This window comes from Ruegeria sp. E1, assembly GCF_056534225.1.
The window spans coordinates 111,938-222,431 of the sequence record NZ_JBQFPE010000005.1; the positions used below are offsets into that span (position 1 = coordinate 111,938).

Below are 110,494 nucleotides of genomic sequence, written 5' to 3' on the forward strand. Positions count from 1 at the left end.
TACCGGGCACCGTGCCCCCGAAACTCCAGACTTGGGTATCGGGATAGCCAACCGGCGCAAGCTGTTGTACCGCCTCGCGCGCCTCCAGCACTTGCGGCATCGCTCGGACAGCGGCAGGCAACAAAGCCATTGCTGCCGCCGATTTCAGGATTTGTCGTCTGTTAAACTGCATCGCGGGCCTCCTGGCCCGCAATATAGGCATCCCCTACATGCGCCGCAGCAAGCTTCCAGCGCAGGAGCGACAATCAGTTGCTCGCGGTGCGGTAGTTGTGGCGATAGAAAATATGCACGCCGATCCGCGCGGTTTCCTTGTAAACCCGCGACCAGGACGGTTTTACCGCCTTGGTGTGATAGTGGGTCGCGCCGGATGTCATCTCGTCAGCTGCACCGTCAATCGCCGCGCGGGCAACCTTGGCCACACGCTCATAAGCGCGTTTTTCGTGGATGACCTCTTTCTTGCCATCGCAGGTATAGGTGAACTGGCACTGGTACTTCTTGCCCGTGCCCTGATTGATCACACCACACAGCGAATCCGGAAAGCGCGTGCTGTCCACACGGTTCAGAATAACCTCGGCTACCGCAAACTGTCCGCGGATGCTTTCACCGCGCGCCTCAAAGTACAGCGCCTCGGCCAGACAACGGAAATGCTCGTCTCCGGTGGCCTGGGGCTGCTGATCCAGCCACGCATTCGTATACGAAATTTCAACTGCTTCCGGCGCTTTACGCGGCTTGAACAGTTTCAGGTAGTCACGAAAGGACTGCGCAGGAACTTCGTTCCGCGCAACCAGTTCATTGGTCGCAGTTTCGACCCCCCGCCTCTCGGCAAAGGACAAACTCGGCAGCAGGGTTGCTGCCCCCACGGCAACAGCCACTATATAGCGTCTCATCAGATAACCTCGCACAGGCACTCAAACGCGCCAAACCCTCCCCCGGCGGGCGCGAGGAGGCTGATACCCGATACGAGGGCAAACGTCCAGTTTTATGGAAAACGCAAGAGGAATCTTGCGCAAGGGTCAAAAAAGTTTGACCGCCTTTCTATCCCAAACCCACTATTTCTAGGGCTTACAGGGGAAGTCAACCCCCAAGTTTGGACGAAATCGCCAGTTGAGCGGCAGACAGCCGAGCGACCGGAACCCGGAAGGGGGAACAGGACACATAGTCAAACCCGAGGTCGCGGCAGACGGCAATTGATTCGGGGTTACCGCCATGCTCACCACAGACAGAAAGTGTAACGTCTGGTTGTGCCTGGCGGCCACGTTCAGCCCCCAGTTTCAACAACTCGCCCACGCCATCCGCATCCAGCACATGGAACGGGTCTTCGTTGAACACCCCCAGCCGGACATAGGCCGACATGAATCGGCCCGCATCGTCCCGCGACAGGCCATAGGTCATCTGGGTCAAGTCGTTGGTCCCAAAGCTCAGGAACGCCGAATGCGGCGCGATTTCATCGGCGCGCATACAGGCGCGCGGAGTTTCAACCATGACACCCAGCCGATAGTCGATCTCTTGCCCCTGCTCCGATGCAACCTCGGCCGCGACCGAGTCGATGCGCGCCTTGACCAGTTCGACCTCGCGCTTGGCCGAAACCAGCGGGATCATGACCTCGGGCACAACCGGCGCGCCGTCCTTGCTGGCCTCAAGCGTCGCTTCAAAGATCGCACGGGCCTGCATGTCATAGATTTCGGGCACCGTCACACCCAGGCGCACGCCGCGCAGGCCCAGCATCGGATTGTATTCGCTCATCGCATCCACGCGCCGCTCCACATCGGACACCGGCAGGTCCAGCGCCTCGGCCAGTTCGCGCTGACCGGTGCGGGTGGTCGGCAGAAACTCGTGCAGCGGCGGGTCGAACAGACGGATACAGACCGGCTGCCCTTCCATGATGCGGAAGAGCTGCACGAAATCCTGCCGTTGCATGGGCAGCAGGCGCTCCAGAACGGCGGCACGGCCCGATGGGGTTTGCGCAAAGATCATCTCGCGCATCACAGTCAGGCGGCCAGGGTCAAAGAACATATGTTCGGTCCGGCACAGCCCGATCCCCTCGGCCTGAAAGTTCCGCGCGGTTTGCGCATCGGCGGGCGTGTCGGCATTGGCGCGAATGGCAATATCGCGTTCAGCGTCGGCCCAGCCCATCAGGGTCTGGAAACAATCGTCCAGCGCCGCCTCAAGCATTTCAGGCTGACCGGCCAGAACCTGACCCGATGATCCGTCGATGGTCAGAATGTCACCGGTTTTGAACACGCGCCCGTCCGGGGCGCTCAGCATCTTTTTCTTGGTCTGAAACCGCATCTCGGACGCGCCGACGATGCAGGGCAGGCCCAGTCCGCGCCCGATCACCGCCGCATGACTGGTCATGCCGCCCTTTTCGGTCAGAACCGCCACCGCCGCGTGCATCCCGCGAACATCTTCTGGCGAGGTTTCGCGCCGTACCAGAATACACGGCTCCCCGCGCGCGGCGCTGGCCTGCGCCTCGGCTGCGGTGAACACGACCTTACCCGTCGCGGCACCCGGACTGGCGGCAATGCCGGTGGTCAGCACATCGCGCTCGGCATCGGGATGAACCTGACGGTGCAGCAATTCATTCAGCGAATGCGGATCAATCCGCATGACCGCTTCTTGCTGCGGGATAATCCCGTCCTCGGCCAGTCGCACCGCGATGCGCATTCCCGCACGCGATCCACGCGGAACGCGCACCCCGTCAAGAATATGGACACTGCCGTTCTGAACGACGAATTCGACCTGCATCTCTTCGCGCAGCTTCTCGCGCATCAGGGCCGCGTGGGCCTTGAGATCGGCAAACACCTCGGGCGCAACATCCTCAAGCGACTGCCCACGCTCATCTTTCTCAAGATACAGCGCCGAGACCCCTTCGCCCAGCGCATCGCGCCCCTGGCTCTGGCTCAGATAGCGGCCGGTGATCTGCGGCATCCCGGTTGCCGGATCAATCAGCTGCAACACGCCCGAGCCGCATTCGCCCCGCCCGACGCCCGGGATCATCTCTTGAATGACCAGCCCAAGCCCCGCATCTGCGGGTGCGCCTTTGGCCTGACGCAACAGCCGGGCCGAGGTTCCGTCCCACGCCCGTGCCATTGACCGCAGCACACCGATCAGCTGCTCACCCCGGTCCTGTGGAAAAGCCTCGTCGGTCTCATCCTCATAGGCGCGCAAGGACAGGCTCAGCCCCTCGCGCCCGTCGCCCTCGATATCGTCGAATACATCCGGGTCCAGCCGCGCCACATGGGTTGCATGGCTTTGCACAAAGCGCAGATACAGCGCCGCCGCCGCGTCTGCGCCCATCTCGGCCGACAGGTCCAGATAGCGGGCATCGTTCATCCCGATATTGAGCACCGCACCGGGCCCGCCCCAATCGGGATCTTCCGAACTGGGCCGGACACACAGCAACGCCGAAGGCTCAAACTGTTCAAGGATCGCCGCCATATCCGGAAGCTGCCCGTTGGCGATCTGCTGCACCGCATCAAAAGACAGGGCGACAGTCCGGGGCACCGGCATATCCAGCCGGACCAGACGTTGCAAACATTTTGCCCGCCCGCCATGGGTGTTGGGGGCGATCGGGGCATCGGCTGTGATCAGCGTGGTATGCGGATTATTCTGCACTGCGGCACCTTTTGGTTTCACCGCAGCATAAGGGCCTGCGCCCTTGGCGCAAGGGCGTTATCCCTCGATCCGGGTCAGATCGGCCACGCTGGAACAAACCTGCCGGATCTGGCTGAGCAAGTTCAGACGGTTGCGGCGCAGGATGTCGTTGTCGGTATTGACCTGCACATCCTCAAAGAACGCATCCACCGGAGCCCGCAGCGCCGCCATCGCAGCCATCGCGGTCGGAAAATCCTCGACCTTCAGCGCAGGATTGATCAGCGCCTGCGCCTGATCCAGCGCCGCAAACAGAGCCTTCTCGCTGTCGGTCTCAGCAAATTTCACATCTGCACCATAAGAGTATTCCACCCCATCCTTTTCCTCGGCCTGAGACAGAATGTTATTGGCCCGCTTGAACCCTTGCACAAGGTTTTCCCCATCCTCGGTCGCAATCACCGCATTCAGCGCGTGGGCGCGTTTGACCAGCAGATTAAGGTCATCGCTCCCCTCCATCGCGATGCAGGCGTCGATGATGTCATGACGGATGCCCTCGTCCCGCAGAAAGACCTTGAGGCGGTCGTGGAAGAAGGACAGCAGATCGGACGGAACCGAAGACACAATCGCAGTCGCCGCCTCGACCTGATGCGCCAACCCATGCACCTGTTGCGCGGCGGCATCCTTGTCCTTAGCCGCTGCCTGCTTTTCTTTGGCATCAAGCAGCGCCGCCTGCCAGTCCGGCAGTTTCAGCAAGGTGCTCAATCCCGACGCAAAGGCGTCTTTCATAGACAGGCGCAGATCGTTCGTCACAACCAACCGAATAACCCCCAACGCCGCACGGCGCAGCGCAAACGGGTCTTTCGACCCAGTCGGCTTTTCATCAATCGCCCAGAACCCGGTCAGCGTATCCAGCTTATCCGCCAGCGCCACCGAAACCGAAACCGGCGCGGTGGGCACATCATCGGACGGGCCCAGCGGCGAATAATGCTCTTCACTCGCCTGACCGACTTCGGCAGGCATCCCGGCTGCATCGGCATAGTACCGGCCCATCAGACCTTGCAACTCGGGGAATTCGAACACCATCTCGGACGACAAATCCGCCTTGCAGGCCTGCGCCGCAGTCATCGCCAGCGCGGGGCTCGCCCCAACCGCCGGGGCCAGCTCATGCGCCAGCGCGGCGATCCGGTTCACCCGCTCGCCCTGTGATCCCAGCTTGGCATGGAAGGTCACAGCATCCAGCTTTTCGACCCATGGCTCGAACCCGTCGGATTTGACGATGCGCAGATCGTTCTCCCAAAAGAACTTTGCATCCGCCAGACGCGCCGAAAGCACCTTCTGGTTCCCCGCCAGAATGGTCGCACCATTGTCGGCGGTCTCACGATTGGCGACGGTGACAAAGCGTTCAATCCGGCCTGTCCTGGGGTTCTTTACCGAAAAGAACTTCTGATGTTCCTTCATCGAGGTCTGAAGCACCTCGGGCGGCAGGTCCAGGAACTCGTCATCGATCTGCCCCATCAGAACCACGGGCCATTCAACAAGCCCCGCAACCTCGGCCAGCAAGCCCTTATCTTCGACCACTTCCAGACCGGCTGCAAAGGCCATGTTCTGCGCGTCGTTCCAGATATGCTCGGCGCGCTCTTCGGGGTTCAATACCACAAAAGCGCGCTTCAGCTTGGCGGCGTAATCTTCGAACGAACTCACGGCAAACCGGTCCGGGGCCATGAAACGATGACCTGCGGTGGTGTCACCTGAGGCAATCCCCTCGACCTCAAGCGGCACAACCTGCGCACCTGCCTCATCGCTGAGGATACACAGGATCGAATGCAAAGGCCGCACCCATCGCATCGAGCCCGCCCCCCAGCGCATAGATTTGGGCCAGGGGAAGTTACGGATGGTCGCCTCAAGCACCTCGGCCGCAATCTCGGCCGCCGCACGGCCCGGTTTTTCGATGGTGGCGAAATAGACCGCACCCTTGGGGGTCTCACGCTCCTCTAGCTGATTCCGCGTCAGACCCGCGCCACGCAGAAACCCTTCGATGGCCTTTTCCGGCGCGCCGACTTTGGGGCCCTTGCGTTCCTCGCGAACGGTGGGGCTTTCGGCCAGCAGGCCCTCAACCGCCAGCGTCAGACGGCGGGGCGTGGTCAAAGCGGCAGCCCCGGCATAGGTCAGACCGCCCTCGACCAGACCATCGGTGATCCGCTTTTTCAGGTCCTCACCGGCGCGGGCTTGCATCCGCGCGGGGATTTCCTCGGAAAACAGTTCGATCAGCAGGTCGGGCATAGTCGGTCCTTAGAAATTGACGATCGTCTGGATGACGATGGCATTGGCGATATCCACAAAGAATGCGGATACAAGGGGCAGCACGATAAAGGCAATAGGCGATGGGCCATATCGCTTGGTCACAGCGGTCATATTTGCGATTGCGGTCGGGGTAGCCCCCAATGCGAACCCGCCAAACCCTGCGGCCAGCACGGCAGCGCGGTAATTGCTGCCCATCACCGGGAACAGAACCCAGATCACAAAACCCACCGCAAACAGCACCTGCGCCGACATGATCACCACGATGGCCAGCCCCAGCTCGGCAATGGTCCACAATTGCAGGCTCATCAGCGACATGGCCAGAAACGCGCCCAGCGAGAACTCGGAAATCAGCGCCAGCGACGGGGTCCGCGATACCGGAGGCCGGTTGGGCCCCAACACGGTGCGCAGGTTGCCGATCACGATGCCCATGATCAGGCAAGGCACAAACAAGGGCAGCTTCAACCCCGCCGCGCTGATCACTTCGCCCAGAAAATACCCCGAGATGATCGCGAGGTTGAGAAACAGCAAAACCCGCATGATCGTCAGATGATCGATTTGCGTCGTGTCCGAGGGATCGTCGGACAGGCCAATCGTGTTTTCTTCATCCGGGCGCGCGGGGCTCAGCTTGCGACCCTCGACCAGCAGCCGCGCAATCGGGCCGCCGACCAATGCGGCCAGCACCAGACCCAGCGTTGCCACAGCAACGCCCAGCTCGGTCGCGCCGCTCAGGCCCGTGGCGTCGGATACCTCGGGCGCCCAGGCGATTGCGGTGCCATGCCCGCCGATCAGCGCCGCAGAGCCAAACAGAACCCCGGCCTGCGCCGGATAACCGAACAGCGCCGCCCCAAACGCGCCAATGACATTCTGCGCGACAATCGTTACCAGCGTCAGTATCAGAAGCAAAAACAGAGGCTTGCCGCCAGAAATCAAATCGGAAAGCCGCGCATTCAATCCAATGCCCGCAAAAAACACCAGCAGCAGAAAGTCCCGCGTCGCCAGATCGAACGATAACTCGATCCCCGCCACAAGATACATCAGCAGGACCACGAGCGAAGCCAACAGCCCGCCTGTGACAGGTTCAGGTATATTAAACTGACGCAGCAATGCGACGCGCGCGTTGATCTCGGCCCCCAGCAGATACACCGCGAACCCAAGCGTTGCGGTCAGAAAATCCGGTATATGCAGGGTGTCCGGCGTCATCCTATCAATCCTGCGGTCTGGCTGGGCATTCCTCGCCAATCACGGTGCCGTCATAGGCCTTTTCGCCGCAATTGTTCAGAACGTGCCAGATATAGCCCTTGCCGTCCTGAGTGACGGCCACGATCCGGTCCACACCAAAATGGATATTCTTGGCCCCTAAAAACGCCTGTGCCTGGCCCGATTTCAACGCGTCGGCCAGCGCAACCGCGTCGTAGCAATCAAACCAACCGGGCGCGGTCAGAGGCTCGGCATCCTCGACGGTCTGATAAGCCTGCATCTCGTCCAGCGTCAGCTCTGTCTCAAAGCAGGCCCGATAGCGAATGGGCGAGCTATCCGCATCAATCGCCTGAAACGCGCTATAGGGGATGGGCGTTGGCTCATCATCCTGAATTAACAGGACATCCCGCCCCGGTGACGGCTCAACATCATAGTAAAAGCCGTAGATCTGTAGGTAATACATGCCCACCCCGGCCACGATGGCCGAGACCAGCAGAATAGTCGCAAGCAATTTTCCTGTCATTGTCGTCTTCTCCTGCTCACGATGCCTCTTTCAAGATGGGTGGAAATAGGACAGGGTCCGGTTGAACACGCCGCCAAGAAAGACCTGTGAAATGGACACAACCCTTGCCGTTGGATTTTTCGGAGCGCTTTTTGCGATCATGAATCCCATCACCAATCTGCCGGTTTTCCTGAGTGTTACGGACGGCCTGTCCCCAGCAGATCAAAGAAAAGTTGCGGCAAAGACGGCGATCTACTGCCTGATCCTCGGCGGGGCCTTTGCCGCGATTGGCAATCAAACGCTGAGCTTGTTTGGCATCAGCGTCGATGACCTGCGCGTTGCGGGCGGGCTGGTTGTTCTGATGATCGGGCTGAATATGCTGAACGGCACCCAAAGCACCTCGCATCACGGGACCGAGGGTGAGCGGCAATCCTATCCCGAACCGGACACTGTTGCCTTTTACCCGCTGGCCTTCCCGATCCTTGTGGGCCCCGGCACCATCACAACGCTGATCCTGTACGCTCATCACATCAAAAGCATATTCGATACCATTGTTTATGCAGGCGTTTTCCTGATCGTTCTGCTGCTTTTGTTCGTGACGTTCTGGAACGCCTCGGCCCTTGCCAAACGCCTGTCGGAAAACGCGCGCGTGATCATGAGCCGGTTCATGGGCATGATCCTGTCGGCCATCGCTATCGGCATGATCGCGGCTGGCCTCAAGGTTCTGCTGCCGGGGCTGGCTTAGGTGCATCAGGCCACGTGCCCGGCGGCCTCGGTCTGCACAAACGCATCGGCGCATTGCTTGGCCAGCGCCCGCACACGCCCGATATAAGCCTGTCGTTCCGTTACCGAGATCACGCCCCGCGCATCCAGCAGGTTGAAGATGTGGCTGGCCTTGATGCACTGATCATAGGCCGGATGTGCCATTATGATGCGCTTGCCGGTTTTTGGATCGTCATGCTCCTGCGCCAGAATGGCGGCGCATTCTGCCTCGGCCTCTTCGAAATGGCGCAGAAGGACCTCGGTATTGGCCACGTCAAAGTTCCAGCGGGCGTATTCTTCTTCGGTCTGCTTGAAGATATCACCATAGGTCAACGGGCTGGGCGACTGAGGGTCGTTGAACGGCATGTCCATAACGTGATCGATGCCCAGCACATACATGGCCAGACGTTCCAGACCATAGGTCAGCTCACCCGAAACAGGCGCACAATCATGGCCGCCCACCTGCTGGAAATAGGTGAACTGGCTGACTTCCATGCCATCACACCAGACCTCCCAACCCAGTCCCCACGCGCCAAGCGTCGGGCTTTCCCAGTCATCTTCGACAAAACGAATGTCGTGCAGGTCCATATCGATGCCGATGGCCTGCAAGCTGCCCAGATACAGCTCTTGCAGATCGGGCGGGCTGGGTTTGATCAGCACCTGATACTGGTAATAGTGCTGCAAGCGGTTCGGGTTCTCACCATAACGCCCATCTGTCGGACGGCGTGAGGGCTGAACGTATGCCGCCGCCCAGGCTTTGGACCCCAAAGCGCGCAAGGTGGTCGCCGGGTGAAACGTCCCGGCCCCGACCTCCATATCGTAAGGCTGCAGAATGGCGCATCCTTTGGACGCCCAATAGGTCTGAAGCCGCAGGATGATTTCCTGAAAAGATCGTGGTGCATTGGACGGTTCGGTCATGGCATTCCCTTTGGGCGCGATGGCACCCGCTTCCGGTCGGTTTGGCCCTTCCTATGCAAGGGGCCAAGGGGCGTCAACGGGCCAATGGACCCTGCCTGTCACTGTCCCGCCACACTGGAAATTCCCCGTATTCCGGGCATGGCGTTCACCCTCCGATTTCGCGTAACCTGCGGCAAAGCTAAAACACTGCAACACGGGCAGACAATGACACGTTTAATTTCAGTAATTCTCTTGGTTTTTGTGACCACTCTGCAGGCGGCAAATGCCCAGCAGGATCAGGGCGTCTGGGTCCAGGTCGAAGCTCATCCCACATTGCGCGAGGCGCAGGACCGGGCGCAGGCCTATGCCAACACCCTGCCCGATGTCAGCGGATTTCGCTTGAACAGCGGCTGGTATGCCATTGTAATCGGGCCATATCTACGCTCGGACGCCGAACAGGTTCTGCGCGTCTACCGGGCCGAGCGTCAGATTCCCGCCGACAGCTACATCGCATTTTCGAACTCTTTCAATCAGCAGTTCTGGCCGGTCGGCACCAACATCCTTGACCGCCCCACGGTCGCAGCCCCTGTTGAGCCCGAAGAACAACCACAGGCAAACGTGACGCTGCAGCCGTCCGAAGAAACCCGGTCCGAGGCCCTGCAGGGTGAGCGTCTGCTGACCGCGCAGGAACGCAAAGACCTGCAAACCGCGCTGCAAGCCGCCGGGTTCTACAGTTCCACCATCGATGGCGCCTTTGGCGCCGGCACCCGCCGGTCCATGCAGGAATGGCAGCGCTTCAACGGCTACGAGGCCACGGGCGTTCTGACCACATTGCAACGCAAGGCGCTGATGGATGACTATAACGCGCCTTTGATCAGTGTTGGCATGGACCGTTATGCCGACAGCGACGCAGGCATTACCATGGACATGCCGCTGGGCGTTCTGGGCTTTGACCGGTACGAGGCCCCCTTTGCCCACTTCAAACCCACATCCGATGTGGATGCCAAGGCCCTGTTGATCAGCCAGCAAGGCTCACCCGCGACGCTGCGCGCGCTCTATGACGTGATGCAGTCGCTTGAGATCGTGCCCCTGAACGGCCCTCGTGAATTGCGCGGCAATGCGTTTTCCATCGAAGGGCGCGGCAACGGTGTTGTGTCCTATACACAGGCCGCCTTGAAAGACGGCAAGATCAAAGGCTTTACGCTTGTCTGGCCCGAAGGTGACGATGCCCGCCGCGCACGCGTTCTGGCCGCCATGCGGTCAAGTTTCAACACCACCGACGCGGTGCTTGACGACGGTGCTGGCGCAGATGCGGAACAAAGCATCGATCTGGTTTCGGGCCTGCAAATCCGCAAACCCCGCCTGTCACGCTCGGGCTTTTTCGCCGACGCGGGCGGAGCCATTCTGACCGTGGCTGAAGCCGCTGACAGCTGCTCGCGCATCACACTGGACGACAATCAAGAGGTTCAGGTGGCCTGGTCGGACGCCGAACAGGGTATCGCAGTCCTGCGCCCCACCCGCACCCTTGCGCCGATCAGCGTCGCCGCGTTCAGCCCGGAACAGCCGCGCATTCAGTCGGACGTGGCGGTATCGGGCTTCTCGTATGAGGGCGCATTGGGCGCGCCGACCCTGACCTTTGGGCAGGTCGCCGACATTCGCGGCCTGAATGGCGAGGATGGCGTCAAACGGCTGACCCTCTCGACCCAACCCGGCGATGCGGGCGGTCCGGTGTTCGACAACAGCGGCGACGTTATCGGTATGCTGCTGCCGACGCCGTCCGAAGGACGCAGCCTGCCCGCCAGCGTCAGCCTTGCCGCAGGTGTCGAACGCTTGAACGAGGTCCTGACCAAAGCAGGTGTTTCTGGCCAACCCGGTCAGGGCGCGGCTCAGATCTCGCCCAACGAACTCAGCCGTCGGGCAACCGGCATGACAGTCTTGGTTCACTGCTGGGACTAACCGTCAAAGCAAAGACGGCGCTGCGCGAAACCGCAGCGCCGTTTTTCATTGTTCAAACAATATCCGGCGTCACCCGGATCAGCATTGGCACGGGCGCATCAAAAGCGTCACGAACAGCGCTTTGCAGAGCCTCCAAATCGGCAGGTGCCGCTGAACGCGCACCATAAGCCTCGGCCAGTTTGCAGAAATCAGGATTGCGCGCGATCACCGCATTGGGAGCGATCTGGCTGCGCACCATGCTGTCCTCGATCTCTTTCAGTTTGCCGTTGTCCCAAAGGATGATCGGCAGCGATAGCCCAAGCTCAACCGCCGTTCCCAGTTCTTGCAGCGTGTACTGAAACCCATAGTCACCCGCGATCACCGCGGTCGGCTTGCCACGCCGCGCCACCGCACCGCCGATACCTGCCGGTAACGCGTATCCAAGCGTCCCGAACCCGGTCGGGTGATGCCAATGATAGGGATAGTTCATATCCCAGACCTCTTTGGCGACATAGGCGAACTGAGTCATGTCCGAATAGATCATCGTATCCGCTGGCATCGCAGCGCGCAGCGCGTCGATGACCGGGACAATCCCCGGTCGCTCGGCATCAATCTCGGCACGCCAGCGGGTGCGTGCCTCGGCCACTTCCTCGGGTGTCCAGCCGGTTGCAGGTTTCACATGATCCGTCGCCACCCACAAGGCATGGACAAAGCTCTCGGCATCAGCTTGCAGCTTGACCGTCGCCCGGTGGCGGTCGGTCAAAACCTCAGGGTCAAGATCGACGCGAACAAGCTGGGCGGAATGACCCAGATCAGTCCGCCATAGGTCCACCTCGCCCAGCTCAGCCCCGACCGCGACCACAAGATCAGCCGAAGCGATGATGTCGGCGCTGCTGGGCCGGGGCAGCATCGCGCCAAAGTCCAGCGTATAGCCGCTGCCGACAAGACCCCGCCCCGCATAGGTGGTGAAACACGCCGCCCCCAACCGGGTCAAAACCTGTCGCCACAGATTTGACCGCGCGCCGCCGCCCAGAATGAACAATGGACGCCGCGCAATGTTCAACAAGGACATGACCGGAGCAATATCCGGCGGCAGAACCTTGGTCCGCAACGTTGGCTGATTGGGAAAAGGCGCGGGGTCCGCTTCGGCCTCAAGCTGCGCGATCGGAACTTGTATGTGCTTTGGCCGTGGGCGCGATAATTCGAATTCGTCAAAAGCACGCTCGATCAAGCCATAAGCAGCTTGCGCGTCATTCGCCTGACAGGACCAGTCGGCCACGGTCTCTGCTGCAGCGCGCTGATCCTTCATCTGGTGCAACTGCCCGCGTTGCGCCTGCACCTCGTCCAAACAGGACGAAATCACCAGCACCGGAACCGAGTCGCTATAGGCCTGCCCCATCGGTGTCAGCGTGTTGCACAAGCCCGGCCCGGTGATGACATAGGCCACACCAGGCTTACCGGTGGCACGCGCATAGCCATCGGCCATGAACCCAGCGCCCTGCTCGTGCCGGGCCAGCACATGAGCGATCCCGGCCTCTTCGATACCCCGGTACATTTCCTGATTGTGAACGCCGGGGATACCAAAAATCACATCCACACCCCGATCCTTCAGCGCATGGGAAATCTGCGCTCCAAGGGGTCTTTTCATCAGCCTCTCCAGAACTGGGCAGTAAAGATGGCGTAAACGGCCAACAACTCCAGCCGCCCGACCAGCATTCCGATGGTCAGCAGCCACTTGGCCGTGTCGTTCAGTCCCGCAAAATTGCCGGATGGGCCAATCTGATCCCCCAGCCCCGGCCCGACATTCGCCAACGCGGTCGCAGCCCCCGAAACCGACGTGATGAAATCCAGGCCTGTCAACGCCAGCGCCCAGGACAGAACCCCCATCGAAAGAACGAAAAACATGAAAAAACTCATGACCGAGGTCAGAACATCGCGGCCAATCGGACGCCCGTCATAGGTGGGCATAAAGACGCCATGTGGCGTTCTGATCCGCCGGATCTGGGTCTTGATCGAGGCGATCAGCAACTGATAGCGGAAGATCTTGATCGAACAGGCAGTGGACCCTGCGCAACCGCCTATCAGACCGATCAGGAAAAAGACCATGATCGGGAACCCGCCCCAGTTCATATAGTCGACGCTGGCGTAACCCGTGCCCGAGATGATCGAGGTGATGTTAAACAGCGATTCCCTGAACGCCTGTTCCCAATGATGCGGAAAGACTGATGTCAGGAACACGGTCATGACAACCACCAGCACCAGAATGGTCGCCAGAAACGCCTTGATCTGACTGTCTTCGAACAACGAAGTGCTGTGGCCATTGGCAAGCTGCACATATCGCACAAACGGCAGCGCCGCGAGGATCATGAAAACCGACGCCGCATACTCCGCCGGGCCCGAGAAGGTGCCAAAAGACGCGTCGTAATTGGAAAACCCGCCCGTCGAGATCGTGGTGAACGCATGGACCACCGCGTCAAAGAACGTCATCCCAAGGCCTGCATAGACCAGCGCGCAGACAACGGTCAAAAAGACGTAAATCAGGGATATCTGCCCCGCAATCTCTTGTGCGCGCGGCAGGATTTTTCCCATGGTTTCAAACCCTTCCGAACGAAAGATCTGCATCCCGCCAACGCGCAGTTCCGGCAGGAACACCATGGCGACAACAATGATACCGATCCCGCCCAGCCATTGCAGCACCCCCCGCCACAGCAGCAGCCCGCGCGGCAGATCATCCAGCCCGGAAATCACAGTTGACCCGGTGGTGGTCAGGCCGGACATCGCCTCAAAATAAGCATCGACAAAGCGCAGTTCGGTCTCACCAAACAGGAACGGGATCGCGCCAAAGACCGGCAGTGCGACCCAGACGCCTGTGGTCAGCAAAAAGGTCTGCCGGATGGTCAGCCCCTCGCCCACACCGTTCGAGCAGCTCATCGCCAGAATGACGCCGGTCAGCATGGTGATGACTGCGCTTTCAAGGAATACGTGCCATTCCCCCCGGCCCTCGATCAGGTCCGCAAGCATAGGTAGCAGCATGGTCGCCCCTAGAATGGCGACCAGCAGGCCAATCACATATCCGACCGGGCGAAAGTCCATCATCCCGCGCAGGGTTGGCGCGGCAGCCCTACGGTGTCAAGCGGGTGAACCCGGATTAATCCTTGGTTTTGGCCGTTTGTGCAGGCATCGCGGGCGGTTTCGACGGCGCGCGGGTGCGACGCGGCGAAGCCTTGGGTTCGGCTTTGACCTCAACCGTTTTGCTTGCGCTGGCGGTCACAGGCTTGGCCACCGGGGCAGGCGCTGGTTTTGCGGGTTTGGCTGCCGGGGCCGCCGGTTTCGCAGCCGCAGATTTCGCGGCGGCAACAGCCTTGGCCGCAGGTGTTTTTGCCTTGGCCCGGGGCGGCGCGACAGGGGCCGCCTTGGCTGCAGGCGCGGGTTTGGCGACAGGTGCAACCACCTTGGCCAACACCTTCGCAGGTGACTTCGGTTTCTCGGGCGCGACCGCTTTGGGCTTTGCAACCGGCTTGGCCTTTGCTGCCGGCTTCGGACGAGGTTTTGCTGCGGGCTTGGCCTTTGCCTCGACGGCAACCGGCTTCGCCTTGGGTGCTGCCTTGCGCGGTGCGGGTTTCGGCTTTGCCTGCACCGGGGCCGGAGCCGCCGCCGCTACATGCAGCGCATGGGCGGGTGCCATAGGCAGTTCCATCGCTGATTTCGCCATGATCTGCATGATCTTCAGCTGGCTGGCCATTGCATACCCGGCCACCCGAAACGCAGCCGCCTGAAATTCAAGCTGTTGGGAAATGGGATTCATTGCATGTTTCTCCTAAAAATCAGTGCAGCGAACCAAGGAAAGCGCTGTGACCAGCCAAGGTCCCGGGCGATTTCACAGCGGCAAAGCTGCTGCATTCAGGGCCAGTCATACGCCAAAACGCTCGCGCGCGCAGCAATATACGCTGCAATGCGGCAAAAAGGCGCCTACAGTCTGCAAATGCACCTTATTTCAGCGCGTTCTTGGAAGAATTCAGCCGATGTGGAACAGCGTCTGGAACAACCGCGGATCAACGCTGGCACTTTCAAAGGTCGGCCCTTCGGTCAGAATCGAGATTGCGTCATGGCTGTGCAGGCTTTCCTGATGGCTGGCGATCACCCGATAGTCGCCAATGTGATGATCGGCCTGCAATTCAGCACAGAACAGGCGCACGGCGTCTTCGACAAAAATCGGGTTGGCAGCGTTCAGCTCTGCAAAGGCCTGCTCATCCTCGCGCTTGACCATCACTTGCGTTTCAGTCGGAACCGCGCGACGGCACAAAGCGATCAGGTCTTCGAACCACAGGCAATCCGCGTCACAATCGACCACAACCGAAATCCGCGCGACCGAGCGTTGCGAATGCGGCGTCGCCATTTGCCCGCGCGTGGCACGCGCATGTTCGCTTAGCTCCAGCGAACAGGGGCAGGTCGAGGAATAGACATAGTCCAGATGCATGATCTTCAGACGCTCACCGCCCCTCTCGACCAGTTCCAGCGCGATATCGTAATATTGATAGCCCGACAGGCCCGACCGCAGGCTTTCCACCCGGTCAGGGTAGGAAAACCGCATCTGAATGCGCGCGTCCAGACTGTCCAGATCGGTCATGTAATCGCTCAGCGCGGCTTCCATCACCTCAAAGCTGAACGTGCTTTCGGCGTGTTTATAGAAGGACCGCATGATCCGGGACATGTTGATGCCCTTCTTTTCAGCCTCAAGGCTGACAGACCCCGTGACCGAAGTTTCAAGCGTCAGATCATCCCCATCCTTGCGGTGAAACCGGATCGGCAGGCGGAAGTTTGAAATACCAACATGCTGGATTTGCTGTTTCGCCCCGCGGATCAGGCTGGACGGGCCGTTTTGCAGATCGGGCAAGGTCGCCTTATAGGCTGCATCAGCCTGAAATCCCTCGGGATAGTCGCGCGACAGGGCCGGATAGTTCGAAGGCATAAGCCCCGGCACCAGCTGCGCCACAGCCGGATCAAGCTGACTGATTTCGGCAGCCGAAGCGGTTTTCGCCCATTCGCGCAATACCTTCAACGCGGCGGCGGCCTGATCGTGATCGGGTGCGTCGTCAATATCGCGCGGGTGAATGTTCATTGGCACGGTCCCTTGCTAGGCCGACTTTTATATACGACCGAGGTTTAATTACCAGTCCGGAACGATACGCACGAAATAGCATCCCGGATTGAAATCAAAGGCGGAAAACCGTCACTTTCTGACCAAAAGCGCCCGATCAGGCGGCGCAATACCACCTGATCACATGTTCCAGCCCCGCGCTTATACCTGCGATGCAGCCAAAGCCTGCTGGATATCCGCCAGCAAATCATCCGCATCCTCAAGCCCGACCGACAGGCGAACAAGACCGGGGGTGATGCCCAACTCATCACGCTGCGCCTCGCTCAGCCGCTGATGGGTCGTGGTCGCAGGATGGGTTGCAATGGATTTCGCGTCCCCCAGATTGTTCGAGATCACAGGGATCGTCATCGCGTTCAGAAACGCAAAGGCCGCGTCTTTGCCGCCCTTGATATCCAACGACAAAACAGTACCGCCCTTGCCGCCCAACTGCGTTTGAACCAATGCGTTCTGGGCATGACTTTTCAGCCCCGGGAACATGATCCGCTCTAACGCGGCATGACTTTCCAGCGCCTCGGCAAGGGTCTGCGCCGTTGCCGCTTGCGCGTTCACCCGCAAGGCAATGGTCTCAAGACCTTTCAGCATGATCCAGGCGTTGAACGGGCTCAGTGCGCCACCCGTGTGCTTCAGATAAGGCTCAACGGTGCCACGAATGAACGCGCGCGTGCCGATGATGACGCCCCCCAATGCACGGCCCTGCCCGTCGATATGTTTGGTCGCCGAATAAACCACCACATCCGCGCCCTGTTCGATGGCGCGCGAAAACACCGGGGTCGAGAACACATTGTCGACCACAACCACAGCACCAACCGCATGGGCCAGCTTGGAAACGGCCTCGATATCAATGACTTCCAGCGTCGGGTTCGACATGGATTCGAAGAATACCGCCTTGGTATCCGGGCGCAGGGCGGCTTCCCACTGCGCCAGATCGGTGCCATCCACAAAGGTCACTTCGACGCCATAGCGGGTCAGGATGTTTTCCAGAATATACAGACACGAACCGAAAAGCGCCTTGGCCGAAACCACGTGGTCGCCAGCCTTCAACATGGATGCCAACGCGCCATTGACCGCTGCCATGCCGGATGCGGTGGCAAAGGCATCCTCGCCCCCTTCCAGCGCGGCAATACGCTGTTCAAACATCGAAACGGTGGGGTTGCCATAGCGGGCATAGATGAACTCATCCGGGCCGGATTCGATAAACCGGGCCTCGGCCTGTTCAGCGTTGTCATAGACAAAACCCTGGGTCAGAAAGATCGCTTCGCTGACCTCATTATACTGACTGCGGCGAATGCCACCATGGACGGCTTGGGTGCGCTTGTTCCAGCTCTTGCTCATCTTCATCCTTTCAGCCCTCGGGCAGAGGGCAAACAAAAAACCCCAGACGCGGCCAAGCGAAAGGGGTCTTTCATCCTGACCTTTTAGCGGTGTTGTTTAGCGTGGCCCGCAATCCGGTAACAAATCGCCACGTAGCTCTGCCCCGGCAATACGCCTCGGGCCGTTTGGCGTCAAGCCCGCCCTGCATGTCTGTCACGCTTTCGTAAGCGGCCCTTGCCGTTCCGGCAGAAACCCGCATGATCGCCTCAACATCAGGAGATACCATGATCGATCTTTATTTCTGGCCCACGCCAAACGGCTGGAAGGCCTCCATCGCTCTGGAAGAGATGGGGCTGCCCTATGCCACCCACCTGATCAACATCGGCAAGGGCGACCAGTTCGACCCCGAGTTTCTAAAAATCGCGCCCAACAACCGAATGCCAGCCATCGTCGACCCCGACGGCCCTGACGGCGCGCCGGTATCGGTGTTCGAAAGCGGTGCGATCCTGATGTATCTGGCCCGCAAGACCGGGCAGTTTTACGGCAAGACTGAACGCGACCGGATCGCCGTTGAGGAATGGCTGATGTGGCAGATGGGCGGCGTTGGTCCAATGGCTGGGCAAGCGCACCATTTCCTGAAATACGCCCCGAACCTGGAACCCCCGCAAGACCTTCCCTACCCCAAAGATCGCTACCGCACCGAGGTCGGGCGCTTGTATGGCGTTCTCGACCGGCGGCTGGCGCAGAACGAATACGTCGCGGGCGATTTCTATTCCATCGCCGATATATCGATCTGGGGCTGGGCCAGCCTGTGGGAAGGTCAGCAACAGGTGCTGCACGACAAGCCCCACTTTGCCCGCTGGCTCGAAACCGTCAGTGCCCGCCCCGGCGTTCAGGCCGGACGCGCATTACATGCTGATCTACGCGGTGACCACAGCAGCAAGCAGGCACAAGGTGTTCTATTCAAACGGTAAATCGGCTCCTCAGCGTTGTCCGACTGATTTCAGCCCCAAAAGGATAGCCGCGCCGATCATGAAGCCCCCGCCAATCCGTTCGATCCAAACCCGCGCCGTTCCCTTGAAACGAGACGCAATCCAGCTTGCGCTTGCCCCGTAGACAGACAGGAAGATGCCGTCCATCACGATATAGGTCACTGACAGAACCAAAAACTGCGGCCAGAATGCGCTGTCACCGGACAGGAATTGCGGAAACAGCGCAGCAAAGAACACGACAGCTTTGGGATTCGCGGCCGAGGTCAGAAAGCCCTGCATCCAAAGGCTCTGCAACGACACGACCCGAGGCGCGCTGACCGCAGCCGGATCATCGGGTTTCGCGCGCCGGATCATGCGAATGCCCAGCCAGATCAGATAGGCGACCCCGGCCCACTTGATCACCGCAAGCGCATTGCCCGAAGTCGCAACAAGCGCAGCCAGACCCAAACCCGCAGCCAACATCTGCAGCGCATTTGCAGTCAGATCGCCCGAAGCCGTTGCAAGCGCCCGCCGAAACCCATGGGTTCCGCTATTCGACAGCATAAGCAACTGACTCGGGCCGGGTGTGCTCATCAAAGCCAGCACCGTGACCACGTATAAGGTCCAGGTTTCAAGTGTCATGCGCTCACCTCCGTTTCTGCCGCGAACCTATCAACAAAGATGGGTATGCCAAAGTCTTTCAACGCGTCTACGACCCCCTCCATCCGTCAACGTCTTGGCAATCGAACCAACTGCGGCAAGCGACTGAAAAGGGTTTTGCTCAGGCGCGCAAGCAGCCCTGATTCCCGTTTGCCTGACCGCGCTCGGTCGGACTATGGTGCGCGCAGTTTAACCCGCCCGATCTTCGGGAATTGATGCCATCACAGGGCCCTCTCAATGACCAGTCTCCGCGCGGGGATTCAACGATCCATCGACCAGAACTTCTATTGGTGGTTCTTCGCCCTGCTCTTGCTGACGGCGCTGCTGAAATCGCTGCCATTTCTGCCCACTGGCCGGATCTGGGCCGAAGAGGGCGCGGATTTTCTAGCCGGGATATGCACGAAACCCACATTTGATGCGCTGACCTTTCTGTTCAACAACCATCTGGAAATCCTGACTAATTTCGGGGTCTACCTGACACGGTTTTTTGATCTGAGCGCTGCGCCCGCCGTCACCACCGGCTATTCGATCATCGTTCAAAGCCTGGCTCTGACCCTGATCGCCGTGAAACGGCACGATTTGGGACTTGCCAACTGGGCAGCGCTGGTTGTGATCCTCTGTGCGATGGGTATTTCACAATCGGTCGAGGTCTGGGCGAATACGATAAACCTTCACTTCTACGCCTTGCTCACCGCCGGGATCATTCTGGCCGTGCCCGCAACGGGCAGTGGTTGGATTGGCCTCAGTACCCTGCTGCTGGTGCTGGCCGGACTCAGCGGCGTCCCGGCCAACTTCCTGATGCCCGTATTCCTGCTGGCTGCCCTCGTCGAACGCTCCCCGGCGCGTTTTGCCCAGGCTGCAATCCTCGTCGCAACAACCGCGCTTCAGGCGGGGCTATTGCTGAACACAGGCTATGGTAATGAACGCGGCCTGCTGCCCCCCGTCGACATCATCACTTTTTCACTGCTATCGCAAAGCTTCTGGGGCCTTTTCTTCGGCTGGTTCGGCGGCTCGAACGCCGCGAGCATTTTTCGGGGGTTCTATTTCCACCCCTCGTTTCTATCAGGCCTCGGTGCCGCCCTGCTGATATTCGTCAGCATCTGGCTGATGCGTCTGGCCTTCCCGCTCGGCCCCTTGCGACAGATAAATGTGCAGGGGCTTGAATGGCGTCGCCTCAAACTGCTGATCGCTGGCGTGGTCGCTGCCTCGGCAACGGTCACTCTGGCGCTGGGTGACAAGATGATCCTGGTTTCGGCAGGACATAGCGGGCGATATTTCTTCGCACCAAGCCTACTGTTTGTGATCGCCTTTCTGTCCATAGATGACTGGAATCCCGTCAGGCGGGTCTTTCTTATCTGCCTTTGCGTCGCGTCGCTGGCTGGTGTTTCGCGACAATACAGCGGCCCGGACTGGACGGCAGCACTGGCCAGCGCCCGCCCGGACCCTGACCGGCAAACCCACCTGATCTTCGACATCTGGCCACCCGGCTGGACAATGTCCCTGCCCCTCACTTGCGTGGAAACCCTCGGCCCAAGTGCGGGAACAAAAACAGAATAGTCACCAGGAAAGCCCGGGCGCGACATTTCGGGTCGCAATTCCCACTGGAAACACGCAACGCCCTTCACTAATGAATATTCCGACAACGGAAAAAGGAAGACGCACGCAATGGCAAAGATCACCTATGTCGAGCATGGCGGTACCGAACATACAGTCGAGGTCGCCAACGGACTGACCGTCATGGAAGGGGCCCGCGACAACAACATTCCCGGCATCGAGGCCGATTGCGGCGGCGCCTGCGCCTGCTCGACCTGCCATGTCTACGTCCACCCCGACTGGGTCGAGAAAATCCCGGGCAAGGATGACATGGAAGAAGACATGCTGGACTTCGCCTATGAACCCGACCCCGCCCGCTCGCGCCTGACCTGCCAGATCAAGGTCACGGACGCACTGGACGGCCTCGTGGTGCAAATGCCGGAAAAACAGATCTGATGCTCACCAAAGCGCCGCGTCCCTGCGCCCACCTGTGGCATCGTCAGGCACGCGGCGCGCTTATGGCACTTTGCTTATGGATGGCTGGGGCTGGCGTTGCCTCGGCCGCCGACACGATCACATCGGCTCACTACAGTGATCCAACCACACGCTATGCACACGGCGTGCTGGGCGACGACATCGAATACGGCTCGCTGGTGATCACAGTAGACAACTCGGCGCTGCCAAAGGATTCGTACACCGATCAATTCGCCGAGATAGTCAAACCATTCTTCAAGGAAACGGTGATCACCATACGCCTATCCGAAGATCGTGTTTTCGAAGACCTCGAACCTCGATTGGTCGATATCGATCAAAACGGTACAACCGAAGTTATCGTTGTTGAATCGCAACAAGACACTGGCGCACAACTTGCCATCTACGACGCGCGCGGCGTCAAAATCGCCGCCACCCCCCATATCGGCACCCGCAACCGCTGGCTTGCCCCTGTCGGTGCCGCCGATCTCGACGGCGATGGCCAGATCGAGATCGCCTATATCGACCGCCCGCATCTTGCCAAAACCCTGCGCATCTGGCGCTATGAAAACCGAAAACTCACCGAAATCGCCACAATCCCCGGCCTGACCAATCACAAGATCGGAGAGGATTTCATCTCGGGCGGCATACGCACATGCGGCAAGCGCTCGGCCCTCGTCCTTGCAAGCGCAGACTGGTCCCGCGTTATCGGTGTTTTCTACAAAGACGGCTGGCAAACCAACGACCTCGGCCCGCTCAAGAATCGCGCAGACCTGATCACAGCCCTAAACTGCTGATCCGCCCTTCATCTGTCCAAAAATATCCCGGGGCGCGCGAGGGGCAGCGCCCCTCGCTCAAACAATAAAGCCGGGCGCAGCCCGACAATCAGATCAAAGCGCCCGCCAACCGATATCGCGGCGATAAAACCCATCGGGCCAGTCGATCCCATCGACAATCGCATAGACCCGGTCCCGCGCCTCCTGCAATGTCTCACCCCGCGCGGTGACGTTCAGAACCCGGCCCCCCGAGGCCACAACCTGCCCGTCCGCCGCCTTGGTTCCGGCATGAAACACCATGTTCGCGCTGTCTTCGGGCAACGCATCCAGCCCCCCAATAACCGATCCCTTCTCATACGCCCCGGGATAACCCTTCGCTGCCATGACCACCGTCATCGCATGATCTTCAGCCCAGTTCACCCGCGTCTCACTCAACCGCCCCTCGGCGGCGGCATGTATCAGGTCCATCACCTGTGCCCCAAGCCGCATCATCAGCACCTGACATTCGGGATCGCCGAACCGTACGTTGTATTCCACCAACCGAGGCCGCCCATCCTTGATCATCAGTCCGACATACAACACACCCTGAAACGGCATCCCGCGCCGCTTCATCTCGGCCATCGTGGGGCGCACGATTTCTTCCATCGCCTGCGCCTCGACCTCGGCGCTCAGCACCGGGGCCGGAGAGTAGGCCCCCATGCCGCCCGTATTCAGCCCGGTATCGCCCTCACCCACGCGCTTGTGGTCCTGCGCGGTGCCAATCGACAGGATCTCATCGCCATCACACAGCACGAACAAGGAGGCCTCCTCGCCCTCCATGAATTCCTCGATCACGACCTCGGCCCCTGCGCCGCCAAAGGCCCCGCCGAACATGTCGTCAATCGCCTCCAACGCGGTCGCTTCGTCCATCGCCACGATCACGCCCTTACCCGCGGCCAACCCATCGGCCTTGACCACGATCGGGGCACCCTGCGTCCGGATATACGCCTTCGCAGGCTCTGCCTCGGTGAACCGCGCATAAGCTGCAGTGGGGGCCTCTGCCGCATCGCAGATTTCCTTGGTGAAACTCTTCGATGCCTCCAACTGCGCGGCTGCCGCCGACGGTCCAAAGACCAGCACACCGGCCTCGCGCAACCGGTCCGCGACCCCGGCTGCCAAAGGCGCTTCGGGGCCAACGATCACAAAATCAATCGCGTTTTCCTCGGCAAAGCTGACCACCGCCCCACCGTCTTCGATATCCAACGCGGCGCAATCGGCGATCTGCGCAATCCCGGCATTGCCCGGAGCCACAATCAGACGGTCGCATTTGGGGTTCTGCATCACCGCCCAGGCCAGGCTGTGTTCGCGCCCACCGCTGCCGAGAATGAGGATATTCATGAAAGCTCTCCGATCTGCTTGGCCTCGCCTGCGCGGCGTTCTAAGCTGCGCAGACATTCGACACAAGGCGCTGAAATGTCCGACCTGCTTGACGACCCCATTCCCGGCCAGAACACCCCCGAATACACCGTCTCGGACATCTCGGGCGAGGTGAAGCGCACGCTCGAAGGCACCTTTGGCCGAATCCGCGTACGCGGTGAGGTCGGGCGCGTGTTCAAGGCCCGCTCTGGCCATCTCTACTACGACATCAAGGACGACCGGAACGTGCTGGCCTGCACCACGTGGAAAGGCCAGATCTCGGGCTTGTCCGTAGTCCCCGAAGAAGGGCTAGAGGTCGTCGTCACCGGTCGCCTGACCGCTTTCGGCGCGCAGTCCAAATACAACCTGAATGTTGATGAGGTCTCCGTCGCCGGACAAGGCGCGCTGATGGCGCTGCTGGAAAAACGCAAGAAACAACTGGAATCCGAAGGGCTGTTCGCGCCCGAGCGCAAGAAACCCCTGCCCTATCTGCCGCAGATCATCGGCGTCGTCACCTCGCCTTCGGGCGCTGTGATCCGGGATATCCTGCACCGCCTGCGCGACCGTTTCCCGCGCAAGGTGTTGATCTGGCCCGTCGCCGTGCAAGGCGCAAACTGCGCCCCCGAAGTCACCCGCGCCATCGAAGGCTTCAACCGGCTCACCCCGGGCGGAGCGCTGCCGCGCCCCGACCTGATCATCGTCGCCCGCGGCGGTGGGTCCATCGAAGACCTTTGGGGGTTCAACGAAGAAACCGTCGCCCGCGCCGCCGCCGCCTCGGACATACCGCTGATCTCGGCCGTAGGGCATGAAACGGACACAACTCTGATAGACTTTGTCTCGGACCGCCGCGCGCCGACACCCACCGCCGCCGCCGAACTGGCTGTACCCGTCCGCATGGAACTGCTGGCCTGGACCGGTGAACAAGGTGCGCGCCTGTCCCGCGCCGCCACCGACGCGGTGCAACGCCGGAGCCAGCGCCTGCGCGATCTGTCACGCGCCCTGCCGCGCGCCGACATGTTGTTGAGCACCCCCCGCCAACGCCTTGATCTTATTGCAGATCGACTAACACCGGCGCTGGAACGCGGCGTGCAGAACCGCAGATTGGCAGTGGTGAAACTCTCGGCCCATCTGCGCCCCGCGACCCTGCGCACCCTCGTCTCAAACCGGCAAGAAGCGGTGCGCAACCTGTCCTCACGCCTGTCCCTGCGCCCGATCCGGCGCGAGATCGAGGTGCAGCGCCAGACCCTCTCCCGGCTGGCCGATCGCATGAACACGGCCCAGACCACGCGGCTGGACCGGATGCGACAGCAACTCGATGCCACCGACCGCCTGCGCGAAACGCTCAGCTACAAGGCGACGCTGGAACGCGGCTATGCCGTCGTCCGTGCCGACGATCAGGTGGTGACGACGAAAAAGCAGGCCGAAAAACACGCCGCGCTTCAGATCGAGTTTGCCGACGGCGTGCTGAACACCGGCCAGACCGTGGCCGCGAGGCCCGCGCCAAAGAAAACCGTAAAGAAAGACACGCCCGATCAGGGATCGCTGTTCTGACCCATGCTGACGGTCTGGGGGCGCAAAACATCGTCGAATGTTCAGGCGCTGATGTGGTGCATAGGTGAACTTGACCTGCCCTATCGGCGCATTGATGCCGGGCATCGCCATGGCGGGCTCGACACATCTGCTTTTCAGGCGATGAACCCGAACCGGACGATCCCGGTGCTGCGCGACGGGGATGGCCCTGCACTTTGGGAAACCGGAGCCATCCTGCGCTATCTCGCATCAACCTACGCTGGCGGCGCATTCTGGCCCGATGATCCTGTGCATCGGGCGCAGGTCGACATGTGGGCCGAATGGGCGAAGCTCAACGTCGCGATGGCGTTTACCGTGCCGGTGTTCTGGCGCGTTGTCCGCACCGCCCCCGCCTACAGGGATGACGACGCCATCAAACGGGCTGTGGCCCAGCTTGAAGAAAAGCTTGCCATCGCCGATACCCGGCTTTCACAGCATCCATATCTGGCCAAAGACAGGTTTTCGCTGGCCGACATTCAACTCGGCCATATTCTATTTCGCTATTACGATATCGATATTTGCAGGGGATCATTCCCGAACCTGCGCCGATATTATGACAGACTGACCAAAAGACCGGCCTACCGGCAGCATGTCATGATCGGATACGACACGCTTCGCGCAACCTGACCCCTCAAACCCCGACCTCTGGCCCGTAACACACCATGTCCTCGTCGATATCTTCCGCCTCATAAAGCTCGGTCTGCTCCGGATCACCCTCGAACTGGGCAATCAGCCCTCCGCCCGAGCGGGTAAAGACCCAGCATTGCGGGTCCAGACGGTCTTCGTAGATGAAACAGATCTGGTCCTCGCGCTCGTACCAGACACCTTCTTTGCAATCGCCATCCAGAAACGACCAGATCACGCGGCGGTTGGGCAGATAACGCTCGACCCCGTAAACCTGCCCGTCAAAGCCATAAAATAGCGTCTTGCCGCGCGTATATTCATCAAAATCCGCCCCCGACAGCGCAGATTGGGCCGAGGCCGAAACCGCAGGCAGCAACAACAGAATCGCAAGACGTCCAAGCATATCCGTATTCTGTCAGATGCGATTGCCCGACGCCAATCACCATTTCTGCGCAGCCCCTGCCTCAACGTCATGGCTTGCGATGCAACGACGCCCCGTAACATGTTGGCAAGAAACAAAAGGGGGCTTTCATGACGACAGCACTGTTCTGGCTCGCGGGTCTCTGCGCCTGCGCTTACCTCCCGTTATCGTCTCGCCCTGCCAGCGCGCTGCGGTCGGTTCTGAAAACGACATCGGTCGCCCTGCTGGCCCTGATCGCGCTACAACAGGCCACGCCGCTTTTACTGGTGGCTGCGCTGGCGCTGTGTGCTCTTGGCGATGCGCTTCTGTCGCGCGAAACCGATAGCACCTTTATGGCGGGCATTGGCGCGTTTGCCGCCGGGCATCTGGCCTATATCGCCCTGTTTCTGTCCCATCCGGATAGCAACGCAGCGCTGATCACCGACCGGCCGGGATATGTCTGGCCGCTCATCGCGCTTGGGATTGTCGCCGCCACCCTGCTCGCCCCCCGCGCCGGAGACCTCAAGGCCCCGGTTCTGGCCTATATCCCCATCATCCTCGGCATGGGCATCGCCGTGCTCGCCCTGCCCGACACGGGCAGCCTACGCTGGGCCCTGCCCGCTGCGTTGGGCTTCATCGTCTCAGACCTGATCCTTGCCACGGAAAAGTTCCTACTGCCCAACACCCACCCCGCCCTGCGCCTGACCCCCTACCTGATCTGGCCGCTCTATTGGGGCGCGCAGGCTGGCTTTCTGATCGCATTCAGCTGACCCTTTGCAACTGCCGCCAATCCGCATTAGGTGAAGGGACCACCTGCGGAGACCAAAATGGCGTTTTTCTCAAAGCTCAAGGACAAACTGTTCAAATCCTCCTCGCGCCTTGAAAAAGGGCTCGACTCGATCGTCGAAGATGGGGGAGTGGAATCCGCGCCCGACCCGATCCCCGCCGAGCCCGCACCCGCACCGCAACCGGTGCCCGAGGCCGCACAACCCGCGCCTGCCCCACAACCGGCAGAACCCACACCCTCAGAACCAACGCCCGCCCCCGCAGACCCGGCCCCCGCCCAACCCAAGGGCATGCTGGGCCGCCTGTTCAGCCGCAACGAGCCCCAGACCGTCATTCGCCGCACGCTGGACGACGACATGCTGGAACAGCTCGAAGAGCTGCTGATCGCCTCGGACATGGGCGTTGACACCGCCCTGCGCGTCACCGCCAACATGGCCGAGGGACGTCTGGGCCGCAAACTCTCAACACAAGAGATCAAGCAACTGCTGGCGCAAGAAGTTGCCCGCGTGATGGAGCCTGTGGCCAAGCCCATGCCGCTCTACCCCAAACGCCCGCAGGTCGTTCTGGTCGTGGGCGTCAACGGCTCGGGCAAGACCACCACCATCGGCAAGCTCGCCAGTCAATTCAAAGCCGCAGGCAAAAAGGTCGTCATCGCCGCCGGGGACACCTTCCGCGCCGCCGCCGTCGAGCAACTGCAGGTCTGGGGCGAGCGCGCCGGTGTGCCCGTGCTCACCGCCCCCGAAGGCTCCGACCCTGCCAGCCTCGCCTTCGACGCCCTGACCAATGCGCAGAACGAAGGCGCGGATCTGCTGATGATCGACACCGCAGGCCGCCTGCAAAACCGCGCCGACCTGATGGAGGAACTGGCCAAAATCGTCCGCGTCATCCGCAAGGTCGACGACACCGCACCCCACAACACCCTGCTGGTGCTGGACGCCACCACCGGCCAGAACGCCCTCAGCCAGGTCGAAACCTTCCGCAAACTGGCCGATGTCTCGGGCCTCGTCATGACCAAGCTCGACGGCACCGCCAAAGGTGGCGTGCTGGTGGCACTCGCCGATAAATTCGGCCTGCCCATCCACGCCATCGGCGTCGGAGAGCAAATCGACGACCTCGCCCCCTTTGACCCCGAAGAATTCGCCGCCGCCCTCACCGGCCTCGACCAAAGCTGATCCGAACTTCATCTGTCCAAAAATATCCTCGGGGGGTGTGGGGGGCAGACAGCCCCCCACGCTCTCCACCCAAGCGAAAGCCCGAACTTGAGCGATTGGCTGATCTCCCTCGAAGGCACCGAATCAGGTCATCACCTCGCCCTCGCCCTTGCGCTGATGGCGGCCTTCCTGCACGCCGTCTTCGGCGCGCTGCAAAAGGGCCGCCACGACCCATGGATGTCACGCGGCGCCATCGATGCCTGCTATTGCCTGATGGCCATGCCCTTCGCCTTCTTTGTGGTCCCATGGCCCGAACCCTATATGTGGCCCATCTTTGCCGTCGTCTGGCTGATCCATGTCGGCTACAAGGTGCTGCAGGCCGCCGCCTATACCAAAGGGTCCTACACCGTGGTCTACCCGGTCGTGCGCGGCACAGGCCCGCTCTTTACCGTGATCGGAGCCTACCTGCTGTTTGGCGAAACCTTCACCACGATCCAATGGCTCGGCGTTGCCACCCTGATGGCGGGCATCTTCGGGCTTGCCGCCTATAACCTGCGCTATCTCGAAACCAATCGCGAAACACTGGGCATCGCGCTGGCGCTGGCGCTGGCCACCGGCCTCTTCGTGGCGCTTTATACCACCTATGACGCCTACGGCATCCGCGCCACCGCCGACCCGTTCACCTTTCTGGCGTGGTTTTTCATGATCGACGGCGTGGCCTTACCCTTCTATGCCGCCCTCAGATACCGCGCCATGATCCACCGCCCCGCGCTGGGGCCCCTGATGCTGCGCGGGCTGGCGGGTGGCATCATCGCGCCGCTCTCCTTCGGGGCCATCATGCTCGCCACCCGCCTCGACAAAGTGGGCGAGGCCGCCGTCCTGCGCGAAACCTCCACCGTCTTTGCCGCGCTCATCGGCTGGCTGGTGCTGAAAGAAACCGTGGGTCCCAGACGCATTGCCCTCATGGCATTGATTGCGCTCGGCGCGGTAATAGTTGAAATGGGCGGGTAAACAGCAGGTCGGACCCATGGCAAAGAAAAAAGACATCAACCCTTTCCTCAAACAGGTGCTCGAACTCGGGCCCCCGCTCGCCTTCTTCTTCATCTACCTGCGCCTGCGTGATGACAATTTCGTGATCGGCGGCACCGAATATTCGGGCTTCATCATCGCCACGATCATCTTCGTACCGCTCATGCTGGGGGCCATGGGCATACTCTGGGCACTGACGGGCAAGCTCAGCCGGATGCAGATTTTCACCGCCTTCATGGTCATCTTCTTCGGCGGCCTGACCGCCTGGTTCAATGATGAACGCTTCTTCAAGATGAAAACCACGCTGGTCTACGGCTTCTTCTCGGCCATCCTCGGCATCGGGCTTTTGCAGGGAAAATCCTATCTGGCCTATGTCCTGGACGAGATGCTGCCCATGCGCAACGAAGGCTGGATGATCCTGACCCGCCGCCTGTGCGCCTGTTTCGCCGTGCTGGCAGCCGCCAATGAATTCGTCTGGCGCACCATGTCCACCGATCTGTGGGTCAAGATCGAAACCTTCGGGTTCCCAATTGCCCTGATGGCCTTCCTGATGCTGCAGTTCGGCATGTTACAAAACTACATGGAAGACCCCGATAAACAGTAACGCGCCCTTGGGATTTTCCTAAAAAACCTTGGCTTGACCGCAAAGCTGTGGAAAGTTGGGCCACCACTCACATCACGCCATCGGAGAATCACGCACCACATGACGGCATTTCCCAATAGCGGATTCCTGTCCGAAGCCTCGGAACGACTACGTGCAATGCTCTCTGCACAAGCCATCGAACTGTCTCTGGACCGGGGCGAAGTTCTGTTCGAACAAGGCGATGAGGGCGACGCGCTGTTTGCCATCCTCGACGGCCTGCTCGAAGTGTCCTTTTTGGCGATGAGCGGGCGCAAACTGGCCCTCAACCTCATCCGCCCCGGAGAGGTCTTTGGCGAGATTGCCTTGTTTGACAACGGCCCGCGCACCGCGACCCTGACAGCGGCCGAACCGTCGCGGGTTCTGAAAGTGCGGCAACGCGATGTCATGGCGCAAATCCAGCGGCATCCTGACCTTGCCGTCGACCTGATCCGCCTTGCCGGTCTGCGGATGCGCTGGATGGGTGATCAGCTGAACGAGCAGGTCTTTCTGCCAATGCCCGTGCGACTGGCCCGAAAACTGCTGCATCTGGCAAGCCAGCAGGACGACCCGAGCCAGCGCATCACCCTGTCGCAAAGCGAGCTTGCGGAATTTGTCGGGGCCACGCGCGAGGCGGTGTCGAAAACCATCTCGATCTGGAAACGCAGCAATGTGGTCGAAGCCTCACGCGGGGGCCTGCAGATCCACGACCTCGACGCCCTGCGCCAACTGGCCGAATCCGATTTAATCTAAATTTTCGGCACGGATGTGATCCGCTTCACATACAGCGTTCCCGGATTGCCCTAGGGTCAACCCTGTTACCGTAGGAGGCCGGGTTTATCATCCCCGATATCTGTCCACCGGTCTCTCCCTGTACAGGAGCCATACATCGTCCCGGTGTATGGCTCTTTTACTTTGGGGGGACGACACGTCCGGTGATCAATGGGCGAGCCTGATGGACAACGCCCGTCAAGCGGGATTCACCCGTCCTTCCTCAAATCGCTCACGCTTTTTAGAACGCGTTGATAGATCGCGCCTTGCGCATCCCCACCGGTAGATCTTTCGACCCATTCCCGGTCCAAATTCAGGGCTCCTGCGGGTACGATGTGCTGCGCGATCTCGGGCGGCGTGGTTTCGTCAGACGTTCCATTCTCCCAGTCGTGAAAGGCTGATGAGTATCGAACAACCGCTCCGCTGGTCGGCAATTCCAGCAGCCCGCCCTCGGCAAAGAACGTCAACCCGTCCCCCATATCTTCCCCGATGAGTATGAGCCTGTTTCCCAGACGATGCTTAAGGATGGCCACAAACACGATCGCAGCGGAAAATGTGAATTTATCGACAAGCACAACAACCTGCTGAATTGCGCTTTGTGAAATCACGTCGATCAAAGGCATTGTCAGAATAAAGTTGCCGCCTGTGTTCCCGCGAACGTCAATCAAGAGTGTCTTGTTCGTGCACGTACACACCCGGTCCGCTGCATCTGAGATCGCTTTGGACAGCGCAGTTTCGCTCGGATCATAAAAACTTGGTAACGCGATCGTCAGTCCAAGCTCTTGCCAGTCCTGAATTTCCACAAAACTCTCTGGCTCCCAGGCTGGATCCGCCTTGCCGTGCTCATTTCTCGGGTAGAGCGTCGATGCGGGAACGGTATGTCCGTTCTCCAGTTTCAGATTGGTTAACTGTCCGTTTTCGTCCCTTACCCGATACTCGGTCGTACCATCGTTAGATGAAAAACCCAGACGTGACAAAGCGTAGGGCCAAGCCAGAAGAATTGGGCCGATGACCCGTTTCCTCTGGTGCGTCCCGGCCAGAAAATTCGCAGCAGCCGCTTCGATTTGGCCCAAGCCAGCACCGTTGACCGCTATCAACTCGCCTTGCGGAACAGATCCCCCCGGTGCTGCCCCAATGACATGCACGGATCGTCCCACGCTCACAAACCTCAGCGGCAGCACCGAGATCGCATCATTCGGGATCAGCCGCGTATGCCCATTGTCAGGGAGCGCCATTAAACGCATCGCGGACAACAGAAAGGCATCGGTTGAGCCCTCCAAAGCATATCGTCGGGTTTCACTGATACAGCTGTCGATCACTGATTTTTCGATCCGCTGAAAGCTGGGATCGGTTGCCAGCGCAGTTTCCAGAATTTGTTTCAGGTCTTCCGTCAGCGACATGGTTCACATGTGCCCACAACCGTTCTTCAATGTCCATATCGGGCGCAAAACCAATGCCGTATCAAGGGCAGACTAATTAACGGGCCACAAAAACTAAAAAAGGCCGGGAGATTTCCCCGGCCTTTCTCAACACTCGCTGCGTGCCCTATTGCTCCAAACTCAGCGCCACAAACCGGGGCTCGCCGCCGCGACGCACCAGCAGCAGCAGCGACTTACGCCCTGCCTCTTTGGCCTCGTCCATGCGCGCCTCAAGGTCGTCGATTGATGTCACCTTCTGCTGACCCGCCTCGGTGATCAGGTCACCGGCGCGCAGGCCCTTGGCGTAGGCCTCAGAGGCCTCATCCACGTTGGACACAACCAGACCTTCCGCATCCGCATCCAGCCCCATATCCTCGCGCATCGTATCTGTCAGGGGCGAGATTGTCAGGCCAAGGATATCCTTGTTTTCTTCTGCTTCGCCCCCCTCATCGGTGGCTTCAGCTTCACCCTCTTCCGCGCGCTCGGCATCTTCGCGGCGGCCCAGCGTCACCAGAACGGTCTGGGTGCCGCCATCGCGATGCACCACAACGCGCACGGCCTTGCCAACCTCGGTCTCGCCGACCTGACGTACCAGACCGCGCGTATCCTCGACCTCGACCCCGTCAAAGCTCAGGATGACGTCCCCGGCCAGCAGACCCGCATCTTTGGCCGGGCCCTCGGGCACGTCGCTGATCAATGCGCCGCCGGGTTTGTCCAGACCCATTGCCTCGGCCATATCCTCGGTCACGTCCTGAATGCGCACGCCCAGCCAGCCACGGCGGGTTTCGCCAAACTCGCGCAGCTGATCGACCACCTTGGTGACGACATTCGACGCCATCGAAAAGCCGATCCCGATGGACCCGCCATTGGGGGACAGGATCGCGGTGTTCACACCGATCACTTCACCATCCATGTTGAACAAAGGCCCGCCCGAGTTACCCCGGTTGATCGCCGCGTCCGTCTGGATGTAGTCGTCATAAGACCCGCTCAGCGCCCGGTTCCGGGCCGAGACAATCCCGGCGGAAACCGAGAACCCCTGCCCCAGCGGGTTGCCCATGGCAATCACCCAATCGCCCACGCGGGCGGTGTCGCTGTTGCCGAACTGAACGTATTTCAGCGGCTGCGACGCTTCGACCTTAAGCAGCGCGATATCCGTCTTTTCATCGGTTCCGATCACCTTGGCGGGCAATTCCTTGGGCGGTTGCCCATCGCCGGGAAAGAACTCAACCAGAATTTCATCCGCTTCGGCAATGACGTGATTATTGGTGACGATGAACCCGTCCTCAGAGATTACAAACCCCGAGCCCAATGCATTGCTGCGGCGGGGCGGTCTGTTTTCATCGCCATTGCGATCCTGAAACTCACGAAAAAAGTCCTCGAACGGAGATCCCTCGGGCACGATCCCCTGCGGGCCGGTCTGCCCTTCGACCAAAGTTGAAGTGGTGATATTCACCACCGACGGGCTGATCTTTTCCGCCAGCGGCGCAAGGCTTTCGCCGCGCGCCTGTGCCGACAGGGTTTGCGCCAGAACAAGCACCATTCCGACAAAAGCCAGCCACATCAACCGAACCATGACACTCACATCGTCCCGCCGGACGGAAATACTGCGCGCTTTTGCCTGCACCGGGCGTCTCCTTGTCGACAATTCTATTGCGGCCACCTGCTGGCAGCCCTTCTTAGCAACCAATGTAGTCAGTTTGACCAAGCCCGCAACTCGGGATCGCGGGGAATTCACTGCCGCGTGAAATCAAGGGCATCAAAATCCAAACTGATAAGCCCCCCAGACCAGGACAAACCCGCTGACCACGCACAAAAGCCCCATCAGCCGCCGGGCCGGTTCGGGAACCGACCTCAGCGCCTCAAGCATACGTTCGATAAGCGAAGGGGCCAGCGCGTACGCCAGCCCCTCGACAATCAGTACCAAGCCAAAGGCCAGAAGGATCAGACCCATTACCGGGATGCCTGCCCTGTAGGCGATTTGAGATAGTTGAAGAACTCGGAATCCGGGCTCAGCACCATCGAGCTGTTGCCCCCGCCCAGCGCGTTCTCGTAAGCCGAGAGCGAACGGTAGAATTCAAAGAACTCCGGGTCCGCGCCATAGGCTTCGGCAAAGATCGCGTTGCGTTCGGCGTCAGCCTCACCGCGGATAATCTCGGCCTCGCGATTGGCGTCGGATACCAGCTCAACCACGGTCCGGTCGGCCTGCGCGCGCACACGCTGCGCCGCCTCGTTACCACGGGCGCGTTCGTCGGTCGCCTCACGTTCCCGCTCGGCCTTCATCCGGTCAAACGTCGCCTCAAGGTTCGCCTGAGGCAGATCGGTCGCCTTCAAACGCACGTCGATCACGTTGACGCCCAGCGCGCGCGCTTCGGCGATGGCGCTGTTGCGGATACGCAGCATCAGCGCGGCACGGTCGGAACTCAGGATGTCACGCGACGACACCGAACCCAGAACTTCGCGGGTTTCGGCGCGCAGGATCCGGTCCAGACGATCCTCGGCCACCGGGATACCGCCGACACCAACGGCCTGACGGAACTGCTCCAGATCGGAAATCCGATAGCGCGCAAAGGCGTCGACCACCAGACGACGATCATCCAGAGGCGTCACCTCCAGCGGCTGCACGTCGATGGACAGGATGCGGTCGTCATAACGGACGACTTCCTGGATCAGAGGGATTTTGAACGCCAAACCCGGCTCTTCTTTCACCGCAACAACGCGGCCAAATTGCAGAACCAGCGCACGCTCACGTTCGTCTACGATAAAGATCGAGGACAGGACGCCGACGATCGCGATGAAAACGATCGGCAGGATAAATGTCGTTTTACGCATCAGTTGCCCTCCTGACCGGAATTGCGGCGTAGCTCGTTCAGCGGCAGGTAAGGCACGACGCCCTGCCCCGATCCTGTCGAGTTTTCATCCAGAATGATCTTGTCCACGTCACCCAGAACCTGTTCCATCCGCTCCAGATACAGACGCTTGCGGGTCACATCCGGCGCTTTGGTGTATTCTTCCAGAACTGCGCTGAAACGGCTCGCCTCACCCTGCGCGCTGTTGATCTGCTGCGCGCGATAGGCTTCGGCCTCTTCCAGAACCTGCGCCGCTTCACCACGCGCTTCGGCCAGAACCCGGTTCGCATAGGCATCGGCCACGTTCTGCAAACGGTCACGCTCCTGCGCGGCGGCCTGAACGTCGCGGAACGCGGCGATTACGTCCTGCGGCGGGTCGGCCTTGTCAAAGTTGACGCGGACGATGTTCACACCCGAATCGTAGCTGTCCATCGTCTGTTGAATCAGTTCCTGCAACCGTTCGGCAATGACACCACGATCCCGGTTCAGGATCGGGGCCAGTTCACTTTGCGCAATAATCTCGCGCATCGCCGATTCCGACACGGCGCGAATCGTCTGACGCGGATCGCGCAGGTTGAACAGGTATTTGGCCGGATCGTTGATGTTCCAGACAACCTGATAGTCGATGTCGACCACGTTCTCGTCACCAGTCAACATCAGACCGTCATCGCTGCCACGGGCACCGCCCATGTCTTCGTTCTGTTCGCGGGTCACCGGAATGACCTCGGCGGTCACAAACGGCCAGGGTGCAAAGTTCAGACCCGGATTTCCGACAGCCGAGAACTCACCCAGAAACAGCTCAACCGACTGTTCTTCGGGTTTGACGGTGTAAAAACTCGCAAGCCCCCAGAGGCCCACCGCAACCAGAACACCGATCGCAACCGTGCCTTTGGTAAACGCCGGACCACTGCCGCCGCCTTTGCCATTGGTCCCACGGCCACCGCCGCCGCGACCGCCCATAAGGACGCGCAGCTGCTCCTGGCCCTTTTTCATCAGCTCGTCGATCTCGGGGATCTGCGGGCCGTCGCCTTCGGGGGGTCTGCGCCCATCCCCGTTGTTACCCCGATTTCCTCCGCCTCCGGATGAGCCTCCGCCCCCCCAGGGGCCGCCGCTGTTGCCCGCCATATGTGTGTTTTCCCTTGTGTTGGACCGTGTGATCACGGCTTCCCTTGTAACGTGTGTACGCGCGGTTGCAAATCAAGCCGTGCGTACAGGTTGCCGCATTGTCACCAGTTCTTCGGCCATCACCGGATGAACCGCAACCGTGCGGTCGAAATCTTCCTTGGTCGCGCCCATTTTTACGGCGATCCCGGCCAGCTGGATCATCTCACCCGCGCCGGGGGCCACGATGTGACAGCCCAGAACCTTGCGACTCGCCTGACTGACAATCAGCTTCATCAACACCCGCTGCGTGCCACCGGCAAAGGCTTTCTGCATCGGCTTGAACGAGGTTGCATAGACCTCGATTGGCTCTTGCTCCGCTGCTTCTTCCTCGCTCAGGCCCACGGTGCCCATCTCGGGCTGGGTAAAGATCGCGGTCGGGATCAACTCATGATCCACCGGCGTAGGCTTGCCCCGGAAAACGGTATCGACAAAGGCCATACCTTCACGGATCGCGACCGGAGTCAGGTTCACCCGGTCCGTCACATCCCCGATAGCATAGATCGAGGGCACGCCCGTCTGGCTGTACTCATCCACCACGATCTCACCCTTGCGGCCGCGTTCGACGCCCAAGGCCTCAAGCCCCAGATCATCCGCATTCGGCGCGCGGCCCGTGGCGTACATCACCACGTCAAACGATTGCTCGGAGCCATTGGTGGCCTTCACGCGGATCTTGTCGCCGTCCTTCGCCATCTCAAGCACGTTCGTACCCAGATGCAGATCGATACCGTTCTGGCACATCTCTTCGCTGATCAGCCCGCGCGCCTCATCATCGAAACCGCGCAGGATCTGCGCGCCGCGATAGAACTGAGTCGTCTTGACTCCCATCCCGTTCATGATCCCGGCAAATTCACAGGCGATATAGCCTCCGCCAACGATCAGGATGCTTTCTGGCAGCTTTTCCAGATGGAAAATCTCGTTCGAGGTGATCGCAAGTTCTGATCCCGGAAACTCGGGCACAACCGGACGTCCACCCGTGGCCACCAGAATATGCTTGGCGGTCTTGCGCGTCCCATCGGCCAGTTCGACCGTATGCGGATCAACCACACGCGCCCGCTGATCAAAGCTTTCGACGCCGTTGTTTTTCAGGATGTTGCGATAGATGCCTTCCAGCCGATCCAGTTCAGCAACCAGCTTGCCGTGGAACGTGTTCCAATCAAACGCCCCCGGCTGGATGTCCCAGCCATACTCCTGCGCGTCGCCGACCATGCCCGAGAATTCGCTGGCAAAGACCATCAGCTTTTTCGGAACGCAGCCCCGGATGACGCAGGTGCCGCCATAGCGATCCTCTTCCGCCAGCGCCACCTTGGCCCCGGTCTCACCCGCCGCCACCCGCGCGGCCCGAACCCCGCCCGAGCCGCCACCGATGACGAACAGATCATAGTCAAAGCTCATGCTGGATTCCTTCGTACAGCTTCAAGATTTCCTGCATATCTACGTGCGAAACGCTGTGTGCCAACCCCCGGCGGATCGAAAATCGCTTTTCCGCCAGAGCTTGTCGTCACATATTGGTCCCGGCTCAATCCGCCAGATCCGAAAACAGGTTCTCGCCCTTGCCGGCCTCGCCCATTTCGACCGTGCCTTCATTGATATCGCGCAGCTCGACCCGACCATCGCCATGGCCAATTACAACCTTGTCACAGATGTCGATGAACAAACCGTTCTCGACCACACCCGGAATCTGGTTCAGCACCAGCGCCAGTTGCCGCGCGTTGCCGATGCGTTTCAGGTGCAGGTCCAGAATGTGATTGCCTTCGTCGGTGATCTTGGGGGCCTCGCCGTTCATGCGCAAGGTCACGGTGGTGCCCAGCACATCCATCGTGTCCAGCGCCTCTTCGATCAAGGTCCGCGTGGTCTGCCAGCCAAACGGGATCACCTCGACCGGCAACGGGAAAGCGCCCAGCGATTCGACCTCTTTCCCGGCATCCGCGATCACCACCATCTGATCGCTGGCCGTTGCCACGATCTTTTCCTGCAGCAACGCAGCACCGCCGCCCTTGATCAGGCTGAATTCACCGTCGAACTCATCCGCGCCATCGATCGTCAGATCCAGCCACCCCGCCTGATCCAGCGAGATCACCTCGATCCCGACCTCCCGCGCCAGTTGCGCCGTCGCGGTCGAGGTCGGCACACCCTTGATCTTCAGCCCTTCGTCGCGCACCCGTTCGCCCAGACGCCGCACCAGCCAGGCGGCGGTCGATCCGGTCCCAAGACCCACGCGCATCCCGTCCTGAACAAGGTCGGCAGCGCGGGTGGCAGCAACATATTTGGCCTTTTCAATCGGCGACATTTCTCCGGTCATGGCAGCATCCCCTCAATCTTCTGGCGGATGTATAAGGAATGCCGCGCCCAACTGCGAGGGCCAATCGCCACCCAACCTGTGTTAACATGTCGCGAAACTACGCGTTTCCGATGGGAAACGTCGCAAATCGGGCGTCGTGAAACCCGGCTAACGCTTAGAAGAGGGCGCATGGAACATACCTATCGCCTGCACTATGCCCCAGACAACGCCTCGCTGGTGATCCGGCTGGTGCTGGACGAGATGGGCCTGTCCTTTGACACTGTGCTGGTCGATCGCAGTGTGAACGAACAGAACAGCTCGGCTTATCGCGCGCTGAACCCCAACGGGCTGATCCCGGTGCTGGAAACGCCCGATGGTGCGATCTTTGAAACTGCCGCCATCCTTCTGTGGCTTTGCGACCGGCACGCGCAAATGGCCCCGCCAGCGGACAGCCCCGACCGGGCAGCGTTTCTGAAATGGCTGTTCTTTGCCTCTAACACGCTGCACGCGGATCTGCGGATCAACTTCTACGCCGACACATACATCGACCCCGCCCATGCGGCAGAGCTGCGCACGGGCATTCAGCGCCGCCTGCGCCGCCACCTGCACATCCTCGACGAACTGGCCGCAACACGCCCCGACTGGCTGCACCCGGATCATCCCTCGGCGCTGACGTATTACATCGCTTGCATGATGCGCTGGATGGCGCTCTATCCCGCCCAGGCCGACCGCTCTTGGTATCAACTGGCAGACACACCACATTTGCAGCGTATACTGATGCAACTGGACGCACGCCCCGCAACCCGCGCCGCCATCACGGCCGAGGGGCTGGGCGCCACGCCCTTCACTTCACCGACCTATGCCAACCCTCCAGAAGGCTCAGCTATCTGATATGTTTCTCTCTGTCTTCGACATGTTCAAAGTGGGCATCGGCCCGTCCTCGTCGCACACCATGGGGCCCATGGTGGCCGCTGCGCGCTTTCTGGACCTGATGCGCGCCTCGCCGTTTGAATTTTCGGGTCTGCGCGGATCGCTGCACGGCTCGCTGGCCTTTACCGGCGTCGGCCACGCCACCGACCGCGCGACGATCCTTGGCCTCGCGGGCTTTGTCCCCGACACCTACGACAACGACAAGGCCGAGGCCGCGCTGGCGGCGATTGCCGAAACCCACACGGTCACGCCCGAGGGCCTGCCCACCCTGACCTTCGATCCCAAGGCTGATCTGGTCTTTGATTTCGAACACAACCTGCCCGGTCACGCCAACGGCATGATCCTGATGGCGACCGATGCGCAGGGCGACGTGATCCTGCGGCAGGTCTATTACTCGGTCGGCGGCGGCTTTGTCCTGACCGAGGAAGAACTGGCCGAGGGCAAAGCCACCAATGATGGCCCGCCCGTGCCCTACCCGTTCGAATCCGCCGTGCAGATGCTGCAGATGGCCAAGGACAGCGGCAAGACCATTGCCCAGATGAAACGCTCGAACGAAATCGCGCGCGGCTGCGCCGACAGTTTCGCCAAGGGCACCGCCCGGCTGTGGCAGGTGATGAACGACTGTATCGAACGCGGCCTGAACACCGATGGCATCCTGCCTGGCGGGTTGCATGTACGCCGCCGCGCCAAAGGTATCCATGATGCGCTGCAGGCTGAACGCGGCATGAACCTGAACGCGCCCCATACGATCAACGACTGGATGAGCGTTTACGCCATGGCCGTGAACGAAGAAAACGCCGCCGGAGGTCAGGTCGTCACCGCCCCCACCAACGGCGCGGCGGGCGTCCTGCCTGCGGTGCTGCGCTATTACCTTGACCACGTGCCCGGTGCATCCGAATCCCGGATCGAGGATTTTCTGCTGACCGCTGCCGCCATCGGCGGTCTGGTCAAATATAACGCCTCGATCTCGGGCGCCGAAGCCGGGTGTCAGGCCGAAGTCGGCAGCGCTTCGGCCATGGCCGCCGCCGGTCTCTGCGCCGTGATGGGAGGTACCCCCGAACAGGTGGAAAACGCCGCCGAGATCGCGCTCGAGCACCATCTGGGCATGACCTGCGATCCCGTAGCGGGGTTGGTTCAGGTTCCCTGCATCGAACGCAACGGTCTAGGCGCGATCAAGGCGGTTTCCGCTGCCTCGCTGGCCCTGCGCGGCGACGGCCACCATTTCGTTCCGTTGGACGCGGTGATCGAAACCATGCGCCAGACCGGCCACGACATGCACGAGAAGTACAAGGAAACATCCCTGGGTGGGCTCGCGGTGAACGTGCCCAACTGCTGAGGCAAAACGACGGGAGGACAGAATGCAAGGTCATTGTCTCTGCGGCGCGGTCAGCTATGAAATCGACCCGCCGGTTCTGTCCTGCGTCAACTGTCACTGCGATAGCTGCCGCCGCCAATGCGCCGCGCCGATGACCACCTATTTCGGCGTCCGCGACGGCCAATGGCGCTGGACCGGGGCAGAACCCAAACGCTTCAACTCCTCTCCGGGCGTCGAGCGCACATTCTGCCCGACCTGCGGCACCCCGATCTCGTTCCGATCAACCAAGATGTCGGACGTGTTGCATCTGTATGTGGCAACGCTGGACGATCCACAGGCGCTGCAGCCCACCCTGAACGTTGCCATCGAGGAAAAGCTGAGCTGGTTGCACCTGAATGACGGCCTACCGACCTGCATCGGCCCGGATTACACAAAGGTTCAGCCCATCGCCGGGAAATAACCCTCCTGCGGCTTCCCACTTGACCGCGAACTCGCTAGCGTCGCGGCCATGACACAGGATCGTCCCGTTCTCGGCATCACCCTGATGCTTGGTTTCTGCGTGCTCGCCCCAATGGGCGACGCCATGGCGAAGCTGTTGGGGGAAACCACGCCAGTCGGGTTGCTGGTGTTTGTTCGCTTTGCCATTCAGGCAGCAATCCTTGTCCCGCTGATCGCCCTGACAGGCCGCACCTGGCGCATGAGCAGCCGCGTCCTGCGCCTGACCGTCCTGCGTACCGTACTGCACATCGTCGGGATCACTGCCATGTTCAGCGCGCTGCAATACCTGCCGCTGGCCGACGCCATCGCCATCGCCTTTGTCATGCCCTTCATAATGCTGCTGCTGGGCCGTCACATCCTGAACGAGGTGGTCGGCACGCGCCGCCTTCTGGCTTGCATAGTTGGCTTCATCGGCACGCTGCTGGTGATCCAACCCAGCTTTGCCGAGGTCGGCGCCCCCGCGCTGCTGCCCCTGATCGTCGCAATCGTCTTTGCGCTCTTCATGCTTGTCACCCGGACAATCGCCAAGGAAACCGATCCCATCGCGCTGCAGGCGGTGTCGGGGGCAATGGCAACCGTCGCCCTGCTACCGGTTCTGGCGGCAGGTACGGTTTTGAACGTCTGGGAAATCTCGGTGATCATACCCGACGGCAACACGCACTGGCTCCTGCTGGCCATCGGCGTGCTTGGAACCGTCGCGCATCTGTTCATGACATGGTCCCTGCGCTATGCGCCCTCGGCCACGCTGGCCCCGATGCAATATCTCGAAATCCCGATGGCAACGCTGATCGGCTGGCTGATCTTTCACGACCTGCCCAACGGCCTGGCCGCGCTTGGCATCCTCATTACCATCGGCGCGGGCCTCTATGTCATTCTGCGCGAGCGGGCCAGCGCCCGGTCCGGTCCGACAGAAACGCCTGCATGACCTGATCCAGCGCATCGCGCGGCACGATCACCAACAAACCCGACCCGTCGACCTCCAGCTCGACATCTGCCAGCGCCCGGTTCGAGGTTCCGACCCGGCCATCAGGCTCCAGCACCAGACCGTCAATGGGCCACTCCAGCCCCCGGCTGCGCCCCGTGACCCGCCGGAAAGGAAACAGCGACACGACCTGCCCCGGCTCCACCGAAAACGCGATCCGGGGCGGCGCGTGAAAGATCACCTCGCGTTCGCCCAGCAAAACACATGGCCGATCCTGCAGGCGCACCAGCGCGCTGAACACTGCCAGCTGGTGGTCCACACGCCCGCCCAGAAACCCGACACCCAGCACCAAAGGTGCCTCGATATTCCGCAGCGCTTTGTCGAAATCGGTGCTGTCCTGTTCACGCACCGGAAACAGTCGCTCTGCCAGAATTTGGTCACGATATCGCCTGCTGAGAGAGTCAAAATCCCCAATTACAGCTTCTGGCATGTGACCCGAATCGATCAGAGACGCCGCCCCGCCATCCGCCGCGACAACCCGTTTGACGCGATTCAACGCCAGATTCAGGTCATCTGGCCCGATTTCCCCGCCACCAAACAGCGCAATTGGCTCCTCAGCACGTACAATTGGATCGATTTTAGTAAGATTGGCCATATTTCCCGGTTTTGGACATAATGAGACCACAAAATAATAGACTCATAGACAAGGTTCAGAGTCGAATTGGTGGGTGCTGCGCCCAGCAATGTGACTTGGTAGTTTGTAAAGGACGTGTGTCTGATGGTACAGAACAACAAAGTATTGACCGTTTCCTACGGTACATTTTCCTGCACATTGGAAGGCTTTGACGATTCATTTGAAACAATGAAGGCCATCGCCGAATACTTCCGTGATCTTGCTGCCGATGACAGGTACTTTGGTTCCGAACCGCCACAGCCTGACGCCCAGATGCTGACCCGGATCGCCCAGCGCGACCAGACCCAACGGGTCGAAGCCAGCCAGAACGATCAGGGCCTGCTGCTGCGCGCAACGGATGCGACCCCGACCCCCTCCTCGCATCCCGCGCCCGCCGCTGCCACCCCGCCCGCACCGGCACCCGCCGAGGCACCGGCCCCAGCCCCAGACAGCGCGGCCGAGTTCTTTGCCCAGTCCGATACCAGCCAGACCGCCGCACCCGACAGCATCGCCGCGAAACTGCAACGCATCCGCGCCGTGGTCTCTCACGCTGACGGCGCGCCGTCGCGCTATAACGAGGATGACGGGCTGGATGCCGGTTTAGTGGCCCCGGCCGAACCTAAGGTTGATGCCATTTCGGCCGCCTTCGCCGCAGGCGCCCTGAGCCCCGAGGATCTGCAGGACGAGGATACCGAACCTGCACCTGCGCCCGAATTGGCCGAGCCCGAATTGGCCGCGCCTGAATTGGATGAACCCCAGTTGGCCGCGCCCGAGGTGTCGGAACCCGAAACCACAACACCCGACTTTGCAGAACCCGAAGCGGCCACGCCCGAAGCAACAGCGCCCGAAATCGCCGAGCTCGAAGTGGCCGAGCCCGAAATGGTCGAGCCCGAGCTTCCCGCCGTGCTGCCCACCGACAAGATCGCGACCGATGCCCCCGCCGAGGACAGCGTCGAAGAGGTATCGCAAGAGGCTGCCGCCGACGCAGAACCCGAAATCTCGACCGACGACGTGCTGTTCACCGAAACCGAAGACGACGCCGAAACCGAGGCCGAACCAGACGAGATCCTGAACATCCTCAGCGACGACCTCACCGAAGATGATATCTTCGGCCCCGAGGAAGACACCAACTCGGATCAGCCCGTCCTGAGCGCCGCTGATGAGGCCAAGCTTCTGGATGAGATCACGCTGGTCGAATCGGAACTGGCCAAACGCACCGCCCCGCACCTGCCCGAAACGGGCGAATTGGAAGAAGACGTCTCGCGCCTGATGGACACAGCCGGCGTGCGCATGGACGATCCTGAAACAACCGGTCAGCGCGAAACCTATTCGCATCTGCGCACCGCGGTTGCCGCGACCGAGGCGGAACGTGGCAAGGATGACGCCGCAGCGAAATCGCCGGATCAGGACTATCGCGGCGATCTGGAATCGGTGGTCAGCCCCCGCCGCCCCGAGGTTCAGGTCACCAGCATCCGCCCCGAGGCGGATGTCGCCCCTCTCAAATTGGTGGCGGAACAGCGTATTGATACGGATGACGCCGACCTGGGTCCCGTCATGCCCCGCCGGGTCAAATCCGAACAGGAAGAGGCCGCAGACGAAGAAGGCGGCTTTGCCCAGTTCGCACAGGAACAGGGCGCACAATCCCTGCCGGATCTTCTGGAAGCCGCAGCCGCTTACCTGTCCTTCATCGAAGGTCAGGAACAGTTCTCGCGCCCGCAGCTGATGAACAAGGTCCGCTCGCTCAAGCAGGATGCGTTCAACCGCGAAGAAAGTCTGCGCACCTTTGGCCAGCTTCTGCGGGACGGCAAGATCGAAAAGGCCGGTGGCGGTCGCTTTGCCGCCTCGAACCAGATCGGCTTTCGCCCCGACGACAAGCGTGCCGCGGGCTAAGCCTATTTAATAAAAAAAGCCCCCTCGAAACTCGGGCCAGAGCCTTCTCTGGCCCTTTTTCACATCGCAAGGCGAGCGGAACCGGCACACCGGCCACGAAGATTTCAGAAATTGAACCCCACGGCGATATAGGGGCCGGTCAGGATCAGGTCGATCACCTCTCGCCCCTCCTGGAATTCCACATCCAGATGCCGATATCCCCCCGCGACGCTGACCGTGTCAGTCCAGCTCCAGCTCAGCTGCGCCAACGCCTCCCACTGGAACTTGGATCCCACGTCAAATCCGCCGACATTACCCATCGTGGTCAGGGTCCACCGATCGTTCAGGGCATGGCGATACCGCGCCCCGATCAGCGGGTCGGTCCAGCTTTCGTCCGCGCGCGCCGTCAGGCCGGCCACAGTGGTCGAAAGGTCCAGATCCCAGTGCCGCAACCCACCCAGCATTTCCAGTCTCGCCCGGTCATCCTGATATACCGCATAGCTTGCCGCCAGCGATATCATCGTGCCCTCAAGCTCCCAGTTTGCAGCAGCGTCGAACGGTCCGATGCGGACATCATCGCCAAGATTAAGGTAGTTGAACTCACCCCCAAAGGTCCAACGCCCGTTGCGCGCCTCTCCGGCGATCAGGAAGGCGCTGTTGAGAATATTGAAGATCGACGTGTCGCCATCAACCGGCGGGTTTGGCCCGACATCCAAAGACGACCTGAGCTCTGGTCCCCAGATATAAGGGGCCACGGTATAGTCCCAAGTGTCCGCGCCGCCTGAAACGGGCGCTGCAAGCGCTGATGACAAAAGAAAAGCTCTCAGAATATTGTTTTGCATCGCATCCCTGCCCTGAATTCCGCCCGAGTGGCGGAATGCTGTCAGGTCTGACATCACAAAACAACCGTTCCGGTCAATCCGCGTTCTGATCCGGATCCTCTTTGCCAACCCCGCGAAAGACGAACTTGAACGGCAGCGCCCAGAGGATGCCCAGAACGATATAGACCAGCAGTTCCACCAGAATCGGCGGGCGGCCAATCAGATTCACCACCGTGACCGCTGCGATGATATACAGCGGCAGGCCGATCACCAGAATGACCAGCGACCAACGCCGCCGCGCCTTGTAGCTCAGGCCGGGTTTCTGCGCGTCACTCATCAGTCGGCAAACGGGTCGGTCACCAGAATGGTGTCATCCCGCTCCGGACTGGTGGACAACAGGGCGACGGGGCAGTCGATCAACTCTTCGACCCGGCGCACATATTTGATCGCGTTTGCAGGCAGTTCGGCCCAACTGCGCGCACCTTCGGTGGATTCGCTCCACCCCGGCATTTCTTCGTAGATCGGGGTACAGCGCGCCTGCTGATCCGCCGCAGTCGGCAGATAATCCAGACGGGTGCCGTCCAGCTCATACCCCACGCAGATCTTCAGCGTTTCGAACCCGTCCAGCACATCCAGCTTGGTCAGTGAAATACCGTTCACCCCGCTGGTTGCACAGGTCTGTCGCACCAGACAGGCATCGAACCAGCCACAGCGCCGCTTGCGCCCGGTGGTGGTGCCAAACTCGTGCCCCCGCTCACCCAGACGCTGCCCATCGGCATCATCCAACTCGGTCGGAAACGGTCCCTCGCCCACGCGGGTGGTATAGGCCTTGACGATACCCAGAACAAAATCGATCGACCCCGGCCCGATCCCCACGCCGGTCGCGGCCTGACCGGCAATCACGTTGGATGAGGTCACAAACGGATACGTCCCGAAATCAATATCCAGCAACGCGCCCTGCGCGCCCTCAAACAGAATCCGCTTCCCGGCCTTGCGCTTTTCGTTCAGCACTTTCCAGACAGGCGCGGCAAAAGGCAGGATTGCAGGGGCAATTTCTTTAAGCTGAGCGATCAACCCGTCCCGGTCAATCGGCTCCAACCCCAGCCCGTTGCGCAGCGCATTGTGATGAACCAAAGCCCGGTCCACCCGCAGCGCCAGCGTCGCATCATCCGCCAGATCAGCCACCCGGATCACCCGGCGACCCACCTTGTCCTCGTAACACGGCCCGATCCCGCGCCCGGTGGTGCCAATCTTGGCCACCGAGTTCTGGTTCTCGCGCGCCCGGTCCAACTCACCATGGAACGGCAGGATCAACGGCGTGTTCTCGGCAATCATCAACGTCTCGGGGGTGATATCGACCCCCTGAGCCCGGATCGTGCCGATCTCCTTGATCAGGTGCCACGGGTCCAGAACCACACCATTACCTATCACACTCAGCTTGCCGCCACGCACCACACCCGAGGGCAGCGCGTGCAGCTTATAGACCTCACCATCGATGACCAGCGTGTGCCCGGCATTATGCCCGCCCTGAAAACGCGCGATCACATCCGCCCGCTCGCTAAGCCAGTCGACGATCTTGCCTTTCCCCTCGTCGCCCCATTGGGCGCCGACAACAACCACGTTGGCCATATCCGGTCCTTTTCGTGCTGAGTAACCAAACCCGGCTCATATAACGAGGCTCAGACGACAGGGAAACCGATATTTCGCCGCAGCCAGAAATCGCGCTGCCGCGCGATGCCTCCGGCGGGGATATTTATAGACAGATGAAGAGCGGATCCCCTGCTTCATCTTTTCAAAAATACTCCGGGGGAGTCGCCGAAGGCGGCGGGGGCAGAGCCCCCTCTATTTTTCGGCCAGACGCACAGGCTGGCCATGGGGCGTGGTCAGATAGGCCTCTTCCCAAGCCGCGCGCAAAGCCGCGACGTCGTCGGGCGAGGTCTCGCCCTGCTCAGCCAGCTGCGCCTCAAGCGTTTCCAGCCACGCATGAAAATAGTCGTCGCCCCCGTCCAGTTCCCGGTCCAGCCCGTTGCGCTTCAGAGTGGCCGAAAACCGTGCGGCCCAGTCGGGCCAATCGAAGCGACCGGCCTCGTTCAACGCCACGGTGACGGCAAAGACCTGCGCGTGCCAGGGTTCGGCAAAGACCGGCTCGGGCGCAGTGTGAGTAGCGCAATCGTTCATACGGGTTCCAGATAGCTTTGCCACAGGTCCAGAACCACCTCATCGCCGGGATGTTCCGGGTCGGCCCAAAGCTCCGAGGCCGGAAAGGCCACAGCATAAAGCGGCTCGGGCGCCTCGCCCAGCCCATGTGCATTGGAATCGGGCAGGACATGGGTGCCGTGCAGGCGCAGGATGCGGCCGGTTGCACCGGCGGCATAGATCGGCAGGCGGGTATGGCCACCTTCGACCAGCCGATTGGCGGCACGGCGCGCGGTGCGGACGGTCTGCCCGACCTCGAACTGCTCCGCGACATTCGAGGGACGATCGGCCGGACCGCCTTTGGCCAGCGCGGTTGCCACATTCTCGGCCAACAGTTTGCGCGCCGCCAGCGGGTGATCTGCATCGTCTGACCCGCGCAAATCATCCAGCGTCAGCACGCCCTGCTTCACCAGCAGGTCCGCCAACCCGGCCATCCATTTCTCGTAATAGGTAAATCGGGCGTAATCCTTGGGCGACAGGCATTCGCGCGCGTGGCGCGACACGTCGATATTCCACTGCCCCAGAAAACCCGAGGCCAGCGTCACCGCCAGTGCCCGCGCGTGCCAGTCCTCGGCAAAGATCGGTGCATCTTCGGCTTCGGGGTTGATCGGACCATCGCCAAACCGTCCGCCCATATCGTGAACCCGGGTCATGAGGGCACCTTGGCCAGACCGGTGCCGATCATGCTGTCGCGGCTGACCAGCGCGGCCAGTTCGTCCTCACCCAGCCCCTCGGTCCCTTCCGGGCGCATCGGCAGCACGAGATAGCGCATCTCGGCAGTCGAATCCCAGACCCGGACCGAAGTCTCTTCCGGCAGCGTCACGCCAAACTCGGCCAGCACCTTCCGCGGCTCGCGTACCGCGCGGGCGCGGTAGGCATCGGACTTGTACCAGCCCGGAGGAATGCCCAGCAGTGGCCATGGGTAACAACTGCACAAGGTGCAAACCACCATATTGTGCTGTTCGGGCGTGTTCTCGACCACCACCATATGTTCGCCCTGACGGCCAAAATAGCCCAGATCGGCCACAACCGGCGTCGCGTCCTCTAGCAGAGCAGCCTTGAACGCAGGATCGCTCCACGCTTTGGCAACAACGCGTGCGCCGTTCTGCGGGCCGATCTTGTTCTGATAGGTGTCGATGATCTCATCCAGCGCCGCAGGATCGATCAGCCCCTTGCGGGTCAGAATCGTTTCCAGCGCTTTGATGCGCAGCGCGGGTTCAGGTGGCAAAAGGGCGTGCGGGTGGTCGTGGTCGTCATGTGGCATGGCACGCAGCCTGCGTCACAGATCAACGCCCTGTCCAGTCCCTTTGCCGTGATGTGCAACATCACCATCTGTGATGCCAACTCGTGACTTGCCCCCGGAACCAAACTTGCATAAGTACCACGCGATACACGCCACGCTGTACAGGACCACCATGGAAAACGTCGTTCTCATCATCCATCTTCTTCTGGCCCTTGGCCTGATCGCCGTTGTTCTGATGCAGCGGTCCGAAGGCGGTGGCCTTGGCATGGGTGGCGGCGGTGGCGGGGCCATGACTGGCCGTGCGGCAGCAACCGCATTGGGCAAGCTGACATGGATTCTGGCGGCCTGCTTTATCGTCACCTCGATCACGCTGACCATTCTGGCGGCGCAGAAATCCTCGGGCAGCTCGGTCATTGACCGTTTGGGCGTTCCGGCCCCGGCCTCGACCGAGGAAAGCACACCGGCGGTTCCGTCGGCAGATGACCTGCTGCCACCGACCCAAGGCGACAACGCGCCGCTGATCCCGCAGGCCGACTAAGCCACTACACTTAGAAACTCGAAAGAGAACTGCAACAGCATCTTGCGGTTCTCTTGCGCTGCTCGCGCGAATCCTTTATACGTGAAGTCCCGTGATGCAGCGGTTTTTTACAACCGCCGGGCACCTGATTCTGACATCTCACGGGGGCAGCCGAACAGACATGGCGCGATTTATTTTCATCACTGGCGGTGTGGTCTCATCCTTGGGCAAAGGACTGGCGTCCGCCGCATTGGGCGCACTGTTGCAGGCGCGGGGCTACTCGGTCCGCCTGCGCAAGCTGGACCCCTACCTGAACGTCGATCCCGGCACCATGTCGCCGTTTGAACATGGCGAAGTTTTCGTCACCGATGACGGCGCCGAAACCGATCTGGACCTTGGCCACTACGAACGTTTCACCGGTGTCGCCGCCCGCAAGACCGACTCGGTCAGTTCAGGTCGGATCTATTCCAACGTTCTGGAGAAAGAACGCCGCGGCGATTACCTCGGCAAAACCATTCAGGTGATCCCCCACGTCACCAACGAGATCAAGGATTTCATCGCCATTGGCGAGGATGAGGTTGATTTCATGCTGTGCGAAATCGGCGGCACGGTGGGCGATATCGAGGGCCTGCCCTTTTTCGAGGCCATCCGTCAGTTCAGTCAGGACAAGCCGCGCGGCCAGTGCCTGTTCATGCACCTGACCCTGCTGCCTTACATCAAGGCCAGCGGAGAGTTGAAAACCAAGCCGACCCAGCACTCGGTCAAAGAGCTGCGGTCCATCGGTCTGGCCCCCGATATTCTGGTTTGCCGGTCTGAGGGTCCGATTCCAACCAAGGAACGCGAGAAACTGGCCCTGTTCTGCAACGTCCGCCCCGACAGCGTGATCGCTGCGCAGGATCTTTCCACCATATACGACGCCCCGCTCGCCTATCATCGCGAAGGTCTGGATCAGGCGGTTCTGGACGCGTTCCAGATCAGCCCTGCCCCCAAGCCCGATCTGGCGAAATGGGAAGACGTCAGCGACCGCATTCACAACGCCGAAGGCGAAGTCAAAGTCGCCATCGTCGGCAAGTACACCCAGCTGGAAGACGCCTATAAGTCGATTGCCGAGGCGCTGACCCATGGCGGCATGGCCAACCGTGTCCGCGTCAAAATCGAATGGGTCGATGCCGAGGTGTTCGACACCGAAGACGCCGCCCCCCATCTCGAAGGCTTCCACGCCATCCTCGTCCCCGGCGGATTCGGTGAACGCGGTACCGAAGGCAAGATCAAGGCCGCCCAATATGCGCGCGAGCATAAAGTGCCCTATCTGGGCATCTGTCTGGGCATGCAGATGGCCGTGATCGAGGCCGCCCGCAACGCGGCGGGCATCACCGAGGCGGGATCCGAGGAATTCGACCACGAAGCCGGGAAAAAGCGTTTTGAACCGGTGGTTTACCACCTCAAGGAATGGGTGCAGGGCAACCACAAGGTTGAACGCAAGGTCGGTGACGACAAAGGCGGCACCATGCGTCTGGGCGCATATGATGCGGTTCTGGCCGACGGCTCGAAAGTGGCCGAGGTCTACGGCGGCACCGCGATCGAGGAACGCCACCGTCATCGGTACGAGGTCGATATCAAATACCGCGACAAGCTGGAAAAGGCTGGCCTGAACTTCTCGGGCATGTCGCCCGATGGTCGCCTGCCCGAGATTGTCGAATGGTCGGATCATCCGTGGTTCATCGGCGTTCAGTACCACCCGGAACTGAAATCCAAACCCTTCGACCCGCACCCGCTGTTCCGCGAATTCGTGCGCGCCGCTAAAGACACCTCGCGGCTGGTCTGATCACAAGATTGTACCCCTCGGTGTGAAACATCTTTACGCGCCGAGGGTTTGCACGGTTAACTGCCGCCAAAGCAGCGACAGGAGACCGCCATGACCAACCAGACGACCCAAGCGGAACAGTTTGCAGCCCTGCACAAAAAGGGCGATCCGGTCATCCTCTATAACATCTGGGACGCAGGCAGCGCCGCTGCCGTGCGCGATGCCGGGGCCAAGGCAATTGCCACAGGCAGCGCGCCGGTTGCCATGGCGCAGGGCTATTCCGATGGCCAGAACGTGCCGATGCAGGCCGCGTTGGACAATGCCCGCCGGATTGTCGATGCGGTCGATCTGCCGGTGACACTGGATTTCGAAGGCGGCTATGCCGAATCCCCCTCCGAGATCGCCGCCAACGCCCAGCGCGCGCTGGAAACCGGCGTGATCGGCTTTAACTTCGAAGACCAGATCGTTGGAACCAAAGAGCTTTATGATATCGAAACCCAAGCCGCCCGCGTCGCAGCGCTGCGCGAAGGCTGCGATGCCGCCGGCATCCCGGCCTATATCAACGCGCGTACCGATATCTTCCTCAAGGCCGCACCGGATACCCATTCCGAAACCATGCTCGACGACGCCATGTCCCGCGCGCTGGCCTATGCCGAGGCCGGGGCCAGCGGCTTTTTTGCGCCGGGGCTGAAAGACGAAACCATGATCAAGCGCCTCTGCGATGCGACAGATTTGCCGGTCAACATCATCGCCCTGCCCGGCACGCCCGACACACCAACACTGGCGAAACTCGGTGTCGCTAGGATCAGCTATGGACCGGTTCCCTACCGCGAAATGCTGGCCTGGTTACAGGACAAGGCGCGGCAGGCGCTGCAATCGTCATAGGGGATTGCAATTCGCCAGTTTCGCGCCCAACCTGCACAAGCTGAGTTGCAGGAGGGGCGCATTATGGCCAAAGGATATTGGGTTGCCCATGTCGATGTAGACGACATGGAGGCATACAAAAGCTACATCGCTGCAAACGCTGCGCCTTTTGCCGAATACGGGGCGAAATTTCTTGTCCGCGGCGGCGCGCGCGCCGAACCCGAAGGCAAAGCCCGCGCCCGCACCGTGGTGATTGAATTCCCCAGCTATGAACAGGCGCTGGCCTGTTATGAAAGCGAGGGGTATCAGGCCGCCAAAGCCCTGCGCGATCCGGTGTCCATCGGCGATCTTGTGATCATTCAGGGCTATGACGGGTAGCCCCGGCTTGGCTGGCTACAAAATATGGAATAGCTTACGCCCATGTTAAGAAAACTGTTTCAGGCATTCCGCCCGCCGCAACACGACAACCTGCCCGACCCCGATGCCGAGCTTGCATTGGGCGCGCTGATGGTGCGCGTGGCGCAGGCGGATCGGGACTATAAGCTCGAAGAAATCAGCCTGATCGACCGCATTCTGGCGCGTCTTTATCAGCACAACGCCATCGAGGCCGCAAAGGTCCGCGCCACCTGCGAAAAACTGCACGCCGCTGCGCCCGAAACCGACACGTTCGGCAAGCTGATCCGCGAAACCACCGGCGAGAAAGAACGCCTCGCCGCGCTGGACGCCCTGTGGGAGGTCGTGCTGGCCGATGGCAACTCGGCCGAGGGCGAGGTCAAGATCGTCGAAGAGGCGCGCGTTGCCATGGGCCTCAGCTATAACGACAGCAAAGCGGCGCGCGAACGGGTGCAATCCCGCTTGGAAGCCAGCTAAGCCGGGTCTATATCATACAGATGTTTAGCGATTTTCTGTCCCGGCTGACTCAGCCGCAGCCCGACCCGCTGGCCGATGACGATGCGCGTCTGGCCCTGACCTCTCTGCTGGTGCGGATTGCCCGCTCTGACAACGATTATGCCGATACCGAAATGGCCCGGATCGACCGCATCTCGGCGGAACGCTACGGGTTGTCCCCGTTCGAGGCCGCCGCCCTGCGCGCCCGCGCCGAAGACCTTGAGGCCGAGGCCCCCGATACCGTCCGCTTTACCCGCGCCATCAAAGAGGCGGTGGCCTATGACGACCGCCTCGCCGTGGTCCAGGCCATGTGGTCGGTCGCTTTGGCCGACGGCCAGCGCACCGGCGAAGAGGATTCGCTGCTGCGCCTCGTGGTCAGCCTGCTGGGGGTCAGCGACGTGGATTCGGCTCTGGCCCGACAAAAGGCCGCCAAATCGTGATTGCGATGCTGGGCATGTACGACATGCCCGCCACGCGCGCCGCCAATGACCACTTCTGGACTCTGATCCGCAGCCACCTTGGCTTTGGTCCCGACACCCTGACCCGCGACCGTGATGTCTGGGACATCTGGCGTGACCCAGATCTGGTTCTGGCCCAAACCTGCGGGATGCCCTATCGGACGCGGCTGCATGGGCAGGTACAACTGATCGGCACGCCGGATTACGGGTTGCCGGGCTGCCCTGCCGGTCACTATTGCTCGGTCTTTGTCGCCCGCGCCGATGACACGCGCGATCTTGCCGCCCTGTCCGCTGGTGTCTTTGCTTATAACGAGGCTCTGTCCCAATCCGGCTGGGCCGCGCCAATAACGCATCTGTCGGGCCAGACCCTTGCCCCGCAGCAACTGCTGGAAACCGGCGCACATGCGCTCTCGGCGCAGGCGGTGGCCACGGGGCGCGCCGATTTTGCCGCGCTGGATGCTCTGACATGGGCCTTGCTGCAGGACCACAGCGATCTGGGGAGCACACTGCGCGCAGTTGCCACAACCGCCCCGACCCCGGTGCTGCCCTACATCACCGCCAAGGGGCGCGATCCGGCACCGATCGCCCGCGCCATACGCGCCGCCATTGACGACCTGACGGCACAGGATCGCGATCTGCTGCACCTGCGCGGCTTGGTCGACATCCCGGCAACAGACTATCTTGCGGTTCCAAATCCGCCCACACCACAGGCATTTGCGCCGACAAACTGACAGTTTTGGCGAACTCGCCTGATCATTTTGGCGGTTTCGGTGCCCAATCATGTCATTTGCGCATTGCATTGGTTCGTTTTTTCAGCCCTAGTACCGCACCAACACCAACGACTCCGAGACCGCCCGTGACAGAAACCGCTCCCGTCATCGAGATCAGGAACCTCCACAAAAGCTTTGGACAGCTCGAAGTCCTCAAAGGCGTGGATATTACCGCACATCGCGGCGACGTGGTCTCGCTGATTGGTTCTTCCGGTTCCGGCAAATCCACCCTCCTGCGCTGCTGCAACCTTCTGGAAGACAGCCAGCAGGGCGAGATTCTGTTCAAGGGCGAACCGGTACAGTGGACCGGCAGCCAGCATCACCGCCGCCCCGCTGACCCCAAACAGGTGCTGCGCATTCGCACCAACCTGTCGATGGTGTTTCAGCAATTCAATCTGTGGGCCCATATGACCATCCTACAAAACGTGATGGAGGCCCCTGTCACCGTCCTTGGCCGCGACCGGGCCGAGGTCGAGGACAGCGCCCGCAAATATCTGGAAAAGGTCGGCATCGGCGACAAATGCGACGTCTACCCGGCGCAGCTTTCGGGCGGCCAGCAGCAACGCGCCGCCATCGCGCGCGGGCTTTGCATGGAACCCGAGGCGCTTTTGTTTGACGAACCCACCTCGGCGCTGGACCCCGAGTTGGAACAGGAAGTAATCCGCGTGATCAAGGATCTGGCCGCCGAAGGCCGGACTATGATCATCGTGACCCACGACATGAAAATGGCGGCCGATATCTCCAGCCACGTCGTCTTTCTGCATCAGGGCCTGATCGAGGAAGAAGGCACACCCGAAGACATCTTCACCACCCCTGAATCCGCCCGGCTTCAGGGTTTTCTCTCCGCCACTCAGGCGGCATAAACTTCAGGACAGAACCATATAAAGGGGAGTAACTCATGAAAAACCTGATTCTGACCACTGCAGCGCTGGCGCTGACCGCAGGTCTCGCCATGGCCGACACCGTGCGCATGGGCACCGAAGGCGCCTACCCTCCGTACAACTTCATCAACGATGCTGGTGAGATTGACGGATTCGAGCGCGAAGTCGGCGACGAACTGTGCAAGCGCGCCGGTCTGGAATGCGAATGGGTCAAGAACGACTGGGATTCGATCATCCCCAACCTGGTCTCGGGCAACTACGACACCATCATCGCGGGCATGTCGATCACCGATGAACGCGACGAAGTCATCGACTTCACCCAGAACTATGTTCCGCCTGCCGCATCGGCCTTTGTGGCAACAGCCGAAGGCGTCGATCTGACCGGCGGCGTCGTCGCAGCGCAGACGGCGACGATTCAGGCGGGTTTTGTTGCGGAAAGCGGCGCGACGCTGGTTGAATTCGCAACCCCCGAAGAAACAATTGCCGCTGTCCGCAATGGCGAAGCAGACGCCGTTTTCGCGGATAAGGACTATCTGGCACCTTTGGTCGAAGAATCCGGCGGTGAGCTGGTCTTTGTCGGCGACGACGTTCCGCTTGGCGGTGGTGTTGGCATGGGTGTCCGCGAAAGCGACGCTGAACTGCGTGCCAAATTTGACGACGCGATCACCTCGATGAAAGCCGATGGCTCGCTGAATGAGATGCTGGTCAAGTGGTTTGGCGAAGGCACCGCCACCTATGGCACCGACGGCTCGGTTGTCACCAACTAAGCCTTTCTGAAAACGGTCCGGTGCGCCCCGCGCGCGCCGGACCGGACCGACGTTCGAAAGACGCCTGATGTTCTCCTACTGTACCGATCCCGATACGCTGGGCACGTTCCGCTGGTTCTCGTGCTATCTGACCAACGGCGTCCACTGGTCGTTCTACTTTTCGTTCGTCAAGGTTCTGGCCCTGTTGGCCGTTACCGCCCCCGTCGCTCTGAGCTTTGGTTTTTTGGGCGCAATGGCCGCGCGGTCCCATATCCCGCCCCTCAGCTGGCTGGGCAAAGGGTATATCGCCATCGTTCGCGGCGTGCCGGATATTGCCTTCTTTCTGTTCTTCGTCATCGCGCTGGATCAGGGGTTCGAATGGATCAGGCACAAGGTCCTGTGCCCCGACTGGACTGATCCAATCCGTCAGGGCAACGATTTCCTGGTCTGTCAGGCCGCCAAGATGCCGCTTGGCACCTCGCCTGAGTGGGTTCACGAAACATACGGTTTCTTCCTTGCGGTCATCACCTTTTCCATCGTGTTCGGAGCCTTCGCCGCCAATGTCCTGTTCGGCGGGATGCGCGCCGTGCCCCATGCGCAGCTTGAAACCGCCGAAGCCTACGGCATGACCCGCCGCCAGACCTTCTGGCGCATCCTTGTGCCGCAGATGTGGGTCTATGCCCTGCCCGGCCTGTCGAACCTGTGGATGGTCCTGATCAAGGCCACGCCACTGCTGTTCCTGCTGGGCATCGAAGACATCGTCTATTGGGCACGCGAACTGGGCGGCACAAAAACCTCGAAATTTACGCAATACCCCCATGGCGACTGGCGCATGTGGTATTTCCTCGCTCTGCTGATCTTTTACCTCGGCATGACCCGCGTCTCCGAGATCGGGCTTGAAAAGCTGATGCGCCGCCTGTCCCACGGTCAGGCCACATCCGGCGGAGAGCTTCTGCGCAAGGAGACCACGGCATGAGCTGCATCCAGACCATTCAGGATTACGGCCTGCGCTCGCTGGGCTATGGCGAACGCCTGCTGCCCAAGACCGATTTCACCTTATGCGAGCATTTTACGCTGATCGGCTCGGGCATGATCTGGAATATCTATTTCGGCGTCATGGCGATGATCACTGGCTTCTTTCTGGCAACCGCACTGGCGGTCGGAAAGGCATCGCCGAACAAATGGCTGCGCAAACCGGCGGAATGGTTCATCTTCCTGTTCCGCGGCTCGCCGCTGTTTATCCAGTTCTTCTTTGCCTATTTCTTCTTCCTGTCGCTCAAGAAGCCCTATCCGATGTTCGACCCGCTGACCTCGGCCTGGCTGGGCGCGCTGATCGTGCTGTTCCTGAACACTTCGGCCTATTCGGGTGAGATCTTCTATGGCGCGCTGCGGTCCATCCCCAAAGGCGATATCGAGGCTGCGGATGCCTATGGCATGTCCGGCTGGTCCCGTTTCCGGCGCATCGTCTGGCCCACCATGCTGCGTCTGGCATGGCCCGCCTACACGAACGAGGCGATCTTTGTGTTCCAGTCCACCACGCTGGTCTTCTTCTCGGCCTTTCCGGCCTGGCAACAACGCGGAGACGCGCTCTATTACGCTAGCTACTTCGCCGACAAGACGTTCAACCCCTTCGTGCCCTACCCGATTCTGGCCTTCTATTTCATCCTGCTGACGCTGCTGATCGTCTGGGGATTCGGCATGGTCAACAAACGCCTGAACCGGCACCTGCCTGCCGAACGCAAAGCCAAGATGCGGTTCCGGCTGAACCTGGCGCGCTAGGGTCAGGCCCAGTCGACCGGGTTCAGATGGAACAGTTTTGAAAGCTGTTCATAGACCTCGGGCACATCCTGTTTCAGTGCCTTGGGGCGCTCAAAGAACACCTCGACCGAGACCGCAAAGAACTCTTCATGACCTGTCGCGCCATAAGGGTCGATGACAGTGTGTCGCCCGTGTTCGACAGCACTCACATGGGCGTCATAAGCAGTCAGGAACACCTTTTCCCATTCGGCAAAGCTCTGCCCCTCGCTCAGGATCGGAACGCCGTTGGTGCCGCCAGATAGATCATCAATCTGATGCGCAAACTCGTGCAGCACCACATTCTGCCCGTCCCGATCATTCAGCGCCCCCTGCTGGCTGTGTGCCCAGGACAGAATGACCGGCCCGCGATCCCAGCTTTCGCCGGTGCGCACGATCTCTTTTTCTGTCACCACAAAGCCGGAATGCCGCTGCTGCTTGGACTTGAACGCATTTGGGTAGATCAGGATCGTCGTCAGGTTGTCGTACCAAAGGTCGCTGTTGATCACCAACAGGCAGGCCTGCGCGGCAATCGACAGCTCCATTTCTTCGCTCACCTCCAGCCCGTCACAGCCATGGAAACTCACCTGATCCAGAAACAGGTTCACCTTGCCATCCAGATGCGCGCGCAAATCCGGCGGCAGCCGTCGGATGATCGGCACCTGGCGGTCGATGACTTGTCGCTGATGTGCGCTCAGCGGCGTCGCCAACAGCGCCGCGCGGGCTTGTTTCTTCGACCAGACATACCAGCCCAGACCGGCCGCGATCAGTAACAGAATGGTAAGGAAGATAAACATGGCGCGACACTATCGCCAAGGTTGGGCAGGCACAATCGGCTGGCCGGTTTTGTACAAACCGAAAGATCCCGGGTTTTTACGATGTACAAAACGAACAATCCCACCGTTCAGGCGCGCAACGGGGATCGTGACAGTTTGGTGAAATTTTGCCGAAACGCGAAAGAGCACTTGGCATATCCCGGTGTCTGATTTATATATTCCAAATATTAAATTCGGGAAATCCAAATATGACGCTTCCTCCAAACGTTCATGACGCCGAACCCATCCCCGCCGCAGCCCGCGACGCCATCGATGCGCTGATGCAGTCGGGCGACCTGTTCCGCTACACAGCGCCGCAGGATGCACCGGTTGCGCTGCTCGAAGCCGAATTTGCCGCGCTTTTGGGTGCGAAATATGCCCTTGCGGTCTCGTCCTGTTCGGCCGCTTTGTTCCTGTCGCTCAAGGCGCTTGACCTGCCGCGTGACGCGCGGGTTCTGATCCCGGGCTTTACTTTCGCCGCCGTGCCGTCCTCGGTCATTCATGCGGACTGCATTCCGGTTCTGTGCGAGGTGGGTCCGAATTATCGTATTGATATCAATGACTTTACAGCAAAACTTGACGGTGTTCAGGCGGTGATCATCAGCCATATGCGGGGCCACACCTCGGACATGGATGCAATCATGTCGCTGTGCAATGCCCGTAGCATTCCGGTGATCGAAGACGCCGCGCATTCGCTGGGAACCACATGGCATGGCCGCAATATCGGCACCATCGGCAAGATCGGCTGTTTCTCATTCCAGTCCTACAAGATGATCAATGCGGGCGAAGGCGGCATCATGATCACCGACGACGCCGACCTGATCGCGCGCGCCGTGATCATGTCAGGTGCCTATGAACACAACTGGAAAAAGCACGCCGAGGCCCCCGAACTGGCGCAGGCCTTTGGCCGCTGGCAGAACCAGTTGCCGCTTTATAATCTGCGCATGAGCAACCTCAGCGCCGCCGTGATCCGCCCCCAGATTCCCGAACTCGCCCGCCGCGTCCGCGACGGTCTGGCGAACCATGATTACGTCGCAAATCGTTTGAATTCATCACCTTACATTGACGTCCCCGCCCCTCTGGCGCCGGAACAACGCGCCCCGGATTCGATCCAGTTCAATCTGGTCGGGATGGATGACGCCGAGATACGCGCCTTCGCCGCCGCAGCCGAAGGGCGTGGCGTCAAGGTTCAGGTCTTTGGCCAAAGCGAGGACAACGCCCGCGCCTTCTGGAACTGGCAATTCCTGCCCGAGCAGGTCGAGCTGCCCCAGACCCGCGCCATGCTGATGAGCGCCTGTGACGTGCGTCTGCCAGTCCGCCTGACCCGCGAGGAACTGGATGTGATCGCCGATATCCTGCTGGCCTCGGTCGCCGAAGTGACCGGTCCCATCCCGGTTTACGGCACCTGAGGGTCAGGGCTCGTTTGGCCCAAGTATCTCTGATGAAAGAAAAATCGCGTCAATCCCTTCCGGGGTTGGCGCGATGCGCGACAGGATACCGGCGACCGCCAACCCGTCATCGGTCTGCACCAATAGCGGCGCACCGGAATCCCCCATCATCACCGGACAAATCGCCCGCAGCAGGGTCTGCGCCAACGTTCGGTGAACACAGTCTGGCGTCCGGCTCAGAACATGAGGGCGCAGCCCCGGATAGCCGGCCACAAATGTGCCCTGCCCCTCCGGTGAGATGATCGGCATATAGCCCACATCCCGACCAATCGGATCGCGCAGTTCAAGCACCGCCCAATCGCGGTCTGCGCGGGGATCGAACGCGGTTCCCTGCCCCTGATCAGGGGCCATGCGATAGGTCGCAACCGGCGAAAACGCCACGTAGTCTCCCCGTTGATACCCGGCAGCAAACCGAATGCTCGTCGGTGGAATCCAGCGTTTGCGCGCGCTGTTATACAGGCAATGCGCTGCTGTCAGCACATGCCGTTCGGACACCAGAACCCCGGTGCAATGGCTTCGTTGGCTTCGGCTTGCGAAATTCACACGCCCAATGGCCCGCCACGGGGCCGCCGCCGCATCCACGATCTTGCGCGCACGAATATCCTCGCACCCCGCGTCCGAGTTTGCACCAAGGGTGCAGACCGGCTCCCAAACCGTGGAATATCGCCCCTGCGCCAGCGCCGACCCTGCCAGCACCAGTGCCGTGATCAGGGGCAGCAGGCGCACTTAGCTAAGCTTGGAGAGTTTCTGCTGCAACTCGGCCAGTTGCTTCTTGATATCGTTCAGATCCTCATTCGGCTCGGATTTGTCCTCGTCGTCCTGACCCGGCCCGGACCAGTTGCCCGACAAGCCACCGGTCATGGCCTTCAGAAACGCCTGTTGCTGCGCCTGCATCGCCTCGAATCCCGGCATCTGCGACATCGGGTTCATCGCGCTCATGTTCTCGACCATCTTGGCCTGACTTTCGCGCAGCATCTCGAACGAGCTTTGCAGGAATTGCGGCATCATCCCGCCGCCCGGCACCATATAGCTGCGCACAAGGTCGTTCAGCACGTTGACCGGCAGAACGTTTTCGCCCCGGCTTTCGTGTTCGGCAATGATCTGGAGCAGATACTGGCGGGTCAGGTCGTCGCCGGTTTTCAGGTCGATGATCTGAACCTCGCGCCCATCCCGGATGAATCCGGCAATGTCTTCAAGCGTGACGTAGTCGCTGGTCTCGGTGTTATACAGCCGACGGCTGGCATACCGTTTGATCAACAGCGGTTTTTCCTGTTCCGACACCGCTTACCCTCCCCAATATTTGATGCGCTGCAGCAGAGATTATGCGAGCGCAGAACAAAAAGAAAGGGCAGGTCAAGCGACCTGCCCGAAGCAATGGCATCTTATGGGAGGAACAGATGCCTATCGCCCTCTTAACTTACTTGGCTGCGGCGGCTTTCTTGGCGGCGGCAGTCACGTCGTTGGTTGCTTTCTTGACAGCAGCGGTTGCGTCTTCAGCAGCGTCTTTGCCAGCAGCCATCAGCAGCTCAACAGTTTCGGTCTGAACTTTTTTCGCGATCTCAGCGAAAGCAGCCAGGTTTTCAGCAGCAACTTCAGCCGATGCGCTTGCAAAGTCGGTTGCGGCTTTGGCGTAGTCAGCAGGCTCGGCTTTTGCTTTCGACATCTCGGTCAGCTTGGCCAGAGTGTCCTTGGTCCATTTGTTCGAGATTTCTGCCGATTTCTCAGCAGCGTCCAGCGCAACGCCCGACAGCTTTTCGTTCAGCGAAGCGGTCGACTTGAATGCATCTTCCAGAGCGGTGGTATCAACAGGGAATGCGCCCATTACGTCTTTCAGGGTCGCGGTAAAGTCCTGGGTCTTTGCCATTGTCCTAATCCTTTTAGCTTGTCCGGGCCCACCCCGGGTTTCATTAGCTTGAGGACAATATGATTGCTGCGGTGCAGCATTGCAAGTTTTTTCTTGCCGCACCGCAGAAAAATCGCGTTTCAAAGTGATATCAGCGGTTTGCCTTGACCCGAACATAGGTCCCAGGTGCCGGGCAGAGCGGCGGGTGCTTCGAATCACCCGGTTTACGTGCGGGCACCTGCTTGCCAGAGCGCTTTTTCAGCCAGGCTTCCCAGTGCGGCCACCATGAACCTTCATGGAAATCCGCCTGCTTCAGCCAGGTGTCGGCGTCCGCTTTCATGTCGGGGTTCGTATAATGGCCATACTTCTTTTTGCTGGGCGGGTTCACGATGCCCGCGATATGACCGGATTCCGAGACCACAAAGGATTTCGACCGCGATCCCATCTGCTGCACCCCGCGATAGCAATCTTTCCACGCGGCGATATGGTCGGTTTCGCAAGTGATCGCCATCAGCGGCACATCCACATCCTTGATGTGCAGCTTATGGCCCAGCAATTCGAACCCGTCGCCGACGAAGTCGTTGCTCTGGCACAGTCCGCGCAGATACTGCATCGCCATCCGGCCCGGCAGATTGGCCCCGTCCCCGTTCCAGAACAGCAGATCAAAAGCCGGGGGTGTTTCGCCCATCATGTAGCTGCGGATCGCAGGCGTATAGATCAGGTCACGCGACCGCAGGAACGACATGGTCCGCCCGATGATCCATGCGCTCAGGATACCATCATCGGAAACCTGCGCTTCGATACCGTCGATAAAGTCATTCTGCAGGAACGGGGTGAATTCCCCCTGCTCGCCAAAATCCGTCAGGGTCGTGAAGAAAGTCGCCGATTTGATCGACTTGTCGCCACGCTGTTTCAACAGCGACAGCGTCAGGCTCAGCGTGGTGCCCGCGATGCAATAGCCCACAGCGTTGACCTGTTTGACCTTGCAGATTTTCTTGGCCACGTCGATGGCGGTCAGATACCCTTCCTGGATATAGTCCTCCAATCCGATATCCGCGTGCGACTTGTCGGCATTCACCCAACTGACCACGAACAGGGTATAACCCTGCTCGGTCACCCATTTGATCAGACTGTTCTGCGCCTTCAGATCAAGAATATAGAACTTGTTGATCCAGGGCGGAAACAGAACGATCGGCGTTTCATGAACCGTTTCCGTCACCGGCGTGTACTGGATCAGTTCGATCATGCGGTTGCGGTAAACCACCTCGCCGGGCGTTGTCGCGATGTTTCCGCCGATCTCGAACGCGGTGTCATCGGCCAGCTTGACCACCAGTTCGCCATCATTGGCTTCCAGATCCGAGACCAGATTTTCCAGCCCCTTGATCAAGGATTTCCCTTCGGTTTCGACCGCCTTTTCCAACGCGTCCGGATTGGTCGCCAGAAAATTGGTCGGCGCCATCATGTCGATGATCTGCTGCGAGAAGTATTTCAGTCGCTGCATGTCCTTGCGGTCCAGATCCTCGACCGAGGCAACGGCCTGTTCTACCGCGCGTGCATTCGTCTGGTATTGCTGGCGGATAAAGCGGAAATAGGGGTTCGTATTCCACATCGGATTTGCAAAGCGACGGTCGCGGGGGGCATCTTCGTCATCGTCGACCTCTCCAGTGGTCATCGCCTTCTGCGCTTCGGCAAAATTCAGAACCGACTTTCCCCAGAACTCGACCTGTTGTTCAAGCATTTTGGCGGGATTCTGCCATGCCTCGGCCCAATAGGCCGTTGCTGCTTTTGCAAAAAGTTCTTGATTCGGACTGTCCAAAGCGGGGTTATGACCCTTTTTGCCGGCCATGACTTCGACCAGTCGCTTTGATAGCGCCTCGACCTTTTCCATATTTTTCTTAAGCTTTTCAATATTTTCTTCGGTCATTTCAGGCACCTGGCCATCGCTAGTTGTCATTTTAACAATTCCACCCTAACTTCGCTGCCATGCAGAATAACGTCGTGGGCGTCGGGGGGCAAAGCGGCGAATAGTCCGAACTTTCAGGAGGCCCGCTTTATGCGTTATATGATGACCTACGACCTGATGGAAACTATTCGGAATACCAATCAGTGGCTTGGTGCAACCGCCAGCGCCGTCGCCTCGTATCCGCAATTTTCCATGGTGCCCAACCCGGCGTTTAACTGGATGGCAGCCTGGGGCGAGGTCACCGAGCGCAGCTTTCAGCGCATGATCGCCAAGCCCGACTGGGGTATCCGCACCTTTACCTGCGAAGACGGCAAGGATCATCTGGTCGATATTGCGACCGTACTGGAACGCCCCTTTGGCGATCTGCTGCATTTTCGCGTCAACGGGCGCGCAGAACAGCCGCGCAAGGTACTGCTGGTCGCGCCCATGTCGGGGCACTATGCCACCCTGCTGCGCTCGACCGTGAAAAGCCTGCTGGTCAATTGCGAGGTTTACATCACCGATTGGCATAACGCGCGTGATATCCCTGTGTCTGAAGGCAAATTCGATGTCGAGGATTATACGCTCTACCTTGTCGATTTCATGAAGGAACTTGGCCCCGACACCCATGTTGTTGCTGTGTGCCAACCCGTCCCGCTGACGCTGGCCGCCACCGCCTATCTGGCCGAGGTCGAGCCCAAGGCGCAGCCCAGCACGCTGACTCTGATCGGCGGCCCGGTTGACCCCGACGCCACGCCCACCGAAGTGACCGATTTCGGGCGACGCGTCACCATGGGCCAGTTGGAAGAGACGATGATCCAGCGCGTCGGCTTCAAATACAAGGGCGTCGGGCGCATGGTCTATCCCGGCCTGCTGCAGCTGGCCTCGTTCATGTCGATGAATGCCGAACGTCACAGCAAAGCCTTCACCGATCAGATCCACCGCGTCATACGCGGTGAAGCGTCAGATCAGGACGCGCATAACCGCTTTTACGACGAATATCTCGCCGTCATGGACATGACGGCCGAGTTTTATCTGTCGACCGTCGAACGCGTGTTCAAAAACCGCGAGATTGCGCGGAATGAGTTTGTTGTAAACGGCCACAAGGTCGACATCGGCAAGATCACCGACGTTGCCGTCAAATCCGTCGAAGGCGCAAACGACGATATCTCGGCCCCCGGTCAGTGCATCGCGGCGCTGGATTTGTGCACGGGTCTGCCCGCCAGCAAAAAAGCCAGCCATGTCGAACCCGGCGCGGGTCATTATGGCATCTTCGCGGGTCGCAGCTGGCGCGATAACATCCGCCCGCTTGTCATTGATTTCATGAACGAAAACAGCCGCAAGCCCAAGCGCCACGCCGCCAACAAGAACAAGGTCGCCTGAACGTCATGCGCCGTAGGCAGGCCTCTGATCTTGCTTTCGCCTGCAACTGTGGCGCGCTGAGCGGCCATATCAAGGCCGCTGGCGTTTCATCGGGCACCCATGCCGAATGTTTCTGCCACGACTGCCGCGCAGCGCAGCTTTATTTCAAGCAACCGGACCCGGCCCCCGGCCCCGTCGATGTTCTGCAAACCTCGCCCGAATTTATCATCTTCGAAACCGGGGCCGAACATCTTGCGCTGATGCAGCTGAGCCCCAAAGGAATGCTGCGTTGGTATGCAAAATGCTGCAACGCCCCGCTGGCCACGACAACCCGGACGCCAAAGTTCCCGTTTGCGGGGTTCATCGGAAAACGCCTGCAACACCCTGAAAAACTGGGCCCCGTCGTGACCCGCGGCTTTGTCCCCGGCCCCGGCGGCAAGCAATCGCATCAGGGCCTGCGGCACGCGGTCGTCGGGCTGTTGTCCCGCGTGGTGAAATCGCGCCTCTCTGGCCGCTGGAAGGACACGCCGTTCTTTGACGTCAAAACCGGCGCGCCGGTTGCTTCCCCGGTCATCCTGACCAAGGATCAACGCGCGGGCCTTTACTAGGCCAATCGCAGCGGCACCCCCAGCCAACCCTCTATCGCGGCTATCACCACATCGGGCGCTTCGAGCGACGGCAGATGCCCCGCGGCTTCGATCACTTGCAACTGCGCATCCGGGATCAGATCGGCCATGAAGGCGTGCTTGCGAACCGGCGTCAGCGTGTCATGCGCCCCACACAGGATCAGCGTCGGCACATTGATCCGACGCAGCGTGACCTGCTGATCCGGTCGTCTTTGCAAAACCCGCATTTGCCGCACGAAATGATCCGCACCCTGGTCTTCGGCCATGCGCAAAACATCATTCAGGATCGGAATACGCTGCGACCCCGGGGCCAGCGTGTCCGAGCCTACAGCCTTGCGCATCACATCCTCAAGCCGCCCGGCCTGCGCACCCACAATCAGTTCTTCGCGCGCCGCCGCCATATGGGGCGTATCCGCCTGCCCGTCCGTTGCCATCAGACACAGCCGCGTCACCCGATCGGGCGCACGGCGGATCAGGTCCAGCGCCACCATGCCGCCCAGCCCCTGCCCGGCCAGCGCAAACCTGCGCGGCAGCACATCCAGCAGGCCCGACGCAATTTCCTCAACCCGTTCGCCCATCAACAGCGGTGCAACCGTGACCGCCCGACTGCGGGACAACGCCTCGACCTGCGGGCGAAACAGCCGCGCATCGCTCATTAGTCCGGGTAACAGAACCAGCGGCTCGATCACGCGGGGCCTCCGTTATCTGACGTCTTTTGCGTCCTTGCTTAGTCGCAGGATGAGAGGTTTTGGCCCGATGGGCAAGTTAATCTTCAGGGATAATCCAACCCGCGAAACCGGGGAAAATCAGCGTATCGCGCCTGCCGTTGGGGCGTACTTTCACCCGGCACTCCGCCGGGCCGCAACAGGCAGCCGCGCGGCGCGATATAGCTGTCGATCCGGCGCACCGGTTTGGGTCGCCAGACCAGATTAAACGCGCAAAGCTTGGGAAAGAACCAGATCTCGGAATAGTCCAGATGATCGTGCATCCACCACGCCAGATCACGCCAGTCGCGGCCCCGATCATATTGATCGGCAAACCAGGGAATGACGATGGACGCCCCCGCGATCCGCGCATCTCCCTCGCCCCGGTCCCAGATATGGCACTCCAGCGGATTGTCATTGCGCGCGCAATTCAGCTTGTTCTCATTGCCAAACCGGTTCAGCGAGGGCGAGCGATATCCCGAACGCACGGCAACGCGGCCAAAGGTTTCCTCAAGTGGATCCAGTAAGGTCTTCCAAAACGCGCTCCCGGTCTCGATGGCAAGGTCCGGGTTGTCGGGGATATTCTGTTTGCCATGGAAATTGCCGATCTCGGAATACAGAAATTCGCGCATGTAGAAATACCGCGACAGGCGCACCCGCCCCAATGTCTCCAGACTCCACATGCTGCCGGGTTTTCGCATCAGACCGTCACTCTATCCCATGCTCCGCAAGCCAGCCCCGCATCCCGGCGACATCACTCCGACCCGATCACTTCCAAAACGGCGTGCTCGATTATCACAAGGCAAGACCCATCGGAAAACCGATGATCCGCATCCTTGACCAACAGCAATCGCATATCGGGTCCCGTCGCGTGGTCCAGCAACCGCACTGCCGTTTCTACCGAAACTGCGGTATCCGCAGTACCCTGCAGGAACCGCACCGGAAACGGCAGCTCCAGCGGCGTACGCAAAACCAGACGCTGACGCCCATCCTCGATCATCCGCTTGGTGATGACATATGGCTCCATATAGTCCGAGGGCAGTTCAACATGCCCCACCTCCTCCACCGCCGCCTTCTGCGCATCGGAAAACGAGGCCCAATAGCCATCTTCGGTGAAATCCGGCGCGGCGGCAATCGTCACCATCCCGGCCACCCGTTCCGGCATGACCCGCGCCAGCAATAGCGCCTGCCAACCGCCCATGGATGACCCCACCACGATCAACGGCCCATCCGTCAACCGCGACACTGCCGCCAGCGTATCCTCGTGCCAATCACCGATGCACCCATCGGTGAACGCGCCCGAGCTTTCTCCATGCCCTGAATAGTCAAACCGCAAGAACGCCTGACCCCGCTCTTGCGCCCAAGCCTCAAGATGCACCGCCTTGGTGCCCTCCATATCCGACTTGAGCCCGCCCAGAAAAACAATCGTCGGCCCTGCGCCTTCACTCTTGTGATACGCCAGCCGCCGCCCCTGCGCGGTCTCCAGAATCTCTGCCTCTGCCATGAAACCCTCCGTTTTCCCACATCATGCACGACCACCCTGCACTCGCAATTCCAACTTCATCTTTTTCCAAATACTCCGGGGAGCGGGAGGGGCAGCGCCCCTCCCACCCACCCTTGACACAAGCACCACCACCTGCCACATGGGCCAAACACACATAACCCGCAACCGGGCGTTCAGTGGGCGCCAAACCGACGAGGAGAGCCAGCATGGCTTTGGACGCACAATCCGTCTCCCTTACCTTTCCCGATGGCAATGCACGATCTTATGACGCAGGCATCACGCCCGCGCAGGTGGCGGCCGACATCTCGACCTCGCTGGCCAAAAAGGCCATCTCGGCCACGGTGAACGGCCAGCACTGGGACCTGCAATGGCCGATTAACGCCGACGCGCAAATCGCCATCCACACCATGAAGGATGAGGAACAAGCCAACGAGCTGATCCGCCACGATCTGGCCCATATCATGGCGCGCGCGGTGCAGGAAATCTGGCCCGACACCAAAGTGACCATCGGCCCGGTGATCGAAAACGGCTGGTACTATGACTTCGACCGCGCCGAACCCTTCACCCCCGAAGATCTCGGCCAGATCGAGAAAAAGATGAAAGAAATCATCAACAAGCGCGACGCCGTGACAACGGAAGTCTGGGACCGCCAGCGCGCGATCGATTTCTATACCGCCAATAACGAGCCCTATAAGGTCGAGCTGATCGACGCCATCCCCGGGGATGAGCCGCTGCGCATGTACTGGCACGGCGATTGGCAGGACCTGTGCCGCGGGCCGCACCTGCAGCACACCGGACAAGTGCCGGGCGACGCGTTCAAACTGATGTCCATCGCCGGCGCCTACTGGCGCGGCGACAGTTCGCGCCAGATGCTGCAACGCATCTACGGCGTGGCCTTCACCGGCAAGGAAAAGCTCAAAGCCCACCTGCACATGCTGGAAGAGGCCGCCAAACGCGACCACCGCAAGCTGGGTCGCGAGATGAACCTGTTCCACATGCAGGAAGAAGCCCCGGGTCAGGTGTTCTGGCACCCGAACGGCTGGACCATCTACACGCAGTTGCAGGACTATATGCGGCGCAAACAACGCGCGGGCGGGTACAACGAGATCAACACGCCGCAGGTCGTTGACCGCAAATTGTGGGAGGCCTCGGGTCACTGGGAAAAATACCAGCACCACATGTTCCTCGTCGAAGTGGACGAAAGCCGGGATGGCGAACATGATGACGCAAGCTCGAAAAACCGCGATCAGACCCGGATCAACGCGCTGAAGCCGATGAACTGCCCTTGCCATGTGCAGGTGTTCAATCAGGGCCTCAAAAGCTATCGCGATCTGCCGCTGCGACTGGCGGAATTCGGATCTTGCTCGCGGTTTGAACCGTCGGGCGCGTTGCACGGCATCATGCGCGTGCGCGGGTTCACGCAGGATGACGCCCATATCTTCTGTACCGAGGATCAGATTCAGGACGAATGCGCGCGGTTCATCGACTTTCTGGCAAATGTCTATGAGGAACTGGGCTTCAAGGAGTTCGAGATCCGTTTTGCCACCCGTCCCGAAAAGCGCGTGGGCACGGATGAAAGCTGGGACTATGTCGAAGGCGCGCTGGAAAACGCGATCAAGGCGGTGGGCCGTGACTATACGCTGGAACCCGGCGACGGCGCATTCTACGGCCCCAAGCTGGATTTTTATCTGACCGACGCCATCGGCCGGGTCTGGCAATGCGGCACGTTCCAGGTTGATCCCAACCTGCCGGGGCGGCTGGGCGCAACCTATGTCGCTGCTGATGGCGACCGGCATCGTCCTTATATGCTGCACCGGGCCTGCCTCGGCTCGTTCGAACGCTTCATCGGCATCCTGATCGAAAACTGGGAAGGCAAACTGCCCTTCTGGCTGGCCCCGCGTCAGGTCGTGGTCGCCTCGATCACGTCCGAGGCCGACGATTATGTCGCCGAGGTGGTCGAGACCCTCAAAGCCGCCGGTGTCCGCGCCGAAGCCGACATTCGCAACGAAAAGATCAACTATAAAGTCCGCGAACATTCGGTCGGTAAAGTCCCCGTGATTCTGGCCGTTGGGCACCGCGAAGTCGACGAACGCACCGTCAGCGTGCGCCGTCTGGGGGAAAAACAGACACAGGTTCAGTCACTTGAGTCTGTAACAAATGAGCTTTCCCAAGCGGCAACTCCGCCCGATCTGCTGTAACATTCGGCACCAAATTGCCGAGAATCCGGCCCCATTCCCGGGGCCGGATTGAAACATTTTCACTTTTCCCCTTCAAAAACAGATTGTTAACGCGCAAGATGGCATGACTATCTTTGACGCGCTTGTGAGACACGGGCTCGTGAATTCAAACACGGGGTCCAAGCCACTAGTTTGGTTGGTGTCACAAGCAGACACACGCAGTCAGCAAGAGGATTATTCGAGATGTCGAACACCGCAAAAACCCTGGTTATCGCAAGCGCAGTTGCAGCCGCCGTTTCCGGCGCCGCCACAACAGCGTCGGCACAAGCAAAAGAGAAATGCTATGGCGTATCGCTGGCCGGTCAGAACGACTGCGCCGCAGGCCCCGGCACAACCTGCGCGGGCACTTCGACCGTTGACTATCAGGGCAACGCCTGGACCTTGGTCGACGCAGGCACATGTGCCGATATCGCGCTGCCGGACAACCGCAAAGGTTCGCTCGAACCGCTGGATCGCGACCTGCCGGCATAAGTTCGGCCATACGAAAATTCAGGGGGCGGGCAATGTCGCCCGCCCTTTTCGTGATCAAGGGAGCGATCCATGTTGGACGATGCACTCAGGTCGAACCGACTGCCCGCAGCGCCGGGTGTTGGCTACAAACCGCAGCATTTTTCGCAGATACTTGACCACGCAAAGCCCGTTTCCTGGCTGGAAATCCATGCCGAGAACTACATGGGCGACGGCGGCAGGCCGCTGGCGCAGTTGCGTCACCTGTCCGAACAATTTCCGATTTCGGTCCATGGCGTTGGCCTGTCCATCGGCGGCGAAACCCCGCTGGACCGTGATCATCTGGCCCGGCTGAAACATCTGGTCGGCTGGCTGAACCCCGCCAGCTTTTCCGAACATCTGGCCTGGTCCACACATGACAGCCACTTTCTGAACGACCTGCTGCCCCTGCCCTATACCGATGCAACCCTTGCCCGGGTTTGCGACCACATCGATCAGGTGCAAGAAGTTGTCGGGCGGCAAATGCTGCTGGAAAACCCCTCCAGCTATCTGGCCTTCGAAGAAAGCACATGGTCCGAGCCCGATTTCCTGCGCGAGGTTTCGAAACGCACCGGCTGCGGTCTGTTGCTGGACGTAAACAATGTCTTTGTCTCCGCCACCAATCTCGACTTCTCACCACAAGGCTACATCGACGCCTACCCCCTTGAACTGGTTGGCGAAATTCACCTTGGCGGCCATGACGAGGATGAGGACGACCATGGTCACCCCCTGTTGATCGACAGTCATGGGCGCGAAGTCGTCGATCCGGTCTGGGCGTTGCTGGACTATGTTCTGGAAAAATCCGGCCCCAAACCCGTTCTGGTCGAGTGGGACACGGATGTGCCCGACTGGCCCGTTTTACGGGCCGAGGCTGAACGCGCGCAGGTCGCGCTGGACCGGGTACCGGCATGAACGTCACGCAGACCGACTTCCACGCGGCCCTTCTGGATGCAGCCCAGCCGGTGCCCGACGGGCTACTGGATGCCGCGTCGCAGCCCGCCGGTCGCCGCTTCAGCGTCTATCGCAACAATGTCGCCGTTTCCCTGACCGAAGCCATGCATCAGGCGTTTCCCGTGATCACCAAATTGCTGGGACCGCAGAACATGGACGGGCTGGCGGGGATTTTCCTGCGCCAACACCCCCCGACCTCACCCCTGATGATGTTCTATGGCGAGGAATTCCCCGCGTTTCTGGCGGGCATGGAGCAACTGTCTCATCTGGGATATCTGCCGGATGTCGCGCGACTGGAACTGGCCCTGCGCCGCGCTTATCACGCAGCCGACAGTCAGCCGATCGACGCGCAGGCACTGGCCATTCCGCCCGAGGATCTGATGGCGGCGACGCTTACAATTGCCCCGGCGGTGCGGATCGTTCGCTCGGACTGGCCGATTTTCGGGATCTGGCAATTCAACACCCAGACCGACGCCCCAAAACCCGAAGCCGGGGCGCAGGACGTCCTGATCACCCGCCCCGAATTTGACCCCGAACCCAACCTGCTGCCCCCCGGCGGCGCAAGCTGGATTTCCCGAATTCAGACCGGCCTCAGCATCGGTGAGGCGTTCGAGGCAACCATCGTCGAAACACCCGAGTTTGACCTTGGAACCACTCTGGCACTTCTCTTGCAGGGCGGTGCAATAACTTCCGTGACTACAGAAAGGCCCGAGACATGACTGCTCTGATCTCATTGCACAACAACACACTGGGAAAGCTGGAAATGACCTCTGGCTGGCTGACGCCGACCCTGGCCAGACTGGTCTTTGCGGCGACGCTGCTGATCTACTACTGGAACTCGGCAACCACCAAGCTGGGCAGCGGTCTATTCGGATTCCTGTTCCCCTCGGACGGCGCCTATGTCCAGATTTTCCCCAAAGCGATGGAGGCTGTCAGCTATGACAGCTCGCAATTGGGTATCTTCCACTGGGCCATTGCCGTGGCCGGAACATGGGCCGAGTTTCTTCTGCCGGCGCTGATCCTGATCGGCCTTCTGTCGCGTTTTGCGGCCCTTGGCATGATTGCGTTTGTCTGGGTCCAGACCATCGTGGATGTCAGCGGGCATGGTGCCGCGTTGGGGAATTTCTTCACCGCAGCGCCGAACATTCTGGATCAACGCACCATGTGGACCTTTTTGTTGCTGGTTATCGTAATCAACGGCGCAGGTCCGCTCTCGGTCGATCGGATCCTGCGCATCAAGTAAGCTAGAAATGTGCCTTGGGCTCGTCCGGTTTACCCGCGGCCAGCCCAAGGACACCGGCAACCCCGGCAAAGGCAATCGGGAACATGGTGAAGACACCAAACCCAAACGCGTAATACATTCCCGCAGCAGAAATCAACAAAAGCACCCCGGCAATCAAGGCACGCGACTGCGCCATGGCCCCGCCCGCGATGGCCAGCAAGGGTGCCAGAATTGAGGCCGTTTGAACCAGTTCGGGGTTCTCAACCTGTTCGGCAATGCCTTTGATTTCGCCAAACTGATTGATCAGTTCGACAAAACCATAGCCGAAAAACCCGACGATCATGCCGACCAACCCGGCAATGATTCCCAATATCATGGCTGCGTTACGCATTCATTCTTCTCCGCAATTTGCGGTCAACACATATGCAGTGGATCACCCAACTCCAAGGCTTTTGCGGGTTTCCTCGGACCAGCCCAGAAACAACTGGCCCTCAGATTCGATCAGCGGGCGCTTCATCAGCGTCGGATGATCTGCCAAAAGCTCCGCAATGGGTCGAGTGCGTTCGTCTTCATCCAACCCGCGCCAGGTTGTTGACCGGGTATTGAGCAAAGCCTTGCCGAAAGTTTCCAGCGCCTGCGCCATCACATCGTCGGGCACGCCCTGAGCCCGGACGTCAACGAAGTCTGCATTTGAGATATATTTCAAAGCCTTGCGGCAGGTGTCGCAAGTTTTCAACCCGTAAAGGCGCATATTTCGTCGGCTCCTGTTGTTGCTAAATATTGGGCAAAACTATCATCTTAGCCCGGTTGTCCTTGATTTTTTACTTTACCGTGCAATGTTGAAAAAGGTGAAACACGCAATTCGGGCCGTTCCGTTTGGGCGAAACAGTGATGTGTTGCGGTTGCGCCAACCACCGCCCCCGCCAATTTGCGGGACAACGTGAAAGAAGAAGGGAGACACGGGAAATGCCAACTGGCACCGTGAAATGGTTTAATACCACCAAAGGCTATGGGTTTATCGCCCCCGATGAAGGCGGCAAAGACGTGTTTGTTCATATCTCAGCCGTAGAGCGTTCCGGTCTGACCGGGCTCGCAGACAATCAGAAAGTCTCGTACGAGTTGCAGGACGGTCGCGACGGACGCCAGATGGCGGCTGACTTAAAACCATTGTAACTGCGCACCCGCCTTTGGCGGAGCATTTCAAATAAGGTTGACGGCCCGGCTCGGCCGTTGACCGACCAATGCGATTGGTCCCCACTAGGTTCCTCGCCACCCAGAGCGAACCCGCCTTTTCATTGCATATTGTTCGATCATGATGCCAGCGCCCCGGCATCATGAGATACTTTATCGCAACGCGATCAGCCCTCGCGGATCACGGCCTCGAACTCGCGCCATTCCCGCGCCGTCATGCCGGAATTGTCCTGCGTGACGTTTTCGCCAGACAACATCCGGCGCAGACATGTCACCATCTGGGCCGAGAGATTCACGGCCCCAAGCCGATAATCCTCGAACGCGCGATAGGCAAAAGGCACCCAATCCGCCGCGATCTTGCACATGGTTTCGGCATACACCCGGATTTCATACTGCGCATGAGGATCGGCCCGCAAGCGCAGGAAATGGAACAGGTTGTGCAGATCAACCTTCCAGTACCACTGCGTATAAATATTCGCAGGCAGGTTCATCCGCGCCAGCTCGCGCGCAAGGCCCTGCTGTCCGTCCTGCCCGATCATCGCCTCGTAATTGTCGTAGCACCGCGCGCTATCGGCTTTGAGGATTTCCAGAACGCGCGCCGCCTCTTCGCCTTGCAGCGTATCGCCCCGACCCTGATTGTTGATCTCGGACTGCGCCGCGACATGCTCGGGCGCGGGGATATAGAACTCGCGATCCAGGATCGAATAGCGCGCCGAGTATTCGTTCACATTGGCCGTCCGGTGACGAATCCACTGCCGTGCGACGAATACCGGCAGCTTCACATGCAGCTTGATTTCACACATCTCGAAAGGCGTCGAATGCCAGTGCCGCATCAGATAGCGGATCAACCCCTCGTCATTCTGCACCGATTTCGTACCCTTGCCATAGGACACCCGCGCCGCCTGACAGATCGCGGCATCGTCACCCATATAGTCGATCACACGGACAAAACCGTGATCCAGAACCTGATGCGCGGTGTACAGGTGGTCTTCCATCCCCGGGGCAACGACGCGGCGGGTTTGCGTTGTTTGCGCTCGTTGCTCTTCGATTTCGGCCAGTTGGTCGGAAGACAGCGGCATGAAATGATCCTTTCCAGAAATGAGTCGCCGACCACTATATATCGACGCATCAAACACCGAAACCGCCAGATGTGCGGCGTAGCGCGCAAAATTGGATTTGTGTCCGCCCTGCCCCTCGACACGTCCCAACAGCGCGCTAAGCTGCAAAGGATCACAATCAGAACAAGGAAAGCCGCAATGGGGCTGACATATCTTCACACCATGGTCCGCGTGAAGGATCTGGAAAAATCCATGGCGTTCTATGCGCTGCTGGGCCTGAAAGAAACCCGCCGGTACGAAAGCGAGGCCGGACGATTCACTTTGGTCTTTCTGGCCCCGCCGGGACAAGAGGATGCACCGATCGAGCTGACATATAATTGGGATGGTGATGACGGGTTGCCTGGCGACAGCCGTCACTTCGGGCATCTGGCCTATGGGGTCGACAATATCTACGAGGTTTGCCAGCACCTTCAGGACAATGGCGTCGTCATCAACCGCCCCCCGCGCGATGGGCGTATGGCCTTTGTTCGCTCGCCTGACAATATCTCGGTCGAATTGCTGCAAAACGGTGACGCGCTGGAACCGGTCGAGCCTTGGGCCAGCATGGAAAGCACAGGCCACTGGTGATCCGGGCGCTGGCAGCCTTGGGGCTGGCCGGTCTGGCTAGCCCCGCCTGGTCCGCGCCGTGCCGTCTGGCGCTGGCACTGGCCATGGACATCTCGACCTCGGTCGATGCGTCCGAGGACACGCTGCAAAGACAGGGGCTGGCCGCAGCCCTGATCGCGCCCGAGGTGCAAGAGGCATTCCTTGCCGCGCCCCTGCCCGTTGCGCTGGCGGTGTACGAATGGTCAGGACGCTTTAACCAAACCCTCGTGCTGGATTGGCATCTGGTTGCGACCCCTGCGGACCTGCTTGTTGCCGCCCAGCGGATCGGGCAATCCGCACGTTCCCAGACCGAGTTTCCAACGGCAATGGGCCACGCGCTGGCCTATGGCGCCACGCTGATGCGGCGCGCGCCAAACTGTCTGTTTCGAACCATCGATATCTCGGGCGACGGCCAGAACAATGACGGCTATGGGCCCGGGACTGCCTATAAACATTTCCCGTTCGACAACATCACGGTCAATGGGCTTGTTATCGATGCCGCAGACTCAGATGGCGAAATCGATCTGATCCCGTTTTACCGCAATAACGTCCTGCATGGTTCTGGCGCGTTTCTGGAGATTGCCGACGGATTTGAGGATTTTGAACGCGCCATGCGGCGGAAACTCGAGCGCGAGTTGAAAGGGCTGCAACTCAGCGCTTTGGGCAACGAGCCGAGACAATGATCCGGGCGTTTGGCGTCATACTGTGCCTGCTGTGCGGTCCTGCCGCATCTCAATGCCGTCAGGCGCTGGCATTGGGGCTGGATGTCTCTGGCTCGGTCGATGGGCGTGAATACCGGGTGCAACTGGGCGGTCTGGCCGCGGCCCTGAACCACCCCGAGGTTGTTAGCCTGTTTCTGTCAAACCCCGCCGCCCCCGTGCGGCTGGCCGTGTTTGAATGGAGCGCGGCCGAGCATCAGCGGATGCTGGTCAACTGGACAGACATTCGCGCGCCCAGCGATCTGGCTGCAATCGCACAAAAGCTGGATGCCACACAGCGCGGCAACGCCCCGCGCAGCACCGCTGTCGGATCGGCGATGATGTTCGGTGCCGGTCTGCTGGCGGGTCAACAGGACTGCTGGAAACGCACGCTGGACCTGTCCGGCGACGGCAAACACAATGTCGGTCCCCACCCGCGCGCGGTGAAATCAGAGCTTCAGGCCTCCGGCATCACCATCAACGGCCTTGTGATCGGCGCCGATGATCCCAAACAGGGCGACGTGCGCTTTGTCGAGATATCAGAGCTTTCGGCCTACTACACCGCCTGGGTCATCCTTGGCCCCGATGCCTTTGTCGAGGTCGCCTTGGGCTTTGACGCCTACGAAGAGGCGATGACCCGCAAACTGATCCGGGAGCTGGACGGGCTTACCCTGTCACACTTGCAGCGTTCGGATCAGTAGATATACCTGATCTGATCCGTCCAGTACCGCTCGACCCGGCGCAGCGCGGTTGTGATGTCCTCGATCCCTTCGGCCCCCAAAACGCCGCGATCCTGCAGACCACCTGCATGGCGCGCAAACAGTTCGGCGACAATGTCGCGTATCTCGCGCCCTTTGGGCGTAAGCCGAACCCGAACAGACCGCCGGTCAATCTCACATCTCTGGTGATGCATGAACCCCATTTCAACCAGCTTTTTCAGGTTATAGCTGACATTGCTGCCCTGATAATAACCACGGCTTTTCAACTCGCCTGCCGTGACCTCATGATCGCCGATATTGAACAGCAACAGCGCCTGCACGGCGTTGATCTCAAGCACGCCGACGCGCTCGAACTCATCCTTGATGACATCCAGAAGCAGCCGGTGCAGACGTTCGACCAGGGCCAACGCCTCAAGATAGCTGGTCATGAATCCCTTGGCGCCCGGTGCGGCGACCTGCATTTCCATACTCATCCGACCCTCCGATTCAGTCGCGCTGTTTCAGGCAGGATGAAAGGAATTCCCCAAAATTCAGTTAAGCGGGTTTTTCTTTATTTTTGAAAGGTCTGCGCGATATCAGCTATCAGGTCAGCCAGGGGCGCAGGTGCTGCGGCCTGCCCTGTCACCCATTGGTAAAGGTCCTGATCATTTTCGTGCAGCAACGCGTCATAGGTATCAAGCTGCGCCACGTCCATCGCATCCAGGTTGCGATCGGCATAGGCGGTCAGGATCAGGTCCATCTCTTTGATGCCACGGCGCATCGAGCGCATTTTCATGCGCTTGATGCGGGTTTCGCGGGGTTCGTTCACTGGTCGCGTTCCAGTTTCAGGCGCAACGCCTTTTCCACACGGGCCAAACGCTCGGAACTGGCGCGCATCTCGCCCCGGATGGTACGCAGTTCAGCGACCATCTCGGTCAATTCGGTATCCTCTTCGCCGGTCAGGCTGGTGGCATCCATGCCGTCACCCTCGCCGGTCAGCAACCACATGATCGAGACATTCAGCAACCCCGCCATCATCGACAGCTTGTTGGCGCGCGGCTCGGACAGATCATCCTCCCACGAGACGATGGTCGCTTTCTTGACACCCAGTCTGCGCGCCAGCTGCACCTGAGTCATTCCAGCATATTCGCGCGCGCCTGCGACCCTGTCACCGAAGGTGGCTGCATCTGGCCCGAACCAGTCTGTTTCTTCGGTCATCACTGTCTCCAATCCTCGAATGTCATATGTCTTGATCGTTATCGGGGCGCACCCTATGACAGTCAGGCTGAACATACAAACCGAGGCCGACCATGAGTTTCCTGTCTGCGACATTGTCACGCGTAAAACCCTCGCCCACCATCGCAATGACGGCAAAAGCGGCCGAATTGAAGGCCGCCGGGCGCGATGTCATCGGCCTCAGCGCGGGTGAGCCGGATTTCGACACCCCGCAGAATATCAAGGATGCCGCTGTTGCAGCGATTGCCGCAGGCAAGACCAAATACACCGCGCCCGATGGCATCCCCGAGCTAAAGCAAGCCGCTTGCGCCAAGATGAAGCGTGATCACGGGCTGGACTATACGCCCGCCCAGATTTCTGTCGGAACCGGGGGCAAGCAGACGCTCTATAACGCGCTGATGGCCACCATGAACGAGGGCGACGAGGTGGTGATCCCCGCGCCCTACTGGGTCAGCTACCCGGATATGGTTCTGCTCGCAGGTGGCACGCCAGTCGTGGTCGAAACGTCGCTTGAGAACAATTTCAAACTGACCGCAGATCAGCTTGAGGCGGCGATCACGCCCAAAACCAAATGGTTCATCTTCAATTCGCCCTCAAACCCGACGGGCGCCGGCTATAGCCGTGCGGAATTGAAGGAACTGACCGACGTTCTGATGCGGCACCCTCATGTCTGGATCATGTCCGACGATATGTACGAACACCTGAACTATGACGGGTTCGAATTCTGCACCCCGGCCGAGGTTGAACCCGGGCTTTATGACCGGACCCTCACCTGTAATGGCGTCTCAAAAGCCTATGCCATGACCGGTTGGCGGATTGGATATGCGGCGGGTCCGGTCGAAATCATCGCCGCCATGCGCAAGATCCAGTCTCAGTCCACCTCGAACCCCTGCTCGGTCAGCCAATGGGCCGCAGTCGAGGCGCTGAACGGGACGCAGGATTTTCTGGCCCCAAATAACGAAATCTTCAAACGCCGCCGCGATCTGGTGGTCAAGATGCTGAACCAGATCGACGGTATCTCGTGCCCGACCCCCGAAGGTGCGTTCTATGTCTACCCTTCCATCGCGGGCCTGATCGGAAAAACCACGCCCGCGGGAACGGTCATCGACACTGACGAAGCCTTCGCCACGGCGCTGCTGGAAGAGGCTGACGTGGCCGTGGTCTTCGGCGCGGCCTTTGGCTTGTCGCCCAATTTCCGCGTCAGCTATGCAACCTCGGACGAGGCTCTGACCGAAGCCTGCACCCGCATCCAGCGCTTTTGCGCATCCCTGACCTGATCGGAGGCCCCTGATGTCGGCTGAGTTGCCCGAATATTACTTTCGCGTGCGCGAAAACGGAGCGGTCGTGTTCAGGATCGACACCGAAAACCGCCAGCGCCGGATTGAGATGGATCAGATCGCGGTCATCAATATCCGCAATGGCGAGGTCAAGCCGCACGGGCAACGCAGCCTGACCGACGCTGACAAAACGGAAATCGCGCGCTGGATAGAGGATCGCAAAACCCTGCTGGCGCAGCGCGATATCGACGACATTCACCGCGCTGTGGATTACCTGAACCTGACGACCCAATGGGCGCAATCCAAGGCCACGCCGGACCAGCTTGAGGATGTGACGGACCGTTTGCTGATGGCCATGCACGATCTGCGGTCGGTTCTGGTGCGCAAAAAGGCAGACCGGCTGCGGAAAGACTGACGCGATCTATTGCGCAGGCACACCAACGATGCGTACCGAGCGCAACCAGAACCGCGCCATCAGCATCACCGCCGCAAAGGCCAGCCCAAGCACCAACCCCAGCCAAACGCCGATCCCGTCCATCCCGACAACAAAGCCAAAATAGTAAGAGGCCGGGATGCCAATCGCCCAATAGCTCAGCGCCGCCATCACCATCGGGATATTGGCATCCTGCAGCCCTCGCAACAGACCCAGCGCGATTACCTGCGCCCCGTCAACCAGTTGGAACAGCGCCGCCATGGCCAGAAGGCCGGTGCCGATCAGCAGGATCTGGGGCCGCTGCGGATCATCATGCTCCATGAACAGCGAAATCAGAGGCTCGGCGCAGGTCAGGAACAGGATCACCGTCAGGACCGACACGACCAACGACATAACTGTCACCGCAATCGCCCCTTTCTCAAGATGCGGCCGATCCCGGCGACCCAGCGCATTGCCTGCCCGGATGGTTGCCACGTTCGAGAGGCCCAGGTGCACCATGAACGTCGCCGAAGCGAGGTTCAGCGCGATCCCATGCGCCGCCAGCGGCACCGGCCCCAGCCAGCCCATCATGACGGCTGAGGTCGCGAACAACGACACCTCGGCAAGCGTAGTCAGACCGATGGGAACGCCCAGTCGCAGAACACTCAGGAACATCTCCCAATCGGGGCGCCAAAAGCGTTGGAACAGGCTGTGTTCAGGCAAGGCCCGCACCGCATAGATCACCACCGCCACCAGCGACACGATCTGCGTCACGACCGAGGCGATGGCAGCCCCGATCACCCCCAACTCGGGCGCGCCCCAATTGCCGAAGATCAACGCATAGTTCGTCAGCGCGTTGACCAGCGCGGCCACCAACGTAATCCAAAGCACGATCTGCGTGCGCTCCAACGCAGCCAGATAGGATTTCAGTACCATCACCAACAGGGCCGGGAATATACCCCACCCGGCAACCCGCAGATATTGCGCCGCTGTCTCAGCGATTTGCGGCTCCTGCTTGAGGGCGATCAGGATCGGATAGGACCACCATAGCATGGGCATCATCACCGTCGCATAGATCAGCGACAGCCACAGACCCATGCGGGTCGAACGGCGGATACTGGTCTCATTCTCTTCGGCAGCCGCCGTCGCGACCATGGGCATCACGGCCCAGCCGAACCCGGCACCAAACAGAAACAGGACAAAGAAATAGCTGTTGGCCAGCGTCACCGCCGCCAGCGCCTCGACCCCGTACCATCCCAACATGACCGTATCGGTCAGGCCAATAGCGAACTGCGCCAGATGCCCGCCGATCAAAGGCAGGCCCAGCACCGTAATCGCCTTGAAATGGGCGGGATATGTCGTTGTCCTGTTCATTCCATCAGCCATATGCGCGGCTAACCTGCGGGACAAGAGCAGATCGCTAAAATATCACAATGAGATTTATCTCGCCGCCCAACCCGGGCATTGCGTCGGGTCGGGCTCCGGGGTCAGACCTTCAGCCCACCCGTGTATCGGGATGCAGGGCGGTCCCCAGAATATGCTCGGACCTGTGGATGACATGATGGGCCTGACCAACGATCAGGGGGTCGGGCTCTCCGACAACGTCCATATCCTTGCCGGGATAATCCAGCGTCGACAGGAAATGGCGCATACAATTCAGCCGCGCGCGTTTCTTGTCATTCGATTTGACAATGGTCCAGGGCGCGTCAGCGGTGTCGGTGTAAAAGAACATCGCCTCTTTGGCTTCGGTGTAATCGTCCCATTTGCTCAGGCTCGCCTTGTCGATCGGCGACAGTTTCCACTGCTTCAGCGGATCAATCTCGCGACTCTTGAACCGGTTCTGCTGTTCGGGCCGGGTCACCGAGAACCAGTATTTATATAGCTGGATACCCGACCGCACCAGCATCCGCTCCAACTCGGGCGTCTGGCGCATGAACTCAAGGTACTCGTTGGGCGAACAGAACCCCATCACCCGCTCGACCCCGGCCCGGTTGTACCAGGACCGGTCGTAGAACACCATTTCACCCTGGGTCGGCAATTGCTGAACGTAACGCTGATAATACCACTGCCCCCGCTCTTCGTCGGTCGGCTTGTTCAGCGCAACCACACGCGCCTGCCGCGGGTTGAGGTGCTCCATGAACCGCTTGATCGTACCGCCCTTACCGGCGGCATCGCGGCCTTCGAACAACAGCACAAAGCGCTGGCCGGTTTCCTGCGCCCACAACTGAACTTTCAGCAACTCCGCCTGCAGCTTGGCCTTCTGCGCCTCATACTCCTTGCGCGCCAGCTTGCGGTCATAGGGGTATTTGCCGCTTTCAAACGCCTGCCGGATTTTCTCGGGGCTGGGCGATGGCGCTTCGGCCGAGACCGGCCCTGCGGAATTGATCTGTGATGGAGTTTCTGTGGTCTTGGGCGCTGCGTCCATGCGTTCTTTCTCCTCGGGGTTGCCTTTGCGCCGAACTCTAACAGCCCCCACAGACCCTCGCTTTGATTGGTGTCAAACTGACTTATCTTTGCACCCGAAAACCCCACCCTTCATCTTTTCTAAAATACTCCGGGGAGCCGCCATTGGTGCGCCATTGGTTCAAGCACCAATGGCGGCGGGCTGACCCCTCGCCCCCACCCTCACCGATGTCCCCAATCATCAGGATTATCCGAATTGTTCGGAGACAACCCCAACACATCCCCCTCGGTCGAACACCCCAGCCCCAACACAGTGCGATTGGCGTAAGAGAAATAAGAGCAAACCTGATTGATCTCCAATATCTCACCATCGTCCCACCCGGCCTCACGCAATGCCTGAACATCGCCTTCAACCATCCCGGCAGGGTTTTCCGTCAGCTTCCGCGCATAGTCCATCGCCGCAACCTGCGCCGCGCTCAGGGGCGCATCCTCTGGACAACGCGCCTCAATCGCGGCCCGTATCGCATCGCCGCGCGGCGCGTCATTCAACAGCCGCTGCAACCCGCTGAAATGATGCTCGACACAATAGCCACAGCCGTTCAGCGAGCTGACCCAAACGCCCAGAACCTCAAGAAACCACTTGGGAACCTTGTTGCCCGAATGATGCAGCGCGGCCTTGTACATGGCCATATGCCCCTCCATCGAATGAGGGCGCAAACTGTGCGCCATCATGATGTTGTCCACATTGTTGCCGGGGCCAGTCACCCGTTCATAAAGCTTCTTCAACCTGCCGGTCGCCGCCTCAAAAGGAATGGTTTCAATCCAACTCATACGGCCCTCGCTTTGTTTCTGACTTGGCTTTCGGCAAACTGTAAGAGCGTTTTGTCCAGGTGACGAGGCAAAAACAGCACCCGACGGCTGGCAGAACACAAATATGTTCTCTTTTCGTTCTCGCCCCTCTAAGATACCCAAAAGCCAAAGGACCACCCATGCCGGACCAACGCGCCAAATTCGAACACTTCAAACTGCTTCACCAGCGGCCCGAGGCATTTGTCATGCCCAACCCGTGGGACGCAGGGTCGGCCCGGTTGCTGGCCCATCTCGGCTTTGACGCGCTTGCGAAAACCAGCGCCGGATATGCATTCTCAAAAGGCAAACGCGATTCCTTTGCCGCACTGGGCCGGCACGAAATCCTTGCAAACGCTGCCGAGATCGCAAACGCCGTGGACCTGCCGGTCTCGGCCGATCTCGAAGACGGATTCGGAAGCACCCCGCAAGCCTGCGCCGAAACGGTCAGCGCAGCTTGCCGAACCGGCCTGATCGGCGGCTCGATCGAGGACGCAACAGGCGATCCCGACGCCCCGATCTATGACATCGCCCACGCGATTGATCGTATTCAGGCCGCCGCCGAGGCCGCGCGCGGTTTGCCGTTTCTTCTGACCGCCCGCGCCGAAAATTACCTTTGGGGCCGGACCGATCTGTCCGACACCATCAAGCGCCTGCAAGCTTTTTCCGAAGCCGGAGCAGACGTGCTCTATGCCCCCGGCCTGCCGGATCTGGACGCGATCAGAACCGTTTGCCAAGAAGTCGACAAACCCATGAACGTCGTCATGGGCCTCAGCGGCGCGACCTACTCGGTGCCCCAACTTTCGCAGGCAGGTGTGCGCCGCATCAGCGTCGGCGGTTCATTTGCCCGAACCGCGTTTGCCGCCCTCAGGTCGGCCGCGCAGGAAGTCATGACGTCAGGCACTTTCAACTACGCCCAGAACGCCATCCCCGACCGCGAAATCAGCCAACTCATGGCACAAAACAAGCTGGCTGACCGCGACTAACCCGATGTGCCCGCGGTTTTCCCATGCTCAATCCAGCCACAACACCTCGCGCCCCTCTTCCCCCGGACCACATCACCTGCCATAATGGGGGCAAACCCAAGAATAAGAGCAGCACCCATGCCCGACGATCTGTTGACGCCCGAAGCCACCACGACCTATGACGCCTCGTCCATCGAGGTGCTCGAAGGGCTGGAGCCTGTCCGCAAACGCCCCGGCATGTATATCGGCGGCACCGATGAACGCGCTTTGCACCACATGGTCGCCGAAATCCTGGACAACTCGATGGACGAAGCGGTCGCGGGCCACGCCAACCGGATCGAGGTCGAGTTGCACGCAGACTACGCCCTGACCGTGCGCGACAACGGGCGCGGCATTCCCATCGATCCGCACCCGAAATTCCCCGACAAATCCGCGCTCGAGGTCATCCTGTGCACCCTGCACGCGGGCGGCAAATTCTCGGGCAAAGCCTACCAGACCTCGGGCGGTTTGCACGGCGTCGGTGCATCCGTGGTCAACGCGCTGTCCGATTCCATGGTTGTGCAGGTGGCCCGCGACAAGACCCTGTTCGAACAACGATTCTCGCGCGGCGTCCCTCTGGGCCCCGTGGAAAAGATCGGCGCGGCCCCCAACCGGCGCGGCACAACGGTGACCTTCCACGCCGATGCCGACATCTTCGGCCACCACAAGTTCAAACCGGCCCGCCTGTTCAAATCCATCCGCTCCAAAGCCTACCTGTTCTCGGGCGTCGAAATTCGCTGGAAGTCCCATATCGACGACGGCGAAACCCCGACCGAGGCAACCTTTCACTTCCCCGGCGGCCTCAGCGATTACCTCAAAGAAACGATGAACGGCTCGTCCACCTACGCCGAACAACCCTTTGCCGGCACCGTGGACTTTCAGGAAAAATTCGGCACCCCGGGCAAGGTTGAATGGGCGATCAACTGGACGCCCTCACGCGACGGGTTCATCCAATCCTACTGTAACACCGTCCCCACGCCCGAAGGCGGCACCCACGTGGCCGGCTTCTGGGCTGCGATCCTCAAGGGGATCAAGGCCTATGGCGAGCTGATCAACAACAAGAAAGCCGCGCAGATCACCCGCGATGACCTGATCACCGGCGGCTGCGCGCTGGTGTCGTGCTTCATCCGCGAGCCGGAATTTGTCGGCCAGACCAAAGACCGCCTCGCCACGGTCGAGGCGCAACGGCTGGTCGAAAACTCGGTTCGCGACCATTTCGATAACTGGCTCGCCGCCGACACAAAATCCGCAGGCGCGATTCTGGATTTCCTGATCCTGCGCGCCGAAGAACGCCTGCGCAGGCGGGCCGAGAAAGAAACACAACGTAAGTCCGCCACAAAAAAACTTCGTCTTCCCGGCAAGTTGGTGGACTGTTCAAGTTCAACACGGGACGGAACCGAATTATTCATCGTCGAAGGAGATTCTGCGGGCGGTTCCGCAAAAATGGGTCGCGACCGCAAAACCCAGGCATTGCTACCCCTGCGCGGCAAGATCCTGAACGTGCTGGGCGCAGCCAGTTCCAAGCTGGGCACCAATGCCGAGATCAACGACCTGACCCAAGCGCTGGGCGTGGGCCTTGGCACCAAGTTCAACGTCGACGACCTGCGCTATGACAAGATCATTATCATGACCGACGCGGATGTGGACGGCGCGCATATCGCCTCGCTGCTGATGACGTTCTTCTTCACCCAGATGCGCCCGATGATTGACGCGGGCCACCTGTACCTCGCCTGCCCGCCCCTCTACCGCCTGACCCAGGGCGCCAAACGCGTCTATTGCCTGGACGAGGCCGAGCGTGACGAATGGCTGGAAAAAGGTCTGGGCGGCAAAGGCAAAATCGACGTCTCGCGCTTCAAAGGTCTGGGCGAAATGGACGCCAAAGACCTGAAAGAAACCACAATGGACCCCGCCTCGCGCAAACTGATCCGCGTCACGATTGATGAGGACGAACCCGGCGAAACCGGAGACCTCGTCGAGCGCCTGATGGGCAAGAAGCCTGAACTGCGGTTTCAGTATATTCAGGAAAACGCGCGGTTTGTGGAGGAGTTGGATGTTTGAAAAATGTCTGAAAATTCTGCAGACACTTCCCACAACAAGAAAGACAAGTTAGGCCGACTGCGGATCATACGCGCGATCAAAATCTTTAGTCTGATTTGGGTTGCATTTGTAATTTGGGCGGTGATTTTCCCCGATTACTTACCGGTCGCTAGCGCACGATCAAAAGTCTATCTTTTCGTAGCCGTTTGGTGGCCACTGGCGGGTTTTCTCTATTTTGCTGCGGCAAAATCAGATTGACTTGTGGTTCTCGTCGAGCGCTTGATGGGCGAGAAACCTGAACTGCGGTTCCAGTATATTCAAGAGAACGCGCGGTTTGTGGCGGAGTTGGATGTTTGAAATCCGGATAAACATTTGATATTAAGTGATATAATTTTCGATAATAATGCCTTGCGACCTTGAATTCAGAAAGGATTTTCGAAGATGAATCTGCGAAAAATCGCTTTCAGCTTAAGCGTTTTTCTATTCAGTTTTATGGGCCAAACATCTGGAGCGCTTTCGGAACCCGAAACCGAAGCACTATGCGCTGAACTCAAACGCCTCGGCGGAAACGTTGAATCCCTGACAAACAAACTAGCGGACTCTATTCACCATAACCGTTTTTGTGATGACGGGGGCGAGTGTTACACTCCTGCATCAAAACGCATCGAAGACTATAGCTTATTCATAGTAGCCCCAACCGGCGTTGATGTAGCGAAACCGCTAAAAAATAGTGTTTTTCCGTCGCTCACGAAACTCAATGAAGTCACCCAAAAACACGCCAAGTTGCAAATCCCTGAAACGTTAAATTTTTTGGCGCTGGTATTTGTGGACGAAGAGGATTCAACAGGCGAACACAACGCTACAATCGACAACATAATTGCCCCTGCAAACCTAGGATCTTCAGAAACACGCAGAAAGATATTCTCAAACTGGCTGGAAAGTAACCTTCTGTGTAATGAGATAACCACAGAATACGATACCGGTGCGATCCAGGACGCGCAGATTTGGATAAAACTTGGGTATTCTGATGACGAGACCTTTCCCTGCGTAGAAGCCGTTATGATGAAATCAATGGGCCTTAGGAAGCTTGAAGATGCCAGATATTACAAAGGTGGCTTGGGAAACTCATGGCTTGACGCAAACTCATTAGGTTTAACCGTTCTGTATTCGGACCTCGTGAAGCCGGGTCAATCTCATGCGCAAACTAAGTTGAGACTAAAAGACGTCTTTGAGAATAGTTGCCAATAAATCTATCAGTCTTCAGCAATCGTAGGATGGGTTTCTAACCCATCAAATTTCCCACATCCAGATGGGTGTAAACACCCATCCTATATCACCACAACTCCCGCGTCCTATCCCGGTCATCTCCCCGTAGGCCGGGCTTCAGCCCGGCACTCCAAACGCCCTCCGATTTCGCCCTTCACACGCCCGAATTCCTAACGGATTCTAAACACTCACTGCCCCGAAAAATTTGTACAATCAGAACAAACCCCATCTGAAATCACGTACAAATCATACAATTCCCGATCTCCGACCGTTTGGGCGTCAATCCGACACCCCCTCCAACCACTCCGCAATCTGCCCCGCTGGCCCCTCCCACCCCGGCTCCATGAACAGAAAATGCGCGTGGTTTTCGACCGGCAAAAACGTCGCGCGGTCTCCGTAAAGCTTCGCCAAAGCGCGGCAGGTGTTGGGGTTTACGGCCCGGTCCTCGGTGCCGGAAACGATCAGAACCGGGCAGTCAACCTTGTCGATATCGACCTTCATCGCGTGGTGATCGTCGAACATCCAAAAGAACATCTCGAACATCACCCGCCCACTTTCGGGACCAAGCTGGTCGAAGACCTCATGCTGCTGCGCCTCGGGCATCTTGTTCAGCGCAAAGGGGGCCATCAGGTCGAAATCGACGCGCATGGGCTGTTTCCAGAACGCCCCGCCCTCCATCAACGCGCGCGGCACGGCGCGTTCGTCGTCGGTTTCGGGCAGCGTCCCCCAAGCCGCGTTCGGGTTGATCAGAACGATGGCGCTGGCCAACCCCCGAGACGCCACCTGCTGCGCGACCACCCCCGCAATGGCATGGCCCAGCAGCACCGGCTTACTGTCCAAGCCTTGTAAAAACTCAGTAATATCATCGACATAGTCCATGACGCTGGTGTCGGTCAGGCCGGGATCGGGATCGGCCTTGGGGTCTCCGTCATGATAGCGCAGCGCGGGGGTATGCACCGTCCAGCCGCGCGCGCGGAAGAAGCCCGCGTAGTCTTCCATACACCACGGCCCGGCAAAGGCCCCGTGGATCAGAACTATCTCTTTTGTCATGAAAATCTCCCTCACCTCAACGCAGTATGCGAGGTGAGGGAGCGGGTCTGCAACCCTGTTACAGCGCGGATTTGAACAGCGCAGTCAGATTGTCTTCGGTCAGTTCAATCGGGTTGCCGCCGCAGGACGGATCGATGATCGCGCCTTTGACCAGTTCAGGAATGGAGCCTTCAGTCACGCCCAGATCAGACAGTTTACGCGGGATGGCGAAGCTGTCATTGAACTCCTGCACAAAGGCGCGGAACCCGTCAAAGCCACCGTCGATGCCCAGATAAGCCGAGGCCTGCTGAAAGCGATCCGCGATGGCGGGGGCGTTGAAATCCAGCACAGCGGGCATACAGACCGCGTTGGTGGTGCCGTGATGGGTGTTGAACACCGCGCCAATCGGATGGCTCATCGCGTGGATCGCGCCGAGGCCCTTTTGGAACGCCGTCGCCCCCATCGCCGCTGCGCTCATCATCTGGGCACGCGCTTCGATATCGGTGCCATCAGCATAGGCGCGCGGCAGGTAGTCCTTGACCAGCCGCATCCCCTCCAGCGCGATGCCCTGGCTCATGGGGTGATAATGCGGGCTGCTAAACGCCTCGACACAATGGGCAAACGCATCCAGACCGGTGCCTGCGGTGATGAACTTGGGCATTCCGACCGTCAGTTCCGGATCGCAGATCACGACTGTGGGCAGCACCTTGGGGTGAAAAATGATCTTTTTCGCATGGGTTTCCGAGTTGGTGATAACGCTGGCGCGCCCCACTTCGGACCCGGTGCCGGCCGTTGTTGGCACCGCGATGATGGGCGCGATGGCGTCCGCATCCGCACGGGTCCACCAATCGCCGATATCTTCGAAGTCCCAAACCGGGCGCGTCTGACCGCACATAAAGGCGACCATCTTACCCAGATCCAGCCCCGAACCGCCGCCAAACGCGATTACCCCGTCATGGCCACCCGCATTATAGGCGGCAACCCCGGCTTCGAGGTTCTTTTCATTGGGATTCGGGTCCACGTCGCTGAACAGACCGCGGCCCAGCCCTGCGGCCTCCATAATGTCCAGCGTGGCCGTGGTGATCGGCAGGTCGGCCAAACCCTTGTCCGTGACCAGCAGCGGGCGCTTCATTCCGGCGGCGGCACAGGCCTCGGGCAGTTCCTTGATCCGGCCAGCGCCGAATTTGATCGCGGTCGGATAGGACCAGTTTCCAACAAGGCTCATGATGTCACCTTTTTCAGATGGTAGGATTTGGGGCGCGTCAGGTTGTGGTAGCCGATGACCGACAATCCGCCACCGCGCCCGGTGTTCTTGCAGCCCGTCCAGCACAGGCCCGGGTCCAGATAGTCCGCTCGGTTCATGAATACGGTGCCGGTTTCGATTTGGTCCCCGACGTGCGCGGCGCGATCCACATCTCGGGTCCACAGGCTTGCGGTCAGGCCAAACTCGCTGTCATTCATCAGCGCGATGGCCTCGTCATCCGAGGACACTTTCATGATGCCGACGACAGGCCCAAAGCTCTCATCCCGCATCACGCGCATATCATGGGTGACATTGGTCAGAATTTGTGGGGTCAGATAGGCCCCGCCATCATCCTCGGGGAAGGTGTCGATATGGACCACCGCTCCGGCCGCAACGGCTTCGGCAATCTGCGCGCGCACCTCATCGGCAAAGCGCACATTTGCCATCGGGCCCATCGTGGTCTCGGGGTCCAGCGGGTTGCCCAGCTTATAGCCTTTCACCAACTCAACCGCCCTGGCGACGAAATCATCGTACAGGCTTTCATGCACATAAATCCGCTCGATCCCGCAACAGCACTGGCCCGAGTTGAACATGGCCCCGTCGATCAACGTATCGACCGCCGCATCCAGATCTGCATCCTCCATGACATAGCCCGGATCCTTACCGCCCAACTCGGTACCAACACCGGTAAAGGTGCCCGCCGCAGCGCGTTCCATCGCCTGCCCGCCACCGACCGAGCCTGTGAAGTTCACAAAATCAAACGCCTTGCCCGCGATCAGATCATTGGTCACATCATGGCTGAGGAACACATTCTGGAACACATCATTCGGTACCCCAGCCGCGTGGAACGCCTGTGCCATCCGTTCGCCCACCAGCAGGGTCTGGGTGGCGTGTTTCAACACCACCGCGTTCCCTGCGATCAGCGCCGGCGCAACCGTGTTGATCGCCGTCATGTACGGATAGTTCCAAGGGGCCACTACAAATACCACCCCATGCGGGATGCGCTTGATATAGCGTTTAAAGGTCTCGTCCTCGCCCACTTCAATATCAGCCAGCGATGCCCCGGCAATCTGCGCCATATGGCTGGCGCGCTCATTGAACCCACCGAATTCGCCACCATAGCGCACCGGGCGCCCCATCATATGCGCAAGCTCGGGCACGATCTCATCATTCATTGCGCCGACAGCAGCAACTCCTGCCATTACAAGATCAACCCGCTCCTGTAACGGCCGCGCCGCCCAAGCCACCTGCGCCTCCCGCGCTCGCGCCGCCGCCTCAAACGCCGCTTCGCGCGCCAACACTTCGCGCTCCGCAAAAACCGATCCATCAATCGGCGAGACACATTGCAACATCTGCCCCATAGTCACTCCATCTCGAAGAACAGCAGGGTCCCCTGCTTCATCTGTCAAAAAATATCCCGGGGGTCTGGGGGCAGAGCCCCCAGCCTGATCCGACCTCAAGCCCGCTCGAACCCGCGGGCAATTTCCCAATCCGTCACCACGCGTTCGAACTCTTCGATCTCAACCTCGGCGGCACGTGCATAATGATCGACCACCTCGTCCCCCATGGCGGCTCGTAGCATGGCCGACCCATGCAGAGCATCCCGTGCGGCTCGCAGGTTGCCGGGGATCATGCCCGTCTCACCCTGATAGACATCCCCTGTTGTGGGTGGTTGCAGCTCCAACCCTTCCTCGATACCGGCGATTCCGGCGGCCAGCATACCCGCCATCGCCAGATAGGGGTTCATGTCCGAGCCCGGTATCCGGCATTCAACCCGTACTGACTTGGTCCCATCTCCACACAAACGGAAGCCCGCCGTGCGGTTGTCCACCGACCAGATGATCCGCGTCGGTGCAAAAGTGCCCTTCATGAACCGCTTATAGCTATTGATATACGGGGCCATGAAATAGGTGTAGTCGGCGGCGTATTTCAGCAGACCCGCCATATAATTCTTCATCAAATCCGACATGCCGAGCGAATCTTTTTCGTCGAAAAAGACCGGCACCCCGTCAGACCATAGCGACTGATGCACATGGGATGAACTGCCCACCTTTTCATGATGCCATTTCGGCAGGAACGTCGCCGCGTGACCATGCTGCCAGGCGATCTCTTTCACCGCATTTTTGGCGATCGAGTGATATTCGGCCGTGTCCATCGCAGGCGCGTATTTGATGTTCAGCTCTTCCTGCCCGGTCTCGGCCTCGCCTTTCGAGTTCTCAACCGGTAGCCCCGCATCCCACAAATGGTTGCGGATCGGGCGCATCACATGTTCTTCCTTGGTGGTCTGAAGGATATGGTAGTCTTCGTTGTAGCCCGAGATCGGCTCAAGATTGCGGAAGCCTTCCTTGCGGATTTCATCAAAGCTTTTCTCGAACAGGAAAAACTCCAATTCGGTGGCGCACATCGCCTCATAGCCCATCGCCTTCAGACGATTGACCTGACGTTTCAGGATCGAACGCGGCGCATGGGGCACTTCCTCATGCGTATGGTGATCCAACACATCGCACATCACCATCACCGTGCCCTCAAGCCACGGCACCGGGCGCAGCGTGGTAAGATCGGGCTTCATGACATAATCGCCATACCCCCGTTCCCAACTGGTCGAGGCATAGCCGTCAGGCGTCCCCATCTCAAGATCGGTGGCCAGCAGATAGTTGCAGCAATGGGTCTCTTCCCACGCGCCAGCCACAAAATGGCCCGCATGAAACCGTTTGCCCATCAAACGTCCCTGCATGTCGACCATGCAGACCAGAACGGTGTCGACCTCTCCGGCTGCGACCTGCGTTTTCAGATGCTCGAATGTCAGCATACGTACCCTCTGTGCTATGCGAGAATTTTCGACGAAAATTCTTGGCCCCATTGCGACCGGCCCGCATTCGAACGGGCCGGTCAATTTCTATCAGCCGTAGCGATAAGGCCGTCCGGCCTTGAGCATTTCGGCGTTATAGCGTTTGAAGATATCCACAACCTTCGCCTTGGTCTCGGATTCCGCCGCAATCTCGTCCCAGAACTTCACCGCAGCCTCTTCGACAGTTGCCCATTCCGCATCCGGGATGGTTGTCAACTGCATCTTGGTGCCGTTCACGCGCAGGTTGGCCTCGCCACCCCAATACCACCACTGACGATAGTAATGTGACTGATCGCAGCAAGCGCGGAACAGGGTTTGCAGGTCTTCCGGCAGTTCGTTCCAACGATCCATGTTGGCAAAGAAATGACCAGCCCAGGCACCTGAGATATTGTTGGTCAGAAAATAGTTTGTCACATCGGCCCAACCGACCGTGTAATCTTCGGTGATGCCCGACCATGCGATGCCGTCCAACTCACCGGTTTGCACCGCGACCTCGATATCCTCCCACGGCAGAGTGACAGGCACCACACCGAACTGGCTAAGGAACCGACCCGCAGTCGGGAAGGTGAAGATACGCTTGCCTTTCATGTCTTCCAGCGAATTGATCGGGTCCTTGGTGGCAAAATGGCACGGGTCCCACGCGCCTGCGCTGATGTGCTTGACGCCTACCTTGGAATATTCCTCGTCCCAGATTTCGTTCAGACCCCACTGGTTGAACAGAACCGGAACGTCCAGCGAATAGCGCGACGCAAACGGGAAGTAGCCGCCAAAGACGGTCACTTCGGTCGGCGACGCCATCGAGTCGTCATCCGACTGCACCGCATCAATGGTGCCTTTTTGCATGGCGCGGAACAGTTCGCCGGTCGGGACAAGCTGGTCTGCGTAGAACAGTTCGATCTGCATCCGGTCGCCGGCGATCTTGTTGAACATCTCGATCGCCGGATCGATCACATGGGCCGCCAGCGCGGGGCCGGCATAGGTTTGCATCCGCCAGGTGATGGTGCTCTGCGCCAGCGCAGGTGCCGCCAGCGGTGCCGCAGCAACGCCGACACCGGCCGTTTTCAGAAACTTACGTCTTGTCGTCATGTCAATTTCCTCTCCGATTAAGTTTACGTGCCCGTTTGCCGGGCATTCTGGTTAATTTCCGTAGACATATCCGGGCAGCCAAAGCGCGATTTCCGGGAAGACCATGATGATAATCAACGCCAGAACCATCACACCTACAAACGGGATGATCGAGCGATAGATGTCCTTGAGCCCAATCTCGGGCGGGGCCATGGCGCGCATCAGGAACAGGTTATAGCCGAAGGGTGGCGTCATATACGCGATCTGCGTGGTGATCGTGTAAAGCACGCCGTACCAGATCAGATCGAAACCCAGAGCACCGACCAGCGGCACATAAAGCGGCGCAACAATGACCAGCATCGCCGTGTCGTCCAGAAAAGTGCCCATGACGATAAAGCTCAGCTGCATCAGGATCAGGATCATCCAGGGTGACAGGCCCAGCTGTTCGGTGAAGAGATTGTCGATGGCCTTGACCGCACCCAGCCCGTCAAATACCGCGCCAAAACCCAGGGCCGCCAGAATGATCCACATGAACATGCACGAAATCGCCAGAGTGTTCTTGGTGCAGGTCTCGAATATCTTCCATGTCATGCGCCGCTTGAGGATCGAAACGATCAGCGCGGTCAGGGCACCAATGGCAGAGCTTTCCACCAGCGAGGTCCAGCCGTTCACAAACGGCACCATCATCGCCGCAAAGATGATCAGCGGCAGCGCCCCTGCCCCCAGCAGCCGGATCTTCTCGGCGCGCGTAACCTCGTGCACGTCCTCCATCGCCGGGCCAAGCTGCGGCTGGATGCGACAGCGTATCCAGATGTATAGGATGAACATCGCCGCCATCATCAACCCTGGCAGGATACCAGCCAGCCAAAGCTGCCCGACGGGTTGCCGCGCGATCATCGCGTAAAGCACCAGCACGACAGATGGTGGTACAAGAATGCCCAGACTGGACCCGGCCTGTATGACACCAGTCACCATGATCTTGTCATACCCACGCCGCAGCAGTTCGGGCAGCGCAATTGTCGCACCGATGGCCATGCCAGCAACGCTGAGACCGTTCATGGCAGAAACCAGCACCATCAGGCCGATGGTGCCAATCGCCAGCCCGCCGTTTACCGGACCCATCCAGACATGGAACATCCGGTAAAGGTCATCTGCCAAACGGCTTTCCGACAGTACATAGCCCATGAAAATGAACATCGGCAGCGTCAGCAGCGGATACCACTTCATCAGCTTCATCGCGGCCGAAAACGTGATGTCCTGCCCGCCTGTACCCCACAGCGCCAGCGCGGCGATGGTGGCGACGGCTCCGATAGCACCAAAGACGCGCTGTCCGGTGAACAGCATCAGCATCATCAGGGCAAACATGAAGATGGCGATGTATTCCTGACTCATACCCGCTTGACCCCGATATCTTGCCCTTTGATCCGGGCAATGTCCTTAAAAAACTCCGAGACCGCCTGAAGCAACATCAGGAAAAATCCGAAAACCATGATCGCCTTGACCGGCCAGATATAAGGCCGCCACGCGGTTGACGAGCGTTCGAGCCGTCCAATTTCCTCGCTGCCGGTCAGCAGGCCGGCGAAGTAGGAAACCGGCGCGTCGCCCCAGTATCCAAGGCTGTAGGCAGTCGACCCCAGACCGCCGTAAAACAACACACCCAGATACAGGATCAGCAGCAATACGGTGAAGGCATCAAACCAGGCTTTCCTGTGCGGCGACCAGTTGTGATAAAACAGATCCATTCTCACGTTCGAGCCCAGCTGGATCGAATAGGGGCCGCCCAGAATGTAGTAGGTGACCATCGCAAACTGCGCCATTTCCAGCGTCCAGAGCGACGGAAGGAAAAAGGTCTTTGAGATCGAAGACCAAAGCAGGATTCCCATCATCGCAAACAGGCCCCACATCATGACCCGCCCGATCCGGTAGTTGATAGCGTCCACGACCCGCACATATCCGGCCATCGCCCCGATCACGCCCGCCCCCTTTCGCGCAAATCAGACAAGGTTTGCGCTATCCAGGGTGCAAGGAGGTCAGCCATCGCCTGTTGCTGTGACCATGTCTGGATCAAGTCGTTCCGGATCTCGATCATCACATTCAGTAACCCGTTCGGAACAGCCTGAACATCCAACGTATGCGCCACACCATCGGCAGCGGAATAAGGCTCGTTCAATTGGGTTTCAAAAGACAAGCTATCTGGTGCCGATGCCATCATCGCCCTGGCAAAGCGGTCATCTGCCCCATGCAAAAGCCCCAACTCGACCGCGCGGTGTCGGCCCCGATAGACCGGCGTAAAGCTGTGGATGGTGACCATCAGTTGAAGCGTATCTTGATGGCGCGCAATCTCATCAGACAAGGCCGTTTCGAACGGGCGATAAATATGCGCGACACGCTCGGCGCGTTGTGCCGGAGCCAGATTCGCATTCGCAGGGATCGTTATATCCTCGCTGCGGGTCGGCATCGCATCGCTGGCCTCGGGCGGGCGGTTGCAGTCATAGACAAGCCGCGAGATACCGCCATGAACCAACGGGGCCGACAAGTGTTGCGACAGCGTCTGCGCAACCGGCAAGGCACCGGGATCCCATGCGATATGGCTTTGCAGCGCATCAGGGCTCAGCCCCATATCTCCAAGAAACTCCGGAACCCGGTTCGACGCATGTTCGCACACCACAAGGGCCGAGGGCGCTCCCTCGGCCTTGGATATGTGAACAACCGGCCCATACCGGAATGTGATGTCCTGCGATTCCATCTGGCTCATGCGGAAAAATCTCCACATTACCGGTTCACCTGTCAATAATTTTCCTGTATAAAATCGAACGGGATTGTTCATAATGTCAAAATTTATACGAAGCGATCCTGAAACCGAAGGAGGCAGCCCATGCGGGTGACCGAAAAGCTCCTTGCGCATCGGGAAGAGATGACGCCGTCCGAGCGTCAGCTGGTAAACGTATTGCTGGATGATTATCCGATGGCAGGGCTGGGCAGCATTACGGAACTGGCCGGCATTGCCTCAGTTTCGACCACGACCGTGGCGCGGATGCTGCAAAAGACCGGATTTGATGGCTATCCTCAGTTCCAGGCTGCCGTGCGCGGAGAGGTCAAGGAAATGATCTCGGGGCCCGAAGCCAAACGCGATGTTTGGCAAAACGATTTGCCTGAGGAACATATCCTGAACCGCTATTCGCGTCAGGCCTTGGAAAACCAGAAACGATCCGTTGACGAGGTCGACCCCGGGGAGTTTGACAGCTTCTGCCGCCTGCTCTGCGATCCCAAACGCCGCATATTCATTACCGGTGGCCGCATTACCGGGACGCTGGCGAGATATCTTTATCTGCACCTGCAAATGATCCGTCCGGATGTCAAACTGCTTGCCGATGCCGCATCCTGGACGCACGATCTGCTGGAGGTCCGAGAGGGCGATGTGCTGGTGGCGCTGGATGTGCGCCGGTATGAAAACACCACGCTGCTGATCGGGCAACTCTGCCACGAGCGCGGTGCTGACGTTGTGCTGCTGACAGATCAATGGCGCTCGCCCATACACAGGCTGGCCAAACACACGTTTGCCACCCGCATCGCAGTTCCCTCGGCCTGGGATTCCATGGCAGCGCCGCTGGTGCTGATGGAATGCGTGATTGCCGAAGTACAGGAACGTCTCTGGGACAGCGTCAAGGAACGGACCGATGCGCTGGAGCAGGCGTTCGACAGAACCAAGCTGTTTCGCAAATTTGGTCAAAGTTCGGGGTCTTAGGCCCCACCCAAAAGTTTCGTCAGCTACAACTGCGCGTGAGGACTGTTGCCAGTACACGCGCAGGACGTACACTTGGACCTATGACTTTTGTTGCCGAGAACCAACTGCCACTGCTGATCCTGTTCTTTCTGGCCGGGCTCATCGGAACGGGCTTTCTGTTTCGCAAACCTGCAGGACATCGGGCGTGGAAACTGGCCGATCTGGTTTGGGTCGTTCTGGGTGGCATCGGCGCGCTGGTGGCGATCCTGGCGGGGCTTTATACAGCAGACAGTTCGCGACTGGATCGCCAAATCGACGTGGCCTATGCGGCGACGCTGGCCTTTGATCGCGACGCAGCTCGGTTCCGCTTGCGGTTCTGCGACCCGGCCTATGACCCGGATACCGCGGTGCTATGCGAAAAGGTCGAGTTCCTGTCGGCCTCGACCGCCAGCAACGCGGACCTGCCTTTGTTCATTGCCGTGACAAACGAAGTCGCGCCCCTGCAAGGACTGCAATTTCTGTTCGGGGGGGCGTCGAAAGACGATATGGATGAAGCGCGTGATATGGCCGCCAAGGCAGATGCCTTCAATATTGATCAATTCCTTGTCTTTACTTCTTTGGACGAAGCAACTCAGACGGCAATCGACAATATGCGCCGCAAGGTGCCTGCCATTGCCGGAGACTACCTGATACTGGCGCAAAGCTATGACGATCTGATTGAACAGGTCGGCAAGCTGAAAGATGAATGGGAATATCTGCAGGCCAACGCGCATATTCTGGTTCTGCAAATCATCGCCCTGTGCCTCGTCAGCTTTGCAGCCCCGTTCCGTCTGGGCAAATCTCTGGTCGAGCTGCGCGCTTCGTTCAGCGCCGATAAGCCCGCGCCAGCCGTTCAGGATCAACCCCCAGAAAATACCGTACCAGCGTCCAAAGATTCCGAGCGCCCCGCCGCAACCAACCCTGACGGGTATAGCGTTCCGCACTCGTGATGGCATCCGCCCGCAACAGGGCCGCGCGCGGCAGTGCTCGGACCAACGCGACATCTTCCATCAAAGGCTGATCCGGGTAGCCTCCGGCAGATAGATAATCCTGCCGCCGGACCAGCAACCCCTGATCGCCATAAGGAAGGCTGAACAAGCGGCTGCGCAGGTTCGCCCAGCCCGCAACCCAAGCTGGCCCAAGACCGCTGGCCCTGAACTTCAGGCGAAACGCTGCCGGCCTGCCTGTTGGCAGATGGTCCAAGACGGTATCGGTCCAGCCTTGTTGCAGTTCAGTGTCAGCGTGCAGGATCAACAACCAGTCCCCTTTTGCCGCTTTGCAACCGCGACGCAGCTGACCACCGCGAGATGCGGGGCCGATTATGACGACAGCGCCCGAGTCCTCGGCCATTTGAACCGTCGCATCGCTTGACCCGCCGTCGCTAACGATCAACTCGCGGATCAGACCGGCCTGCAGTCCCTCCATCAACGCCTGAAGCGTTCGCGGCAACTGGTCAGCGGCGTTCAGAGTAGGGATAACGATGCTGATCGGGGCGGACACGTGTGAAACCCTCTGGTCATGGCGATGCGATCCCCTATATCACGAGGCCAAGACCATTGACGAGGATCAACCCATGCCCAATCGCCGGATTTTGCGCCTGACCGGGGCGGACACCGACAGCTTTTTGCAAGGTCTGATCACCAATGATGTGAACCGGCTGGACGATGGGCTGGTCTATGCCGCCCTGCTGACACCACAAGGTAAGTATCTGGCGGATTTCTTTCTGAAACGTGAAGGCGAAGCGGTATTGCTGGACGTCGCCGAAGAATTGGCGGACGGGTTTATCAAGCGCCTGACGATGTACAAACTGCGCGCCAATGTTGCTATCGAAGAAACAGACCTGAATCTTCGCCGTGGTACAGGGGATGCCCCCGATGACGCCCTGCCCGATCCGCGCCATCCGGATATGGGGTGGCGTCATTACTCAGCTGCGCCGGAAAGCGATGATGGAACCGATTGGGACGCGATCCGGGTGCGCCATTGCATCCCCGAGACCGGCATCGAATTGACGCCAGACAGCTATATCCTTGAATCGGGGTTCGAGGCGTTAAATGGTTTGGATTTCAAGAAAGGCTGTTATGTCGGTCAGGAAGTCACTGCCCGCATGAAGCACAAAACCGAATTGCGCAAAGGTTTGCGGCAGGTCGTTGTTCAGGGCGAAGCGCCGATTGGAACACAAATCCTGTCCAACGGAAAACCTGTCGGCACTTTGTTCACCCAATCAGGCAATCAGGCCATCGCCTATCTTCGATTTGACCGGGCCAACGGCGATATGCAAGCCGGAGATGCCATTGTTCGGCTGGCCCTCTGACGCGCGCTGCTTGATCCCCCTGCCCATCGCGGTATCACTGGTGTCAGGGTAGTCATCGGGATAAATGCATGTTTCGCCTTTACACCGCGATCTGGCGCGCCAGTGCTGGCCGTCAGATCATTCTTATCATTCTGTCTCTGGCAATCGCCGGTCTGGCCGCTGTCCCGCTGGAGTTTCAGCGCGATATCATCAACCATCTGACATCAAAGGATATCGAGGCCGAGCGGCTGCTAACGCTGGGCGTCGGGATGATGGGCGTCATTCTGTTAAGCCTCGGACTGAAATGGGTTCTGGGTTTTCGTGCTGGAACGCTGGGCGAGGATCTGATCCGCATGATCCGTCAGCGCCTGCTGGCCCGCGCTGTGGATGTGGATGAAACCGGCGAAAACATTCGCAAAGGCACGATGACGACTGCGATCTCCGCCGAAGCGGAAGAATTGGGTAAATTCGCAGGCGGTGCGTTTTCAGATCCGGTTGTGCAGATCGGTACGCTGGTCAGTGTGATCGGCTATATCTCATCGACCCAGCCCGGTCTTGGAATGATCGCGTTTTCGATGATTGTGCCACAAATCATCATCGTCCTGATCTCGCAGCGCAAGGTGAACATATTCGTCGCGGAACGGGTGCGGATATTGCGCAGCGCTACGGATGAGCTGACCCTGAAAGACATCAATGAGGTGGCAAAGGGCATTGAGCGCCAATTTGACGAGATATTCGAGACGCGTCGCAAAATGTTCATCTGGAAACTATCCGCCAAATTCCTGCTGAGCGTAATTAACGGCGCGGGAACGGTCGGTGTTCTTATGCTGGGCGGATGGCTGGTTATGCAGGGGCGAACCGATGTTGGTACAGTGGTCGCAGCTACCAGCGGTCTAAGCCGCATTCAGGGGCCAACATCCTTCCTGATCGCTTTCTATCGTCAGGTCAGCGCAAACCGGATCAAATACGATCTGATGCTAGAACTTTTTGGCGACCACCCCGAGCGGTACAGAAAGCTGAAACGCAAATAATAAAGGACCGCAAAAGCGGCCCTTTTCGTGCACATCTCTGCGATTATGCGCGTTCAGAATATTCCATGCTCTCGGTGTTCACCACGATCATCTCATCCTGACCGATAAAGGGCGGCACCATGACCTTGACGCCATTGTCCAGAATGGCCGGTTTGAACGAGTTCGCGGCGGTCTGACCTTTGACCACCGGTTCGGTCTCGACGATCTTGCAGGTCACTTTCTGGGGCAGCGTGGCGTTCAGCGCCTCGGCCTCGTAGAACTCGACCACGATTGTCATGCCGTCCTGCAGAAACGGACGGCGATCACCCAGCAAGTCGGCAGGCAGCTCGATCTGCTCATAGGTCTCGGTATCCATGAAGACCAGCATTCCGTCGGATTCGTAAAGGAACTGCTGATCCTTCTGTTCCAGACGCACACGCTCGACCTTGTCCGCAGACCGGAACCGTTCATTCAGCTTGGACCCATTGCGCAGGTTACGCAGTTCAACCTGCGCAAAAGCGCCGCCTTTACCGGGCTTTACGTGATCCACTTTAACAGCGGCCCACAGCCCGTCGTTATGCTCAAGCACATTGCCGGGGCGAATTTCGTTCCCATTTATCTTGGGCATGACTTATTTCCTTCACAAACGGTTGATGCGTCAGTTGCCGTCCCTATATCTGGCGGGAACACACCTGACAAGACAACGAGACCTAGTGCTGCACCTGCAGCAAGCCATGCAATTGACGCAACGCAACTATGCATTTTAGGTGTATCCGAATCGCACCTAATAGGTCATAAGGACCGTCATGCCGAAAATGCAAGAGCAAGAACAACAAGGATAACGAGATGAGAGATTTCGTTGACGGCACTGCCTTTAACAATGAGCAAGGCAATCGTGCACGCAAGCTTTTCGCGGCCGTTGTATTGGCTGCTCTGGATGATGCTATCGCCGATGACAAGAAATACGGCAATGGCCCCGAACAAATCGCCCGCTGGGCCCGCTCGCGCGATGGGCGCGAGGTGCTGTCCTGCGCCGGTATCGACCCGAACGAGCGGGTTGTGGATGGCCTGATGGAATTCGTTGGCCGCGGTGTGCGCACCTCGGTTGCGTTGTCGCGCGAGGAAAGTGAACGCCGTAACGCTGCGCATCAGGCAGAAGCCGCCTGATCGCAATCTGAACCTGATTGAATAAACGCGCTCCGTCATCCCGGGGCGCGTTTTTCTTTGTGCAGGTCATCTGGTCTTTTCCTTTGCCTGCAAATCAGGTCATCTGCGCTTCAGCAAAGGAGGCAGGCCATGACTCGCGCCATCATGATTCAGGGCACCGGCAGCAATGTTGGCAAATCGGTTCTTGTGGCCGGTCTGGCCCGGGCGTTTACGCGGCGCGGGCTGCGGGTAGCTCCGTTCAAGCCTCAGAATATGTCCAACAACGCCGCCGTGACAGAAAACGGGGGCGAGATCGGGCGGGCGCAAGCGCTGCAGGCACGCGCCGCAAAACGTCCGACGCATACGGATATGAACCCGATCCTGTTGAAACCGGAAACCGATACCGGCGCGCAGGTGATCGTACAGGGTCAACGGGCCGGTACGATGCGGGCTGCGGATTATCGCAAGGACAAGTCAAAACTGCTGGCCGCCGCGCTAGAGAGTTTCGACCGCCTCTGCGCCGATGCCGATCTGGTGCTGATCGAAGGCGCTGGTAGCCCGGCTGAAACCAATCTGCGAAAGGGCGACATTGCAAATATGGGTTTTGCCTGCGCCGCTGGCGTTCCGGTCGTTCTGGTCGGGGACATTCACCGGGGCGGCGTGATCGCGCAGATCGTGGGCACGCAGGCCGTGCTGGACCCGGGTGATCTTGCGATGATCCGCGGGTTTGCGGTCAACCGTTTCAAGGGCGACGTGTCGCTGTTTGACGAAGGCCGCGACGATATTGCTGCGCGGACCGGTTGGCCTTGTATGGGCGTGGTGCCTTGGTTTGACGACGCATGGAGACTGCCCGCCGAGGACATGATGGACATCCGCTCTCACAGCGGTGGCACCTGCAAGGTGGTGGTCCCTCAGCTTGAGCGTATGGCCAATTTCGATGATCTCGACCCGCTATCCGCCGAACCCGGCGTTACAGTTGAAATCGTACCTGCCGGTCGCGCCCTGCCCGGTGACGCCGATCTGGTGCTGTTGCCCGGCAGCAAATCCACCATCGGCGATCTCGCCTATTTTCGGGCGCAGGGATGGGACGTCGACCTTTACGCCCATGTGCGACGCGGCGGGCATGTGCTGGGCCTGTGCGGCGGCTATCAGATGCTGGGCAAGAAGATTTCCGACCCCAATGGCGTGGATGGTCGAGCCGGAGATGTAGCGGGGCTGGGTCTGTTGGACGTGGACACGATCATGGCGGGGCAAAAGCAGGTCACATTGCGCGATGCGACCGCCCTGCCCGGTGGGCAACCCGTCACCGGGTACGAAATTCACATGGGGCGGACCGAGGGCCCCGATTGCGCGCGTGCATGGTTGGAAATCGAGGGTCGCCCCGAAGGTGCCGCAAGCCCGAACGGACGTATTCGCGGCAGTTATCTGCACGGGATATTTGCGTCAGACGCGTTTCGCGCCAGCTTTCTCAAGCAGTTGGGTGCCACCTCGGACCTTGCCTACGACGATGGAGTAGAACAGGTTCTGGACGCCTTGGCCGATCATCTGGAACAGCATATGGACCTTGATCTGCTGCTATCCCTCGCCCGCAATCCGCAGCGGGCGTAGCCGTTACTTCAGGTCCTGCGCTGCAAGGGCCTTGTTGATCTCGCGCCGCACCATCTTGCGAATGTTGCGCGTGATCCCTTCGCCCAACGCGCCCTGCAGTTCTTCGCGGACGATCCTGGCTACCAATTCGGTCAGCGCATCATCGTCCAATGCGGGCTTTGCAGGCTGACGAGGACCGGCACTTCGGGTGAAAATCACTGGCGTGTCTTGTTCGGCTGCCGGTGTCTGTCCGGCAGGGTCTTCGGGCCAGTTCACCGCCTTGGTGGGTGTTCCGGAATAGGCATCGTCGCTTTCGCCGTCCGGCTCCCACTGATCTTCTGTCCGGGCGATTGCGGCCTCAAGGGCTTCGATCTTGGCACTTAGGCTGCCTGCCAAATCGCGTTTCTCTTCGCGCGCAACAGACGGTTCAGGTGGTTCGGCTTTGGTCCCGGCCGCATCCGGCTCGTCAGGTTTGACAATATCACCGGGTTGAAGACGCATAGGAGCGGGCTTGTTTGCCGCTACCTGTTCCGCAGCATCGGTCGTCGCCCTGTCAGGCTGAAGCTCTGGCACAAGTTTGAGAGGTTTGAGGGTTTCCTGTTCACTCACCCTCAGCGATTCGGTCAACACCAACCGACCGGGCTTTCTGTCCGGGGCTGTCGGAACGAAAATGAACTCAGAGTCTTCGCGCACTTCTTCGCTGACCAATCGCTTTACCGAGGACAGAACATCCTCAACACCCGCTTTCACGACATTGTCTGACATTGCTCTCTACCGCTCTTGCCCTTTGGTCCGATTGTAGCCAATCGGACCAATGCGAACAACCAGTAGTATCGCAACCTAGTCGCGCCGCAATGCCTTGAGCACCCGATCCAGGTCTTTGCTTTGCTTGCTGACCTGCGCGGGGGCCTTTTTCACAAGGTTATAGTACAATGTCGGATCGTAAATCTGCACCGCAAGCCCCAGGCGCTCTGCTGTCAGCAAACCCTGTGCCTGCAGCAACTGATAGGCCGCTAATGACCGTTCGGTCCGGGATGCAATCTCAGCAAGTTGCGCATCCAGCAAATCCTGCTGGGCGGCCAACACGTCCAGCGTGGTCCGCGCACCAAGGGTAGCCTCTTCGCGGATACCATCGAAAGCAACCTGCGAGGCGCGCACCCGCTCGGTCGAGGCCGTCAGGCTGGCGGTTGCGGTCTGGAACCGGACATAGGCATCAGTGACGCCCTGCGTGATGTTTTTCTGCACGTTCAACAGATTTGCCCGCGACGCATCGCGCGTCGCCATTGCACGCCGCACCGAAGCCGCCAGTCGACCGCCTGCGTAGATAGACTGCCTCAGATCCAGCGAAACCCTTGCGTCATTGCGGCTGTCGCTGTTGTCATAGCTTTCGGTCACGCCAACATCAGCGTTCAGCCGAATATTCGGCCCAAGATTAGCGCGCTGCTGTTGAACGATCAGATCAAGCGCCCGCACCTGATGCTGGGCCGAGAGGATGGCCGGGTGATTGCGCTGCGCCAGCGATTGCGCCTCGGATTCCGAGCGTGGCAACTTGGGCAGGCTGGGCTGTCCAGCTGTGCGCCCAGGCAACTTGCCCACGGCGTTCACATATTCAGCCTGTGCCGTGCTCAGCGCGCCCCGCGCATCCGCCAGATCGGCGCGCGAACTTGCCAGCTGCGACTCGGACAGGGCAACGTCTGTTCGTGTGACCTCACCCACTTCGAACCGATCCTGCGAGGCGCGCAATTCTTCTGCTGACAGATCGACGTTGTTCTGACGAATGGCAACGGTTTCTTCCTGCAGCAGGACGCTCAAGTACGCAGTGGTGGCGCGAAACAGGATTTGTTGTTCGATATCGATAAGGGACTGACGCGTCGAAAGAACGGTTTCCTGAGCCGATTGCTTACCCAGAACGGCTGCGCCACCGTCATAGATCAACTGGCTGAGGGTCAGGCCCGAAAAAAAGTCCGTAGGCTCATCGGTTGTGACGGTTCCCGCGGCGCGAATGCGTCTGTATTCCTGCCGGATTTGCGCCGTCCAGTCGATGATCGGTCGCAACGCAGACAGTGCGATGGCGACATCTTCATCCGCAGCCCGCAGCAACGCCCGATTCTGTTCGAGAAGGCCGCTGGTGTTATACGCGCCGATGAACGCATCGGTCAGATTGTCGGCCCAAACAGGCCGCCCAGGCAGCGCTCCCAGAGTAATAGTTGCTGTCAAAGCCAGTGCTTTGACGAGCTTTCCCCTTGCCGTCCCACGCATATCGTAATCCTCTCAAACCAAATTTACGCAGCCAACCAACAGTTTGCGTCAGTGTTTTCAAGTAATCAAGGCGGCAATTAATTTTGCCCGTGGACTATAGCGAAAATGCATCCACGCCTGAAAACGCACTCAAAACAGGGGCCGATGCGTTAAATGCATACCGCCATGTGACCCGCCCTGCAGACTTGTGACCTATCTTAACTGTACCTAAATCCCCTTCCATAAACAAACAGGCGATGCGCCCCTGATCCTTGAGTTGATTCAGAATGGCCTGCGGGACCTGTTCGACGCCGCCCTGGATCATGATAACGTCGTAAGGCCCATGCTCTGCCGCGCCCTGCTCCAGCGGACCTTCGTGAATGATGGCGTTGTCAATATCCGCCTCCATCAGCACAGTTTGCGCCTCAGCGGCAAGATCTTCATCTTCTTCAACCCCAACAACCAACTGCGCCATACGCGCCGCAACTGCGGTCGAGTAGCCAAAGGCCGGCGCGATATCCAAAACCATTTCGTCGTTCGAAATATTTAGCGCATCCAGTATCTTGGCGAATGTGCGCGGCTCAAGAATGCAGCGTCCTTTGCCCAGATCGATCAGACTCTCGACATAGGCGGCCTCTCGCTGAGCGTCCGGCACAAAGTTCTCGCGCTTGACGGTCAGCATGGCGTCGATAATGGGGAATTTCGTCACGTCGGACGGCCGTACCTGCGTATCGACCATCGTAAGGCGGCGGGCTGCGAAATCTGTCATGGCGTCGCTCGTTCATCTTCGGCTTTTGTCTGGCTTCTTGCCACATCTGCCCCGGTGCGGCAACGGGCCATGCGCCGGACAGGGCGTGGCAAATCACCACCGACCCGGAAGCTCCCACCGGACGTTTGAAGAAGAGTTTTCCCCTCAACCCTCTGGACCTCCCCCCGGAAAGCTGCTAGAACGCCCCTCACACCACGGCAAGTGATTGATATTACTTGAAAAGGCGAGTTGGCGGAGTGGTGACGCAGCGGATTGCAAATCCGTGTACACCGGTTCGATTCCGGTACTCGCCTCCAATCCCCTCCAAACCAAAGTTCTATTGTGCCGATCTGGGGTCAAGGCCTATTGCCCTATGGAACTCACGGCCTGATACATCAGCCCTTTGGGTGCGAGTTCCTTCGGATTTCACCGAAATTCTCTTTACAGAACCACAGAACTGATGCGTCAGTTAAATCCGACGTATTTGGATGATTTGGCGGGAAATGGTACCGCCTCCCTGGCTTGAACAGGGGACCTCTGGATCCACAATCCAGCGCTCTAACCAACTGAGCTAAGGCGGCACTTGTGGAGGGCGATTTAGCGAACGTGCACGAGGATTGCAAGGGTCTTAGAGCTGAATTCTCCAGCTTTGTTCAACCAGATCGACGCCGAAGGAATGCACAGGCTTGCTGTCGGTCAACTGCCAACCAGATGCGCGGTAGAGTGCACATGCGGCGCGATGGCTTTCGTGGGTCCACAATACCATTTCTCGATATCCTGCGTTGCGCGCGAACTCCATGCAGGTCGTCAGCATTTGTTTTCCGACACCCTGCCCTCTTGCCTCTGGCAACAACAGAAATAAACGTAATTTGGCCGTGTGCTTGTCATGCGAGACGCAAAAGATGCTGCCCAGACGCCTGTCATTCATTTCAGCAATCCAGCCTCGTTCCCGATCAGGATCATGATCCGCAATGAATGCATCCAAAATGCGCGCGACGAGCGGTGCGAAACTGTCGTCAAAGCCATCGTGACGGGCATAGAGCGTGCCGTGCTGTTCAACCAGCCAATCCGCATCTTCGGCTCGAAAACGTCTGAAAGTTACATTGTCCATGCTCTATCTGTCTTTATCAACCGCTTGATTCTCAACCTTCCACACGCTAGCACACAGGCTCATTCCCCGGAGGCACCTATGGGTATCAACACCGAACGCGACATCGAAGCAAACCTGCAGATCGGACCCACTGATCAGGGCATGGTGCGTCTGTTCATCGAAGGCGCTGGTATCGAGATCCCGATGGACTTTGAACCGGAAGAGGCCGAAGAGATTGCCGAGGAGATCCGTGCCGCCGCACAGGCCGCGCGGGCAGTCAAAGGCTAAACCCGAAGATCGCGCAGGGTCTGTAACCGGCGGGCCGCATCCACCGCAAATTTCTGGATCATCTTTTTACGCCTTGCCGGGGCCAATTTGGTTTCAGGCCCCATGCGTATGATCTCGGCGTCATAGGCATCGGCGATGATCAGGCCGGTTTCGGGCGGGAGCAGATCCACCGGAAACTCGGTATCGACTGCCCAGAAGAATCGGTCACACCAATCCAGATAGCCCTGCCATTTCGAATCCGACTGATAATCAGCCCGGCTGGATTTGCATTCAACCACCCATAGCTCACCTTTCGGGCCAAGCCCCATAACATCCACACGCAGGCCGCGCGTGGGGACGAATTCTTCAATCGAAACATAGCCATGGGTCGTCAGGTGCCTTGAAACACCTCGCGCCAGTTTTTGTCCGGGCTGTAAATCCAACATCATCCTCAAAATGTGAACAATTCATGAACAAAAATCAAGTTCTGCACCTCACTTGACTCGATACCATTTGGTATCATAAATATTGCGATACCAAACGGTATCACAATGAGGTACCCATGAACATGCAAACCCAAAACGCGTTTCGCGCTCTGGCTGATCCAACCCGTCGGGACATCGTTCAGATGCTGGCAGCGCAGGACATGACGATCGCACAATTGACCGATCAATTCGACATGACCCGCGCTGCGGTCAAAAAGCATCTGACCGTCTTGTCAGATGGCGGTCTGATCACCGTCGAGGCACGGGGGCGCGAACGTATCAATCGGCTTGAACCCAAGGGGATGGCCCCTGTTTTGGACTGGCTCGGTTATTTTGACCGGTTCTGGGATGATCGCCTTGCCAATCTCAAGAAAGCAATTGAAGGACCAAAGAAATGACCCAAGCAGTTTTGCAGAAAACCATCTTCCTCCGCGCGACGCCCGAAACGGTTTGGGACTATCTGACCGAACCGGATCGGCTGGCCGAGTGGTTCCACAAACCAGAGCACCCGTTGGCCGAAGGGCAAAAGCTTGAGATGTTTGGAACCACCAGCGGCGATCTGCTGATCTGGGGCGAGGTCAAAGCGGCGCGGCGGCCCGAATATCTGGAATACACTTTCACCGTCAAACCGATGGGCGACGCGGTCAGCGTCGTCAAATGGACGCTGGAGCCTGTTCCTGGCGGTACCCGCCTTGGCCTGATGCATGAAGGGCTGCCGCAAGGCGCCGATGCCTTCGGTCTGATCCTTGCTCTCGACAATGGTTGGGACGAACATTTCGGCAAGATGCGCACCGCGCTACACGAAACTGTTGACGCCTGACCCCCAATGAACCCCTTGTGCGAGCCCGCCAGACACCCTACTTAGGCCTGTGGCGGGTTCTGCCCTTCTCGTGACAGGCAGCATTCCGGTGGCCTTAAGCAATTCCGAGGGAGCTGGCTCTGTTCAGGTCCTGGCCTGATTACCTGGCGCCCACCTGTATATACAGGTCCTCGGGAATCAAAGCCCCACGGTTGACTGGTGGTCCCGCCACATTTTCCCTGATTTTCAGCGTGATGCGCGCACCTCTTGCTTGACCAGCGCCGGTTTCAGCCCATGCGCAACAGGCGTTCCGCCGCGTGGGCCTTTTGGCTTTTCAGCCATGCTCATGATCGCATAGGCGAATTGCACACCCGCAAATACGATCCCGTTCATGAACCAGATCATCAGCAAAGCGATCAGTCCGATTTCCGAACCGGTGATCAGATGGCGCAGGCTGGCTACATTAAAGGTCAAGAGCACGCCAACAAAGATTGCCGAAATGACAAAACCCCAAGCCACTTGCGTGATGTAAAGACGGACCAGTTTGGGCATGGCGAACCTCCTTGCGCTCTGACCTTCAGACTAGCGCGCATGAGGTTGCGGTAAAGGTGTCAGAACGCCTCGGGCTGAGCCTCGCGCGCCATGTGGTCCAGTACGGCGTTGACGAATTTCGGTTCTTTGCCTTCGGGGAAAAAGGCGCGGGCCACGTCGACGAATTCGGTGATCACGACCTTCGGCGGCGTGTCGCTTTGGGTCAGTTCTGCGCCTGCGGCGCGGAACAAGGCACGCAGTGTCGGGTCGATGCGCGCAATCGGCCACTTGGCAACCAGCGCGCGGTCGGTCATCTGATCAATCGGAGCCTGATAGTTGACCGCGTCGTCGACCAGCTTGCGAAAGACGCTGATATCACCGTCCAGCATTTCCTCGCCCTCATAGACGGCGCCAAACCGGTGATCCAGAAACTCGGTCACGACCTGTTCGGTCGTCTGGCCTGATTGCTCCATCTGGAACAGCGCCTGCACGGCATAAAGCCGGGCGGCGGATTTCATCAGGCGTTTCTGGTTGGCCGGTTTCGGCGCGTCGGTCTGTGTCATGCTGTCGTGGATCCGTTGCTGTCGCCCGCCACAAGGATGGACTCGGACGGGGGCTTGAAGCCCACACCCTTTTTCGAAGCGCCCCACTTACGGCTGAGCGCGATCAGATGCAAGGCCGCAGCGGCCGCGCCGCCGCCTTTATTCATCTTTTCCGGATTGGCGCGTACTTCGGCCTGTTCGTCATTTTCGACAGTCAAAATACCGTTGCCGATCAGAAGTCCTTGCAGACCCATCAACTGAATGGCACGGCTAGAGTCATTGCACACCGTTTCATAGTGCGTGGTCTCGCCGCGAATAACGCAGCCCAGCGCGACATAGCCATCGTAGTTGCATTGGCGATCAGCCATGGCGATAGCAGTCGGAATTTCCAGCGCGCCGGGCACCTCGACCACATCGTAGGTTCCGCCCGCAGCCTCAATCTCGGCCTTGGCACCAGCGACCATGTTGTCGGCAATGGCGCGATAGAACGGGGCCACTACCAATAGCAGTTTCACTGGTTTGTCGAATTTCGGGGTTGGCAGGACGCCATGTTTGTCTTGTTCAGCCACGATTAATCATCCTTGAGAATCGAGCGGGT

At 59.5% G+C, this 110,494-nt stretch carries 119 protein-coding genes, 2 tRNA genes, 1 pseudogene and 1 riboswitch (2 of these 123 cut by a window edge); of the genes and pseudogenes, 56 read left to right on the forward strand and 66 right to left on the reverse strand.

The genetic code is table 11. The features are described from left to right. The 6 genes from ACR0FG_RS07770 to ACR0FG_RS07795 all read right to left on the reverse strand — a co-directional run. Positions 1-172, reverse strand: partial view of a multicopper oxidase family protein gene (locus ACR0FG_RS07770; protein ID WP_480891721.1) — the start only. Its footprint begins 1,205 nt before the window's first position; the window shows 172 of its 1,377 coding nt (coding positions 1-172); the start codon lies at positions 170-172; its stop codon lies off the left edge, out of view. 73 nt (positions 173-245) lie between these two features. Continuing rightward, the gene (locus tag ACR0FG_RS07775) at positions 246-887 is read right to left on the reverse strand and encodes a cell wall hydrolase (RefSeq protein WP_480891724.1); all 642 of its coding nucleotides are present in this window, start codon (positions 885-887) and stop codon (positions 246-248) included. 187 nt (positions 888-1,074) lie between these two features. Beyond that, positions 1,075-3,636: a putative PEP-binding protein gene (locus tag ACR0FG_RS07780; protein WP_480891727.1), complete on the reverse strand. Its 2,562-nt coding sequence runs from the start codon at positions 3,634-3,636 to the stop codon at positions 1,075-1,077. Positions 3,637-3,672: 36 nt separating this feature from the next. Then, positions 3,673-5,871 carry a glycine--tRNA ligase subunit beta gene (glyS, locus tag ACR0FG_RS07785; protein WP_480891729.1) on the reverse strand — a complete coding sequence of 733 codons (2,199 nt, stop codon included), beginning with the start codon at positions 5,869-5,871 and terminating at the stop codon, positions 3,673-3,675. A gap of 9 nt (positions 5,872-5,880) precedes the next feature. Then, a complete protein-coding gene (gene gltS / locus ACR0FG_RS07790) occupies positions 5,881-7,092 on the reverse strand; it encodes a sodium/glutamate symporter (protein ID WP_480891731.1) in 1,212 nt (403 codons plus the stop codon). A 4-nt stretch (positions 7,093-7,096) separates the two neighbouring features. Further along, the gene (locus tag ACR0FG_RS07795) at positions 7,097-7,612 is read right to left on the reverse strand and encodes a DUF6446 family protein (protein WP_480891733.1); all 516 of its coding nucleotides are present in this window, start codon (positions 7,610-7,612) and stop codon (positions 7,097-7,099) included. 91 nt (positions 7,613-7,703) lie between these two features. Between ACR0FG_RS07795 and ACR0FG_RS07800 the strand changes: the two genes are divergently transcribed. Further along, entirely contained in the window at positions 7,704-8,336 is a 633-nt protein-coding gene (locus ACR0FG_RS07800; protein WP_170715938.1) for a MarC family protein, read from the forward strand. A 5-nt stretch (positions 8,337-8,341) separates the two neighbouring features. Here the strand turns inward: ACR0FG_RS07800 and ACR0FG_RS07805 are convergent, their stop codons facing one another. Continuing rightward, the gene (locus ACR0FG_RS07805; RefSeq protein ID WP_480891737.1) at positions 8,342-9,271 is read right to left on the reverse strand and encodes a glycine--tRNA ligase subunit alpha; all 930 of its coding nucleotides are present in this window, start codon (positions 9,269-9,271) and stop codon (positions 8,342-8,344) included. A 204-nt stretch (positions 9,272-9,475) separates the two neighbouring features. Between ACR0FG_RS07805 and ACR0FG_RS07810 the strand changes: the two genes are divergently transcribed. Then, complete coding sequence (locus tag ACR0FG_RS07810) at positions 9,476-11,206, forward strand: serine protease (protein ID WP_480891740.1); 1,731 nt, start codon at positions 9,476-9,478, stop codon at positions 11,204-11,206. A gap of 52 nt (positions 11,207-11,258) precedes the next feature. Here ACR0FG_RS07810 and ACR0FG_RS07815 read toward each other — a convergent pair whose 3' ends face one another. The 5 genes from ACR0FG_RS07815 to metZ form a co-directional block, all read right to left on the reverse strand. After that, the gene (locus tag ACR0FG_RS07815; protein ID WP_480891742.1) at positions 11,259-12,833 is read right to left on the reverse strand and encodes a 5-guanidino-2-oxopentanoate decarboxylase; all 1,575 of its coding nucleotides are present in this window, start codon (positions 12,831-12,833) and stop codon (positions 11,259-11,261) included. Beyond that, a complete protein-coding gene (locus tag ACR0FG_RS07820; RefSeq protein ID WP_170715930.1) occupies positions 12,833-14,281 on the reverse strand; it encodes a TrkH family potassium uptake protein in 1,449 nt (482 codons plus the stop codon). The genes ACR0FG_RS07815 and ACR0FG_RS07820 overlap by 1 nt, the downstream gene beginning before the upstream one ends. Positions 14,282-14,333: 52 nt before the next feature. Continuing rightward, positions 14,334-14,990: a hypothetical protein gene (locus ACR0FG_RS07825; protein WP_480891744.1), complete on the reverse strand. Its 657-nt coding sequence runs from the start codon at positions 14,988-14,990 to the stop codon at positions 14,334-14,336. A gap of 210 nt (positions 14,991-15,200) precedes the next feature. Beyond that, positions 15,201-16,304: a GTP cyclohydrolase FolE2 gene (gene folE2 / locus ACR0FG_RS07830; protein ID WP_480891746.1), complete on the reverse strand. Its 1,104-nt coding sequence runs from the start codon at positions 16,302-16,304 to the stop codon at positions 15,201-15,203. Positions 16,305-16,484: 180 nt separating this feature from the next. Further along, positions 16,485-17,675, reverse strand: coding sequence for an O-succinylhomoserine sulfhydrylase (gene metZ, locus ACR0FG_RS07835; RefSeq protein ID WP_480891749.1), 1,191 nt, complete (start codon positions 17,673-17,675; stop codon positions 16,485-16,487). Positions 17,676-17,738: 63 nt separating this feature from the next. Further along, positions 17,739-17,816, reverse strand: a riboswitch (SAM riboswitch). Positions 17,817-17,938: 122 nt separating this feature from the next. On the opposite strand from metZ, the gene ACR0FG_RS07840 reads away from it, so the two are divergent. Beyond that, positions 17,939-18,628: a glutathione S-transferase N-terminal domain-containing protein gene (locus ACR0FG_RS07840; protein WP_480891752.1), complete on the forward strand. Its 690-nt coding sequence runs from the start codon at positions 17,939-17,941 to the stop codon at positions 18,626-18,628. Positions 18,629-18,637: 9 nt separating this feature from the next. Here ACR0FG_RS07840 and ACR0FG_RS07845 read toward each other — a convergent pair whose 3' ends face one another. Continuing rightward, positions 18,638-19,267 (reverse strand): LysE family translocator, encoded by a 630-nt coding sequence (locus tag ACR0FG_RS07845; protein ID WP_480891755.1) that lies wholly within the window; start codon positions 19,265-19,267, stop codon positions 18,638-18,640. 255 nt (positions 19,268-19,522) lie between these two features. On the opposite strand from ACR0FG_RS07845, the gene ACR0FG_RS07850 reads away from it, so the two are divergent. From ACR0FG_RS07850 to ACR0FG_RS07860, 3 genes are all read left to right on the forward strand, one after another. After that, complete coding sequence (locus tag ACR0FG_RS07850; protein ID WP_480891757.1) at positions 19,523-20,842, forward strand: hypothetical protein; 1,320 nt, start codon at positions 19,523-19,525, stop codon at positions 20,840-20,842. A gap of 108 nt (positions 20,843-20,950) precedes the next feature. Then, entirely contained in the window at positions 20,951-21,274 is a 324-nt protein-coding gene (locus ACR0FG_RS07855) for a 2Fe-2S iron-sulfur cluster-binding protein (protein WP_170715918.1), read from the forward strand. Further along, the gene (locus tag ACR0FG_RS07860) at positions 21,274-22,086 is read left to right on the forward strand and encodes an FG-GAP repeat domain-containing protein (protein WP_480891760.1); all 813 of its coding nucleotides are present in this window, start codon (positions 21,274-21,276) and stop codon (positions 22,084-22,086) included. Before ACR0FG_RS07855 ends, ACR0FG_RS07860 begins: the two co-directional genes overlap by 1 nt. A 93-nt stretch (positions 22,087-22,179) precedes the next feature. On the opposite strand, the gene purD is transcribed toward ACR0FG_RS07860, so the two are convergent. After that, the gene (purD, locus tag ACR0FG_RS07865) at positions 22,180-23,442 is read right to left on the reverse strand and encodes a phosphoribosylamine--glycine ligase (RefSeq protein WP_480891762.1); all 1,263 of its coding nucleotides are present in this window, start codon (positions 23,440-23,442) and stop codon (positions 22,180-22,182) included. Positions 23,443-23,517: 75 nt separating this feature from the next. On the opposite strand from purD, the gene xseA reads away from it, so the two are divergent. Next, complete coding sequence (gene xseA / locus ACR0FG_RS07870; protein ID WP_480891765.1) at positions 23,518-25,011, forward strand: exodeoxyribonuclease VII large subunit; 1,494 nt, start codon at positions 23,518-23,520, stop codon at positions 25,009-25,011. Positions 25,012-25,014: 3 nt separating this feature from the next. After that, a complete protein-coding gene (locus ACR0FG_RS07875) occupies positions 25,015-25,656 on the forward strand; it encodes a glutathione S-transferase family protein (RefSeq protein WP_480891767.1) in 642 nt (213 codons plus the stop codon). A 4-nt stretch (positions 25,657-25,660) separates the two neighbouring features. Here the strand turns inward: ACR0FG_RS07875 and ACR0FG_RS07880 are convergent, their stop codons facing one another. Then, positions 25,661-26,056 (reverse strand): hypothetical protein, encoded by a 396-nt coding sequence (locus ACR0FG_RS07880; protein WP_480891770.1) that lies wholly within the window; start codon positions 26,054-26,056, stop codon positions 25,661-25,663. 128 nt (positions 26,057-26,184) lie between these two features. Here ACR0FG_RS07880 and ACR0FG_RS07885 point away from each other — a divergent pair, with 128 nt between their 5' ends. The 5 genes from ACR0FG_RS07885 to ACR0FG_RS07905 all read left to right on the forward strand — a co-directional run bounded on the left by ACR0FG_RS07885 (position 26,185) and on the right by ACR0FG_RS07905 (position 30,391). After that, positions 26,185-26,823, forward strand: coding sequence for a lysoplasmalogenase family protein (locus ACR0FG_RS07885; RefSeq protein ID WP_480891772.1), 639 nt, complete (start codon positions 26,185-26,187; stop codon positions 26,821-26,823). A 57-nt stretch (positions 26,824-26,880) separates the two neighbouring features. Next, positions 26,881-28,011, forward strand: a complete 1,131-nt coding sequence (gene ftsY, locus ACR0FG_RS07890; RefSeq protein WP_480891774.1) for a signal recognition particle-docking protein FtsY — start codon at positions 26,881-26,883, stop codon at positions 28,009-28,011. Positions 28,012-28,098: 87 nt separating this feature from the next. Further along, positions 28,099-29,001 carry an EamA family transporter gene (locus ACR0FG_RS07895; protein WP_480891776.1) on the forward strand — a complete coding sequence of 301 codons (903 nt, stop codon included), beginning with the start codon at positions 28,099-28,101 and terminating at the stop codon, positions 28,999-29,001. A 16-nt stretch (positions 29,002-29,017) separates the two neighbouring features. Then, entirely contained in the window at positions 29,018-29,623 is a 606-nt protein-coding gene (locus ACR0FG_RS07900; protein WP_480891778.1) for an inner membrane-spanning protein YciB, read from the forward strand. A gap of 99 nt (positions 29,624-29,722) precedes the next feature. Then, a complete protein-coding gene (locus ACR0FG_RS07905) occupies positions 29,723-30,391 on the forward strand; it encodes a Crp/Fnr family transcriptional regulator (protein WP_480891781.1) in 669 nt (222 codons plus the stop codon). 227 nt (positions 30,392-30,618) lie between these two features. On the opposite strand, the gene ACR0FG_RS07910 is transcribed toward ACR0FG_RS07905, so the two are convergent. From ACR0FG_RS07910 to rpiA, 7 genes are all read right to left on the reverse strand, one after another. Continuing rightward, the gene (locus ACR0FG_RS07910; protein ID WP_480891784.1) at positions 30,619-31,809 is read right to left on the reverse strand and encodes a S41 family peptidase; all 1,191 of its coding nucleotides are present in this window, start codon (positions 31,807-31,809) and stop codon (positions 30,619-30,621) included. Between the two features lie 145 nt (positions 31,810-31,954). Continuing rightward, positions 31,955-33,400 carry a Do family serine endopeptidase gene (locus ACR0FG_RS07915; protein ID WP_480892088.1) on the reverse strand — a complete coding sequence of 482 codons (1,446 nt, stop codon included), beginning with the start codon at positions 33,398-33,400 and terminating at the stop codon, positions 31,955-31,957. A gap of 183 nt (positions 33,401-33,583) precedes the next feature. After that, positions 33,584-33,778 (reverse strand): DUF2065 domain-containing protein, encoded by a 195-nt coding sequence (locus ACR0FG_RS07920; RefSeq protein ID WP_170715895.1) that lies wholly within the window; start codon positions 33,776-33,778, stop codon positions 33,584-33,586. After that, a complete protein-coding gene (gene hflC / locus ACR0FG_RS07925; protein ID WP_170715893.1) occupies positions 33,778-34,656 on the reverse strand; it encodes a protease modulator HflC in 879 nt (292 codons plus the stop codon). The genes ACR0FG_RS07920 and hflC overlap by 1 nt, the downstream gene beginning before the upstream one ends. Next, positions 34,656-35,798 carry an FtsH protease activity modulator HflK gene (gene hflK / locus ACR0FG_RS07930; protein ID WP_170715975.1) on the reverse strand — a complete coding sequence of 381 codons (1,143 nt, stop codon included), beginning with the start codon at positions 35,796-35,798 and terminating at the stop codon, positions 34,656-34,658. The genes hflC and hflK overlap by 1 nt, the downstream gene beginning before the upstream one ends. Positions 35,799-35,870: 72 nt before the next feature. Next, positions 35,871-37,229 carry a glutathione-disulfide reductase gene (gene gor, locus ACR0FG_RS07935; RefSeq protein WP_480891787.1) on the reverse strand — a complete coding sequence of 453 codons (1,359 nt, stop codon included), beginning with the start codon at positions 37,227-37,229 and terminating at the stop codon, positions 35,871-35,873. Positions 37,230-37,353: 124 nt separating this feature from the next. Next, positions 37,354-38,136 carry a ribose-5-phosphate isomerase RpiA gene (gene rpiA, locus ACR0FG_RS07940; RefSeq protein ID WP_480891789.1) on the reverse strand — a complete coding sequence of 261 codons (783 nt, stop codon included), beginning with the start codon at positions 38,134-38,136 and terminating at the stop codon, positions 37,354-37,356. Positions 38,137-38,304: 168 nt separating this feature from the next. On the opposite strand from rpiA, the gene ACR0FG_RS07945 reads away from it, so the two are divergent. Genes ACR0FG_RS07945 through ACR0FG_RS07960 form a run of 4 tightly spaced genes read left to right on the forward strand, consistent with a single transcriptional unit; the run spans position 38,305 to position 41,783 of the window. Further along, positions 38,305-39,006 (forward strand): glutathione S-transferase family protein, encoded by a 702-nt coding sequence (locus ACR0FG_RS07945; protein ID WP_480891791.1) that lies wholly within the window; start codon positions 38,305-38,307, stop codon positions 39,004-39,006. Position 39,007: 1 nt separating this feature from the next. Continuing rightward, positions 39,008-40,381, forward strand: a complete 1,374-nt coding sequence (locus ACR0FG_RS07950; protein WP_170715882.1) for an L-serine ammonia-lyase — start codon at positions 39,008-39,010, stop codon at positions 40,379-40,381. Between the two features lie 22 nt (positions 40,382-40,403). Next, complete coding sequence (locus ACR0FG_RS07955) at positions 40,404-40,820, forward strand: GFA family protein (RefSeq protein WP_480891794.1); 417 nt, start codon at positions 40,404-40,406, stop codon at positions 40,818-40,820. Positions 40,821-40,868: 48 nt separating this feature from the next. Continuing rightward, the gene (locus tag ACR0FG_RS07960) at positions 40,869-41,783 is read left to right on the forward strand and encodes a DMT family transporter (protein WP_480891797.1); all 915 of its coding nucleotides are present in this window, start codon (positions 40,869-40,871) and stop codon (positions 41,781-41,783) included. Here ACR0FG_RS07960 and ACR0FG_RS07965 read toward each other — a convergent pair. Further along, positions 41,728-42,435 (reverse strand): thiamine diphosphokinase, encoded by a 708-nt coding sequence (locus ACR0FG_RS07965; RefSeq protein WP_480891800.1) that lies wholly within the window; start codon positions 42,433-42,435, stop codon positions 41,728-41,730. The two genes, ACR0FG_RS07960 and ACR0FG_RS07965, sit on opposite strands and share 56 nt — an antisense overlap. A 123-nt stretch (positions 42,436-42,558) precedes the next feature. On the opposite strand from ACR0FG_RS07965, the gene ACR0FG_RS07970 reads away from it, so the two are divergent. Further along, positions 42,559-44,343, forward strand: coding sequence for a hypothetical protein (locus ACR0FG_RS07970; protein ID WP_480891803.1), 1,785 nt, complete (start codon positions 42,559-42,561; stop codon positions 44,341-44,343). Between the two features lie 104 nt (positions 44,344-44,447). On the opposite strand, the gene ACR0FG_RS07975 is transcribed toward ACR0FG_RS07970, so the two are convergent. The 6 genes from ACR0FG_RS07975 to nthA form a co-directional block, all read right to left on the reverse strand. Further along, positions 44,448-45,218: a YfaZ family protein gene (locus ACR0FG_RS07975; protein WP_480891806.1), complete on the reverse strand. Its 771-nt coding sequence runs from the start codon at positions 45,216-45,218 to the stop codon at positions 44,448-44,450. A gap of 19 nt (positions 45,219-45,237) precedes the next feature. Further along, the gene (locus tag ACR0FG_RS07980) at positions 45,238-45,480 is read right to left on the reverse strand and encodes a DUF2842 domain-containing protein (RefSeq protein ID WP_480891808.1); all 243 of its coding nucleotides are present in this window, start codon (positions 45,478-45,480) and stop codon (positions 45,238-45,240) included. Then, complete coding sequence (locus ACR0FG_RS07985) at positions 45,480-46,772, reverse strand: adenylosuccinate synthase (RefSeq protein WP_480891811.1); 1,293 nt, start codon at positions 46,770-46,772, stop codon at positions 45,480-45,482. Before ACR0FG_RS07985 ends, ACR0FG_RS07980 begins: the two co-directional genes overlap by 1 nt. Positions 46,773-46,985: 213 nt before the next feature. After that, complete coding sequence (locus tag ACR0FG_RS07990) at positions 46,986-47,321, reverse strand: nitrile hydratase accessory protein (protein ID WP_480891814.1); 336 nt, start codon at positions 47,319-47,321, stop codon at positions 46,986-46,988. Beyond that, positions 47,318-47,992 (reverse strand): nitrile hydratase subunit beta, encoded by a 675-nt coding sequence (nthB, locus tag ACR0FG_RS07995; RefSeq protein ID WP_480891817.1) that lies wholly within the window; start codon positions 47,990-47,992, stop codon positions 47,318-47,320. The genes ACR0FG_RS07990 and nthB overlap by 4 nt, the downstream gene beginning before the upstream one ends. Beyond that, positions 47,989-48,603 (reverse strand): nitrile hydratase subunit alpha, encoded by a 615-nt coding sequence (nthA, locus tag ACR0FG_RS08000; RefSeq protein ID WP_480891819.1) that lies wholly within the window; start codon positions 48,601-48,603, stop codon positions 47,989-47,991. The genes nthB and nthA overlap by 4 nt, the downstream gene beginning before the upstream one ends. Before the next feature lie 151 nt (positions 48,604-48,754). Here nthA and secG point away from each other — a divergent pair, with 151 nt between their 5' ends. The 11 genes from secG to ACR0FG_RS08055 all read left to right on the forward strand — a co-directional run bounded on the left by secG (position 48,755) and on the right by ACR0FG_RS08055 (position 57,289). After that, positions 48,755-49,120, forward strand: coding sequence for a preprotein translocase subunit SecG (gene secG / locus ACR0FG_RS08005; protein ID WP_170715859.1), 366 nt, complete (start codon positions 48,755-48,757; stop codon positions 49,118-49,120). A gap of 160 nt (positions 49,121-49,280) precedes the next feature. Continuing rightward, entirely contained in the window at positions 49,281-50,924 is a 1,644-nt protein-coding gene (locus ACR0FG_RS08010; RefSeq protein ID WP_170715857.1) for a CTP synthase, read from the forward strand. Positions 50,925-51,014: 90 nt separating this feature from the next. Next, positions 51,015-51,788: an isocitrate lyase/PEP mutase family protein gene (locus ACR0FG_RS08015; RefSeq protein WP_480891824.1), complete on the forward strand. Its 774-nt coding sequence runs from the start codon at positions 51,015-51,017 to the stop codon at positions 51,786-51,788. A 63-nt stretch (positions 51,789-51,851) separates the two neighbouring features. Continuing rightward, entirely contained in the window at positions 51,852-52,145 is a 294-nt protein-coding gene (locus ACR0FG_RS08020) for a DUF1330 domain-containing protein (protein ID WP_170715853.1), read from the forward strand. Positions 52,146-52,187: 42 nt separating this feature from the next. Continuing rightward, entirely contained in the window at positions 52,188-52,637 is a 450-nt protein-coding gene (locus ACR0FG_RS08025) for a tellurite resistance TerB family protein (protein ID WP_170715850.1), read from the forward strand. Positions 52,638-52,657: 20 nt separating this feature from the next. Continuing rightward, on the forward strand, positions 52,658-53,095 hold the full coding sequence (locus tag ACR0FG_RS08030) for a tellurite resistance TerB family protein (protein ID WP_170715848.1): 438 nt from the start codon (positions 52,658-52,660) through the stop codon (positions 53,093-53,095). Further along, the gene (locus ACR0FG_RS08035; protein ID WP_480891829.1) at positions 53,092-53,844 is read left to right on the forward strand and encodes a phosphate/phosphite/phosphonate ABC transporter substrate-binding protein; all 753 of its coding nucleotides are present in this window, start codon (positions 53,092-53,094) and stop codon (positions 53,842-53,844) included. The genes ACR0FG_RS08030 and ACR0FG_RS08035 overlap by 4 nt, the downstream gene beginning before the upstream one ends. 125 nt (positions 53,845-53,969) lie before the next feature. Continuing rightward, positions 53,970-54,746, forward strand: coding sequence for an ATP-binding cassette domain-containing protein (locus ACR0FG_RS08040; RefSeq protein ID WP_170715844.1), 777 nt, complete (start codon positions 53,970-53,972; stop codon positions 54,744-54,746). A gap of 35 nt (positions 54,747-54,781) precedes the next feature. Then, positions 54,782-55,531 carry a transporter substrate-binding domain-containing protein gene (locus tag ACR0FG_RS08045; protein WP_480891832.1) on the forward strand — a complete coding sequence of 250 codons (750 nt, stop codon included), beginning with the start codon at positions 54,782-54,784 and terminating at the stop codon, positions 55,529-55,531. Positions 55,532-55,598: 67 nt separating this feature from the next. Then, a complete protein-coding gene (locus tag ACR0FG_RS08050) occupies positions 55,599-56,486 on the forward strand; it encodes an ABC transporter permease subunit (RefSeq protein WP_170715839.1) in 888 nt (295 codons plus the stop codon). After that, positions 56,483-57,289: an ABC transporter permease subunit gene (locus tag ACR0FG_RS08055; RefSeq protein WP_170715837.1), complete on the forward strand. Its 807-nt coding sequence runs from the start codon at positions 56,483-56,485 to the stop codon at positions 57,287-57,289. The genes ACR0FG_RS08050 and ACR0FG_RS08055 overlap by 4 nt, the downstream gene beginning before the upstream one ends. 2 nt (positions 57,290-57,291) lie before the next feature. On the opposite strand, the gene ACR0FG_RS08060 is transcribed toward ACR0FG_RS08055, so the two are convergent. Beyond that, on the reverse strand, positions 57,292-58,101 hold the full coding sequence (locus tag ACR0FG_RS08060; RefSeq protein ID WP_170715835.1) for a M90 family metallopeptidase: 810 nt from the start codon (positions 58,099-58,101) through the stop codon (positions 57,292-57,294). 227 nt (positions 58,102-58,328) lie between these two features. On the opposite strand from ACR0FG_RS08060, the gene ACR0FG_RS08065 reads away from it, so the two are divergent. Next, complete coding sequence (locus tag ACR0FG_RS08065; protein WP_480891837.1) at positions 58,329-59,528, forward strand: DegT/DnrJ/EryC1/StrS family aminotransferase; 1,200 nt, start codon at positions 58,329-58,331, stop codon at positions 59,526-59,528. A gap of 3 nt (positions 59,529-59,531) precedes the next feature. Here ACR0FG_RS08065 and ACR0FG_RS08070 read toward each other — a convergent pair whose 3' ends face one another. The 4 genes from ACR0FG_RS08070 to ACR0FG_RS08085 form a co-directional block, all read right to left on the reverse strand. Beyond that, positions 59,532-60,293: a trypsin-like serine peptidase gene (locus tag ACR0FG_RS08070; protein WP_480891840.1), complete on the reverse strand. Its 762-nt coding sequence runs from the start codon at positions 60,291-60,293 to the stop codon at positions 59,532-59,534. Further along, positions 60,294-60,848, reverse strand: a complete 555-nt coding sequence (gene phaR / locus ACR0FG_RS08075) for a polyhydroxyalkanoate synthesis repressor PhaR (protein ID WP_170715829.1) — start codon at positions 60,846-60,848, stop codon at positions 60,294-60,296. Positions 60,849-60,984: 136 nt separating this feature from the next. After that, positions 60,985-61,431 (reverse strand): phasin family protein, encoded by a 447-nt coding sequence (locus tag ACR0FG_RS08080; protein ID WP_170715827.1) that lies wholly within the window; start codon positions 61,429-61,431, stop codon positions 60,985-60,987. Between the two features lie 130 nt (positions 61,432-61,561). Next, entirely contained in the window at positions 61,562-63,364 is a 1,803-nt protein-coding gene (locus tag ACR0FG_RS08085) for a PHA/PHB synthase family protein (protein ID WP_480891845.1), read from the reverse strand. Positions 63,365-63,463: 99 nt separating this feature from the next. On the opposite strand from ACR0FG_RS08085, the gene phaZ reads away from it, so the two are divergent. Both phaZ and ACR0FG_RS08095 read left to right on the forward strand, forming a co-directional pair. Next, entirely contained in the window at positions 63,464-64,735 is a 1,272-nt protein-coding gene (phaZ, locus tag ACR0FG_RS08090; protein ID WP_480891848.1) for a polyhydroxyalkanoate depolymerase, read from the forward strand. A gap of 5 nt (positions 64,736-64,740) precedes the next feature. Next, a complete protein-coding gene (locus ACR0FG_RS08095; RefSeq protein WP_480891851.1) occupies positions 64,741-65,322 on the forward strand; it encodes a DUF6151 family protein in 582 nt (193 codons plus the stop codon). Here ACR0FG_RS08095 and ACR0FG_RS08100 read toward each other — a convergent pair. From ACR0FG_RS08100 to ACR0FG_RS08110, 3 genes are all read right to left on the reverse strand, one after another. Further along, positions 65,319-66,029 (reverse strand): alpha/beta fold hydrolase, encoded by a 711-nt coding sequence (locus ACR0FG_RS08100; RefSeq protein ID WP_480891854.1) that lies wholly within the window; start codon positions 66,027-66,029, stop codon positions 65,319-65,321. The genes ACR0FG_RS08095 and ACR0FG_RS08100 overlap by 4 nt on opposite strands. An 83-nt stretch (positions 66,030-66,112) precedes the next feature. After that, positions 66,113-66,727, reverse strand: a complete 615-nt coding sequence (locus ACR0FG_RS08105) for a hypothetical protein (RefSeq protein ID WP_480892089.1) — start codon at positions 66,725-66,727, stop codon at positions 66,113-66,115. 71 nt (positions 66,728-66,798) lie between these two features. Beyond that, positions 66,799-67,548, reverse strand: a complete 750-nt coding sequence (locus ACR0FG_RS08110; protein WP_480891857.1) for an alpha/beta fold hydrolase — start codon at positions 67,546-67,548, stop codon at positions 66,799-66,801. Between the two features lie 206 nt (positions 67,549-67,754). On the opposite strand from ACR0FG_RS08110, the gene thrS reads away from it, so the two are divergent. The 5 genes from thrS to ACR0FG_RS08135 all read left to right on the forward strand — a co-directional run bounded on the left by thrS (position 67,755) and on the right by ACR0FG_RS08135 (position 72,465). After that, complete coding sequence (gene thrS, locus ACR0FG_RS08115) at positions 67,755-69,746, forward strand: threonine--tRNA ligase (protein ID WP_480891860.1); 1,992 nt, start codon at positions 67,755-67,757, stop codon at positions 69,744-69,746. A gap of 222 nt (positions 69,747-69,968) precedes the next feature. Continuing rightward, positions 69,969-70,256 carry a BufA1 family periplasmic bufferin-type metallophore gene (locus ACR0FG_RS08120; protein ID WP_170715812.1) on the forward strand — a complete coding sequence of 96 codons (288 nt, stop codon included), beginning with the start codon at positions 69,969-69,971 and terminating at the stop codon, positions 70,254-70,256. A gap of 69 nt (positions 70,257-70,325) precedes the next feature. Beyond that, positions 70,326-71,183, forward strand: a complete 858-nt coding sequence (bufB, locus tag ACR0FG_RS08125; protein ID WP_480891863.1) for an MNIO family bufferin maturase — start codon at positions 70,326-70,328, stop codon at positions 71,181-71,183. Continuing rightward, positions 71,180-71,941 carry an HvfC/BufC family peptide modification chaperone gene (locus ACR0FG_RS08130; RefSeq protein WP_480891866.1) on the forward strand — a complete coding sequence of 254 codons (762 nt, stop codon included), beginning with the start codon at positions 71,180-71,182 and terminating at the stop codon, positions 71,939-71,941. Before bufB ends, ACR0FG_RS08130 begins: the two co-directional genes overlap by 4 nt. Further along, positions 71,938-72,465: a DoxX family protein gene (locus ACR0FG_RS08135; RefSeq protein WP_480891869.1), complete on the forward strand. Its 528-nt coding sequence runs from the start codon at positions 71,938-71,940 to the stop codon at positions 72,463-72,465. Before ACR0FG_RS08130 ends, ACR0FG_RS08135 begins: the two co-directional genes overlap by 4 nt. A gap of 1 nt (position 72,466) precedes the next feature. Here the strand turns inward: ACR0FG_RS08135 and ACR0FG_RS08140 are convergent, their stop codons facing one another. Both ACR0FG_RS08140 and ACR0FG_RS08145 read right to left on the reverse strand, forming a co-directional pair. Further along, positions 72,467-72,835 (reverse strand): hypothetical protein, encoded by a 369-nt coding sequence (locus ACR0FG_RS08140; protein ID WP_480891872.1) that lies wholly within the window; start codon positions 72,833-72,835, stop codon positions 72,467-72,469. Between the two features lie 42 nt (positions 72,836-72,877). Beyond that, positions 72,878-73,195 carry an ArsC/Spx/MgsR family protein gene (locus ACR0FG_RS08145; protein ID WP_170715799.1) on the reverse strand — a complete coding sequence of 106 codons (318 nt, stop codon included), beginning with the start codon at positions 73,193-73,195 and terminating at the stop codon, positions 72,878-72,880. 215 nt (positions 73,196-73,410) lie between these two features. Between ACR0FG_RS08145 and ACR0FG_RS08150 the strand changes: the two genes are divergently transcribed. Beyond that, positions 73,411-73,617, forward strand: a complete 207-nt coding sequence (locus ACR0FG_RS08150; RefSeq protein WP_008758035.1) for a cold-shock protein — start codon at positions 73,411-73,413, stop codon at positions 73,615-73,617. Between the two features lie 185 nt (positions 73,618-73,802). On the opposite strand, the gene thyX is transcribed toward ACR0FG_RS08150, so the two are convergent. After that, positions 73,803-74,714, reverse strand: coding sequence for an FAD-dependent thymidylate synthase (gene thyX, locus ACR0FG_RS08155; protein WP_170715797.1), 912 nt, complete (start codon positions 74,712-74,714; stop codon positions 73,803-73,805). A 177-nt stretch (positions 74,715-74,891) separates the two neighbouring features. On the opposite strand from thyX, the gene ACR0FG_RS08160 reads away from it, so the two are divergent. Genes ACR0FG_RS08160 through ACR0FG_RS08170 form a run of 3 tightly spaced genes read left to right on the forward strand, consistent with a single transcriptional unit; the run spans position 74,892 to position 76,737 of the window. Further along, positions 74,892-75,320 (forward strand): VOC family protein, encoded by a 429-nt coding sequence (locus ACR0FG_RS08160; protein WP_480891876.1) that lies wholly within the window; start codon positions 74,892-74,894, stop codon positions 75,318-75,320. Beyond that, a complete protein-coding gene (locus tag ACR0FG_RS08165; RefSeq protein ID WP_480891878.1) occupies positions 75,287-76,021 on the forward strand; it encodes a DUF1194 domain-containing protein in 735 nt (244 codons plus the stop codon). The genes ACR0FG_RS08160 and ACR0FG_RS08165 overlap by 34 nt, the downstream gene beginning before the upstream one ends. Beyond that, positions 76,018-76,737, forward strand: coding sequence for a DUF1194 domain-containing protein (locus ACR0FG_RS08170; RefSeq protein ID WP_480891880.1), 720 nt, complete (start codon positions 76,018-76,020; stop codon positions 76,735-76,737). The genes ACR0FG_RS08165 and ACR0FG_RS08170 overlap by 4 nt, the downstream gene beginning before the upstream one ends. Here ACR0FG_RS08170 and ACR0FG_RS08175 read toward each other — a convergent pair. The 3 genes from ACR0FG_RS08175 to ACR0FG_RS08185 form a co-directional block, all read right to left on the reverse strand. Then, positions 76,731-77,228, reverse strand: coding sequence for a MarR family winged helix-turn-helix transcriptional regulator (locus ACR0FG_RS08175; protein WP_480891883.1), 498 nt, complete (start codon positions 77,226-77,228; stop codon positions 76,731-76,733). The genes ACR0FG_RS08170 and ACR0FG_RS08175 overlap by 7 nt on opposite strands. A gap of 77 nt (positions 77,229-77,305) precedes the next feature. After that, positions 77,306-77,563, reverse strand: coding sequence for a succinate dehydrogenase assembly factor 2 (locus ACR0FG_RS08180; RefSeq protein WP_480891886.1), 258 nt, complete (start codon positions 77,561-77,563; stop codon positions 77,306-77,308). Beyond that, positions 77,560-77,952 carry a helix-turn-helix domain-containing protein gene (locus ACR0FG_RS08185; RefSeq protein WP_170715784.1) on the reverse strand — a complete coding sequence of 131 codons (393 nt, stop codon included), beginning with the start codon at positions 77,950-77,952 and terminating at the stop codon, positions 77,560-77,562. Before ACR0FG_RS08185 ends, ACR0FG_RS08180 begins: the two co-directional genes overlap by 4 nt. A gap of 92 nt (positions 77,953-78,044) precedes the next feature. Between ACR0FG_RS08185 and ACR0FG_RS08190 the strand changes: the two genes are divergently transcribed. Together ACR0FG_RS08190 and ACR0FG_RS08195 are read left to right on the forward strand one after the other, a co-directional pair. Continuing rightward, complete coding sequence (locus ACR0FG_RS08190; protein ID WP_480891890.1) at positions 78,045-79,247, forward strand: pyridoxal phosphate-dependent aminotransferase; 1,203 nt, start codon at positions 78,045-78,047, stop codon at positions 79,245-79,247. A gap of 13 nt (positions 79,248-79,260) precedes the next feature. Continuing rightward, complete coding sequence (locus ACR0FG_RS08195; protein WP_480891893.1) at positions 79,261-79,662, forward strand: hypothetical protein; 402 nt, start codon at positions 79,261-79,263, stop codon at positions 79,660-79,662. A 6-nt stretch (positions 79,663-79,668) separates the two neighbouring features. Here ACR0FG_RS08195 and ACR0FG_RS08200 read toward each other — a convergent pair whose 3' ends face one another. The 3 genes from ACR0FG_RS08200 to ACR0FG_RS08210 all read right to left on the reverse strand — a co-directional run bounded on the left by ACR0FG_RS08200 (position 79,669) and on the right by ACR0FG_RS08210 (position 82,893). After that, positions 79,669-81,033 (reverse strand): MATE family efflux transporter, encoded by a 1,365-nt coding sequence (locus ACR0FG_RS08200; protein ID WP_170715778.1) that lies wholly within the window; start codon positions 81,031-81,033, stop codon positions 79,669-79,671. A 121-nt stretch (positions 81,034-81,154) separates the two neighbouring features. Continuing rightward, entirely contained in the window at positions 81,155-82,084 is a 930-nt protein-coding gene (gene ppk2, locus ACR0FG_RS08205) for a polyphosphate kinase 2 (protein ID WP_170715776.1), read from the reverse strand. A 200-nt stretch (positions 82,085-82,284) separates the two neighbouring features. Beyond that, the gene (locus ACR0FG_RS08210) at positions 82,285-82,893 is read right to left on the reverse strand and encodes a carboxymuconolactone decarboxylase family protein (protein ID WP_480891896.1); all 609 of its coding nucleotides are present in this window, start codon (positions 82,891-82,893) and stop codon (positions 82,285-82,287) included. Between the two features lie 158 nt (positions 82,894-83,051). Between ACR0FG_RS08210 and ACR0FG_RS08215 the strand changes: the two genes are divergently transcribed. From ACR0FG_RS08215 to ACR0FG_RS08225, 3 genes are all read left to right on the forward strand, one after another. After that, positions 83,052-83,894, forward strand: coding sequence for an isocitrate lyase/PEP mutase family protein (locus tag ACR0FG_RS08215; RefSeq protein ID WP_480891898.1), 843 nt, complete (start codon positions 83,052-83,054; stop codon positions 83,892-83,894). A gap of 117 nt (positions 83,895-84,011) precedes the next feature. After that, positions 84,012-85,970 (forward strand): DNA topoisomerase IV subunit B, encoded by a 1,959-nt coding sequence (gene parE, locus ACR0FG_RS08220; RefSeq protein WP_480891901.1) that lies wholly within the window; start codon positions 84,012-84,014, stop codon positions 85,968-85,970. 420 nt (positions 85,971-86,390) lie between these two features. After that, the gene (locus ACR0FG_RS08225; RefSeq protein WP_480891904.1) at positions 86,391-87,197 is read left to right on the forward strand and encodes a hypothetical protein; all 807 of its coding nucleotides are present in this window, start codon (positions 86,391-86,393) and stop codon (positions 87,195-87,197) included. Between the two features lie 297 nt (positions 87,198-87,494). Here ACR0FG_RS08225 and ACR0FG_RS08230 read toward each other — a convergent pair whose 3' ends face one another. The 8 genes from ACR0FG_RS08230 to ACR0FG_RS08265 all read right to left on the reverse strand — a co-directional run bounded on the left by ACR0FG_RS08230 (position 87,495) and on the right by ACR0FG_RS08265 (position 96,155). After that, positions 87,495-88,265 (reverse strand): alpha/beta hydrolase, encoded by a 771-nt coding sequence (locus tag ACR0FG_RS08230; RefSeq protein ID WP_480891907.1) that lies wholly within the window; start codon positions 88,263-88,265, stop codon positions 87,495-87,497. A 58-nt stretch (positions 88,266-88,323) separates the two neighbouring features. Beyond that, entirely contained in the window at positions 88,324-89,469 is a 1,146-nt protein-coding gene (locus ACR0FG_RS08235; protein ID WP_480891910.1) for an iron-containing alcohol dehydrogenase, read from the reverse strand. Continuing rightward, complete coding sequence (locus tag ACR0FG_RS08240; RefSeq protein ID WP_480891913.1) at positions 89,466-90,848, reverse strand: aldehyde dehydrogenase family protein; 1,383 nt, start codon at positions 90,846-90,848, stop codon at positions 89,466-89,468. Before ACR0FG_RS08240 ends, ACR0FG_RS08235 begins: the two co-directional genes overlap by 4 nt. Positions 90,849-90,943: 95 nt before the next feature. Then, entirely contained in the window at positions 90,944-92,296 is a 1,353-nt protein-coding gene (locus ACR0FG_RS08245) for a glutamine synthetase family protein (RefSeq protein WP_480891916.1), read from the reverse strand. 90 nt (positions 92,297-92,386) lie between these two features. Then, a complete protein-coding gene (locus ACR0FG_RS08250; protein ID WP_170715304.1) occupies positions 92,387-93,421 on the reverse strand; it encodes a TRAP transporter substrate-binding protein in 1,035 nt (344 codons plus the stop codon). A 51-nt stretch (positions 93,422-93,472) separates the two neighbouring features. After that, a complete protein-coding gene (locus ACR0FG_RS08255) occupies positions 93,473-94,792 on the reverse strand; it encodes a TRAP transporter large permease subunit (protein WP_170715306.1) in 1,320 nt (439 codons plus the stop codon). Beyond that, complete coding sequence (locus tag ACR0FG_RS08260; protein WP_480891921.1) at positions 94,789-95,373, reverse strand: TRAP transporter small permease subunit; 585 nt, start codon at positions 95,371-95,373, stop codon at positions 94,789-94,791. The genes ACR0FG_RS08255 and ACR0FG_RS08260 overlap by 4 nt, the downstream gene beginning before the upstream one ends. Further along, the gene (locus tag ACR0FG_RS08265; RefSeq protein WP_480891924.1) at positions 95,370-96,155 is read right to left on the reverse strand and encodes an N-formylglutamate amidohydrolase; all 786 of its coding nucleotides are present in this window, start codon (positions 96,153-96,155) and stop codon (positions 95,370-95,372) included. Before ACR0FG_RS08265 ends, ACR0FG_RS08260 begins: the two co-directional genes overlap by 4 nt. A gap of 120 nt (positions 96,156-96,275) precedes the next feature. Between ACR0FG_RS08265 and ACR0FG_RS08270 the strand changes: the two genes are divergently transcribed. Then, complete coding sequence (locus ACR0FG_RS08270; protein ID WP_170715308.1) at positions 96,276-97,145, forward strand: MurR/RpiR family transcriptional regulator; 870 nt, start codon at positions 96,276-96,278, stop codon at positions 97,143-97,145. A gap of 80 nt (positions 97,146-97,225) precedes the next feature. Next, a pseudogene (locus tag ACR0FG_RS08275) lies at positions 97,226-97,981 on the forward strand (hypothetical protein); the annotation flags it as partial. A gap of 7 nt (positions 97,982-97,988) precedes the next feature. Here ACR0FG_RS08275 and ACR0FG_RS08280 read toward each other — a convergent pair. After that, complete coding sequence (locus tag ACR0FG_RS08280) at positions 97,989-98,663, reverse strand: TIGR04283 family arsenosugar biosynthesis glycosyltransferase (protein ID WP_480891927.1); 675 nt, start codon at positions 98,661-98,663, stop codon at positions 97,989-97,991. A gap of 73 nt (positions 98,664-98,736) precedes the next feature. Here ACR0FG_RS08280 and ygfZ point away from each other — a divergent pair, with 73 nt between their 5' ends. Together ygfZ and ACR0FG_RS08290 are read left to right on the forward strand one after the other, a co-directional pair. Further along, on the forward strand, positions 98,737-99,474 hold the full coding sequence (gene ygfZ / locus ACR0FG_RS08285) for a CAF17-like 4Fe-4S cluster assembly/insertion protein YgfZ (RefSeq protein WP_480891930.1): 738 nt from the start codon (positions 98,737-98,739) through the stop codon (positions 99,472-99,474). A gap of 68 nt (positions 99,475-99,542) precedes the next feature. Continuing rightward, complete coding sequence (locus ACR0FG_RS08290; protein WP_480891933.1) at positions 99,543-100,484, forward strand: ABC transporter transmembrane domain-containing protein; 942 nt, start codon at positions 99,543-99,545, stop codon at positions 100,482-100,484. Between the two features lie 43 nt (positions 100,485-100,527). Here ACR0FG_RS08290 and efp read toward each other — a convergent pair whose 3' ends face one another. Further along, complete coding sequence (gene efp, locus ACR0FG_RS08295) at positions 100,528-101,091, reverse strand: elongation factor P (protein ID WP_170715316.1); 564 nt, start codon at positions 101,089-101,091, stop codon at positions 100,528-100,530. Between the two features lie 218 nt (positions 101,092-101,309). On the opposite strand from efp, the gene ACR0FG_RS08300 reads away from it, so the two are divergent. After that, on the forward strand, positions 101,310-101,630 hold the full coding sequence (locus ACR0FG_RS08300; protein ID WP_170715318.1) for a DUF6280 family protein: 321 nt from the start codon (positions 101,310-101,312) through the stop codon (positions 101,628-101,630). A 129-nt stretch (positions 101,631-101,759) separates the two neighbouring features. Then, positions 101,760-103,217 (forward strand): cobyric acid synthase, encoded by a 1,458-nt coding sequence (locus ACR0FG_RS08305; protein WP_480891936.1) that lies wholly within the window; start codon positions 101,760-101,762, stop codon positions 103,215-103,217. A 3-nt stretch (positions 103,218-103,220) separates the two neighbouring features. On the opposite strand, the gene ACR0FG_RS08310 is transcribed toward ACR0FG_RS08305, so the two are convergent. The 3 genes from ACR0FG_RS08310 to ACR0FG_RS08320 form a co-directional block, all read right to left on the reverse strand. Continuing rightward, on the reverse strand, positions 103,221-103,961 hold the full coding sequence (locus ACR0FG_RS08310) for a hypothetical protein (RefSeq protein ID WP_480891939.1): 741 nt from the start codon (positions 103,959-103,961) through the stop codon (positions 103,221-103,223). A 75-nt stretch (positions 103,962-104,036) separates the two neighbouring features. Next, positions 104,037-105,455, reverse strand: coding sequence for a TolC family outer membrane protein (locus tag ACR0FG_RS08315; protein WP_170715324.1), 1,419 nt, complete (start codon positions 105,453-105,455; stop codon positions 104,037-104,039). A 94-nt stretch (positions 105,456-105,549) separates the two neighbouring features. After that, positions 105,550-106,203 (reverse strand): protein-L-isoaspartate O-methyltransferase family protein, encoded by a 654-nt coding sequence (locus tag ACR0FG_RS08320; protein WP_170715326.1) that lies wholly within the window; start codon positions 106,201-106,203, stop codon positions 105,550-105,552. Positions 106,204-106,425: 222 nt separating this feature from the next. Between ACR0FG_RS08320 and ACR0FG_RS08325 the strand changes: the two genes are divergently transcribed. Continuing rightward, positions 106,426-106,499: transfer RNA gene (locus tag ACR0FG_RS08325), tRNA-Cys, on the forward strand. 187 nt (positions 106,500-106,686) lie between these two features. On the opposite strand, the gene ACR0FG_RS08330 is transcribed toward ACR0FG_RS08325, so the two are convergent. Together ACR0FG_RS08330 and ACR0FG_RS08335 are read right to left on the reverse strand one after the other, a co-directional pair. Then, positions 106,687-106,763 (reverse strand) — tRNA-His (locus ACR0FG_RS08330). Positions 106,764-106,810: 47 nt separating this feature from the next. Beyond that, positions 106,811-107,293 carry a GNAT family N-acetyltransferase gene (locus ACR0FG_RS08335; RefSeq protein ID WP_170715339.1) on the reverse strand — a complete coding sequence of 161 codons (483 nt, stop codon included), beginning with the start codon at positions 107,291-107,293 and terminating at the stop codon, positions 106,811-106,813. 78 nt (positions 107,294-107,371) lie between these two features. Between ACR0FG_RS08335 and ACR0FG_RS08340 the strand changes: the two genes are divergently transcribed. Next, positions 107,372-107,560 (forward strand): DUF6324 family protein, encoded by a 189-nt coding sequence (locus ACR0FG_RS08340; RefSeq protein WP_480891943.1) that lies wholly within the window; start codon positions 107,372-107,374, stop codon positions 107,558-107,560. On the opposite strand, the gene ACR0FG_RS08345 is transcribed toward ACR0FG_RS08340, so the two are convergent. Beyond that, the gene (locus tag ACR0FG_RS08345) at positions 107,557-107,988 is read right to left on the reverse strand and encodes an MmcB family DNA repair protein (RefSeq protein WP_480891946.1); all 432 of its coding nucleotides are present in this window, start codon (positions 107,986-107,988) and stop codon (positions 107,557-107,559) included. The two genes, ACR0FG_RS08340 and ACR0FG_RS08345, sit on opposite strands and share 4 nt — an antisense overlap. 113 nt (positions 107,989-108,101) lie before the next feature. Between ACR0FG_RS08345 and ACR0FG_RS08350 the strand changes: the two genes are divergently transcribed. Next, a complete protein-coding gene (locus tag ACR0FG_RS08350; protein WP_170715353.1) occupies positions 108,102-108,422 on the forward strand; it encodes a metalloregulator ArsR/SmtB family transcription factor in 321 nt (106 codons plus the stop codon). Further along, a complete protein-coding gene (locus ACR0FG_RS08355) occupies positions 108,419-108,844 on the forward strand; it encodes an SRPBCC family protein (protein ID WP_480891949.1) in 426 nt (141 codons plus the stop codon). Before ACR0FG_RS08350 ends, ACR0FG_RS08355 begins: the two co-directional genes overlap by 4 nt. A gap of 225 nt (positions 108,845-109,069) precedes the next feature. Here the strand turns inward: ACR0FG_RS08355 and ACR0FG_RS08360 are convergent, their stop codons facing one another. The 4 genes in view from ACR0FG_RS08360 to ribB are tightly spaced (at most 59 nt apart) and all read right to left on the reverse strand, a layout consistent with a single transcriptional unit that may run on beyond the window. After that, entirely contained in the window at positions 109,070-109,375 is a 306-nt protein-coding gene (locus ACR0FG_RS08360) for a hypothetical protein (RefSeq protein ID WP_480891952.1), read from the reverse strand. A 59-nt stretch (positions 109,376-109,434) separates the two neighbouring features. Then, positions 109,435-109,917 carry a transcription antitermination factor NusB gene (gene nusB / locus ACR0FG_RS08365; RefSeq protein WP_170715359.1) on the reverse strand — a complete coding sequence of 161 codons (483 nt, stop codon included), beginning with the start codon at positions 109,915-109,917 and terminating at the stop codon, positions 109,435-109,437. Beyond that, a complete protein-coding gene (locus ACR0FG_RS08370; protein WP_480891955.1) occupies positions 109,914-110,465 on the reverse strand; it encodes a 6,7-dimethyl-8-ribityllumazine synthase in 552 nt (183 codons plus the stop codon). Before ACR0FG_RS08370 ends, nusB begins: the two co-directional genes overlap by 4 nt. A 2-nt stretch (positions 110,466-110,467) precedes the next feature. After that, positions 110,468-110,494 carry the end of a 3,4-dihydroxy-2-butanone-4-phosphate synthase gene (ribB, locus tag ACR0FG_RS08375; protein WP_480891958.1) on the reverse strand. It continues 1,095 nt past the right edge of the window, so only the last 27 of its 1,122 coding nucleotides appear in the window; its start codon lies off the right edge, out of view; its stop codon occupies positions 110,468-110,470.

Excerpts from the sequence above, each read along its gene's own strand:
- ACR0FG_RS08290 (WP_480891933.1), top strand. The coding sequence starts at position 99,543 with ATGTTTCGCCTTTACACCGCGATCTGGCGCGCCAGTGCTGGCCGTCAG.
- ACR0FG_RS08145 (WP_170715799.1), bottom strand. The coding sequence starts at position 73,195 with ATGCGCCTTTACGGGTTGAAAACTTGCGACACCTGCCGCAAGGCTTTG.
- ACR0FG_RS08350 (WP_170715353.1), top strand. The coding sequence starts at position 108,102 with ATGAACATGCAAACCCAAAACGCGTTTCGCGCTCTGGCTGATCCAACC.
- efp (WP_170715316.1), bottom strand. The coding sequence starts at position 101,091 with ATGCCCAAGATAAATGGGAACGAAATTCGCCCCGGCAATGTGCTTGAG.
- ACR0FG_RS08200 (WP_170715778.1), bottom strand. The coding sequence starts at position 81,033 with ATGAACAGGACAACGACATATCCCGCCCATTTCAAGGCGATTACGGTG.
- nusB (WP_170715359.1), bottom strand. The coding sequence starts at position 109,917 with ATGACACAGACCGACGCGCCGAAACCGGCCAACCAGAAACGCCTGATG.
- ACR0FG_RS08235 (WP_480891910.1), bottom strand. The coding sequence starts at position 89,469 with ATGAGCCTTGTTGGAAACTGGTCCTATCCGACCGCGATCAAATTCGGC.
- nthB (WP_480891817.1), bottom strand. The coding sequence starts at position 47,992 with ATGACCCGGGTTCACGATATGGGCGGACGGTTTGGCGATGGTCCGATC.
- ACR0FG_RS07860 (WP_480891760.1), top strand. The coding sequence starts at position 21,274 with ATGCTCACCAAAGCGCCGCGTCCCTGCGCCCACCTGTGGCATCGTCAG.
- ACR0FG_RS07945 (WP_480891791.1), top strand. The coding sequence starts at position 38,305 with ATGGAACATACCTATCGCCTGCACTATGCCCCAGACAACGCCTCGCTG.
- ACR0FG_RS08190 (WP_480891890.1), top strand. The coding sequence starts at position 78,045 with ATGAGTTTCCTGTCTGCGACATTGTCACGCGTAAAACCCTCGCCCACC.
- glyS (WP_480891729.1), bottom strand. The coding sequence starts at position 5,871 with ATGCCCGACCTGCTGATCGAACTGTTTTCCGAGGAAATCCCCGCGCGG.
- ACR0FG_RS08055 (WP_170715837.1), top strand. The coding sequence starts at position 56,483 with ATGAGCTGCATCCAGACCATTCAGGATTACGGCCTGCGCTCGCTGGGC.
- nthA (WP_480891819.1), bottom strand. The coding sequence starts at position 48,603 with ATGCCACATGACGACCACGACCACCCGCACGCCCTTTTGCCACCTGAA.
- gor (WP_480891787.1), bottom strand. The coding sequence starts at position 37,229 with ATGAGCTTTGACTATGATCTGTTCGTCATCGGTGGCGGCTCGGGCGGG.
- ACR0FG_RS07840 (WP_480891752.1), top strand. The coding sequence starts at position 17,939 with ATGATCGATCTTTATTTCTGGCCCACGCCAAACGGCTGGAAGGCCTCC.
- purD (WP_480891762.1), bottom strand. The coding sequence starts at position 23,442 with ATGAATATCCTCATTCTCGGCAGCGGTGGGCGCGAACACAGCCTGGCC.
- ygfZ (WP_480891930.1), top strand. The coding sequence starts at position 98,737 with ATGCCCAATCGCCGGATTTTGCGCCTGACCGGGGCGGACACCGACAGC.
- parE (WP_480891901.1), top strand. The coding sequence starts at position 84,012 with ATGCCCGACGATCTGTTGACGCCCGAAGCCACCACGACCTATGACGCC.
- ACR0FG_RS08335 (WP_170715339.1), bottom strand. The coding sequence starts at position 107,293 with ATGGACAATGTAACTTTCAGACGTTTTCGAGCCGAAGATGCGGATTGG.
- ACR0FG_RS08310 (WP_480891939.1), bottom strand. The coding sequence starts at position 103,961 with ATGTCAGACAATGTCGTGAAAGCGGGTGTTGAGGATGTTCTGTCCTCG.
- metZ (WP_480891749.1), bottom strand. The coding sequence starts at position 17,675 with ATGAGCAAGAGCTGGAACAAGCGCACCCAAGCCGTCCATGGTGGCATT.
- ACR0FG_RS08255 (WP_170715306.1), bottom strand. The coding sequence starts at position 94,792 with ATGAGTCAGGAATACATCGCCATCTTCATGTTTGCCCTGATGATGCTG.
- ACR0FG_RS08300 (WP_170715318.1), top strand. The coding sequence starts at position 101,310 with ATGAGAGATTTCGTTGACGGCACTGCCTTTAACAATGAGCAAGGCAAT.
- gltS (WP_480891731.1), bottom strand. The coding sequence starts at position 7,092 with ATGACGCCGGACACCCTGCATATACCGGATTTTCTGACCGCAACGCTT.
- ACR0FG_RS08270 (WP_170715308.1), top strand. The coding sequence starts at position 96,276 with ATGCGGGTGACCGAAAAGCTCCTTGCGCATCGGGAAGAGATGACGCCG.
- ACR0FG_RS07825 (WP_480891744.1), bottom strand. The coding sequence starts at position 14,990 with ATGAATCCCATTTCCCAACAGCTTGAATTTCAGGCGGCTGCGTTTCGG.
- ACR0FG_RS08130 (WP_480891866.1), top strand. The coding sequence starts at position 71,180 with ATGAACGTCACGCAGACCGACTTCCACGCGGCCCTTCTGGATGCAGCC.
- thyX (WP_170715797.1), bottom strand. The coding sequence starts at position 74,714 with ATGCCGCTGTCTTCCGACCAACTGGCCGAAATCGAAGAGCAACGAGCG.
- ACR0FG_RS08085 (WP_480891845.1), bottom strand. The coding sequence starts at position 63,364 with ATGACAACTAGCGATGGCCAGGTGCCTGAAATGACCGAAGAAAATATT.
- ACR0FG_RS08345 (WP_480891946.1), bottom strand. The coding sequence starts at position 107,988 with ATGATGTTGGATTTACAGCCCGGACAAAAACTGGCGCGAGGTGTTTCA.
- ACR0FG_RS07955 (WP_480891794.1), top strand. The coding sequence starts at position 40,404 with ATGCAAGGTCATTGTCTCTGCGGCGCGGTCAGCTATGAAATCGACCCG.
- ACR0FG_RS08160 (WP_480891876.1), top strand. The coding sequence starts at position 74,892 with ATGGGGCTGACATATCTTCACACCATGGTCCGCGTGAAGGATCTGGAA.
- ACR0FG_RS08240 (WP_480891913.1), bottom strand. The coding sequence starts at position 90,848 with ATGGGGCAGATGTTGCAATGTGTCTCGCCGATTGATGGATCGGTTTTT.
- ACR0FG_RS08015 (WP_480891824.1), top strand. The coding sequence starts at position 51,015 with ATGACCAACCAGACGACCCAAGCGGAACAGTTTGCAGCCCTGCACAAA.
- ACR0FG_RS07800 (WP_170715938.1), top strand. The coding sequence starts at position 7,704 with ATGGACACAACCCTTGCCGTTGGATTTTTCGGAGCGCTTTTTGCGATC.
- ACR0FG_RS08215 (WP_480891898.1), top strand. The coding sequence starts at position 83,052 with ATGCCGGACCAACGCGCCAAATTCGAACACTTCAAACTGCTTCACCAG.
- ACR0FG_RS08230 (WP_480891907.1), bottom strand. The coding sequence starts at position 88,265 with ATGACAAAAGAGATAGTTCTGATCCACGGGGCCTTTGCCGGGCCGTGG.
- ACR0FG_RS07905 (WP_480891781.1), top strand. The coding sequence starts at position 29,723 with ATGACGGCATTTCCCAATAGCGGATTCCTGTCCGAAGCCTCGGAACGA.
- ACR0FG_RS08020 (WP_170715853.1), top strand. The coding sequence starts at position 51,852 with ATGGCCAAAGGATATTGGGTTGCCCATGTCGATGTAGACGACATGGAG.
- secG (WP_170715859.1), top strand. The coding sequence starts at position 48,755 with ATGGAAAACGTCGTTCTCATCATCCATCTTCTTCTGGCCCTTGGCCTG.
- ACR0FG_RS08105 (WP_480892089.1), bottom strand. The coding sequence starts at position 66,727 with ATGTGGAGTCTGGAGACATTGGGGCGGGTGCGCCTGTCGCGGTATTTC.
- ACR0FG_RS07795 (WP_480891733.1), bottom strand. The coding sequence starts at position 7,612 with ATGACAGGAAAATTGCTTGCGACTATTCTGCTGGTCTCGGCCATCGTG.
- ACR0FG_RS07820 (WP_170715930.1), bottom strand. The coding sequence starts at position 14,281 with ATGATGGACTTTCGCCCGGTCGGATATGTGATTGGCCTGCTGGTCGCC.
- ACR0FG_RS08320 (WP_170715326.1), bottom strand. The coding sequence starts at position 106,203 with ATGACAGATTTCGCAGCCCGCCGCCTTACGATGGTCGATACGCAGGTA.
- ACR0FG_RS08210 (WP_480891896.1), bottom strand. The coding sequence starts at position 82,893 with ATGAGTTGGATTGAAACCATTCCTTTTGAGGCGGCGACCGGCAGGTTG.
- ACR0FG_RS08175 (WP_480891883.1), bottom strand. The coding sequence starts at position 77,228 with ATGAGTATGGAAATGCAGGTCGCCGCACCGGGCGCCAAGGGATTCATG.
- ACR0FG_RS07775 (WP_480891724.1), bottom strand. The coding sequence starts at position 887 with ATGAGACGCTATATAGTGGCTGTTGCCGTGGGGGCAGCAACCCTGCTG.
- ACR0FG_RS07965 (WP_480891800.1), bottom strand. The coding sequence starts at position 42,435 with ATGGCCAATCTTACTAAAATCGATCCAATTGTACGTGCTGAGGAGCCA.
- ACR0FG_RS08110 (WP_480891857.1), bottom strand. The coding sequence starts at position 67,548 with ATGGCAGAGGCAGAGATTCTGGAGACCGCGCAGGGGCGGCGGCTGGCG.
- ACR0FG_RS07970 (WP_480891803.1), top strand. The coding sequence starts at position 42,559 with ATGGTACAGAACAACAAAGTATTGACCGTTTCCTACGGTACATTTTCC.
- ACR0FG_RS08315 (WP_170715324.1), bottom strand. The coding sequence starts at position 105,455 with ATGCGTGGGACGGCAAGGGGAAAGCTCGTCAAAGCACTGGCTTTGACA.
- ACR0FG_RS07855 (WP_170715918.1), top strand. The coding sequence starts at position 20,951 with ATGGCAAAGATCACCTATGTCGAGCATGGCGGTACCGAACATACAGTC.
- ftsY (WP_480891774.1), top strand. The coding sequence starts at position 26,881 with ATGGCGTTTTTCTCAAAGCTCAAGGACAAACTGTTCAAATCCTCCTCG.
- ACR0FG_RS07880 (WP_480891770.1), bottom strand. The coding sequence starts at position 26,056 with ATGCTTGGACGTCTTGCGATTCTGTTGTTGCTGCCTGCGGTTTCGGCC.
- bufB (WP_480891863.1), top strand. The coding sequence starts at position 70,326 with ATGTTGGACGATGCACTCAGGTCGAACCGACTGCCCGCAGCGCCGGGT.
- ACR0FG_RS08025 (WP_170715850.1), top strand. The coding sequence starts at position 52,188 with ATGTTAAGAAAACTGTTTCAGGCATTCCGCCCGCCGCAACACGACAAC.
- ACR0FG_RS07920 (WP_170715895.1), bottom strand. The coding sequence starts at position 33,778 with ATGGGTCTGATCCTTCTGGCCTTTGGCTTGGTACTGATTGTCGAGGGG.
- ACR0FG_RS08265 (WP_480891924.1), bottom strand. The coding sequence starts at position 96,155 with ATGAGCCAGATGGAATCGCAGGACATCACATTCCGGTATGGGCCGGTT.
- ACR0FG_RS08065 (WP_480891837.1), top strand. The coding sequence starts at position 58,329 with ATGACGCTTCCTCCAAACGTTCATGACGCCGAACCCATCCCCGCCGCA.
- ACR0FG_RS07815 (WP_480891742.1), bottom strand. The coding sequence starts at position 12,833 with ATGAAAAGACCCCTTGGAGCGCAGATTTCCCATGCGCTGAAGGATCGG.
- folE2 (WP_480891746.1), bottom strand. The coding sequence starts at position 16,304 with ATGAACATTCACCCGCGCGATATTGACGACGCACCCGATCACGATCAG.
- ACR0FG_RS08140 (WP_480891872.1), bottom strand. The coding sequence starts at position 72,835 with ATGCGTAACGCAGCCATGATATTGGGAATCATTGCCGGGTTGGTCGGC.
- ACR0FG_RS07975 (WP_480891806.1), bottom strand. The coding sequence starts at position 45,218 with ATGTCAGACCTGACAGCATTCCGCCACTCGGGCGGAATTCAGGGCAGG.
- hflK (WP_170715975.1), bottom strand. The coding sequence starts at position 35,798 with ATGGCGGGCAACAGCGGCGGCCCCTGGGGGGGCGGAGGCTCATCCGGA.
- ACR0FG_RS08195 (WP_480891893.1), top strand. The coding sequence starts at position 79,261 with ATGTCGGCTGAGTTGCCCGAATATTACTTTCGCGTGCGCGAAAACGGA.
- rpiA (WP_480891789.1), bottom strand. The coding sequence starts at position 38,136 with ATGACCGGAGAAATGTCGCCGATTGAAAAGGCCAAATATGTTGCTGCC.
- ACR0FG_RS08245 (WP_480891916.1), bottom strand. The coding sequence starts at position 92,296 with ATGCTGACATTCGAGCATCTGAAAACGCAGGTCGCAGCCGGAGAGGTC.
- ACR0FG_RS08185 (WP_170715784.1), bottom strand. The coding sequence starts at position 77,952 with ATGACCGAAGAAACAGACTGGTTCGGGCCAGATGCAGCCACCTTCGGT.
- hflC (WP_170715893.1), bottom strand. The coding sequence starts at position 34,656 with ATGCGTAAAACGACATTTATCCTGCCGATCGTTTTCATCGCGATCGTC.
- ACR0FG_RS08030 (WP_170715848.1), top strand. The coding sequence starts at position 52,658 with ATGTTTAGCGATTTTCTGTCCCGGCTGACTCAGCCGCAGCCCGACCCG.
- ACR0FG_RS08150 (WP_008758035.1), top strand. The coding sequence starts at position 73,411 with ATGCCAACTGGCACCGTGAAATGGTTTAATACCACCAAAGGCTATGGG.
- ACR0FG_RS07990 (WP_480891814.1), bottom strand. The coding sequence starts at position 47,321 with ATGAACGATTGCGCTACTCACACTGCGCCCGAGCCGGTCTTTGCCGAA.
- xseA (WP_480891765.1), top strand. The coding sequence starts at position 23,518 with ATGTCCGACCTGCTTGACGACCCCATTCCCGGCCAGAACACCCCCGAA.
- ACR0FG_RS08120 (WP_170715812.1), top strand. The coding sequence starts at position 69,969 with ATGTCGAACACCGCAAAAACCCTGGTTATCGCAAGCGCAGTTGCAGCC.
- ACR0FG_RS08045 (WP_480891832.1), top strand. The coding sequence starts at position 54,782 with ATGAAAAACCTGATTCTGACCACTGCAGCGCTGGCGCTGACCGCAGGT.
- ACR0FG_RS08360 (WP_480891952.1), bottom strand. The coding sequence starts at position 109,375 with ATGCCCAAACTGGTCCGTCTTTACATCACGCAAGTGGCTTGGGGTTTT.
- ACR0FG_RS07980 (WP_480891808.1), bottom strand. The coding sequence starts at position 45,480 with ATGAGTGACGCGCAGAAACCCGGCCTGAGCTACAAGGCGCGGCGGCGT.
- ACR0FG_RS08305 (WP_480891936.1), top strand. The coding sequence starts at position 101,760 with ATGACTCGCGCCATCATGATTCAGGGCACCGGCAGCAATGTTGGCAAA.
- ACR0FG_RS07805 (WP_480891737.1), bottom strand. The coding sequence starts at position 9,271 with ATGACCGAACCGTCCAATGCACCACGATCTTTTCAGGAAATCATCCTG.
- ACR0FG_RS07910 (WP_480891784.1), bottom strand. The coding sequence starts at position 31,809 with ATGTCGCTGACGGAAGACCTGAAACAAATTCTGGAAACTGCGCTGGCA.
- ACR0FG_RS08010 (WP_170715857.1), top strand. The coding sequence starts at position 49,281 with ATGGCGCGATTTATTTTCATCACTGGCGGTGTGGTCTCATCCTTGGGC.
- ACR0FG_RS08340 (WP_480891943.1), top strand. The coding sequence starts at position 107,372 with ATGGGTATCAACACCGAACGCGACATCGAAGCAAACCTGCAGATCGGA.
- ACR0FG_RS07850 (WP_480891757.1), top strand. The coding sequence starts at position 19,523 with ATGACCAGTCTCCGCGCGGGGATTCAACGATCCATCGACCAGAACTTC.
- ACR0FG_RS07875 (WP_480891767.1), top strand. The coding sequence starts at position 25,015 with ATGCTGACGGTCTGGGGGCGCAAAACATCGTCGAATGTTCAGGCGCTG.
- ACR0FG_RS07845 (WP_480891755.1), bottom strand. The coding sequence starts at position 19,267 with ATGACACTTGAAACCTGGACCTTATACGTGGTCACGGTGCTGGCTTTG.
- ACR0FG_RS08170 (WP_480891880.1), top strand. The coding sequence starts at position 76,018 with ATGATCCGGGCGTTTGGCGTCATACTGTGCCTGCTGTGCGGTCCTGCC.
- ACR0FG_RS08095 (WP_480891851.1), top strand. The coding sequence starts at position 64,741 with ATGCGCCGTAGGCAGGCCTCTGATCTTGCTTTCGCCTGCAACTGTGGC.
- ACR0FG_RS08135 (WP_480891869.1), top strand. The coding sequence starts at position 71,938 with ATGACTGCTCTGATCTCATTGCACAACAACACACTGGGAAAGCTGGAA.
- ACR0FG_RS07985 (WP_480891811.1), bottom strand. The coding sequence starts at position 46,772 with ATGGCCAACGTGGTTGTTGTCGGCGCCCAATGGGGCGACGAGGGGAAA.
- ACR0FG_RS08060 (WP_170715835.1), bottom strand. The coding sequence starts at position 58,101 with ATGTTTATCTTCCTTACCATTCTGTTACTGATCGCGGCCGGTCTGGGC.
- phaZ (WP_480891848.1), top strand. The coding sequence starts at position 63,464 with ATGCGTTATATGATGACCTACGACCTGATGGAAACTATTCGGAATACC.
- ACR0FG_RS07915 (WP_480892088.1), bottom strand. The coding sequence starts at position 33,400 with ATGGTTCGGTTGATGTGGCTGGCTTTTGTCGGAATGGTGCTTGTTCTG.
- ACR0FG_RS07950 (WP_170715882.1), top strand. The coding sequence starts at position 39,008 with ATGTTTCTCTCTGTCTTCGACATGTTCAAAGTGGGCATCGGCCCGTCC.
- ACR0FG_RS07810 (WP_480891740.1), top strand. The coding sequence starts at position 9,476 with ATGACACGTTTAATTTCAGTAATTCTCTTGGTTTTTGTGACCACTCTG.
- ACR0FG_RS07885 (WP_480891772.1), top strand. The coding sequence starts at position 26,185 with ATGACGACAGCACTGTTCTGGCTCGCGGGTCTCTGCGCCTGCGCTTAC.
- ACR0FG_RS08250 (WP_170715304.1), bottom strand. The coding sequence starts at position 93,421 with ATGACGACAAGACGTAAGTTTCTGAAAACGGCCGGTGTCGGCGTTGCT.
- ACR0FG_RS08355 (WP_480891949.1), top strand. The coding sequence starts at position 108,419 with ATGACCCAAGCAGTTTTGCAGAAAACCATCTTCCTCCGCGCGACGCCC.
- ppk2 (WP_170715776.1), bottom strand. The coding sequence starts at position 82,084 with ATGGACGCAGCGCCCAAGACCACAGAAACTCCATCACAGATCAATTCC.
- ACR0FG_RS07960 (WP_480891797.1), top strand. The coding sequence starts at position 40,869 with ATGACACAGGATCGTCCCGTTCTCGGCATCACCCTGATGCTTGGTTTC.
- ACR0FG_RS08225 (WP_480891904.1), top strand. The coding sequence starts at position 86,391 with ATGAATCTGCGAAAAATCGCTTTCAGCTTAAGCGTTTTTCTATTCAGT.
- ACR0FG_RS08080 (WP_170715827.1), bottom strand. The coding sequence starts at position 61,431 with ATGGCAAAGACCCAGGACTTTACCGCGACCCTGAAAGACGTAATGGGC.
- ACR0FG_RS07900 (WP_480891778.1), top strand. The coding sequence starts at position 29,018 with ATGGCAAAGAAAAAAGACATCAACCCTTTCCTCAAACAGGTGCTCGAA.
- thrS (WP_480891860.1), top strand. The coding sequence starts at position 67,755 with ATGGCTTTGGACGCACAATCCGTCTCCCTTACCTTTCCCGATGGCAAT.
- ACR0FG_RS08050 (WP_170715839.1), top strand. The coding sequence starts at position 55,599 with ATGTTCTCCTACTGTACCGATCCCGATACGCTGGGCACGTTCCGCTGG.